Source organism: Brachybacterium phenoliresistens, assembly GCF_000576425.1.
Lineage (GTDB): Bacteria > Actinomycetota > Actinomycetes > Actinomycetales > Dermabacteraceae > Brachybacterium > Brachybacterium phenoliresistens.
In genome coordinates this window covers 1-105960 of sequence record NZ_KK069988.1, presented here as the reverse complement: position 1 = coordinate 105960, position 105960 = coordinate 1, and the positions used below count along the sequence as shown (strand labels likewise).

At 73.1% G+C, this 105960-nt stretch carries 93 protein-coding genes and 1 tRNA gene; 30 read left to right on the top strand and 64 right to left on the bottom strand.

What is annotated here, in order from left to right; all coding sequences use genetic code 11:
- Positions 1-14: 14 nt before the first annotated feature.
- The gene (locus tag BF93_RS00465) at positions 15-572 is read right to left on the bottom strand and encodes a glycine cleavage system transcriptional repressor (protein ID WP_038369997.1); all 558 of its coding nucleotides are present in this window, start codon (positions 570-572) and stop codon (positions 15-17) included.
- A 78-nt stretch (positions 573-650) separates the two neighbouring features.
- Between BF93_RS00465 and BF93_RS00460 the strand changes: the two genes are divergently transcribed.
- On the top strand, positions 651-968 hold the full coding sequence (locus tag BF93_RS00460; RefSeq protein WP_038369996.1) for a putative quinol monooxygenase: 318 nt from the start codon (positions 651-653) through the stop codon (positions 966-968).
- Between the two features lie 214 nt (positions 969-1182).
- On the opposite strand, the gene cimA is transcribed toward BF93_RS00460, so the two are convergent.
- From cimA to BF93_RS00435, 5 genes are all read right to left on the bottom strand, one after another.
- Complete coding sequence (cimA, locus tag BF93_RS00455; RefSeq protein WP_051486341.1) at positions 1183-2838, bottom strand: citramalate synthase; 1656 nt, start codon at positions 2836-2838, stop codon at positions 1183-1185.
- Positions 2839-2895: 57 nt separating this feature from the next.
- Complete coding sequence (locus BF93_RS00450; protein ID WP_038369995.1) at positions 2896-3996, bottom strand: branched-chain amino acid aminotransferase; 1101 nt, start codon at positions 3994-3996, stop codon at positions 2896-2898.
- A 73-nt stretch (positions 3997-4069) separates the two neighbouring features.
- Positions 4070-5119 carry a 3-isopropylmalate dehydrogenase gene (locus BF93_RS00445; protein ID WP_038369994.1) on the bottom strand — a complete coding sequence of 350 codons (1050 nt, stop codon included), beginning with the start codon at positions 5117-5119 and terminating at the stop codon, positions 4070-4072.
- Positions 5120-5138: 19 nt separating this feature from the next.
- Positions 5139-6743: a phosphoglycerate dehydrogenase gene (serA, locus tag BF93_RS00440; protein WP_038369993.1), complete on the bottom strand. Its 1605-nt coding sequence runs from the start codon at positions 6741-6743 to the stop codon at positions 5139-5141.
- A gap of 90 nt (positions 6744-6833) precedes the next feature.
- Positions 6834-7796: a TetR/AcrR family transcriptional regulator gene (locus tag BF93_RS00435; protein ID WP_198025312.1), complete on the bottom strand. Its 963-nt coding sequence runs from the start codon at positions 7794-7796 to the stop codon at positions 6834-6836.
- A 105-nt stretch (positions 7797-7901) separates the two neighbouring features.
- Between BF93_RS00435 and BF93_RS00430 the strand changes: the two genes are divergently transcribed.
- Both BF93_RS00430 and BF93_RS00425 read left to right on the top strand, forming a co-directional pair.
- Positions 7902-8771, top strand: a complete 870-nt coding sequence (locus BF93_RS00430) for an ABC transporter ATP-binding protein (protein ID WP_038369992.1) — start codon at positions 7902-7904, stop codon at positions 8769-8771.
- Positions 8768-9550 (top strand): ABC transporter permease, encoded by a 783-nt coding sequence (locus tag BF93_RS00425; RefSeq protein WP_038369991.1) that lies wholly within the window; start codon positions 8768-8770, stop codon positions 9548-9550. Before BF93_RS00430 ends, BF93_RS00425 begins: the two co-directional genes overlap by 4 nt.
- Positions 9551-9616: 66 nt before the next feature.
- Here the strand turns inward: BF93_RS00425 and ilvC are convergent, their stop codons facing one another.
- The 3 genes from ilvC to BF93_RS00410 all read right to left on the bottom strand — a co-directional run bounded on the left by ilvC (position 9617) and on the right by BF93_RS00410 (position 13074).
- On the bottom strand, positions 9617-10648 hold the full coding sequence (gene ilvC / locus BF93_RS00420) for a ketol-acid reductoisomerase (RefSeq protein WP_038369989.1): 1032 nt from the start codon (positions 10646-10648) through the stop codon (positions 9617-9619).
- Between the two features lie 126 nt (positions 10649-10774).
- Complete coding sequence (gene ilvN / locus BF93_RS00415; protein ID WP_051486339.1) at positions 10775-11308, bottom strand: acetolactate synthase small subunit; 534 nt, start codon at positions 11306-11308, stop codon at positions 10775-10777.
- 2 nt (positions 11309-11310) lie between these two features.
- The gene (locus BF93_RS00410) at positions 11311-13074 is read right to left on the bottom strand and encodes an acetolactate synthase large subunit (RefSeq protein ID WP_038369988.1); all 1764 of its coding nucleotides are present in this window, start codon (positions 13072-13074) and stop codon (positions 11311-11313) included.
- 319 nt (positions 13075-13393) lie between these two features.
- Here BF93_RS00410 and BF93_RS00405 point away from each other — a divergent pair, with 319 nt between their 5' ends.
- The 7 genes from BF93_RS00405 (at position 13394) to BF93_RS00375 (ending at position 22036) form a co-directional block, all read left to right on the top strand.
- Positions 13394-15130, top strand: coding sequence for a nitrite/sulfite reductase (locus tag BF93_RS00405; protein ID WP_038369987.1), 1737 nt, complete (start codon positions 13394-13396; stop codon positions 15128-15130).
- Positions 15127-15969, top strand: a complete 843-nt coding sequence (locus BF93_RS00400; protein WP_038369986.1) for a phosphoadenylyl-sulfate reductase — start codon at positions 15127-15129, stop codon at positions 15967-15969. Before BF93_RS00405 ends, BF93_RS00400 begins: the two co-directional genes overlap by 4 nt.
- Positions 15966-16895, top strand: coding sequence for a sulfate adenylyltransferase subunit CysD (gene cysD / locus BF93_RS00395; RefSeq protein WP_038369985.1), 930 nt, complete (start codon positions 15966-15968; stop codon positions 16893-16895). The genes BF93_RS00400 and cysD overlap by 4 nt, the downstream gene beginning before the upstream one ends.
- Positions 16895-18217, top strand: coding sequence for a sulfate adenylyltransferase subunit 1 (locus BF93_RS00390; protein ID WP_051486338.1), 1323 nt, complete (start codon positions 16895-16897; stop codon positions 18215-18217). Before cysD ends, BF93_RS00390 begins: the two co-directional genes overlap by 1 nt.
- Before the next feature lies 1 nt (position 18218).
- Positions 18219-19139 (top strand): sulfite exporter TauE/SafE family protein, encoded by a 921-nt coding sequence (locus BF93_RS00385; RefSeq protein WP_051486337.1) that lies wholly within the window; start codon positions 18219-18221, stop codon positions 19137-19139.
- A gap of 102 nt (positions 19140-19241) precedes the next feature.
- The gene (gene cobA, locus BF93_RS00380; protein ID WP_232226137.1) at positions 19242-20825 is read left to right on the top strand and encodes a uroporphyrinogen-III C-methyltransferase; all 1584 of its coding nucleotides are present in this window, start codon (positions 19242-19244) and stop codon (positions 20823-20825) included.
- Positions 20826-20848: 23 nt separating this feature from the next.
- Entirely contained in the window at positions 20849-22036 is a 1188-nt protein-coding gene (locus tag BF93_RS00375; RefSeq protein WP_038369984.1) for an epoxide hydrolase family protein, read from the top strand.
- Here BF93_RS00375 and ilvD read toward each other — a convergent pair.
- On the bottom strand, positions 22006-23838 hold the full coding sequence (ilvD, locus tag BF93_RS00370) for a dihydroxy-acid dehydratase (protein WP_038370416.1): 1833 nt from the start codon (positions 23836-23838) through the stop codon (positions 22006-22008). The two genes, BF93_RS00375 and ilvD, sit on opposite strands and share 31 nt — an antisense overlap.
- Positions 23839-23916: 78 nt before the next feature.
- Between ilvD and BF93_RS00365 the strand changes: the two genes are divergently transcribed.
- Entirely contained in the window at positions 23917-24777 is an 861-nt protein-coding gene (locus tag BF93_RS00365; RefSeq protein ID WP_038369983.1) for a helix-turn-helix transcriptional regulator, read from the top strand.
- Here the strand turns inward: BF93_RS00365 and BF93_RS00360 are convergent.
- Genes BF93_RS00360 through BF93_RS00350 form a run of 3 tightly spaced genes read right to left on the bottom strand, consistent with a single transcriptional unit; the run spans position 24693 to position 29895 of the window.
- Positions 24693-27056 carry a GNAT family N-acetyltransferase gene (locus BF93_RS00360; protein WP_051486336.1) on the bottom strand — a complete coding sequence of 788 codons (2364 nt, stop codon included), beginning with the start codon at positions 27054-27056 and terminating at the stop codon, positions 24693-24695. The two genes, BF93_RS00365 and BF93_RS00360, sit on opposite strands and share 85 nt — an antisense overlap.
- On the bottom strand, positions 27053-28375 hold the full coding sequence (locus BF93_RS00355; protein ID WP_038369982.1) for a lysine N(6)-hydroxylase/L-ornithine N(5)-oxygenase family protein: 1323 nt from the start codon (positions 28373-28375) through the stop codon (positions 27053-27055). Before BF93_RS00355 ends, BF93_RS00360 begins: the two co-directional genes overlap by 4 nt.
- Positions 28372-29895: a pyridoxal phosphate-dependent decarboxylase family protein gene (locus tag BF93_RS00350; RefSeq protein WP_051486335.1), complete on the bottom strand. Its 1524-nt coding sequence runs from the start codon at positions 29893-29895 to the stop codon at positions 28372-28374. The genes BF93_RS00355 and BF93_RS00350 overlap by 4 nt, the downstream gene beginning before the upstream one ends.
- Before the next feature lie 127 nt (positions 29896-30022).
- On the opposite strand from BF93_RS00350, the gene BF93_RS00345 reads away from it, so the two are divergent.
- Positions 30023-30826 (top strand): carbon-nitrogen hydrolase family protein, encoded by an 804-nt coding sequence (locus tag BF93_RS00345; RefSeq protein WP_038369981.1) that lies wholly within the window; start codon positions 30023-30025, stop codon positions 30824-30826.
- On the opposite strand, the gene BF93_RS00340 is transcribed toward BF93_RS00345, so the two are convergent.
- Positions 30805-32019 carry an aminotransferase class I/II-fold pyridoxal phosphate-dependent enzyme gene (locus tag BF93_RS00340; protein ID WP_038369980.1) on the bottom strand — a complete coding sequence of 405 codons (1215 nt, stop codon included), beginning with the start codon at positions 32017-32019 and terminating at the stop codon, positions 30805-30807. The genes BF93_RS00345 and BF93_RS00340 overlap by 22 nt on opposite strands.
- A 10-nt stretch (positions 32020-32029) precedes the next feature.
- Positions 32030-33598, bottom strand: a complete 1569-nt coding sequence (locus BF93_RS00335; RefSeq protein WP_232226136.1) for a DHA2 family efflux MFS transporter permease subunit — start codon at positions 33596-33598, stop codon at positions 32030-32032.
- An 85-nt stretch (positions 33599-33683) separates the two neighbouring features.
- Between BF93_RS00335 and BF93_RS00330 the strand changes: the two genes are divergently transcribed.
- Positions 33684-34277, top strand: a complete 594-nt coding sequence (locus BF93_RS00330; RefSeq protein WP_198025311.1) for a TetR-like C-terminal domain-containing protein — start codon at positions 33684-33686, stop codon at positions 34275-34277.
- 116 nt (positions 34278-34393) lie between these two features.
- Here the strand turns inward: BF93_RS00330 and gatB are convergent, their stop codons facing one another.
- Genes gatB through BF93_RS18725 form a run of 4 tightly spaced genes read right to left on the bottom strand, consistent with a single transcriptional unit; the run spans position 34394 to position 38512 of the window.
- Positions 34394-35902, bottom strand: a complete 1509-nt coding sequence (gatB, locus tag BF93_RS00325; protein WP_038369979.1) for an Asp-tRNA(Asn)/Glu-tRNA(Gln) amidotransferase subunit GatB — start codon at positions 35900-35902, stop codon at positions 34394-34396.
- Positions 35899-37413, bottom strand: coding sequence for an Asp-tRNA(Asn)/Glu-tRNA(Gln) amidotransferase subunit GatA (gatA, locus tag BF93_RS00320; RefSeq protein WP_038369978.1), 1515 nt, complete (start codon positions 37411-37413; stop codon positions 35899-35901). Before gatA ends, gatB begins: the two co-directional genes overlap by 4 nt.
- Positions 37414-37417: 4 nt before the next feature.
- A complete protein-coding gene (gatC, locus tag BF93_RS00315) occupies positions 37418-37714 on the bottom strand; it encodes an Asp-tRNA(Asn)/Glu-tRNA(Gln) amidotransferase subunit GatC (RefSeq protein WP_038369977.1) in 297 nt (98 codons plus the stop codon).
- A 9-nt stretch (positions 37715-37723) separates the two neighbouring features.
- Entirely contained in the window at positions 37724-38512 is a 789-nt protein-coding gene (locus BF93_RS18725; RefSeq protein ID WP_051486332.1) for a GNAT family N-acetyltransferase, read from the bottom strand.
- Positions 38513-38548: 36 nt separating this feature from the next.
- Here BF93_RS18725 and BF93_RS00305 point away from each other — a divergent pair, with 36 nt between their 5' ends.
- A complete protein-coding gene (locus BF93_RS00305) occupies positions 38549-38923 on the top strand; it encodes a nuclear transport factor 2 family protein (RefSeq protein WP_038369976.1) in 375 nt (124 codons plus the stop codon).
- 12 nt (positions 38924-38935) lie between these two features.
- Here BF93_RS00305 and map read toward each other — a convergent pair whose 3' ends face one another.
- The gene (gene map, locus BF93_RS00300; RefSeq protein WP_038369975.1) at positions 38936-39712 is read right to left on the bottom strand and encodes a type I methionyl aminopeptidase; all 777 of its coding nucleotides are present in this window, start codon (positions 39710-39712) and stop codon (positions 38936-38938) included.
- Positions 39713-39769: 57 nt separating this feature from the next.
- Between map and BF93_RS00295 the strand changes: the two genes are divergently transcribed.
- The gene (locus BF93_RS00295) at positions 39770-40033 is read left to right on the top strand and encodes a helix-turn-helix domain-containing protein (RefSeq protein ID WP_038369973.1); all 264 of its coding nucleotides are present in this window, start codon (positions 39770-39772) and stop codon (positions 40031-40033) included.
- Here BF93_RS00295 and BF93_RS00290 read toward each other — a convergent pair.
- Both BF93_RS00290 and BF93_RS00285 read right to left on the bottom strand, forming a co-directional pair.
- Complete coding sequence (locus BF93_RS00290; protein ID WP_038369972.1) at positions 40002-40562, bottom strand: zeta toxin family protein; 561 nt, start codon at positions 40560-40562, stop codon at positions 40002-40004. The two genes, BF93_RS00295 and BF93_RS00290, sit on opposite strands and share 32 nt — an antisense overlap.
- Positions 40552-43023: an NAD-dependent DNA ligase LigA gene (locus BF93_RS00285; protein ID WP_038369970.1), complete on the bottom strand. Its 2472-nt coding sequence runs from the start codon at positions 43021-43023 to the stop codon at positions 40552-40554. Before BF93_RS00285 ends, BF93_RS00290 begins: the two co-directional genes overlap by 11 nt.
- A gap of 33 nt (positions 43024-43056) precedes the next feature.
- Here BF93_RS00285 and BF93_RS00280 point away from each other — a divergent pair, with 33 nt between their 5' ends.
- On the top strand, positions 43057-43593 hold the full coding sequence (locus BF93_RS00280) for a GNAT family N-acetyltransferase (protein ID WP_038369968.1): 537 nt from the start codon (positions 43057-43059) through the stop codon (positions 43591-43593).
- On the opposite strand, the gene BF93_RS00275 is transcribed toward BF93_RS00280, so the two are convergent.
- Entirely contained in the window at positions 43559-43918 is a 360-nt protein-coding gene (locus BF93_RS00275) for a MerR family transcriptional regulator (RefSeq protein ID WP_038369966.1), read from the bottom strand. The two genes, BF93_RS00280 and BF93_RS00275, sit on opposite strands and share 35 nt — an antisense overlap.
- A 59-nt stretch (positions 43919-43977) precedes the next feature.
- Between BF93_RS00275 and BF93_RS00270 the strand changes: the two genes are divergently transcribed.
- Positions 43978-44580, top strand: a complete 603-nt coding sequence (locus BF93_RS00270; RefSeq protein WP_038369965.1) for an RBBP9/YdeN family alpha/beta hydrolase — start codon at positions 43978-43980, stop codon at positions 44578-44580.
- On the opposite strand, the gene BF93_RS00265 is transcribed toward BF93_RS00270, so the two are convergent.
- Positions 44581-45495 carry a LysR family transcriptional regulator gene (locus BF93_RS00265; protein ID WP_038369964.1) on the bottom strand — a complete coding sequence of 305 codons (915 nt, stop codon included), beginning with the start codon at positions 45493-45495 and terminating at the stop codon, positions 44581-44583.
- Positions 45496-45565: 70 nt separating this feature from the next.
- Here BF93_RS00265 and BF93_RS00260 point away from each other — a divergent pair, with 70 nt between their 5' ends.
- Entirely contained in the window at positions 45566-46624 is a 1059-nt protein-coding gene (locus BF93_RS00260) for a YeiH family protein (protein WP_051486331.1), read from the top strand.
- Between the two features lie 108 nt (positions 46625-46732).
- Here BF93_RS00260 and BF93_RS00255 read toward each other — a convergent pair whose 3' ends face one another.
- Genes BF93_RS00255 through BF93_RS00215 form a run of 9 tightly spaced genes read right to left on the bottom strand, consistent with a single transcriptional unit; the run spans position 46733 to position 55539 of the window.
- Positions 46733-47812, bottom strand: coding sequence for a hypothetical protein (locus BF93_RS00255; protein ID WP_038369963.1), 1080 nt, complete (start codon positions 47810-47812; stop codon positions 46733-46735).
- A complete protein-coding gene (gene mnmA, locus BF93_RS00250) occupies positions 47809-48894 on the bottom strand; it encodes a tRNA 2-thiouridine(34) synthase MnmA (RefSeq protein WP_038369961.1) in 1086 nt (361 codons plus the stop codon). Before mnmA ends, BF93_RS00255 begins: the two co-directional genes overlap by 4 nt.
- A 42-nt stretch (positions 48895-48936) precedes the next feature.
- Positions 48937-50103 carry a cysteine desulfurase family protein gene (locus BF93_RS00245; protein WP_038370409.1) on the bottom strand — a complete coding sequence of 389 codons (1167 nt, stop codon included), beginning with the start codon at positions 50101-50103 and terminating at the stop codon, positions 48937-48939.
- The gene (locus BF93_RS00240; protein ID WP_038369960.1) at positions 50100-51005 is read right to left on the bottom strand and encodes a hypothetical protein; all 906 of its coding nucleotides are present in this window, start codon (positions 51003-51005) and stop codon (positions 50100-50102) included. Before BF93_RS00240 ends, BF93_RS00245 begins: the two co-directional genes overlap by 4 nt.
- A gap of 33 nt (positions 51006-51038) precedes the next feature.
- On the bottom strand, positions 51039-52037 hold the full coding sequence (locus tag BF93_RS00235; protein ID WP_038369959.1) for a vWA domain-containing protein: 999 nt from the start codon (positions 52035-52037) through the stop codon (positions 51039-51041).
- The gene (locus tag BF93_RS00230; RefSeq protein ID WP_038369958.1) at positions 52037-53059 is read right to left on the bottom strand and encodes a vWA domain-containing protein; all 1023 of its coding nucleotides are present in this window, start codon (positions 53057-53059) and stop codon (positions 52037-52039) included. The genes BF93_RS00235 and BF93_RS00230 overlap by 1 nt, the downstream gene beginning before the upstream one ends.
- Complete coding sequence (locus BF93_RS00225) at positions 53050-53550, bottom strand: hypothetical protein (protein ID WP_038369957.1); 501 nt, start codon at positions 53548-53550, stop codon at positions 53050-53052. The genes BF93_RS00230 and BF93_RS00225 overlap by 10 nt, the downstream gene beginning before the upstream one ends.
- A complete protein-coding gene (locus BF93_RS00220; protein WP_038369955.1) occupies positions 53537-54433 on the bottom strand; it encodes a DUF58 domain-containing protein in 897 nt (298 codons plus the stop codon). Before BF93_RS00220 ends, BF93_RS00225 begins: the two co-directional genes overlap by 14 nt.
- Positions 54434-54456: 23 nt before the next feature.
- The gene (locus tag BF93_RS00215) at positions 54457-55539 is read right to left on the bottom strand and encodes an AAA family ATPase (RefSeq protein ID WP_232226134.1); all 1083 of its coding nucleotides are present in this window, start codon (positions 55537-55539) and stop codon (positions 54457-54459) included.
- 174 nt (positions 55540-55713) lie between these two features.
- Here BF93_RS00215 and glgX point away from each other — a divergent pair, with 174 nt between their 5' ends.
- From glgX to glgB, 3 genes are all read left to right on the top strand, one after another.
- Positions 55714-57942, top strand: coding sequence for a glycogen debranching protein GlgX (glgX, locus tag BF93_RS00210; RefSeq protein WP_038369954.1), 2229 nt, complete (start codon positions 55714-55716; stop codon positions 57940-57942).
- 172 nt (positions 57943-58114) lie between these two features.
- Positions 58115-60085, top strand: coding sequence for an alpha-1,4-glucan--maltose-1-phosphate maltosyltransferase (locus tag BF93_RS00205; protein ID WP_051486447.1), 1971 nt, complete (start codon positions 58115-58117; stop codon positions 60083-60085).
- Between the two features lie 24 nt (positions 60086-60109).
- Positions 60110-62314, top strand: coding sequence for a 1,4-alpha-glucan branching protein GlgB (gene glgB / locus BF93_RS00200; RefSeq protein ID WP_038369953.1), 2205 nt, complete (start codon positions 60110-60112; stop codon positions 62312-62314).
- Between the two features lie 104 nt (positions 62315-62418).
- Here the strand turns inward: glgB and BF93_RS00195 are convergent, their stop codons facing one another.
- Genes BF93_RS00195 through BF93_RS00185 form a run of 3 tightly spaced genes read right to left on the bottom strand, consistent with a single transcriptional unit; the run spans position 62419 to position 65331 of the window.
- Positions 62419-63300, bottom strand: a complete 882-nt coding sequence (locus tag BF93_RS00195; protein ID WP_038369952.1) for a co-chaperone YbbN — start codon at positions 63298-63300, stop codon at positions 62419-62421.
- Between the two features lie 46 nt (positions 63301-63346).
- Entirely contained in the window at positions 63347-64438 is a 1092-nt protein-coding gene (locus BF93_RS00190) for a DUF8094 domain-containing protein (protein WP_038369951.1), read from the bottom strand.
- On the bottom strand, positions 64435-65331 hold the full coding sequence (locus tag BF93_RS00185; RefSeq protein WP_156953999.1) for a hypothetical protein: 897 nt from the start codon (positions 65329-65331) through the stop codon (positions 64435-64437). The genes BF93_RS00190 and BF93_RS00185 overlap by 4 nt, the downstream gene beginning before the upstream one ends.
- 161 nt (positions 65332-65492) lie before the next feature.
- Between BF93_RS00185 and nucS the strand changes: the two genes are divergently transcribed.
- Together nucS and BF93_RS00175 are read left to right on the top strand one after the other, a co-directional pair.
- A complete protein-coding gene (gene nucS / locus BF93_RS00180; protein ID WP_038369950.1) occupies positions 65493-66203 on the top strand; it encodes an endonuclease NucS in 711 nt (236 codons plus the stop codon).
- A gap of 49 nt (positions 66204-66252) precedes the next feature.
- Complete coding sequence (locus tag BF93_RS00175) at positions 66253-67488, top strand: N-acetylglucosamine-6-phosphate deacetylase (RefSeq protein WP_038369949.1); 1236 nt, start codon at positions 66253-66255, stop codon at positions 67486-67488.
- Between the two features lie 12 nt (positions 67489-67500).
- Here BF93_RS00175 and BF93_RS00170 read toward each other — a convergent pair whose 3' ends face one another.
- From BF93_RS00170 to BF93_RS00090, 17 genes are all read right to left on the bottom strand, one after another.
- Positions 67501-67938: a DUF2550 family protein gene (locus BF93_RS00170; protein ID WP_038369948.1), complete on the bottom strand. Its 438-nt coding sequence runs from the start codon at positions 67936-67938 to the stop codon at positions 67501-67503.
- A 19-nt stretch (positions 67939-67957) separates the two neighbouring features.
- A complete protein-coding gene (locus BF93_RS00165) occupies positions 67958-68230 on the bottom strand; it encodes a F0F1 ATP synthase subunit epsilon (RefSeq protein WP_038369947.1) in 273 nt (90 codons plus the stop codon).
- Positions 68227-69684: a F0F1 ATP synthase subunit beta gene (atpD, locus tag BF93_RS00160; protein ID WP_038369946.1), complete on the bottom strand. Its 1458-nt coding sequence runs from the start codon at positions 69682-69684 to the stop codon at positions 68227-68229. The genes BF93_RS00165 and atpD overlap by 4 nt, the downstream gene beginning before the upstream one ends.
- Positions 69685-69735: 51 nt before the next feature.
- Positions 69736-70650, bottom strand: coding sequence for a F0F1 ATP synthase subunit gamma (locus BF93_RS00155; protein ID WP_038369945.1), 915 nt, complete (start codon positions 70648-70650; stop codon positions 69736-69738).
- Between the two features lie 71 nt (positions 70651-70721).
- On the bottom strand, positions 70722-72344 hold the full coding sequence (gene atpA, locus BF93_RS00150; protein ID WP_038369944.1) for a F0F1 ATP synthase subunit alpha: 1623 nt from the start codon (positions 72342-72344) through the stop codon (positions 70722-70724).
- Between the two features lie 83 nt (positions 72345-72427).
- Entirely contained in the window at positions 72428-73243 is an 816-nt protein-coding gene (locus BF93_RS00145) for a F0F1 ATP synthase subunit delta (protein ID WP_038369943.1), read from the bottom strand.
- Positions 73244-73252: 9 nt separating this feature from the next.
- Entirely contained in the window at positions 73253-73792 is a 540-nt protein-coding gene (locus BF93_RS00140; RefSeq protein ID WP_038369942.1) for a F0F1 ATP synthase subunit B, read from the bottom strand.
- A gap of 10 nt (positions 73793-73802) precedes the next feature.
- Positions 73803-74042, bottom strand: coding sequence for an ATP synthase F0 subunit C (gene atpE / locus BF93_RS00135; RefSeq protein WP_038369940.1), 240 nt, complete (start codon positions 74040-74042; stop codon positions 73803-73805).
- Between the two features lie 78 nt (positions 74043-74120).
- Positions 74121-74840, bottom strand: a complete 720-nt coding sequence (gene atpB, locus BF93_RS00130; RefSeq protein ID WP_269518761.1) for a F0F1 ATP synthase subunit A — start codon at positions 74838-74840, stop codon at positions 74121-74123.
- A 338-nt stretch (positions 74841-75178) separates the two neighbouring features.
- Positions 75179-75667, bottom strand: coding sequence for a hypothetical protein (locus tag BF93_RS00125; RefSeq protein WP_051486329.1), 489 nt, complete (start codon positions 75665-75667; stop codon positions 75179-75181).
- Positions 75654-76775 (bottom strand): MraY family glycosyltransferase, encoded by a 1122-nt coding sequence (locus BF93_RS00120; protein ID WP_038369937.1) that lies wholly within the window; start codon positions 76773-76775, stop codon positions 75654-75656. Before BF93_RS00120 ends, BF93_RS00125 begins: the two co-directional genes overlap by 14 nt.
- Positions 76772-77851 carry an L-threonylcarbamoyladenylate synthase gene (locus BF93_RS00115; protein WP_084148139.1) on the bottom strand — a complete coding sequence of 360 codons (1080 nt, stop codon included), beginning with the start codon at positions 77849-77851 and terminating at the stop codon, positions 76772-76774. Before BF93_RS00115 ends, BF93_RS00120 begins: the two co-directional genes overlap by 4 nt.
- Positions 77852-77856: 5 nt before the next feature.
- Positions 77857-78729, bottom strand: a complete 873-nt coding sequence (prmC, locus tag BF93_RS00110; RefSeq protein WP_038369935.1) for a peptide chain release factor N(5)-glutamine methyltransferase — start codon at positions 78727-78729, stop codon at positions 77857-77859.
- A complete protein-coding gene (prfA, locus tag BF93_RS00105; protein ID WP_038369934.1) occupies positions 78726-79844 on the bottom strand; it encodes a peptide chain release factor 1 in 1119 nt (372 codons plus the stop codon). Before prfA ends, prmC begins: the two co-directional genes overlap by 4 nt.
- Positions 79845-79940: 96 nt before the next feature.
- Positions 79941-80153: a 50S ribosomal protein L31 gene (gene rpmE / locus BF93_RS00100; protein ID WP_038369933.1), complete on the bottom strand. Its 213-nt coding sequence runs from the start codon at positions 80151-80153 to the stop codon at positions 79941-79943.
- Positions 80154-80286: 133 nt separating this feature from the next.
- Positions 80287-81327, bottom strand: a complete 1041-nt coding sequence (locus tag BF93_RS00095) for a LacI family DNA-binding transcriptional regulator (protein ID WP_038369932.1) — start codon at positions 81325-81327, stop codon at positions 80287-80289.
- Positions 81328-81346: 19 nt separating this feature from the next.
- Complete coding sequence (locus BF93_RS00090) at positions 81347-83344, bottom strand: aldo/keto reductase (RefSeq protein ID WP_038369931.1); 1998 nt, start codon at positions 83342-83344, stop codon at positions 81347-81349.
- A gap of 339 nt (positions 83345-83683) precedes the next feature.
- Here BF93_RS00090 and BF93_RS00085 point away from each other — a divergent pair, with 339 nt between their 5' ends.
- The 3 genes from BF93_RS00085 to BF93_RS00075 are packed head-to-tail and all read left to right on the top strand — an operon-like array spanning position 83684 to position 86945.
- On the top strand, positions 83684-85054 hold the full coding sequence (locus BF93_RS00085; protein ID WP_084148138.1) for an ABC transporter substrate-binding protein: 1371 nt from the start codon (positions 83684-83686) through the stop codon (positions 85052-85054).
- Complete coding sequence (locus tag BF93_RS00080) at positions 85051-86025, top strand: carbohydrate ABC transporter permease (protein WP_084148137.1); 975 nt, start codon at positions 85051-85053, stop codon at positions 86023-86025. The genes BF93_RS00085 and BF93_RS00080 overlap by 4 nt, the downstream gene beginning before the upstream one ends.
- A complete protein-coding gene (locus BF93_RS00075; protein ID WP_084148136.1) occupies positions 86022-86945 on the top strand; it encodes a carbohydrate ABC transporter permease in 924 nt (307 codons plus the stop codon). The genes BF93_RS00080 and BF93_RS00075 overlap by 4 nt, the downstream gene beginning before the upstream one ends.
- Positions 86946-87017: 72 nt before the next feature.
- Here the strand turns inward: BF93_RS00075 and rho are convergent, their stop codons facing one another.
- From rho to lysA, 5 genes are all read right to left on the bottom strand, one after another.
- Positions 87018-89042, bottom strand: coding sequence for a transcription termination factor Rho (rho, locus tag BF93_RS00070; RefSeq protein WP_038369930.1), 2025 nt, complete (start codon positions 89040-89042; stop codon positions 87018-87020).
- 389 nt (positions 89043-89431) lie between these two features.
- Positions 89432-90349 (bottom strand): homoserine kinase, encoded by a 918-nt coding sequence (gene thrB, locus BF93_RS00065; RefSeq protein ID WP_038369928.1) that lies wholly within the window; start codon positions 90347-90349, stop codon positions 89432-89434.
- Positions 90346-91404 (bottom strand): threonine synthase, encoded by a 1059-nt coding sequence (gene thrC, locus BF93_RS00060; protein WP_038369927.1) that lies wholly within the window; start codon positions 91402-91404, stop codon positions 90346-90348. Before thrC ends, thrB begins: the two co-directional genes overlap by 4 nt.
- Positions 91405-91409: 5 nt before the next feature.
- Positions 91410-92756, bottom strand: coding sequence for a homoserine dehydrogenase (locus BF93_RS00055; protein WP_051486328.1), 1347 nt, complete (start codon positions 92754-92756; stop codon positions 91410-91412).
- A gap of 118 nt (positions 92757-92874) precedes the next feature.
- A complete protein-coding gene (gene lysA, locus BF93_RS00050) occupies positions 92875-94290 on the bottom strand; it encodes a diaminopimelate decarboxylase (RefSeq protein WP_038369926.1) in 1416 nt (471 codons plus the stop codon).
- Positions 94291-94504: 214 nt separating this feature from the next.
- On the opposite strand from lysA, the gene BF93_RS00045 reads away from it, so the two are divergent.
- Positions 94505-96754, top strand: a complete 2250-nt coding sequence (locus tag BF93_RS00045; protein WP_232226132.1) for a bifunctional alpha,alpha-trehalose-phosphate synthase (UDP-forming)/trehalose-phosphatase — start codon at positions 94505-94507, stop codon at positions 96752-96754.
- Positions 96755-96823: 69 nt separating this feature from the next.
- On the opposite strand, the gene pabB is transcribed toward BF93_RS00045, so the two are convergent.
- The 6 genes from pabB to BF93_RS00015 all read right to left on the bottom strand — a co-directional run bounded on the left by pabB (position 96824) and on the right by BF93_RS00015 (position 103580).
- Positions 96824-98701 carry an aminodeoxychorismate synthase component I gene (pabB, locus tag BF93_RS00040; RefSeq protein WP_038370399.1) on the bottom strand — a complete coding sequence of 626 codons (1878 nt, stop codon included), beginning with the start codon at positions 98699-98701 and terminating at the stop codon, positions 96824-96826.
- 101 nt (positions 98702-98802) lie between these two features.
- A tRNA-Arg gene (locus tag BF93_RS00035) sits at positions 98803-98875 on the bottom strand.
- A gap of 75 nt (positions 98876-98950) precedes the next feature.
- Positions 98951-100003, bottom strand: coding sequence for a tRNA (adenosine(37)-N6)-threonylcarbamoyltransferase complex transferase subunit TsaD (tsaD, locus tag BF93_RS00030; protein ID WP_038369923.1), 1053 nt, complete (start codon positions 100001-100003; stop codon positions 98951-98953).
- The gene (locus BF93_RS00025; RefSeq protein WP_038369922.1) at positions 100000-100920 is read right to left on the bottom strand and encodes a M23 family metallopeptidase; all 921 of its coding nucleotides are present in this window, start codon (positions 100918-100920) and stop codon (positions 100000-100002) included. The genes tsaD and BF93_RS00025 overlap by 4 nt, the downstream gene beginning before the upstream one ends.
- Before the next feature lie 277 nt (positions 100921-101197).
- Complete coding sequence (locus tag BF93_RS00020; protein ID WP_038369921.1) at positions 101198-102250, bottom strand: hemolysin family protein; 1053 nt, start codon at positions 102248-102250, stop codon at positions 101198-101200.
- A complete protein-coding gene (locus BF93_RS00015) occupies positions 102243-103580 on the bottom strand; it encodes a hemolysin family protein (RefSeq protein ID WP_038369920.1) in 1338 nt (445 codons plus the stop codon). Before BF93_RS00015 ends, BF93_RS00020 begins: the two co-directional genes overlap by 8 nt.
- Before the next feature lie 205 nt (positions 103581-103785).
- Between BF93_RS00015 and BF93_RS00010 the strand changes: the two genes are divergently transcribed.
- From BF93_RS00010 to BF93_RS19200, 3 genes are all read left to right on the top strand, one after another.
- Positions 103786-104574: a response regulator transcription factor gene (locus tag BF93_RS00010; RefSeq protein WP_051486327.1), complete on the top strand. Its 789-nt coding sequence runs from the start codon at positions 103786-103788 to the stop codon at positions 104572-104574.
- Positions 104575-104578: 4 nt separating this feature from the next.
- Complete coding sequence (locus BF93_RS00005; RefSeq protein WP_038369919.1) at positions 104579-105613, top strand: sensor histidine kinase; 1035 nt, start codon at positions 104579-104581, stop codon at positions 105611-105613.
- A 146-nt stretch (positions 105614-105759) separates the two neighbouring features.
- Positions 105760-105960 (top strand): 2-oxoglutarate dehydrogenase E1 subunit family protein (locus BF93_RS19200; protein WP_156953998.1); only part of this gene is annotated, 201 nt, incomplete at its 3' end.

The window sequence follows — 105960 nt, the reverse complement described above, 5'->3', positions numbered from 1 at the left end:
GCCGCGGCGGCGTCTCAGGCCTGCTCGTCCAGCTCCAGATCGACCATCAGCTCGTCGGCGATCGGCTCGAGCGCGGCACGCACGACCTCGATCTCCAGCCCGGCGGGGACGCTCACCACGGACTCCGCCTCGAACAGCACGCCGCCGCCCTGCGGCGCGCTCGAGGTCCAGGACCGGAAGCTGCCGATGCTCACCCGCTGCTCGGCCAGCGCCGTGGAGATCTGACGGACCAGCCCGGGGCGGTCCAGGCCCACCAGGCGCACGGCCACCGCCCGGGCGGCCTGCGCATCGGCGGCCGATGCCGGAGCCTCCGCGGCCTCCGGGGATTGGGCCCGGCCCTGCGTCACCTCGACCGCGAGGCCGACCTCGCCCTCGAGCGCGGCGGCGGCCGCGGTGAGCTCCTGGACCCCGGAGGCCGGGATCTCGATCAGGACGATGCCGGCGAACTTCCCTGCCAGGTGGGAGAACTGGCTGTCCAGCCAGTTCCCGCCATGGGACTCGACGGTCCGCGACAGCGCGGAGACCAGTCCTTCCCGGTCGTCGCCGATGGCCGTGAGCACGAGATGGGTCATGGCCGTCACAGTAGCCGACCGGCTTCTGGAATGCTGGTCGGGACCGCACATTCCCGATCCCTGCCAGGAGGAGCCCTGATGTACGTCATCGTCGTCAAGTACGCCGTCAAGCCCGAGAGCGCCGAGGCGTTCCCCGAGGCCGTCCGCGAGTTCACCGAGGCGACGCGGGCGGAGGAGGGCAACCTCTTCTTCGAATGGTCCCGCAGCCTCGAGGACCCGCTCGAGTTCGTCCTGGTCGAGGCGTTCACCGACGAGGGCGCCGCACCGCACGTGAACAGCGACCACTTCGCGAAGGGGCTGGAGGCGATGCGCCCGCACCTGCGCGAGACCCCGAGGATCATCTCGCGGCAGGTCGAGGGCGAGGGCTGGGACACGATGGGCGAGCTGCAGATCTGAGCTCGGCCCGGGCTCCCGCAGCCTCGGCTCTCGCGGCTCCCGCGCCGGTCCACGAGCCGGTTCCCCGGCGCGGACAGTCACCCGGACTTCCCCCTGCGAGGCGCAGAGGGAAGCCCGGGTGACCGTTCGTCGCGGAGGCGCCGGATTCAGGGGGGGGGGGCGGCCGGCGACTGACCGTCGCGGACCAGGCGGGGTCAGGGGCGCGGCCCGGCGCTCAGATCCCGGCCTTGTGGAATCCGTACGTGTAGGCGTCGGTGATGGCCTCCCAGGAGGCCTCGATGAGGTTCGGGCCGATGCCGACCGTCTGGAACTCCAGCCCCAGCCCGGCGGTGCGCACGAGCACACGGGTGGTGGCGTCGGTGCCGTGGTGCGCATCGAGGATGCGGACCTTGAAGTCGATCAGCTCGAAGTCGTCCACCTGCGGGAAGCGCGAGCGCAGCGCGGCCCGCAGGGCGGTGTCCAGCGCATTGACCGGTCCGTTGCCCTCGGCGATGGTGACGGTGCGCCGGCCCGCGGCGTCGTCGTCGCCGGCCGTCGGGGACGGGGCGAGCTTGACGGTCGCCTCCGTCTCGAGGCCGCCGTCGCGCAGCTGGTGGGAGGTGGTGCGCCAGGACTCGACCTCGAAGTAGCGCGGCACGCGGCCCATCTCGTCCAGCAGGAGCAGCTCGAAGGAGGCATCGGCCGCCTCGTAGGAGTAGCCCTCCGCCTCGCGCTGCTTGACGCGCGCGGCGAGGCGGGCCAGCAGGGCCTTCTCGCCCGTGAGGTCGAAGCCGAGCTCGCGGCCCTTCAGCTCGATGGAGGCGCGCCCGGCCATCTCGGAGATGATCATGCGCATGTCGTTGCCGACCAGGCGCGGGTCGATGTGCTGGTAGAGATCCGGGTCCACCCGGATCGCGGAGGCGTGCAGGCCCGCCTTGTGGGCGAAGGCGCTGGCGCCGACGTACGGCGCGCGCGGGGAGGCCGCCATGTTGACGATCTCGCCGATGGCGTGGGCGATGCGGGTCGCCTCGCCCAGCGACTCCGCGGGGACGAGCTCCACGCCCATCCGCAGCTGGAGGTCCGCCAGCATGGTCACGAGGTCCGCGTTGCCGGTGCGCTCCCCGTAGCCGTTCACGCATCCCTGCACGTGGGTGATCCCGCCGCGCACCGCGGTGAGGGCGTTGGCGACCGCGCAGCCCGAGTCGTTGTGGGTGTGCACGCCCAGGCGGCCCTCGCCGGCGCCCGCGGCCTCGAGGCGGGAGCGCAGCTCCGCGACGATCTCGGCCACGTCATGGGGCAGCATCCCGCCGTTGGTGTCGCACAGGACCACGGCCGCGGCGCCCGCGGCGAAGGCCTCCAGGGCGACGGCCGTGGCGTGCTCGGGATCGGCCCGGAAGCCGTCGAAGAAGTGCTCGGCGTCCACGAACACCTCCCGCCCGAGGCCCACCAGGTGGGCGACGGTGTCGCGGACCATGGCGAGGTTCTCCTCGCCGGTGGTGCGCAGGGCGCCGTGGACGTGGCGGATGTCCGACTTCGCCACCAGGGTGATGGTGGGGGTGCTCGCCTCGACCAGGGCGCGGACCTGCTCGTCCTCCTCCACGCGGACCCCGGCGCGGCGCGTCGCGCCGAAGGCGGCCAGGCGGGCGCTGTGCAGGGTCAGCTCGTGCTGGGCCCGGCGGAAGAACTCGGTGTCCTTGGGGACAGCGCCGGGCCATCCGCCTTCGATGTAGGTCACGCCCAGCTCGTCGAGCAGGCGGGCGACGGCCATCTTGTCGGCGACCGACAGCGTCAGGCCCTCCTGCTGGGAGCCGTCGCGCAGCGTGGTGTCGTACAGGTGGAAGGCGTGGTCCTGCCGGGGCGGGGTCACGGGTGCGGGATGCGGGGCGGACATCCTCGGCCTCCTAGGGGTCTCGGTCTCGCGTGCGCGGGGCGAGCGCACGCCATCGGCTCAGACGAGCCGGGTCAGCCAGCCGTAGCGGTCCTCGGCACGGCCGTACTGGATGTCGGTCAGCTCCGAGCGCAGCGCGAGGGTGAGCTCGCCGGAGCCGCCGTCGCCGACGGTCCACGCGCCCTGCGGGGAGCGGAACTCGCCGATGGGGGTGATCACGGCCGCGGTGCCGCAGGCGAACATCTCGGTGATCTCGCCGGAGGCGACGCGGGCGAGGACGTCCTCGGCGACCATCCGCGTCTCGACGACCTCGAGGCCGCGGTCGGCGGCCAGGCGCAGCAGCGAGTCCCGGGTGACGCCCTCGAGGATCGACCCGGTCAGGGTCGGGGTCTCGATCCGGCCGTCCCGGGTGAGCGCGAAGACGTTCATGCCGGAGAGCTCGTCGATGGCGGTGTGCGTCTCGGAGTCCAGGAAGAGGACCTCGTCGGCCCCGTTCTGGGCGGCCTCGCGCTTGCCCAGCAGGGAGGAGGCGTAGTTGCCGCCGCACTTGGCGGCGCCCGTGCCCCCGGCGCCGGCGCGGGCGAAGGCGTCGGTGATCCACACGACCAGCGGCTGCACCCCGCGGGGGAAGTAGTTCCCCGCCGGGGAGGCGATGACGTAGTAGTCGACCTGCTGGGCGGCGCGCACGCCGAGGAACTCTTCGGAGGCGAACATGAACGGGCGCAGGTACAGCGAGGCCTCCCCCGCCTCGCCCCCGGCGGTCGGCACCCACGGCTCGTCGGCCGCGACCAGCTCCCGCACCGAGGCGAGGAAGTCCTCGGTGGGCAGCTCCGGCAGCGCCAGGCGGCGGGCGGAGCGCTGCAGGCGCTCGGCGTTCTTCTCGGGGCGGAACGTCCACACCGAGCCGTCGGCGTGGCGGAACGCCTTCATCCCCTCGAAGATCTCCTGGGCGTAGTGGAGGACCGCGGTGGCGGGCGAGAGGCTGATCGGCCCGAAGGGGATCAGCTCTCCCCCGTGCCAGCCTCCGTCGATGCTCCAGCGGGCGTGGGCCATGAAGTCGGTGAAGTGCTGTCCGAAGCCGGGGGCGGCCAGGACGGCATCGCGCTCCTCCTGCGAGATGCGACGTGCAGCATCGGCCAGCGGGAAGGTGAGCGCGGTCATCGGGACTCCTCGGAGGGCGTAGGGGTGGCGGGGCGGGGTGCCGGGACGGGCCCGGCACCCCGGGATGGGGGCGTCAGGCCGATCGTACGGCCGCGACGAGGGCGTTGCCGACCTCGCTCGTGGAGCGGGCGCCGAGGTCCGCGCGGACGGCGAGGTCCGCGTCGACCGCGGCGCGCACGCGGCCGGCCGCCTCGGCGTGGCCGAGGTGGTCCAGCAGCAGCGCGACCGAGAGCACCGTCGCGGTGGGATCGGCGAGGCCCTGGCCGGCGATGTCCGGGGCCGAGCCGTGCACGGGCTCGAACATCGACGGGAAGTCGCCGGTGGGGTTGATGTTGGCGCTCGCGGCCAGGCCGATGCCTCCGCCGATGGCGGCGGCCAGGTCGGTGAGGATGTCGCCGAAGAGGTTGTCGGTGACGATCACGTCGAAGCGCGAGGGATCGGTGACCATGTAGATGGTGGCCGCGTCCACGTGCGCGTAGTCGACCGCGACGTCCGGGTGCTCGGCGCCGACGCGCTCGACGATGCGGCGCCACAGGTGGCCGGCGTGGACGAGCACGTTGTGCTTGTGCACGAGCGTCAGCTTCTTCCGGCGGCGCTCCGCCTGCGCGAAGGCGTAGCGGACCACGCGCTCGACGCCGACGGCGGTGTTCAGCGACACCTCGGTGGCGACCTCGAGGTCGGTGCCCACGCGCATGGCGCCGCCGTTGCCGACGTAGGGGCCCTCGGTGCCCTCGCGGACGACGAGGAAGTCGACCTCGCCGGGATCGGCCAGCGGCGAGGAGACGCCCGGCACCAGGCGGGTCGGGCGGAGGTTGACGAAGTGGTCGAAGCCGAAGCGGAGCTTCAGCAGGAGGCCGCGCTCCAGGACGCCGGAGGGGACGTCGGGGTCGCCGACGGCGCCGAGCACGATCGCGTCGTGCTGGGCGAGGGCCTCCATGTCCTGGTCGGTGAGGGTCTCCCCGGTGCGGTGCCAGCGGCCCGCGCCCAGGTCGTAGCCGGTGGTGCGGACCTCGATGCCGGATCCCTCGAGGGCGGCCTCGAGGACCCGCAGGCCCTGGGGGACGACCTCGTGGCCGATGCCGTCGCCCTCGATGACGGCGAGGTCGAGAACGGTGCTGCTCATGGGGTGGATCTCCTCGTGCTCAGTAGCTGACGTCGACGGCGCGGCAGGACACGGCGCCGATCTCGGCACCGATCGCCTCGGCAAGCTCGTGCGGGACGGCCTCGTCCAGGTTCAGGACCACGAGGGCCTCGGATCCCGAGTCCCCCGCGCGGGAGACCTGCATGCCGGCGATGTTCACATCGTTCTCGCCCAGCAGCGCGCCGTAGCGGCCCACCAGTCCGGGGCGGTCCTCGTAGCGGATCACCAGCAGGTGGTCCGACAGCGGGGTGTCCAGGGCGTGCCCGCCGAGCTCGACGAGCTTGTGGACCTGGCTGACGCCGGACAGGGTGCCGGAGACGGAGACGACCTCGCCGTCGCGCAGGGTGCCGCGCACCTGGACGACGTTGCGGAAGGTGTCCGAGTCCTCCTCGGTGACGAGGTCGACGCGGATCCCGCGCTCCTCGGCCAGCACCGGGGCGTTCACGTAGCTGACCTGGTCGGTGACGATGTTGCGGAAGACGCCGCGCAGCGCGGAGAGCTTGATCGCGGTGACGTCGCGGGAGGCGATCTCTCCGCGCACGACGATCTCGAGCAGCTCCGGCCCGGAGTCGGCGAGGGCGGTGAAGATCTGGCCCAGGCGGTCGGCGAGGGCGATGCCGGGGCGGACCTCGTCGTCGATCGCGCCGCCGGCGACGTTGACCGCGTCGGGCACGAGCTCGCCGGCCAGCGCCAGGCGCACCGAGTGGGCGACGGCCACGCCGGCCTTCTCCTGCGCCTCGGCGGTGGAGGCGCCCAGGTGCGGGGTGAGGGTGACCGAGTCCAGCTCGAGGAGCTTCGCGGCGGTCGGCGAGGTCGAGGGCGGCTCGGAGGTGTACACGTCCAGGGCCGCGCCGGCGATCTTCTTCTCGACGAGGGCCTGGTAGAGGGCCTCCTCGTCGATGAGCCCGCCGCGGGCGGCGTTGACGACGTGGAGGTTCGGCTTGGCGAGGTCGAACTCCTCCGCCCCGATGAGGCCGGTGGTCTCCGGGGTCTTGGGCATGTGGACGGTGACCACGTCGGCCTCGCGCATGAGCTCGTCGAGCTCGACGACGCGGGCGCCGAGCTCCGCGGCGCGGGTGTGGTTGACGTAGGGGTCGTAGGCGAGCAGGTGCACGCCGAAGGGGCGCAGGCGCTCGGCGACCAGCTGGCCGATGCGGCCGAAGCCGACCACGCCGACGGTCTTGCCCAGCAGCTCGACGCCGGTGAGCTGCTTGCGCTCCCACTTCCCGGACTTCACCGAGGCGTCCGCGCGCGAGATGTTGCGCAGCGAGGCGAGGATCAGCGACACCGCGAGCTCCGCCGCGGAGACGATGTTGGAGGTCGGGGCGTTGATGACCATGGTGCCGTTGGCCGTGGCGGCGGGCACGTCGACATTGTCGAGGCCCACGCCCGCGCGGGCGACGACGGAGAGGTTCCGGGCGGCCGCGAAGACCTCCGCGTCCACGGAGGTCGCCGAGCGCACCAGGAGGGCGTCGGCCTCGGCCACCGCGGCGAGCAGGGCGGGGCGGTCGGTGCCGTCGACATGGCGGATGTCGACGCCGCTGCCGAGCACGTCGAGGGTGGCGGGCGAGAGCTCCTCGGCGAGGAGAACGACGGGACGCGTCACAGGTGTTACCTCCGGGTGGGGTGCGGCTCGCGGAAGCCGGTCTGGGTCCGCGCACAGGATACGTCGGTGTCCGCCATGCGGATACCGGGGTCAGGATCCGAGACTGCTCCCGTCGGCACGGGCGGCGGCACGAGCCGCGGCCTTCGCGGCGGCGCGCGCCTCGTCCCGGGCTCGACGCGCCCGGTCCTCACGCTTCTCGAGCTCGCGGACACGGCGCTGGGTGGCCTTGCGCAGGGCGGTGACGGCGGCGAGCTCCTCCTGTGCGGCGGTGAGGCGCGCCGCGGGATCGTCCAGCGGCGCGGGCGGGGCGGCACCGGTCGAGGAGCCGTCGAGGACGGCCTCGATGCCGGGCATCAGCAGCTGCAGGGCCACGCCCAGATCGTCGTCGCCCCCGGCCTCCAGGCCCGCCTCCCCGAAGAAGAGACCCGAGTCGATGACGGCGCGGGCGTCGGGGAACCGCCCCTGGGCCACGATCTCGCGCAGCAGGCGCCGCGTGGGCTCCGCCACGGCGCCTCCGTCGCCGGAGACGTCACGCCCCAGCGCAGCGAAGCCCCGCACCTGCACCGCGACCGCCATGAGCACGCCGAGCTTGGCCTCCGGCGGGGCGGTCAGGGTGCGCAGGGCCCGCATCCCCTGGTCCACAGCATGGACCTGGCCCGGCATGAGGAGCGTCTCCGAGGACAGGGGCAGATCCAGCGCCCAGGGGTGGCGCGCGTAGCCGGCGGCGATGGTGCGAGCCCACTGCTCGAGCCCGGTGCGCCAGTCCTCGTCCTCGACCGCCCAGTCGTCCCCGACCACGGCGTCGAGCATGAGCTGGTGCAGATCGTCCTTGGAGGAGACGTAGCGGTACAGGGCCATCGTGGTGAACCCGAAGGTCTTCGCGACGCGCTGCATGGTCACCGCCGCGAGCCCCTCGGCATCGGCGATCGCGATCGCGGCCTCGACGATCCGCTCGTGGCTGAGCTCCCGGCGGGGCCCGCGCTGCGGCGCGGTCGCCACCCCCCAGGCCATGGCGACCAGACGGGAGACCCCGTCGTGCTGCTCCTCGGACATGCGCACAGCGTACGACATACGCAGTGGGCGTTGCGCGGCTTCTGCGTGCGATACATACTGTGTATGTCGCATACCGTGTGCGACGCAGACAGAAGGGGGACGGCCATGGACGCCGCCATCGAGATCGACGACATCTCCAAGAGCTATGCGCACCCCGTGCTGCGCGGGGTGGACCTCACCCACGAGGCCGGCGTGCTCGCGCTGCTCGGCGCGAACGGAGCCGGCAAGACGACCCTCGTGTCGATCCTCACCACCCTGGTGCGCCCGGACGGCGGACGCGCACGGATCGGCGGGGTCGACGTGCTCCGCGACCCGGCCGGGGCCCGGAGGCTGTTCGCGGTCACCGGCCAGGAGACGACGCTGGACGAGCTGCTCACGGGGCGGGAGAACCTCGTGATGATCGGCCGTCTGCTGGGCCTGGGCCGCGACGCGGGCCGACGCGCGGATGCCCTGCTCGAGCAGATGGATCTCGCATCGGCCGGTCGGCGACGGGTCGCGACCTACTCCGGCGGCATGCGCAGGCGCCTGGATCTGGCGGCCTCGCTGCTCTCGCGCCCCGCCGTGCTGTTCCTCGACGAGCCGACCACCGGGTTGGACCCGGTGAGCCGCCGCCGCGTCTGGGACGATGTGCGGGCCCTGGCCGCCGCCGGGACGACGGTGCTGCTGACCACGCAGACGCTCGACGAGGCGGAGGCCCTCGCCGACCGGATCGCGATCCTGCGCGACGGGCGGATCGTCGCCGACGGCACCGCCGCGGAGCTCACCGCCGCCGTCGGCGGGCAGCGCCTGGTGCTGCAGGACGCCACGGGAGCCGAGGTCCGCAGTGCCGACACCGACGGCACCGCGGCGTCCCTGACCCGCGCCCTGGCCCAGCTCGGCCCCGCGGATCAGGACCTGACCGTCGCCCTGCGCTCCCCCACCCTCGACGACGCCTTCCTCGCCCTCGCCCACGGCACCCCGGAGGTGGCCGCATGACCGCCCTGGACGCGCCGCGCGTGCGCGGCACCGGCCCGCTGCGCTCGGGCACCGTCCTCATCGGCCGCAGCCTGCGTCACAGCCTGCGCGACGGGGAAGGGCTGGTGATGGCCGTCGCCCTGCCGGTGATGATGCTCCTGCTGTTCACCTACGTCTTCGGCGGCGCGATCCTCGACGACGGCTACATCGACTTCGTGGTGCCCGGGGTGATCCTCACCTGCGCGGGCTTCGGCGCCTCCTCGGTGGCGGTCGCCGTGAACCGCGATCTGCACCTGGGGGCGATGCGGCGGTTCCGCACCCTGCCGATCCGCTCCTGGACCGTCCTGGTCGGACATGTGGCCGCGAGCGTGCTGCGCAACCTGCTGGCCACCGCGATCGTGATCGCGGTCGCCCTCGCGCTGGGATTCCGACCCACCGCCGGGCCCGGTCGCTGGGCGCTCGTGGTCATCCTGGTGGCCCTGTGGATCCTCGCGATCACCGCGCTGTTCGCCGGCATCGGCATGATCGCCGGCAGCCCCGAGGCCGCCAGCGGCTACGGCTTCGTGCTGCTGTTCCTGCCCTACCTCTCGAGCGCCTTCGTCCCCACGGAGACGATGCCCTCCTGGCTGCGACCGGTGGCCGAGCACCAGCCGATGGGCCCGCTCGTGGACGCCCTGCGGGCCCTGCTGATCGGCGGCGCCGACGTCCAGCTGCTGCCCCCGATCCTGTGGAGCCTCGGCATCACCGCAGCGGCGGGCGTTCTGGTCACCCAGGTGCTGCGTCGCAGCCAGGACCGCTGAGGACGGCGCAGAGCCCCGCACCGAGCGATCTGCTCGGGGCGGGGCTCTGCGCTGCGGGGCCGGGGATCAGCGCGCGGCGCTGCCCTCGGTGTAGTCCTCGTCCACGGACTGCGCGCTCCAGGAGAACATCTTGCGCAGGTCCTTGCCGACGGTCTCGATCGGGTGCTGCGCCTCCTTCTCGCGCAGCTCCTGGAACTCGACGGCGCCGTTGTCCTGGTCGTCGATGAACCGCTTGGCGAAGGCGCCGGACTGGATGTCCGCGAGGATGGCCTTCATGTTCGCCTTGGTCTCGTCGGTGACCACGCGCGGGCCGGAGACGTAGTCGCCGAACTCGGCGGTGTCGGAGATCGACCAGCGCTGCTTGGCGATGCCGCCCTCCCACATGAGGTCGACGATGAGCTTGAGCTCGTGCAGCACCTCGAAGTAGGCGATCTCCGGCTGGTAGCCGGCCTCGCTGAGGGTCTCGAAGCCGGCCTGCACCAGGTGGCTCATGCCGCCGCACAGCACGGCCTGCTCGCCGAAGAGGTCGGTCTCGGTCTCCTCGGTGAAGGTGGTCTTGATGACGCCGGCGCGGGTGCCGCCGATGCCCTTGGCGTAGGACAGGGCCACGTCCCAGGCCTGGCCGGTGGCGTCCTGCTCGACGGCGACGATGTCCGGGATGCCGCGGCCGGCGACGAACTCGCGGCGCACGGTGTGGCCGGGGGCCTTGGGCGCGATGAGCAGCACGTCGACGCCCGCGGGGACCTCGATGTAGCCGAAGCGGATGTTGAAGCCGTGGGCGAAGGCGAGCGCCTTGCCCTCGCTGAGGTGGGGGGCGATCGACTCGGCGAAGACCTTCCGCTGGTCCTGGTCCGGGGTGAGGATCATGATGAGGTCAGCCCACTCGGAGACCTCGGCGGGGGTGCCCACGCCCAGGCCCTGCTCCTCGACCTTGGCGCGGGACTTCGAGCCCTCGCGCAGGCCCACGCGCACCTCGACGCCGCTGTCGCGCAGGTTCAGCGCGTGGGCGTGGCCCTGCGAGCCGAAGCCGATGATGGCGACCTTCTTGCCCTGGATGATCGAGAGGTCGGCGTTGTCGTCGTAGAACATCTCTGCCACGGTGTGGCTCCTTCGTCTGGTCGGTGCTGGTCAGGTGCCGCAGGGCGGCACCGGCGATGGGAGGGATCCTATCGCTGTGCGTCTTACGTTCTGAGAGGACGTCTCCGGATGCGAGACGCCGCGGTGTCAGGACAGGAGGGTCCGATCGGTGATGGACCGCCCGCCGCGGGAGATCGCCACCGCGCCGGACTTCACGATCTCGCGGATGCCGAAGGGTTCCAGCATCGAGAGCATCGCGGTGATCTTGTCGTCCACGCCGGTGGCCTCGATGGTGACGGCGTCCGGGGAGGCGTCCACCACCTTCGCACGGAACATCTGGACGATCTCCAGCACGGAGGTCCGGGTGGTGTTGTCCGTGCGGACCTTCACCAGCAGCAGCTCGCGCTGGACGGACTGGCGCGGCTCGAGCTGGACGATCTTGAGCACGTTGACGAGCTTGTTGAGCTGCTTGGTGATCTGCTCGAGCGGGTGCTCGGCGACGTCCACGACGACCGTGATCCGGGAGATCTCGGGGTGCTCGGTCGGCCCGACCGCGAGGGAGGCGATGTTGTACCCACGCCGCGCGAAGAGGGCCGAGACGCGCATGAGCACGCCGGGCTTGTTCTCGACGAGCACCGAGAGGGTCTGGGTGGTCTCGGGGTTGGTGGTGCTGTGGTCCATGGTCAGATGTCCCTCTCCCACTCGGGGCTCATGCCCTGGGCGATCTGGATCTCGTCGTTGGAGACGCCGGCGGGCACCATCGGCCACACCATCGCGTCGGCGCTGACCGTGAAGTCCACGACCACGGGGCGGTCGTCGATCTCCATGGCGGCCTCGATCGTCGCATCGATGTCCTCGTCGCGCTCGCAGCGCAGCCCCGCGCAGCCGTAGGCGTCCGCGAGCTTGACGAAATCGGGCACCCGCACGGTGCCGTGACCGGTGTTGAGGTCGGTGTTCGAGTAGCGCTTGTCGTAGAACAGGTTCTGCCACTGGCGCACCATGCCGAGGCTCGAGTTGTTGATGACCGCGACCTTGATCGGGATGTTGTTGATGACGCAGGTGGCGAGCTCCTGGTTGGTCATCTGGAAGCATCCGTCGCCGTCGATCGCCCACACCGTCTTCCCGGGCTGTCCGACCTGCGCGCCCATGGCGGCGGGCACGGAGTAGCCCATCGTGCCCAGTCCCCCGGAGTTGATCCAGGTGAAGGGGTTCTCGAAGCGCAGGAACTGGCTGGACCACATCTGGTGCTGGCCGACGCCGGCGACGAAGATCGACTCCGGGCCGGAGATCTCGCCGATCCGGGAGATCACGTGCTGGGGGGCGGAGTGGCCGTCGGCCGTGGCCGTCCAGCCCAGCGGGTACGTGTCGCGCAGCATCCGCAGCGTGCTCCACCAGGCCTCGTAGTCGCGCGGATCGGACTCGGCCTCGGCCAGGCGGGCGCGCACCTCGGCGGCGAGCGAGGCGGCGACCTCGCGGGCCTCGCCGACGATCGGCACATCGGCCTCGATGTTCTTGGAGATCTCCGCCGGGTCCACGTCGGCGTGGACGATCTTCGCGCCGGGCGCGAAGGAGTCCAGCCGGCCGGTGACCCGGTCGTCGAAGCGGGCGCCGATGGCCACGATGAGGTCCGCGCGCTGCAGCGCGGAGACCGCGGAGACGGTGCCGTGCATGCCGGGCATCCCCAGGTGGGAGGGGTGCGAGTCGGGCAGGGCGCCGCGGGCCATGAGGGTGGTGACGAAGGGGGCGCCGGAGACGTCCACCAGCTCGGCGACCTCCTGGGAGGCCCGCCCGCGCAGCACGCCGCCGCCGAGGAGGAACACGGGGCGCTTCGCCTCGAGCAGCATCTGCGCCGCCTCGCGGATCTGCTTGTGGTGGGGCGAGGGCGCCGGGCGGTAGCCGGGCAGGTCCAGGCCCTCGGGCCAGGAGAACTCCGTCATCGCCTGCTGGGCGTCCTTGGTGACGTCCACGAGCACGGCGCCGGGCCGGCCGGTGGAGGCGATGTGGAAGGCCTGCTTGATCACGGAGGGGATCTCCGCGGCGTCGCGCACGAGGAAGTTGTGCTTCGTCACCGGCATCGTCATGCCGACGATGTCCGCCTCCTGGAAGGCGTCGGTGCCGATGAAGGTCGAGCCGACCTGGCCGGTGATCGCGACCATCGGGATGGAGTCCATCTGCGCATCGGCGATCGCGGTGATGAGGTTGGTCGCGCCCGGGCCCGAGGTGGCCAGGCACACGCCGACCTTGCCGGTCGCGTGGGCGTAGCCGCTGGCGGCGTGCCCGGCGCCCTGCTCGTGGCGCACCAGGATGTGACGGAGCTTCTTGGCGTCCATCAGCGGGTCGTAGGTGGGCAGGATCGCGCCGCCGGGAAGGCCGAAGACGACCTCGGCCCCAGCATGCTCGAGGGACTCGACCAGCGACTGCGCGCCGGTCATCTGCTGTCCGGTCATCGGAACTCCTTCGTCGTCTCGGGACGGGGTGCATGGGCGGCCGTGCCCGGGAGCCCCTCCGTCCCGCGCCCGGATTCGGACACGAAAAAGCCCCTCGGCCTGGGGCTCCTGAGGGGCGCGCGGATGACGTGCTCGAAGTACCGAGAGGGCGTCAGCCGCGCTCGGGAACTACGAGGAGGATCATCTGCATGCCGCAACCATACGGCGGCCGCCCCGTGCCGCACCGTCCGTCCGGATCGCGAGACGCACATCGCATCCGTGTTCACGCAGGGACATAACGACTTGTGCCCCAGGCACATAACGCCGCATTATGGCCAGTATGGTCGACACCGCCCCATCGACGAACCCGTCCGCCGACGTCCCCGCGCCGCCCCGCGTCCGCCCTTCCCGCTCCGGGAAGCCGCAGGGCCAGTGGCTCGTGGACGGCACCGATCCGCTCAACCACAACGAGGAGTTCAAGGCCGAGGACAACGGCCTGAACGTGCGCGAGCGCATCGAGAAGATCTACTCCCGCGAGGGATTCGACTCCATCTCCGGGGACGACCTGCACGGTCGCTTCCGCTGGTGGGGCCTGTACACCCAGCGCCGCCCCGGCATCGACGGAGGGCGCACCGCGCAGCTCGAGCCGCACGAGCTCGAGGACCGCTACTTCATGCTCCGCGTGCGCAGCGACGGCGAGCTGCTGTCCGCCCGCGCCCTGCGCGTCCTGGGAGGCATCTCCACCGACTTCGGCCGCGGCAGCGCGGACATCACCGATCGCCAGAACATCCAGTACCACTGGATCCGGGTCGAGGACGTCCCCGCCATCTGGGACCGCCTGGACACCGTGGGCCTGTCCACGACCACCGCCTGCGGCGACACGCCCCGCGGCTTCCTCGGCAGCCCCGTCGCCGGCGTCGCCGCCGACGAGATCATCGACCCCACCCCGGTGATCGCGGAGATCAAGCGCCGCTACATCGGCGATCCGGAGCTGGCGAACCTGCCCCGCAAGTTCAAGACCGCGATCACCGGCCACCCGAGCCTGGACGTCGTCCACGAGATCAACGACATCTCCCTGGTCGGCGTCGTCCACCCCGAGCTCGGCCCCGGCTACGACCTGTGGGTCGGCGGCGCGCTGTCGACCACCCCGCGCCTCGGCGAGCGCCTGGGCGCCTTCGTCCGGGAGGACCAGGCCGCCGACGTCTGGCACGGCGTGGTGCGGATCTTCCGCGACTACGGCTTCCGCCGCCTGCGCAACAAGGCCCGCCTGAAGTTCCTGCTGGAGGCCTGGGGCACCGAGAAGTTCCGCGAGGTGCTGGAGACCGAGTACCTCGGCTACGCCCTGGCCGACGGGCCGGCGCCGGAGCGCTCCTCCTCCCCGGGCGACCACGTCGGGGTGCACCTGCAGAAGGACGGCCGCTCGTACATCGGCGCCTCCCCCACCGTCGGCCGCGTCGGCGGCGGGCTGCTGACCCGCCTGGGCGACCTCGTCGAGGAGCTCGGCGCGGACGGCGTGCGCCTGACCGCCCACCAGAAGCTCGTGCTCCTGGGCGTGCCCGCGGACCGCGTCGAGGACGCCGTCGCCGGCCTCGAGGAGCTGGGGCTGTCCACCCGGCCCGGCCCGTTCCGCCGCTCGACCATCGCCTGCACCGGCATCGAGTACTGCAAGCTGGCCATCGTGGACACCAAGGACACCGCGGCCCGCGTGATCGACCGCCTCGAGGAGCGCCTGGCGGACCTCACCCCCCAGCTGGACCAGCCGCTGAGCCTCCACGTGAACGGCTGCCCCAACTCCTGCGCCCGGATCCAGACCGCGGACATCGGCTTCAAGGGCCAGATCGTCACCACCGACGACGGCCAGCAGGTCCCCGGCTTCCAGGTCCACCTGGGCGGATCCCTCGCCTCGACCGACACGGAGGAGGCGCAGCTGGGACGCACCCTGCGGCGCCACAAGGTCACCGCGACCGACCTTCCGGACTACATCGAGCGCGTTGTGCGACGCTTCGTGGAGAAGCGAGAGCCGGCGGAGTCGTTCGCCGCCTGGACGCACCGCGCCGATGAGGAGGATCTGCGATGACCACCGAGCCGACGACCGAGACCCCCGAGGAGCGCACGGCCCGCCTGCGCGCCCTCGCCGAGGACGCCTCCGCGCGCTTCGCGCGCCTGGAGGACGAGCTGGACCCCGAGGAGCTGGCCCTGGCCGTCTCCGCCTGGGCTGCCGAGACCTTCGGATCCTCCCTCGCGGTGGCCTGCTCGATGGCCGACGCCGTGCTCCCCCACGTCGTCTCCCGTCGCGCCCCCGGCGTGGACGTGCTGTTCCTGGAGACCGGCTACCACTTCCCGGAGACCCTCGCCACCCGCCACCGGGTCGCGAAGGAGCTGGACGTGAACGTCGTGGACGTGATGCCCGAGCGCACCGTCGCCGAGCAGGACGCCGCCTTCGGGGCCCGCCTGCACGCCCGCGACGCGGCCGCCTGCTGCGCCATGCGCAAGGTGGACCCGCTGCGCAAGGCCCTGTCCGGCTACGACGCCTGGGTGACCGGCGTGCGCCGCGAGGAGGCGCCCACCCGCGCCAACGCCCCGCTCGTCACCTACGACGAAGCCTTCGGCCTGGTGAAGATCAACCCGCTGGTGCTGTGGTCGTTCGAGCGCCTGATGGCGTACTCGCGCGAGCACGCGCTGCCGGAGAACCCGCTCATCCACCAGGGCTACCCGAGCATCGGCTGCGCGCCCTGCACGCGGCCCGTCGCCCCCGGCGAGGACCCGCGCGCGGGCCGCTGGGCCGGCTCGGCCAAGACCGAGTGCGGCCTCCACCCGGGGGACTCCCCCGCCCAGACAGCCACCCCGGCGAGCGGCGCCGCCCCCATCGCCGCGCTCTCCCTCGTCTCCGTGACCCCCGACCAGGAGGACCGATGACCGCGACCGCCCAGCACCCGGGCGTCTCCACGGAGCACGCCTCGCTCCTCGACGCCCTCGAGAGCGAGGCCATCCACATCATCCGCGATGTGGTGGCCGAGCTCGAGCGGCCCGTGATGCTCTTCTCCGGCGGCAAGGACTCCGTGGTGATGCTGCATCTGGCGGCCAAGGCCCTGTGGCCCGCCCCCGTCCCCTTCCCCGTCCTCCACGTCGACACGGGCCACAACTTCCCGGAGGTGCTCGAGTTCCGGGACCGGACCGTCGAGAAGCTCGGGATCGAGCTGGTGGTCGCCTCCGTGCAGGACTACATCGACGACGGCCGGCTCCAGGAGCGGGCCGACGGCACCCGCAACCCGCTGCAGACCGTCCCGCTGCTGGACGCCATCGAGGCCGGGCGCTTCGACGCCGTCTTCGGCGGCGGCCGCCGCGACGAGGACAAGGCCCGGGCCAAGGAGCGCATCTTCAGCCTGCGCAACGCCTTCGGCCACTGGGACCCCAAGAACCAGCGCCCCGAGCTGTGGCACCTGTACAACACGCGCCACCGCCCCGGGGAGCACGTGCGGGTCTTCCCGCTGTCGAACTGGACCGAGCTGGACGTGTGGCGCTACATCGCCCGGGAGGGCATCGAGCTGCCGCCGCTGTACTACGCGCACCAGCGCGAGGTCATCGAGCGCGACGGCATGCTGCTGCACCCCGGCGAGCACGTCGAGGTGCGCGAGGGCGAGGTCCCGCAGATCCGCTCGGTGCGCTACCGCACCGTCGGGGACATGTCCTGCACCGGAGCCGTCCTCTCGGACGCGGCCGATGTCCAGGCCGTGATCGCCGAGGTCGCCGCCACCACCGTCACCGAGCGCGGGGCCACCCGCGCCGATGACCGCCTCTCCGAGGCCGCCATGGAGGACCGCAAGAAGGAGGGCTACTTCTGATGACCACCGCCGACATCCTCCCGGGTCGCCTCGAGGACCGTCCCGCCCGCACCTCGACCCTGCTGCGCCTGGCCACGGCCGGCAGCGTCGACGACGGCAAGTCCACGCTCATCGGCCGCCTGCTGCACGACACCAAGTCCGTGCTGGCCGATCAGCTCGCCTCCGTCGAGGCCGCCAGCCGCAAGCGCGGCTGGAAGGGCGAGCTCGCCGATCTGGCGCTGCTCACCGACGGCCTGCGCGCCGAGCGCGAGCAGGGCATCACCATCGACGTCGCCTACCGCTACTTCGCGACGGCCGACCGCTCCTACGTCCTGGCGGACACGCCGGGCCACGTGCAGTACACCCGCAACACCGTCACCGGCGCCTCCACGGCCGATGTCGTGGTCGTGCTGGTGGACGCCCGCAACGGCGTGGTCGAGCAGACCCGTCGCCACCTGGCCATCGCGGCGCTGCTGCGGGTCCCGCACGTGGTCGTCGCGCTGAACAAGATCGACCTCGTCGAGCAGCCGGAGGCCGTGCATGCGCAGGTCCTCCGCGACCTCGAGGCCGTGGGCGAGGCCACCGGCCTGCGCGACCTGCACGTCGTGCCGGTCTCGGCGCTGCTGGGCGACAACGTGGTCACGCCGTCCGAGCGGACCCCGTGGTACTCGGGCCCCACCCTGCTGGAGCTGCTGGAGACCCTGGAGCCGTCCGAGGACCTCCTCGAGGGCCCCTTCCGCATGCCCGTGCAGCTGGTCATCCGGCCGCAGCAGGGCGCCGTGGACCCGCTGCTGGTGGACTACCGCGGCTACGCCGGGATGATCGCCTCGGGCGCCGTCTCGGTCGGCGACGAGGTGAGCGTGGCCTCCTCCGGCATGCGCAGCACCGTGGTCGGCATCGACCGCGCCGGCACCAGCGTCGACCGCGCCGAGGCCGGGCTCTCGGTCACGCTGCGCCTGGCCGACGAGCTGGACATCTCCCGCGGCGACCTGCTCGCCGGGGGCGACGCCCCGCGGGAGACCGACCAGTCCTCCGCGGTGCTGTGCTGGCTCTCCCCCCAGGCCCTGCGCCCCGGTGCACGGCTGCTGGTCAAGCACGGCACCCGGACGGTGCAGGCCCGGGCGCTGGGCATCCGCGAGCGCCTGGACGTCTCCTCCCTGACGGTGGAGCCGGCGGAGATCGCCGAGCTCAACGACCTGGTGCAGGTGGATCTCGCCTTCGCGCAGCCCCTGCCGCTGGAGCCGTACGGACTCACCCGCGAGGGCGGCTCCTTCATCGTCATCGATCCGCACGACGGCACCACCCTGGCCGCCGGCATGGTCGGCGCCGAGCTGCGAGCCTGAGGTGCCCCTGGAGCTGCTGCTGACCGGCCTGGCCGGTCTGCTGGCGCAGACGGTCGACGGCGCCCTGGGGATGGGCTTCGGCATCACCTCCGCCTCGCTGCTGCTGGCCACGGGCATGGCTCCGGCGCTGGTCAGCGCCTCGGTCAAGGTCGCACAGCTCGGCACGACCCTGGCCTCCGGGGCGAGCCACTGGCGGGCTGGGAACGTGGACCCGCGCATCGTGCTGCGCCTGGCCGTCCCCGGCGGGATCGGGGCGCTGACGGGCGCGGTGCTGCTGTCGTACCTGTCGACCGCGGCGGCCGCGCCCGTCATGTCCCTGCTGCTGCTGGTGCTCGGCGTCCTGGTGATCATCCGCTTCGTGCGGCGCCGTGCGGCGGCCGCCTCGGAGGCCGCCGCCGCGCCCCGCTCCCGCCTGCTGGTGCCGCTGGGCATGGTGGGCGGGCTGGTGGACGCCACCGGCGGGGGCGGCTGGGGCCCGGTGGTCACCTCCACCCTCCTCACCACCGGCGCCGCCGCGCCGCGGCGCGTGATCGGCTCGGTGTGCACGGCGGAGTTCGTCGTCACCGCGAGCGCGAGCATCGGCTTCGTGCTGGGGCTGGGCGTCGGCGGGTTCCCGCTGGGCATGATCCTCGCCCTGATGGCCGGCGGCGTGATCGCCGCGCCCTTCGCCGCACGCCTGGCCGGGCGCCTGCCCGCACCGGTCCTCGGCGTGTGCGTCGGCACCCTGATCATCTCCCTGAACGCCGGGACCGTGCTCGCCGCGGCCGGGCTGCCCGGCGGCGCCGCCGCCCTGGCGCACGCCGGGATCGTCATCGCCTGCCTGGGCGTGCTGGCCCGCACCGTCCTGCGCCACCGGCGCGCGGCGCGGTCGCCCGAGAGCGCGCCCGCCGCCCCCGCCCCGGTGCCGGCCGAGATCGCCTGACCCAGGTCACGATCAGGGTCCTCCCCCTGATCCGGGGCGCGGCCGAGCGCCGAGCCCGGATACTGTTCCCCCACCCGGCCCCCGACCCCTGCGAGGACACCCGTGACCGCATCGCCCCGCCCCGACGCCCTCGACCCGCTGGACCCCGCCGCCCTCAGCGGCGCCCGCCTCGGGGACGGCGAGGTCGCCCTCGTCGGCGGCGGGCCGGGCGCCCTGGACCTCATCACCGTGCGCGGCCTCGCCCTGCTGCGCCAGGCCGATGTCGTCGTGGTCGACCGTCTCGGGCCGCGGGACCTCGCCGACATGCTGGGAGAGGGCGTCGAGGTGATCGAGGTCGGCAAGGCCCCCGGCCGCCATTCGCTGCCGCAGCGGGCCATCGGCGAGCTGCTGGTGCGCACGGCATCGGCCGGGCACCGCGTGGTGCGCCTCAAGGGCGGGGACCCCTTCGTGCTGGGCCGCGGAGGCGAGGAGGTCCTCGCCTGCCGCGCGGCCGGGATCCCGGTGCAGGTCGTGCCCGGGGTGACCTCGGCGATCGCCGGCCCCGCCGCCGGGGACGTGCCCCTGACGCATCGCGGCACCGCCGTCGCCGCCCACATCGTCAACGCCCACGGGGACCTGGGACCCGCCGATCTCGCCGCCCTGGCGGACCCGGGCACCACCACCGTGCTCATGATGGGCGTCGAGTGGCTGCCCCGGCTCGTGTCGCAGGCGCTGCTGAGCGGCATCGACCCGCACACCCCGGTCGCCATCGTGCAGGAGGCGACGCTGCCCGGCCAGCGCGAGGCCCGCGGGACCCTCGGCACCATCGTCGAGGTCGCCCGCCGCGAGGGCATCGCCTCCCCCGCCGTGATCGTGGTGGGCCGCACCGCGGCGGCCGGCTTCCTCGCACCCCACGAGGAACCCGGGCCGTCGCACGGCTCGGGCCGCGAGGCGGTCGAGCCCGGGCCCGCCGCCCCCGGCGCGCCCGAGGTCCCGAGCGCCCCCTATCTCATCGCCTGCGCGCACGGCACCCGCTCCCGGGAAGGACGCGACGTGGTGCGCGCGCTCATGATGCGGGTGCGCGAGCAGCTGCCGGACGTCCCCCTGCGCGAGGCCTACGTGGACGTGCAGTCGCCCGACCTCGTGGACGTCGTGCGCTCCCTCGCCCCGCCGCGCGGCGAGATCCGCACCCGGGAGTCCGAGGGCATCGCCGCCGCGGTGGTGGTGCCGCTGCTGCTGTCCACCGGGATCCACGTGGGCCATGACATCGCCGACGCCGTCGCCGGCCGCGATGCGGTCGCCGCCGCGCCGATGGGCCCGGACCGGCGCCTCGCCGAGGTGATGGGCCAGCGCCTGCAGGAGGCGGGGGCCCGCGCCGGGGACGCCGTGGTGATGGCCGCGGCCGGCACCCGCGACCCGGCCGGCCAGGCGATGGCCGAGGAGATGGCCGCGCTGCTCTCCGAGCACCTCGAGCGGCCGGTGACCCTCGCCCACATCGCCGCGGCGAGCCCCTCGGTCCCCGAGGCCGTGGCCGCCGCCAGGGCGGAGGGCCGCCGCGTCGCGCTCGCGAACTACCTCCTGGCCCCCGGCTACTTCCACGGACTGCTCGAGCACGCCGGGGCCGATGTCCTGGCCGGCCCCCTGGGCGATCATCCGCTGGTGGCCGAGGTCGTCGTGGACCGCTACCAGGCGGTGCTCGGAGCCTGACGCGCCGGGTACGGTCGAGTGCCATGGACGCCGCCGTGCACCCCTTCTCCTTCCGCGCCCCCGAGGCGGACCTCGAGGACCTGCGCTCCCGGCTCGCCGCAGCGCGTCTGCCCGAGCCCGAGACGGTGGCCGGTGCCCCGCCCGGACCGGGACGCTGGAGCCAGGGAGTCCCCCTCGCCGATCTCACCGCCCTGGTCGAGCATTGGCGCACCGGCTACGACTGGCGGGCCTTCGAGGACCGCCTGGACCGGATCGGCCAGTTCCGCACGATCATCGACGGCCTGGGGATCCACGTCCTGCACCGCCGGTCATCCCATGCGGACGCCGTGCCGCTGATCCTGACCCACGGCTGGCCGGGCAGCATCGCGGAGTTCGCGCACCTCGTGGAGGAGCTGGCGCAGCCCCGCGATCCGGACGCCCCGGCCTTCCATGTCGTCGTCCCGTCGCTGCCGGGCTTCGGCTTCAGCGACCGGCCCGCCGCCCCGGGCTGGGGGACGGAGAGGATCGCCGCGGCCTGGGTCGAGCTGATGGGCCGCCTCGGCTACGACCGCTTCCTCGCCCATGGCGGCGACTGGGGCGGGAACATCACCACGGTTCTGGCCGGGCGGTTCCCCGAGCATGTCCTGGGCATCCACACCACCTTCGCCGACGCCCCGCCCGGGCTGTCCCTCGACGGGCTGACGCGCGAGGAGCGGGACTGGGCGCAGCAGACCCGGGACTTCTACCGTGGTCCGCGGGGCGCGTACGCGAAGCAGCAGGCGGCCCGTCCTCAGACCATCGGATATGCGCTCGTGGACTCGCCGGTGGGTCTGCTCGCCTGGCTCCTCGATAAATTCGCCGAATGGTCCGACACCCACGACAGCCCGTTCGAGACGATGTCTCGCGACCGTCTCCTGGACGACGTGACCCTGTACTGGCTGACGCGCACCGGCGCATCGGCCGCACGCATCTACGCCGAGAGCCACAGCGCGATGGACCCGGAGCTGCGCGTGCACGTCCCGGCCGCGATCACGATGTACCCGGCAGACATCGAGAAGTGCCCCCGGCCGTGGGCGGAGGTGCGCTGCCGGAGGATCGTCCGCTGGTGCACGCCCGAGGCCGGAGGGCACTTCCCCTCGCTCGAGGTTCCCGAGCACTTCGTCTCGGACCTCCGGGAGGGCCTTGCGGCGGTGCTGGCCGCTCAGTCCAGCGGCCGGCGGGTGGCGCCGTAGGTCGCCGAGCGCACCAGATGGGCGTAGACCTTCAGCGCCTGGCTGACCTGGCGCTCGCGGTTCTTCGGACGCCAGGGCAGGGGTCCCCGGGCCGCGCGGCGGCGGTCCAGCTCCTCCTGCGGCACGTCCAGCTGGAGCAGGCGCTTGTCGACGTCGAGGATGATGCGGTCCCCGTCCTCGACGAGGCCGATGGTGCCGCCCTCGGAGGCCTCCGGGGAGATGTGGCCGATGGACACGCCGCTGGTGCCGCCGGAGAAGCGGCCGTCGGTGATGAGGGCGCACGCCTTGCCCAGGCCCCGCCCCTTGAGGAAGGACGTCGGGTAGAGCATCTCCTGCATGCCGGGGCCGCCCTGGGGGCCCTCGAAGCGGATCACGACGATGTCCCCCGCCTTGACGGTCTTGTCGAGGATCTTCTGGACCGCCTCCTCCTGGGACTCGCAGACCACGGCGGTGCCCTCGAAGTGGAACAGGTCCTCGGTGATGCCGGCGGTCTTGATGATCGCGCCGTCCTCGGCGAGGTTGCCCTTGAGCACGCACAGCCCGCCGTCCTTGGTGAAGGCGTTCGGGACCGAGCGGATCACGCCGTTCTCGCCGTCGACGTCCAGCTCCTCCCACATGTTCGTGGTCGAGAACGCCTGCGTGGTGCGCACGCCGCCGGGGGCCGCGTGGAAGAAGGCGCGGGCCTCCTTCGTGACGCTGCCGCCGCGGATGTCCCAGTCGGCGAGCCAGCTCTGCAGGTCCGGGGAGTGCACGGAGTGGACGGAGTGGTCCAGCAGACCGGCGCGGTCCAGCTCGCCGAGGATGGCGGGGATGCCTCCGGCGCGGTGGACGTCCTCGATGTGGGCGGTGCCGTTGGGCGCGACCTTGGACAGGCACGGCACCGAGCGGGAGAGCCGGTCGATGTCCTCCAGGCCGAAGTCGATCTCGCCCTCGATGGCGGCGGCGAGGATGTGCAGCACCGTGTTGGTGGAGCCGCCCATGGCGACGTCCAGGCTCATGGCGTTGGTGAACGCGGCCTTGGTGGCGATGTTGCGCGGCAGCACGGACTCGTCGTCCTCGCCGTAGTAGCGCCGGCACATCTCGACGATGGTGCGGCCCGCGCGCAGGAACAGCTCCTTGCGCAGGGCGTGGGTGGCCAGCGTCGTGCCGTTGCCCGGCAGGGACAGGCCCAGCGCCTCGGTGAGGCAGTTCATGGAGTTCGCGGTGAACATGCCCGAGCAGGAGCCGCAGGTCGGGCAAGCGTTGTCCTCGATCTCGGCGAGCTGGGCGTCGGTGACCGAGTCGTCCACCGACAGGGCGATCGCGTCCACGAGGTCCAGGCGGTGGTCGACCACGCCCTCGACGGGCTTGCCGGACTCCATCGGCCCGCCCGAGACGAAGATGACCGGGATGTTCAGGCGCATGCCGGCCATGAGCATGCCGGGGGTGATCTTGTCGCAGTTGGAGATGCACACGATCGCATCGGCGCAGTGGGCGTTGACCATGTACTCCACGCTGTCGGCGATGACATCGCGGCTGGGCAGCGAGTAGAGCATGCCGCCGTGGCCCATGGCGATCCCGTCGTCCACGGCGATGGTGTTGAACTCGCGGGCGATGCCGCCCGCCTCCTTCACCGCTCCGGCGACGAGGTCGCCCATGTTCTTGAGGTGGACGTGGCCGGGGACGAACTGGGTGTACGAGTTGGCGATCGCGATGATCGGCTTCCCGAAGTCCGAGGTCTCCATGCCGGTGGCGCGCCACAGGGCGCGGGCGCCGGCCATGTTGCGGCCGTGGGTCGAGGTGCGGGAGCGAAGCTGGGGCATGGTGACCATTAGGCCACGCCCGCGCGCGCGGCACCAAGAGCCTGCCACTACTAGTGGTGAAGGTGATAGTTTTCAGGCATGTCGATGGACCAGGCGCGGCGCTCGGAGCTGGGGACCTTCCTGCGCGACCGGCGGGGTGCCGCCGTGCGCGCGGACTACGACCTGCCGCCGGTGGGCCGCGGGCGCACCACCGGGCTGCGGCGCGAGGAGATCGCGTTCCTCTCCGGCGTCTCGGTCACCTGGTACACCTGGCTCGAGCAGGGCCGGGACATCAACCCCTCCCGGCAGGTGATCGACGCGATCGCGGTGAACCTCCACCTCACCGAGGCGGAGCACGACTACGTGCTGGGCCTGGCCGGATTCGCCCCGAACCCCCGGCCGGAGCTCAGCGAGCCGGAGCCGGTCCCCGCGCATGTGCAGCTCCTGCTGGACGCCCTGGACCCGGCGCCCGCCTTCGCCCTCACCCCGCACTGGGACGTGGCGGCGTGGAACACCGCCTACCAGGGTCTGTTCCCCGGAGTGCTGGACACTCCGCCGACGGAGCGGAACCTGCTGCTGCTGATCTTCCTGGACGAGCGCGTGCGCGCCATGCTCCCCCAGTGGGAGCTGACCAGCGCGCAGTTCCTCGCGGAGTACCGCGCCGAGTCCGGCGGCCGCATCGGCGGCCCGCAGCACGTGCGCCTGGTCCAGCACCTGCGCGCGACGAGTCCCGAGTTCGCGCGCGCCTGGGATGCGCACGCCGTCGAGCGCTTCACCTCCCGCCGCCGCCAGTTCGAGCATCCCGTGGCCGGGCACCTCGAGTTCGAGCAGGTCAACGTGCTCCCTCAGGACGTGCCCGAGCTGCGGATCATCAGCTACCTCCCGGCGGCGGGCACGGACACCTCCGATCGCGTCGCAGCGCTCTCCCGCGCCACCGGGTTCGGCATCTCCCCCGCGTAGAGCAGCGACTCCGCCTGGTTGCCGAGGTCGACCATCTGGAGGGTGTTGCGCAGCTGGAGACGGTTCAGGCAGGAGTGGGCGAAGGTCTGCCCGCGCAGGTCCACGTCCCCGGCGAGTCCTCGGGCGAGGCTCGGGTGGTCGGACTCGTAGGCGTCCAGCGTCTGGGCGACCAGGCCCCAGAAGGCATCGGCCCGGATCAGGCCGTCGGCCTCGAGGATCCCGCAGAGATGGCGCAGCACGCCGTCGAAGACGTCGGTCTGGATGGACAGTGCCTTCTCCGCGCCGGTGCTCAGCGCGCGGATCCGGCCGATGACCTCCGGCAGCGGGCGGCGGCCCACGACGGCGACCTCCTCGCCGATGTCCTTGAGGAAGGCGCCCACCACGCGGTGGTCGCGCAGCCTCAGGATGAGGTTCTCGCCGTGCGGCATGAACACCACCTCGTGGGCGAGCAGGGCATGCACCAGCGGGCGCAGGTAGGCGTCGAGGAAGGCGGCGACCCAGGTGCAGGCGTCCAGGCCGGAGGCGCGGATCAGCTCGCCGACGAGGGAGCGGCCGGTGTGGTCGCGGTGCAGGAGGGCGGCCATGGTCATGGCCTGCTCCCCCGGGCCGAGCAGCGGCACCGGGCTCTCCCGCCACAGCGCCGCGAGCATCTTGCGGTGGGGGTTGGGTTCGCGGGTGCGGTGGTAGACGTCCCCGGTGTACCCCAGGGCGGAGCGCTCGCGCAGCACCGAGAAGCCGCGGGCGGCGAACTCCGCGTCCCCGCGCACCAGCTCGGCGACCCAGTCGTTGATGGCGGGCGTGTCGCGCATGTAGCGCGGGGAGAGCCCGCGCAGGAAGCCCATGTTCTGGATCGCGAGGGCGACCTTCACGTACGGCGCCCCCGGCCGGGTGCGGTTGAAGAAGGTGCGCAGGGACTGCTGGGGCTGGTGCTCGTCCCCGCCGGGCCCCAGCGGCACGAGATCGCCCCGGGCGATGTCGGCCGCGAAGGTGATGGGCAGGCGATGCTCGGCCTGCCAGGGGTGCAGCGGCAGCAGGTGGTAGTCGTCCGGGTCCAGCCCGCGCCGGGCCAGACGCCCGGCGAAGGCATCCTGCTCCTCGGGGCTGAGGGCGGTGGCCCGGTGCGCCGGCTCGTCGAGCCCCTCGCCGAGGGACAGGTGGCTGAGCGCGCGACGGGCGGCGACCCACACGAGCCGGGTGCGCCGTCCCTCCTCGGGGGCGTAGGCACGGTAGTCGGACAGCCCGTAGCCGATCCGGCCGTTGCCGGCGAGGAAGCCCGGATGCCCCTCGGTCATGGCCGCCTCGACCGTCTGCAGGTCCGCGTCCACCAGCTGCGGGGAGGTGGGGCGGTTCCCGGCGCGGGCGGCATGGAGCTTCGCGCAGGTGCTCGCGAAGGTGGAGGCGAGCTCTTCGAGGTAGGTCGAGGCGAGGGCGTCGGGCAGGCCCAGCAGGTCCTGGGCCTCGCGGACGAACTCGAGCACGTCCAGCGGCAGGTCCCGGTCCCCGTCGTGCCGGGTGAGGGAGGCCTCCTCGATCAGCCAGTGCTCCAGCGGCAGCAGCCGGGCGCGGAAGCGGTAGCGGGAGGCCGCGCCCGGCAGCTCCAGCTCGTAGCGCCCCTCGCCCAGGTGCCGCGGGGCGAGCATGCGCTCGTGGCTGAACTCGGCGATGGCCTTGGCCAGCAGATGCCGGTGGGCGGTCGCGGCGACATCGGCCGCGAGGTGGGCATGGGGGTCCGTGCCCTCCCCCAGCGGGGAGGCCGCGAAGTCCTCCCGGGTGCACACGCTGAGGACGGCGCGCTTGTCGCCGAGCTCGATCTCCCCCAGGACCCGGAAGCCGGCCGCGGCGTTCTTGGCGAGGATCGCGGTGTTGCGCGCATCGGGCTCGACCACCACGCGCTGGGCGCCGAGCCCGCCCTCGGCGACGGGGCCGAGGCAGAACCGCAGCACGGCCTGCATGACGCGGGCGGTGAACCCGTGGACGGGGTCGCCCTGCGGCGGGCCGATGAGCAGGTGCATGCCGAGATCCCCGGGCCGGGGCGCGAGATGCTCGGCGGGGATGAGGATCGCGGGGTCGTACGTCTCGACGTAGGCCTGCTCGGCGCCGTCCACGGCGAGGATCCACCCGTCCTGACGGGGATCGGCGTCGACCGCCTCGAGGTACTCGCGCACCTCGGGCGGGCGGTGGCGGGTCATCTGCCAGAACACGGCGCGGTCCTCGGCCAGCCAGCGGTGCACCTGCTCGGCGTGGCGGGCGGGGTCGACGGGGGTGAGGTCGATCGTCATGAGAGCTCCTCCTGGAGGACGCCGGCGGGCAGGCCGAAGGTCTGGAAGGCGATGCGCCGTTCGATGGGATACGGTTCGCGCCCGGTGATCGCGGCGAGGACCACGCTCGCGCGCCACGGGCCGAAGCCCAGGTCGGGGGCGGTGACGCCGTGGGTGTGCTCCTCGATGCCGAGGGCGTGGATGCGGCCGGCCGCATCGACGGTGTAGTCGCGGGCCACGTCCAGCCGTCCCTGCGCGTCGCGGCGGATCCGCTCCCCCATCGGCCCCAGCAGATCGGGGACGCCGGCGCGGTAGCCGGTCGCGGCGACCACGGCGCGGGTGCGGTGCTCGGCCCGGGTGCCCAGCAGGCCGTGCTCGAGGGTGAGCACCTGCTCGCCGGTGTCCGCGTCGTGCCGGGCGTCGGTGACGGCCACGTCGCTGAGCAGGGTCGTCGCCGGCGTCCGGCCATCCTGGGAAAGGCGGTACAGCAGGTCGTGGATCTCGTCGATCAGATCTCCGCTGATGCCCTTGTACAGCGAGCGCTGCTCGCGCCCGAGCGCCGCCCGCCGCTCCGGCGGCAGCGAGCGGTACAGGTCGGTGTACTCCGGCGAGGTCATCTCGAGGGTGAGCTTCGTGTACTCCATCGGGAAGAAGCGCGGGGAGCGGGTCACCCAGTCCACGCGGACGCCCCTCGCATCGGCCTCCTCGAGCAGGTCGCGGTAGATCTCCGCGGCGGACTGCCCGCTGCCGACGACGGTCACCGAGCCCGCGGCGAGCAGCTCCTCGCGGTGCTCGAGGTAGCGGGAGCTGTGGACCGCCCCCGCGCCCAGGGACGCCAGCGCCTCGGGCAGCACCGGCGCGGTGCCCAGCCCCAGGGCGACGTGCCGGGCCCGATGCTGCTCGATGCCGGTGGTCGAGCCGTCGGCGCCCAGCACCTCCGCGGTCACCAGCAGATGGTCCTCGCACTCCTGGACCGCGACGACGCGCCGGCGCCAGCGCAGGGTGTCCAGCTGCTCGGCGACCCATCGGCAGTAGGCGTCGTACTCCGAGCGCAGCGGGTAGAAGGACTCGCGGATGTAGAAGGGGTACAGCCGCCCGGTCGCCTTGAGGAAGGCCAGGAAGGAGTAGCGCGAGGTGGGGTCGGCCATGGTCACCAGGTCGGCGAGGAAGGGCACCTGGATGGTGGCGCCCTCGATCATCATCCCGGGGTGCCAGCGGAAGCCGTCCGCCTGGTCGAGGAAGAGCGCGTCGACGTCCTCGAGGGGGTCCGCGAGGGCGGCGAGCCCCAGCCCGAAGGGCCCGATGCCGATGCCGACGAGGTCATGGATGCGCTCGCTCATCGGCGGCCTCCCTCGGCGGCGAGGTCCGCGCCGGCGAGCAGCCCGCGGCCGGTGGCGCGCACCAGGTCCAGGACCGCGGCGACGTCGGCGAGCGTGGCCTCGGGGTTGAGCAGGGTGAGCTTGAGCCAGGGCCTGCCGTCGACCACGGTGCGGGCGACCATCGCCCGCCCGGACTGGAACAGGATCCGGCGGATCAGCGCCACGTGGGCATCGGCGGTCCCGTCGGCCACGTGCGGCGGCTGGAAGCGGAACAGGACGGTGCTGAGGTCGGTGCGCCCCAGCACGGTGAAGTCGCGGTCCTGCGCGAGCAGGTCGTGGACGGCGGCGGCCAGGTCGCAGACCTCGTCGACCATCTCGCCGAGGCGGTCCGCGCCGAGCGCTCGCAGGGTGGTCCACAGCTTGAGCGCGTCGAAGCGGCGGGTGGTCTGCAGCGACTTGTCGACCTGGTTGGGCTCGGCATCGGCCGATGCCGCCTCGGCGGCGGGGTTGAGGTAGTCGGCGTGCCAGGCGGTCGCCGCGAGATCCGCGGGACGGCGCACGATCACGGCGCTCGAGGACACGGGCTGGAAGAAGGTCTTGTGGAAGTCGACGGTCACCGAGTCGGCCCGGTCGATCCCCTCGAGCAGGTGGCGGCGGCGCGCGGAGAGCATCAGCCCTCCGCCGTAGGCGGCGTCCACGTGCAGCCAGGTGCCGCAGGGCGCGCAGGCCTCGGCGATGGCGGGCAGCGGGTCGATGAGGCCGCGGTCCGTGGTGCCGGCGGTCGCGACGACGGCCATCGGCGTGCGCCCCTCGGCGGCGAGGCGGTCCAGGGCCTCGCGCAGCGCGGCGGGGTCCATGCGCCCGCTCGCATCGGCCGCGACGGGGACCACGGCCTGCTCGCCGAGCCCCAGCAGGAGCGCCGAGCGGGCGATGGAGAAGTGGCTCGCCCCGGTGGTCAGGACCCGCAGGTCCGCGGCCGCCTCGAGGCGCGGCCGCGGATCGGCGCGCAGCGCCCGCTCCCGGGCGATGAACAGGGCCTGGAGGTTCGACTGGGTGCCGCCGGAGGTGAACACGCCGTCCCCGCCGGCCAGTCCCAGGCGGTCCGCGGTCCAGCCGATGAGCCGCTGCTCCATGAGCGTGCCGACGAGGGACTGGTCGTAGGTGTCCACGGAGGTGTTGATGGCGGCGAGCATGGCCTCGGCGGCGACGGCGGGCACGGCCACGGGGCAGTTCAGGTGGGCGAGATAGCTGGGGTGGTGGAACCACACCGCGTGGGCGGCGTAGAGCTCGTCGGCCTCGAGCAGGGCGGCGCGGGCCCCGATGCTCCGCTCCCCCAGGGGCACGGCGGCGACGAGCTCCTCGAGGGCGGCGCGGTCCATGCCGGAGGACGGGGCGTTGATCGTCCGGAAGCGATCGGCGAGGCGGTCGACGACCTCGTGCAGCAGGGCGGAGTAGTCACCGGCGGTGCGGGCGCCGAGCAGGGCGCCGGGAGGCGCGGCGGGGTCGCTCGGGTCGGCGACCTGCTGGAGCAGCTCTGACATCGACGAGGTCCTTTCGTTCCGGCCTTAGGGTTGCCTCACCTAAGATCACAGATCGGTCTCGCCGCAACCCCCGGATCCATCGGGATGAGATTCACCACGCCGCCGTCACCTCCCGTAACCTCGGGCCATGGAGACTCCGACCGTCCTGCGCACGGCCGCGGTGCAGCTCGCCCCGGCCGACGACCTCGCCGAGAACCGCCGCGCCGCCGCCGAGGCGATCGCCCGCGCGGCCGATGCCGGGGCGGGGCTCGTGGTGCTGCCCGAGTACGCCCAGTTCTTCGCCCCCGACCTCGCGCGCCGGGCCCCTGATGCCGCGGAGCCGCAGGAGGGCCCCTTCGTCACCGCCCTGGTCGAGGCGGCGCAGCGGCACGGCACGGCGGCCGTCGCCGGCCTCCTCGAGCGCGACGGCCGGCAGGTGCGCAACACCGTCGTCGCCGTGGACGGCACGGGAGTGCTCGCCGCCTACCGGAAGGTGCACCTCTACGACGCCTTCGGCATGCGCGAGTCCGACTGGCTGGCGGCCGGTGCGCCGGAGCAGTCCCCGGTCTTCACCGCGGGAGGGATGACCTGCGGCCTCCAGACCTGCTACGACCTGCGGTTCCCCGAGTCCTCGCGGCGCCTGGTCGATGCCGGGGCCGAGGTGCTGGTCGTGCCGGCGCAATGGGTGCGCGGGCCGCAGAAGGAGCACCACTGGCGCACCCTGCTCACGGCGCGCGCCATCGAGAACACGGTGCACGTGGTCGCCGCCGACCATGCCCCGCCGATCGGCGCCGGCTGCTCGATGATCCTGGACCCGATGGGCGTGACCCTCGCGAGCCTCGGCGAGCAGCACGGCACCGCGATCGCCGACCTCGACCCGGAGCGGACCGCCGCGGTGCGGCGCATCAACCCGGGCCTGGAGAACCGCCGCTACCGGGTGCTGCCCCGCTGAGCCCCGAGGTCGCGCAAACGCCCGGCGGCGTCCTCGAGCAGGGCGTCGGACTTGCAGAAGGCGAAGCGGACGATGCTGCGCAGGTCCTCGCGCTCGGGGCGGGCGAAGGCACCCAGCGGCACCGCGACCACACCGGCCATGCCCGGCAGCTCCCGCACCGCGGTGCGGGCGTCCGCCAGACCCAGGGGTGCGGCATCGGCCAGGGCGAAGTAGCCCGCCGCGGGCGGGGACACCGCGAACCCGGCCTCGGTCAGCGCCCCGACCAGCAGGTCGCGCTTGGCGCGGTAGCGCGTGCGGAGACCCTCGAAGAAGGCATCGGGCAGACGCAGCCCGACGGCGACCGCCGGCTGGAAGGGTGCGCCGCTGACGAAGGTCAGGTACTGCTTGATCGCCATCACCTGCTCGATCAGCGCGGCCGGCCCGCTCACCCAGCCGATCTTCCAGCCCGTGACGCTGAAGACCTTCCCCGCCGAGGAGATCGACAGGGTCCGCTCGAAGCCGCCCGGCCGCGCGGCGATCGGCACGTGCGGGGCCTCGTAGGTGAGGTGCTCGTAGACCTCGTCGGTGACGATCAGCGCGTCGTGGCGGTGCGCGAGGGCGATGATCGCGTCCAGCGCCTCCGGCGCGAGCACGGCGCCGGTGGGGTTGTGCGGGCTGTTGACGAGGATGACCGCGGTGCGGTCGGTCACCGCCGTGCGCAGGCGCTCGAGGTCCAGCCGGTAGTCGGGGCCGTGCAGCTCCACGGGGACGATCTGCGCCCCGGCCAGCGCCGCGAGGGCGACGTACGCGTCGTAGTACGGCTCGAGCACGACGATCTCGTCCCCGGGGTTCAGCTGCGAGAGCAGGGTCGCCGCGAGCGCCTCGGTCGCCCCGGCCGTGACGAGGATCTGCGGGTCCTCGAGGGAGATGCCGTGGAACCGGCGCTGATGCTCGGCGATCGCCGCGATCAGGTCCGGCTCGCCGCGGCCGGGCGAGTACTGGTTCACCCCGTCGCGGATCGCTCGGATCGCCGCCTCGGTGACCTCGGGCGGACCGGGCTCGTCGGGGAAGCCCTGGCCGAGGTTCAGCGCCCCGGTCCGCCGGGCGAGCGCCGTCATCTCGGCGAAGATCGTCGGTGCCGGGGCCCCGTCCGGGCCCAGCAGTCCGGCGGCCGCGGCGGCGCGGCGCCAGGGAGCATCGGGAGCGTCGTTCACCTGCGTCAGGCTACGCGATGCCCGCGGCGGATCGGGCGCGCGGCGTCGCGGGGCGCGGCGTGAGGGCGGTGGCGGCGACGACCGCGCCGAGGAGGGCCACGCCGGCGCCGACGAGCGAGGAGGCGTGGAAGCCGGCGACGAAGGCGTCGTCGGAGGCGGCGGAGATCGCCGCGGCATCGGGGATGCTCGCGCCGAGGGCGTCGAGGACGGCCTGCGTCGCCTGGAGGGAGGCGGCGGCGGTGTCGCGGATCCCGGCGGGGAGCCCGTCGAGGTGGCCGTCGATCCGGGCACGGTAGACGCCGGTGAGGACCGCGCCGAGCAGGGCGGTCCCGAGCGCGCCTCCGACCTGCCGGAAGGCGTTGCTCGTCGCGGAGGCGGTACCGGCGCGCTCCCGAGGGACGGAGGCCATGATGGCGGCCGACGCGGAGGGCATGATGAGCGCGATGCCGACGCCGATGAGGAACAGCGCGACCTCTGCGATCCAGAGCGGGCTGGCGATGCCCAGGGTGGCCAGCAGCAGCATCGCCGCGGCGAGGGCGAGCATCCCCAGCGCCCCCGTGGTGCGGGCGCCGACGCGTGCGGCGAGCCGCGGGGTCCGCGCGGACAGCACGAGCTGGGCCAGGGCGAGGGGCAGCATGAGCAGACCGGTGGTGAGCACGTCGAGCCGGCGGAGCCCGAGCAGGTAGAACGCGACGGTGAACGTGACGCCGAGCAGGGCGAGGAACGCGAGCATCATGACGACGATGGAGCCGGAGAACTCGCGCGCCCGGAACCAGTCGAGCGGGAGCAGCGGCGCCGCGGCGTGACGCTCCCGGACGACGAACCCCGCGAGCACGAGGGCTCCGGCGAGCACGACCGCCCAGACGCGAGCGCTCGTCCACTCGCCGGTGTCGCCGCCCTCGATGATGCCGTCGACGAGCAGCACCATGCCCAGCAGCGAGAGCGCGACGCCGGGGATGTCGAGCCGTCCCGGGCGAGGATGGCGCGATTCGGGCACGACCAGGGCCATCGCCACGAGGGCGATCGCGACCAGGGGGACGTTGACGAGGAAGATCGACCCCCACCACAGGTGGTCGAGCAGCAGGCCTCCGAGGATCGGACCGGCCGCGACGGCGACGCCGACGCCGCCGGACCAGATGCCGATCGCCGTGGGCCGCTCGCGGGGGCTGAAGGTGTGCGCGATGATCGCGAGGGTCGTGGGGGTGATCAGGGCGGCTGCGAGGCCGAGCACGGAGCGCCCGGCGATGAGCATCGGGCCGCTGGTCGACAGCGCGCACCCCGCGGACGCGAGCCCGAACAGCACCATCCCGGCCAGGAGGACGCGCTTGCGGCCCAGTCGGTCGGCGAGGGCCCCGGCGGTGAGCAGCCCTCCGGCCATGACCAGGGTGTAGGAGTTGATCGCCCACAGCAGCTCGCCCTGCGTCAGGCCGAGCCCTGCTGGGGCGGGCCGGGAGAGGCGCTGCACGGCCACCCCGAGGATCGTCGTGTCCAGCTGCACCACGAGCAGGCTCAGCACGAGCGTGCCCAGCACCCACCACCGCCGCGGCGAGCCGTCCCATGAGGTGTTCTCCGTCGACATCCGCATCTCCTAACGCATCATATGTTGCGATTACGGTAGGGCGGATGGGGCAACGATGCAACACGTGATGCGTTAGCATGTGGGGGTGCACACCGATGCCGTCACCGAACGAACCGGCGGGCGCAGCGCCCGCATCCGAGCCGCTGCGCTCGGCGCGCTCGCCGAGCTGCTCGACGAGCAGCCGGCCGATGCCATCACGACGTCGGAGGTCGCACGACGTTCCGAGGTGAACCGGACGACGCTGCATCGGCGCTGGGGCGGGATGCCGGGGCTCCTCGCCGACCTGGCCGTCGAGGAGCTCAACGTGCACAGTCCGCTCCCGGAGGACGCCGGCGACCTGCGCACCGAGCTGCGGCAGTGGGCGGAGCGCGTCATCACCGCGCTCAATCGGCACCAGGCCGGGCGCTCGCCCTTCGTCGCCGCCCTGCTGCGCGCCGTCCAGGACGGTCACGCGCCCGGCGAGCTCCTCCAGGGGCGCCTCGACGTCCTCGATCAGATGCTCGCGCGCGCCGCCGAGCGCGGCGAGCAGGTGAGGCTGACCGCGTACGACCTCGTGGAGATCGTCCTCCTGCCGATCTACGCCGCCCGGCTCCTCGCGCCCGAGCCCCTCGCGCCCGAGCTCGCGGACCGTCTCGTCGACCGCTTCCTGACGCTCAACGCGTCGTCCCCTGGGACGTGACGCGTCGCGGGGCTCCGTCGGGTCGTCGCGGATCACCGACCTGACGGCGCCCGGACGGAACGCGGGGTGCGATCGAGACGAGCTCGATCGCACCCCGCGTCGGTGCAGCGGTGACGTCAGCCGTCGACGCCCAGCTTCTCCAGGATGATCTCGCGGACACGGCCGGCATCGGCCTGGCCGCGGGTCGCCTTCATGATCGGGCCGATCAGCGCGCCGATCGCCTGGACCTTGCCGCCGCGGATCTTCTCCACGACGCCGGGGTTGTCGGCGATCGACTGGTCGACGGCGGCGGAGAGCACCGAGTCGTCGGAGACGACCGCGAGGCCCTCCTCCTCCACGATCGCGGCGGGATCGCCCGCACCCTCGAGGACCTTGCCCAGGACCTGCTTGGCGATCTTGTCGTTGATCTTCCTGCCGTCCACGAGGCCCTGCAGCTCGGCGACCTGCGCGGGGGTGACGCCGAGGCCGTCCAGCTCCACCTCGCGCTCGTTGGCCACGCGCGCCAGCTCACCGGTCCACCACTTGCGGGCGGCCTGCGCCGGCGCACCGGCGGCGACGGTCTGCTCGATGAGGTCGAGGGCGCCGGCGTTGAGGACGTCGCGCATCTCGAGGTCGCTGAAGCCCCACTCGCCCAGCAGGCGACGACGACGCGCCGCCGGCAGCTCGGGCAGGGTGGCCCGCAGCTCCTCGACCCACTCGCGGCTGGGCGCGACGGGCACCAGATCGGGCTCCGGGAAGTAGCGGTAGTCCTCCGCATCGGACTTCACGCGGCCCGAGGACGTCGATCCGGTGTCCTCGTGGAAATGCCGGGTCTCCTGGATGACGGTGCCGCCCTGATCGAGGATCGCCGCCTGGCGGGAGATCTCGAAGCGCACCGTCCGCTCGATGGAGCGGAAGGAGTTGACGTTCTTCGTCTCGGTGCGGGTGCCCAGCGGCGCATCGGGCGAGGTGCGCAGGGAGACGTTGATGTCCGCACGCACGTTGCCGCGCTCCATGCGCGCCTCGGAGACCTCCAGCGTCCGGAAGATGTCGCGCAGGGTGCGCACGTACGCGGCGGCGACCTCCGCGGCCCGCTTCCCGGTGCCGGGGATCGGGCGGGTGACGATCTCCACCAGCGGGACGCCCGCACGGTTGTAGTCGACCAGGGAGTGCGTCGCCCCATGGATGCGCCCGGTCGAGCCGCCGACGTGGGTGTTTTTGCCGGCGTCCTCCTCCATATGGGCGCGCTCGATCTCCACGCGGACGATCTCGCCGTCCTCCAGCTCCACGTCGACCCAGCCGTCGTGGGCGATCGGCTCGTCGTACTGGGAGGTCTGGAAGTTCTTGGTGAGGTCCGGGTAGAAGTACTGCTTGCGCGCGAAGCGGCACGACTCGGCGATCTCGCAGTTCAGCGCGAGACCGATCTTGATCGCGTACTCCACGGCCTTGCGGTTGACCACCGGCAGCGTGCCGGGCAGGCCCAGGGAGACCGGGGTGATCGCCGTGTTCGGCTCGGCGGCGAAGATGTTCGGCGCACCGTCGAACATCTTGGTGGCGGTGCCCAGCTCCACGTGCACCTCGATGCCGAGCACCGGGTCGTAGCGCTCCAGGGCGGTGTCGAAGTCGACCAGGTCCACAGCGCTCATCGCGCGATCCCTCCACTCAGTTCCGGGGCCTGGGCCAGCAGCGGCCCGCCCCACGAGTCCTCGAGCAGCGCCTCGAGCGCGCCGCCCACGCGGTACAGGCGGTCATCGGCGCGCACCGGGGCGAGGAACTGGATGCCCGCGGGCAGCCCGTCCTCCGCGAGACCGCTGGGCAGCGAGATGCCCGGGGTCCCGGCGAGGTTCGCCGGGATGGTCGCCACGTCGTTGAGGTACATCGCCAGCGGGTCCGAGGTCTTCTCGCCGAGGCGGAAGGCGACGGTCGGCGCGGTCGGCGAGGCGAGCACGTCGACGCTCTCGAAGGCCGCGGCGAAGTCGCTCTGGACCAGCGTGCGCACCTTCTGGGCGCTGCCGTAGTAGGCGTCGTAGTAGCCGGCCGAGAGCGCGTACGTCCCCAGCAGGATGCGGCGCTTGACCTCGTCGCCGAAGCCGGCGCCGCGGGTGGCCTTCATGACCGCCTCGGCCGTCGGGCTCTCCTCGGGCACGACTCGCAGGCCGAAGCGCATGCCGTCGAACTTCGCGAGGTTGCTCGAGGCCTCCGAGGGCATGATCAGGTAGTAGGCGCCCAGCGCGTACTGGAAGTTCGGGCAGGAGACCCGGACGATCTCCGCGCCGGCGCCCTCGAGCGCGGCGAGGGACTCCTCGAAGCGGGCCCGCACCAGCGGGTCGAAGCCCTCCCCCTCGAGCTCCTCGATGACGCCGATCCGCAGGCCCTTCACGTCCTGCGCGCGGGCCGCCTCGGTGAAGGAGCCGAAGCCGCCCTCCAGCGAGGTCGAGTCGCGGGGATCGTGCCCGCCGATCAGCTCGTGCAGCGCCGCGGCGTCCTGCACGGTGCGGGTGACGGGGCCGGCCTGGTCCAGGGAGCTGGCCATCGCGATCAGTCCATAGCGGGAGACCGAGCCGTAGGTGGGCTTCACGCCGACGGTGCCGGTGACCGATGCCGGCTGGCGGATCGAGCCGCCGGTGTCGGTGCCGATCGCCAGCGGCGCCTCGTAGGCGCCGACGGCCACGGCGGAGCCGCCGCCGGAGCCGCCGGGGATGCGCTCGCGGTCCCACTGGTTGCGCGTGGGGCCGAAGGCGCTGTTCTCGGTGGAGGAGCCCATGGCGAACTCGTCCATGTTGGTCTTGCCGAGGATCGGCAGGCGCGCCGCGCGCAGGGACTGCACGAGCGTCGCGTCGTACGGCGGGATCCAGCCCTCGAGGATCTTCGAGGCGGCGGTCGTGGGCATGCCCTGCGTGACCACGACGTCCTTCACGGCGACGGGAACGCCGGCCAGCTCGTGCAGCTCCTCGCCGGCCGCGCGGGCGGCATCGACCTCACGGGCGGTGGCCAGGGCCTCCGCCTCGCTGACGTGCAGGAAGGCGTTGAGGTCGCCGTCGACGGCGGCGATGCGATCGAGGTGGGCGCGCGTGAGCTCCTCGGAGGACAGCTCGCCCTCGCGCAGCGCGCGCGCCTGGTCGATCGCGGACAGGCGGATCGGATCGGTGGTGCTCATCGGGTCACTCCTCCCCCAGGATCTGCGGGACGCCGAAGCGCCCGTCCTCGGCATCGGGGGCGGCGGCGAGCGCGGCCTCCTGCGTGAGGGTGTCGGTGACGACGTCCTCGCGGAAGACGTTCGTCATGGGGATGGGGTGGCTGGTGGCGGGCACGTCCGAGGTGGCGACCTCCGACACGGATGCGACAGCGTCCATGATGGCGTCGAACTCCCCGGCGAAGCGGGAGATCTCGTCATCGGTCAGCTGGATCCGTGCGAGGTCGGCGAGGCGTGCGACGTCGTCTCGTCCGATCGTTGGCATGGGTCCATCCTAGGTCGCCCGGCCGGGAGGCCGCGCATCGGGCCCGATGCGGTAGTGGTACCCGGCGAAGCGGGCGAACCCGAGGCGGCGGTACAGCCGCAGCGCGGCGGGATTGTCGGTCTCCACCTCGAGCAGCGCCTGCTCGGCCCCGGCCGCGGCGGCCGATGCCAGCAGCGACTGCGTCACCGCGCGGCCGAGCCCTCGGCGCCGGTGCGCCGGATCGGTGGCCACGCAGTTCACCACGGCCGTGCGGCGCCGGCCCTGGTCCACGAGCGCGGCGCGGCCGACGGCCGTGTCGGACACGGCGACGTGCACGGCCGGCGTCCCCGCCAGGATGTCGCGCACGGTCTCGCGGGCATGCTCGCCCTCGCGGGGGCTGAGCCGCCACAGCGTCTCGAACCAGTCCTCGGGAAGGGGGCCGACGTCGATGCGGGCCGCCGGGTCCGGGGTGTGCGCGCCGGTCAGGGGCAGGGCCAGCAGGTCGCAGACCGGGCCGATGCGGTAGCCCCGCGCCGCCAGCAGGTCGTCGAGCGCATCGGGTCCGTGCCCGGGCAGGACGCGGAACAGGGGACGCTCCCCGGTGAGGGCGCAGAGCTGCTCGATGCGGTCGACGGCGCCGGCGGGGTCCGCCGGGGCGTCCAGGGCCACGGCGCTGTTGGCCCGGCGGGTGACGCCGCGCGATCGGAGCAGGGCGAAGCCCTCCACGTCGATCCGCGCGAGCGGGCGCCACCCTCCCAGGAGCGTCTCGACCAGGCCGGATCCGGAGGGCGGGGCGATGCGGGGGCGGCGCGGCGTCATCGGCCGATCGTATCGCCGGCGTGGCAGTCTGGAACCATGAGCACCCTCACCCTGGATGAGGTCCTGCCCCTCGAGCGCGCCGGCTGGGACGCCCTGTGCGCCTCCCGCGGCGGTGCGTTCTACGGCGGGATGATGACCGACGACGCCGTGTTCGTGCTGGTCGACGGCTCGGCCCTGACGCGCGACGAGGTGGTCGCCTCCTTGGACGGCGCCCCGGCCTGGGACGGGTACGAGATCTCCGGGGCCCGGCTCGTGCAGGTCGGGCAGGATGCGGCCGCGATCGTCTATCGGGCGCGCGCCGTCCGCGACGACCTGCCTGCCCCCTTCGAGGCCCTCATGTCCAGCATCTACACGGTGCGCGACGGGCGCCCGCGCCTGGCGCTGTACCAGCAGACGGCGCTGCCGCGCTGAGGCCCCCCGCGCTCAGGCGGACGGCGGCAGGGTGAGGACCTCGGCCTCGCCCTCGGTGATGAGCACGGTGTGCTCGGTGTGGGCGGCGCGGGATCCGGTGGCGCTGCGCAGCGTCCAGCCGTCGGGGTCCGTGATCAGACGGTCGGTGTCCTCCATCACCCACGGCTCGAGCGCGAGCATCAGCCCGGGCCGCAGGCGCAGGCCGCGGCCGGGCCGGCCGATGTTCGCCACGTGCGGGTCCTGGTGCATGGTCGAGCCGATGCCGTGCCCGCCGAACTCCCGGTTGATCCGGTACCCGGCGGCGGAGAGCTCCCGTCCGATCGCGTGCGAGATGTCCCCGATGCGCGCGCCCCCGGTGGCGGCCGCGATGCCGGCGGCGAGGGCCGTGCGGGTGGCGGCGATCATGTGCTCGTCCTCGGGGCGGCCCGCGCCTCCGACGACCATGCTGAGGGCGGCATCGGCCGCGACTCCCTCGAGGGTGAGGGCGAGGTCGAGGGTGAGCAGGTCGCCCTCGACGAGCTCGAGGTCCCGGGGCATGCCGTGCAGCACGGCATCGTTCACGGCGGTGCAGATCCAGTGGCCGAAGGGGCCGGACCCGAAGGAGGCCTCGTAGTCCACGTAGCAGGAGCGCGCCCCGGCGCCGAGGATCATCTCCCGGGCCCAGCGGTCGATGTCCAGGAGGTTCGTCCCGGGGACGGCGCGGGTGCGCAGCGTCGCGAGGATCTCGCCGACCAGCGCTCCGCTGCGGCGGGCGCGGGCGATCTCGGCAGGGGTCAGGATCTCGATCACGGCGTACCTCCGGTATTCCTATCCCGGTAAGACTATCCCGGTATTAGAATCGGCGCCATGGTCCGTCTCCCTCTCACCCCCGACGAGGTCGCACGCGGCGAACGGCTGGGCGCGCTGCTGCGCCGGGCCCGCGGCAGGCGCACGATCCTCGAGGTCGCGCTCGCGGCCGGCATCTCGCCGGAGACGCTGCGCAAGATCGAGTCGGGCCGCGTCGCGACCCCGGCGTTCTCGACCGTCGCCTCGCTCGCGGGCGTGCTCGGCCTCTCCCTCGACGCGGTGTGGGCGGAGATCAGCGCGGCGGCGCAGGAGGGCGCCGCGTAGCCGACCAGCCGGCTTCGGCCAGCACGTGCTGGGCCACCTCCCGCGGCGCCCGGCCCCGGACGTCCACGGTGAGGTCGGCGGCGGCCTCGGCCTCGAGGATCGCGTCGAGCTCGCCGCTGCGCTCGAGGTGCCAGTCGCGCTCGGCACCCTCCTCGTGGCGGCCGTGCAGGCGGCGCCGGACCTCGGCGAGGTCGACCCGCAGCCGGCACACGAGCACGGGGCCGCCGACGGCCTCCTCGTACCCCTCCCGCGCGCCGGGGCCCTCCACCACGCCGGCGAGCACGAGGCGCTGCGCCCCGGCCCGGCGGTAGGTCGCGGCGAGGGCCCGGAGGTTCTCGAGCTCGAGGGCCGTGTGGAAGGGGTCGTCCTCGGGAGCGGGCCACATGCGCCGGATCTCGTCGAGGTCGATCACCGCATGGGGCGTCCCCGCCGCGGCCAGGAGGTCCCCGATCGCGTAGGCGGTCGTCGTCTTCCCGGCGCCGACGGTGCCGCTGAGCAGCAGCACCTCGGCGCGCGGCTCAGGCGTCATCGGCCGGGGCCTCGGGCAGCGCCTCGATGCCGCCCTCGAGGACGGCGCGGAAGCCGGCCTCGTCGGTGATCGGGACGCCGAGGTCGCGGGCCTTGTCCGCCTTGGAGCCGGCGTTCTCCCCCACCACCACGAGATGCGTCTTCTTGGAGACGGAGCCGGAGGCCTTGCCGCCGCGCGCGATGATCGCCTCCTTGGCTCCGTCACGGCTGAAGCCCTCCAGGCCGCCGGTGACCACGATCGTCACGCCCTCGAGGGTGCGCACGAAGCCCTCCTCGACGTCGTCGACCATGCGCACCCCGCTGCGCTCCCAGCCGCGCACGAGCTCCTCGTGCCAGTCCACGGAGAACCACTCGCGCACGGACTCGGCGATGATCCCGCCCACGCCGTCGGTGTCGGCGAGCTGCTCGACGCTCGCCTCGCGGATCGCATCCATCGAGCCGTACGCGGTGGCCAGCGAGCGGGCCGCCGTGGGGCCGACGTGCCGGATCGACAGCGCCACCAGCACCCGCCACAGGGGCTGCGTCTTCGCCTTCTCGAGCTCGGCGAGGAGGGTCTCGGTGTTCTTCGACGGGCGGGCGGGGGTGCGCAGGCGCCATTCCTGCTCGCGCTTGTAGAAGTGCCAGTCGTCCTTGGACCAGAAGGCCCGCGAGACCCGCCAGGTGCCGGTGGGCTCCCCGTTCCTGCGCTCGGGCTGCCAGATGTGCACGTCGCGGAGGTCCTCCGCGGTGAGGTCGAAGAGGTTCGCGCCGGTGCGGACGACGGGCTCCTGCAGCCCGGGCAGGCGGGGATCGTCCTCCTCGCGGATCTCGACCGTCTCGGCATGCTCCCCGTGGTCCACCAGGATCGGGTGGCCGGCGCGCAGCGCGGCGAGGGCCTCGGGGCGGCGCCGGTCCGGGTCGGTGAGCGCGAGGGCGCTCTCGTCGCCCAGGGACTCGATGTCGAAGGCCCCGCGGGAGGCGGCGTGGGCGATGCGGCCGGTGACCTGGCTGGGGCAGTCCCGGGTGTTGGGGCAGCGCCAGTCCTTGTCCCCCTCCTTCTCGGGACGGATCTCCGTCCCGCAGGACGGGCAGGCCGTCGGCATGATGAAGGGCCGCTCGGTGCCGTCGCGCAGCGCCTCGACGGGGCCGACGATCTCCGGGATCACGTCCCCGGCCTTGCGCAGCACGATCATGTCGCCGATGAGCACGCCCTTGCGCTCGACGTCGAACTGGTTGTGCAGGGTCGCGAACTCGACCGTGGACCCGGCCACCGCCACCGGCTCCATCACGCCGAAGGGGGTGACGCGCCCGGTGCGGCCCACCTCGACCTGGATGTCGAGCAGCCGCGTGGTGACCTCCTCCGGCGGGTACTTGTAGGCGATCGCCCAGCGGGGGGCGCGGGAGGTCGAGCCCAGGCGGCGCTGGTCGGCGAAGGCGTCGATCTTGATGACGATGCCGTCGATCTCGTGCTCGACGTCGTGGCGGTGCTCGCCGTAGCGCTCGACGTAGGCCAGGACGTCGTCGACCTCGTCGACGACGGTCATGTACGCGCTGGTGGGCAGGCCCCATTCCGCCAGCAGCGCATAGACCCCGCTCTGCGAGGCGACGGGCGGGTCCGGCCACGCGCCCACGCCGTGGACGGTCAGCGACAGGGCCTCCAGGCGGGCCATCCCGGCCTCCAGCTCGAGGCCGTCCTTCTTGTCCACGCGCTGGCGCAGCCCGCCGCTGGCGGCGTTGCGCGGATTGGCGAAGGCAGGGAAGCGCCGCTCGGCCCGCACCCGCTCGAGGGACTCGTCGAAGTCCTTCCGACCGGCGGTGGTGCGCGCCTCCCAGCGGGCGCGGGCATCGGCCACGGCGCGCTCGCGCAGCTCGACCTGCAGCTCGTTCAGCCGCGCGAAGGCCGCGGTGGAGATGAAGACCTCCCCGCGCACCTCGACGATCGGGGGGTGCCCGGTGCCCGCGAGACGCTGCGGGATCTGGGCGATGTGGGCGACGTTGAAGGTGACGTCCTCCCCGGTGCGGCCGTCCCCGCGGGTCGCGGCGGAGGTGAGGACGCCGTCCTCGTACCGCAGGGAGATCGCGAGCCCGTCGATCTTCAGCTCGGTCAGCCACGCGGTCCCATGGCCGAGCTCCTCGCGGGTCTTCTCGCACCACTCGCGCAGCTCCTCGCGGGAGAACACGTTGTCCAGGCTCAGCATGCGCTCGGCGTGGTCCACCGGCTGCAGCTCGCTGCCGATCCCGCCGCCGACCGTCTGCGTCGGGGAGTCCTCCTTGGCCAGCTGGGGGTTCTCCGCCTCGAGGGTGCGCAGCTCCTTCTCGAGCTCGTCGTACTGCGCGTCCGTGAGGGACGGCGCCTCGTGGACGTAGTACTCCTCGCGCGCCTGCTCGATGCGCGCGGTCAGCTCGGCGATGCGCTGCTGGGCGCTGCGGTCCGGGGTCTCCTGCGGGTCCTGGCTCTGGCTCACCGGACCATTCTCGCCCATCGCACCGACAGCCGCAGGATCTACGCTGGGCCGATGATCTCCCGCAGCATCCGCCGCGCCTCCCCCGCCGACATCCGTGCCCTGCAGGGCATCGAGGCCGCGGCCGACGAGCTCTTCGCGCCCTTGTTCGGCCCGCAGCCCTTCGGCCCGGATTCCGCGGCCGACGGCGCGGCCCGGGCGGCGGAGCCCGGGTTCGTCCTCGTCGTCGCGGAGGCCGAGGACGGGCCCGCGATCGGCTTCGCGCACGTGCTGTGGCCCTTCGGGCCGGGGGACGCCCACCTCGAGCAGCTCGCGGTGCTCCCCGCGCACCTGCGGCGCGGCCACGGGAGGGCGCTGGTCGAGGCGGCGGTGCGCGAGGCCTCCGAGCACGGAGCCCGGCGCATGACGCTGCGGACCTTCGCGCAGGTGCCCTGGAACGGTCCGTTCTACGCGGCCTGCGGCTTCGCGCCCATCGCACCGATCCCGCACCCCGCCCACCGCGCCATGGTCGCCGTCGAGGAGCGCCTGGGGCTGGCGGAGCTGGGCGAGCGCGTCCTCATGGCGCGGGATCTGGGCTCTCCAGCGCTCTGAGCGCTCCGCGCGTCCGCGCGATCCGGTCCTGCTCGCGGTCCAGCCGGGCCTCGATGCGGTCCAGCTCCGCCCGCAGGTCCGGGCACATCACCAGACGGTGCGCATCCGTGCCGTCGCGCACGCAGTCGAGGTAGAGCCGGACGGCGCGGGTGCCGAGCCCCGCGGCGAGCATGACTCGGATGCGGGCGACGGCGGCGAGATCCTCCGCCGCGTACTCGCGGTACCCGCCGGAGGTGCGACGGGGCTCCAGCAGCCCCGCCTGCTCGTAGTGGCGCAGCGACCGCGGGCTCACCCTGGCGGCCCGCGCGAACTCCCCGATCAGCACCTGTCCTCCTCCTGCCCGGCTTGACCTTCACCCTAGCGGCAGGCCCTACCGTCCCGGCCATGACCTCTCGCACCCCGCACCGGATCGTCCTCGTCCACGGCTACGGCGCCACCCCGCAGGACCACTGGTTCCCGTGGCTCTCCCGGCTCGGCACCCCCGTGGACGCCCCTGCCCTCCCCGATCCCACGGCGCCGCGCGCCGAGGAGTGGATCTCCCGCGCCGCCGCCGCGATCGGCCGCACCGATGCCCGCACGGTCGTGGTCACGCACAGCCTGGGCGGCATCACCGCGCTGCAGGCCCTCGCGCGGCTGCTTCGAGACGGCCGGGCACGGGAGCCGCTGGCAGGGTTCCTCGCCGTCGCCCCGTTCGTCGATCCGCTCCCGGCCGTCGGCGACCCGCAGCTGGACGCGTTCCCGGACCGCGGCCTGGGCCGGTTCCTCGAGGGCTTCGCGCCGGAGGCGATCCGCGAGCTGCTGGGGCCGGTGACGGTCCTGCGCTCCGACGACGACGCGATCGTCCCCGCCGCGCACAGCGACCGGACCGCCGAGGCCCTGCGGGCCGAGACCGTGATCGTCCCCGGGGCCGGGCACTTCCTCGCCGAGGACGGCGTCCGGGAGCTCCCGGCTCTGGGCGCCCGCCTGGGCACCCTGCTGGGCGGCTGATCAGCGCTGCGCGTCGAGGAGGGCCTGCAGGGCCCCGTCCAGCCGCGCGGGGCGCGGGCCGTTCCAGACGACGCGCAGCAGGCGATGCAGCGCGACGCCGCGCACGGGGATGCTCACGAGCGTGCCCTCGCGCAGGTCCGCGTCGACGATCAGCTCGCTGAGCACGGCGGGGCCGGCGCCGCCGGCGACGGCGGTGCGCACGGCGGCGTTGGAGTGCAGCACCAGCGCGGGCTCGGCGAGCGGACGCGGCGCGAGCGCCTGGCGCAGCACCTCCCGCGTCCCGGACCCCTCCTCGCGCACCACCAGCGGCGTCGCGGCGAGCTGCGCGGCGTCGACCCCGTCGCGCCGCCGCTGCGGGTCCCGGGCCCAGGCGTGGGTGGGCGCGACCACGGCGACCAGGCGGTCCCGGCCGATGACGAGGGACCCCAGCCCGGCGGGCTCCTCGGCGCCCTCGACGAAGCCGATGTCGGCACGGCCGCGCCGCACCGCCGCGAGGACGCCGCTGGAGTTGTCGACCTCGAAGGACGCCGGGACCCCGGGGAGGTCCGCCGCGAGCGCGGCGAGGAAGACCGGCATGAGGCGCTCGGCGACGGTCTGCGAGGCGATGATGCGCACGCGCCCCTCCCCGGCGGCGGTGCGGACCTGCTCGACGAGATCGTCCGTCGCGTCCAGGACGCGCCGGGCGTGCTCGAGGGCGACGCGGCCGGCGGCCGTGGGCTCGGATCCCCGGGAGCCGCGGTCGATCAGCCGCGCGCCCAGCCGCCGCTCGAGGCGGGACAGGGTGCGCGAGGCGTTGGGCTGCGCGATCCCGAGGGCGCCGGCCGCGGCGGAGAGGCTGCCGAGGTCGCCGACGGCCACCAGCAGCTCGAGGGCGTCGAGGTCCGGGCGGGCGGCATGCACGGGCAGGGCAGGCATATCGCTGATGATATGGGTCCTGGTCGATCGAGGGCTACCCCCGCGTCCCCGCGGAGGGGACCGTGGAGGCATGTCCCCGCGCTCCGCCCTCCGTCCCGTCCCCGCCCTCCCCGCGCCCCCGCAGCGGCGCCGGCTGCTGCCCGGCCTCGGGCTGGGCCTCGGGGCAGGGGCGATCGCGGTCGCGGCGGGCGCGGCGGTGCCCGCCGCCTCCCCCGCCCTGGTGGCGATCGTGCTGGGCACGGTCCTGGCCAACACCGGGGTGCTCGGGCCGTCCGTCCGACCGGGCCTGGACGCGACCGCGACGTCGGTGCTGCGCGCGGGCATCGTGCTGCTGGGCCTGCAGCTCGCGCTCGGCGACGTGCTCGCCCTCGGGCCGGCGGTGCTCGGGGTGATGGCCGCGGTGGTGGCCCTCGGCATCGGCGCCGGGCTGCTGCTGGGCCGCCTGCTGCGCCTGCCGCCGATGCTGACGATCCTCATCAGCTGCGGATTCTCCATCTGCGGGGCCGCGGCGGTCGCAGCGACCGCCGGGACCCTCGCCGCGCAGGGATCCGAGCGGGAGCGGCTGCGGGCGCACACCGCGACCGCGGTCGCGCTCGTGGTCGTCGTCGGCACGGCGATGATCCCGCTGCTGCCCCTCGCCGCGGGCGCGCTGGGGCTCGCGCCGCAGACCGCGGGGACCTGGGCGGGAGCCTCGATCCTCGAGGTCGCGCAGGTGGTGGCGGCCGGGAGCCTGCTGGGGCCGGAGGCGCTGGACGCGGCGGTGCTGGTGAAGCTGGGCCGCGTCCTGCTGCTCGCCCCGGTGATCGCGGCGCTCACCCTCGCGCTGCGCTCCCGCAGCGCCGCGCCGGGCGCCGCGGAGGGCGGGGCCCGGCCGCCGCTGGTGCCCGTCTTCGTGATCGGGTTCCTGCTCGCGGTGCTGGTGCGCTCGAGCGGGCTCGTGCCCCCGGCGGTGCTCGGCGCCGCGCAGCTCGTGCAGTCCGTGCTGCTGGCCGCGGCGATGTTCGCGCTCGGCACGGGCGTGCGGTGGGCGCTGCTGCGCCAGGTGGGCGGGCGGCCCGTGGCCCTCGCGCTCGCGCTGGGCGTGATCGTCACCGGCACGGGGCTGCTCGGGGCCGTGCTCACGGCCTGATCTCGAGGACCGGGCGCCCTTCCGAGGGACGCCCCGCGGCCGTAGCCTGGACGGGACGCCGGGATCAGGTCTCGATGGGGCGACCCGATCTCGACGTCGCCGCCGCGGTCAGCCCTGAACCCGCTCCGCCCACGCCGGGGCGGCCCGCAGCAACCGCTGCAGGTCCCCCTCGGTGAGCAGGGTGTCGCGGGAGGGCTCGGCGGCGGGATCCTCGCCCGCACGCCCGCGCGGGCGATGCGCCAGCAGCGTGAACCCGGCGAGCTCCCGCCGCCCGTACCCCAGCCGCCCCCAGACCTCCGCGAGCGCCTCGAGGGTCGGCTCCGCCCGCGCCGGATCCACCACGAGCGCCAGGTCGATGCCGTCCTCGCGGGCGCCGGCGAGGGCCTCCCACAGGCGGCGCCCCGACGCCCCGGACAGCGGGCCGATGCTCGCGGGGGCGATCGCGAGGGAGCGCGCGCCGGCGCTGATCGCGGCCTGGAGCAGCTCCGCATCGGCGGGGACCTGCAGGCGCACCTGCGAGGCCTCGGCGCCGGCCGAGGCCAGGGCCTCCAGCAGCCCCCGCCACAGCACGCCGATCTCCGCGGCGGGCAGCGCCGGGTAGCGCCGATACCCGGAGGGGGTGGGCAGGGAGCCGCCGTGCACCGCACGGGCGGCGTCCTCGCGCAGCAGGACCGAGGGCGCCGCGCCCGGCACATGGGAGGCCACGGCCCGCAGGTGCTCGAGGATCCCCTCGGCCAGCAGGATCGGCACGTCCCGCACGGCGCCGCGGTCGGCGAGGGTGCGCTCCCCCGAGGCGAGGTGGGTGGCGGCGGCCAGGGTGATCGGCCCCAGGGTCACCGCCCGCAGCGGACCCTCGTAGCCCAGCAGGGCGATGCGCGCGTCCTCCAGGGTCCGCGCGCGCAGCTCCCGGGCCCGCAGCCAGGCCCGGCCGGCGCCCGGCCCCATGCGCCATCCGTAGGAGGTGAGGTCGCCGCTGGTCCCGGCGAGCAGGGCGAGGGAGGCCGGCAGCAGCTGGTCGGCGCTCTCGGTCCCCAGCGCGGCCGGGAGGTACAGCTCGGTGCCGATCTCATCCTCGAGGTCGTCCCCCAGCAGGGAGCGCAGGGCCACCAGGGCCTCGAGCCGGCTCGCGTCCTGCCCGGGGGCGGAGACGAGGGTGCCGTCCCCGGTGAGGGTGACCAGCGCGCTCACGCCCGGCGCTCCAGGGTCGCCGCGGCGAGCACCCGGTCGCCGTCGTACAGCACGAGGGTCTGACCGGGGGCGACGCCGCGCACGCTCTGCTCGAGCGACACCTCCAGCAGCTCCTCCCCTGCCGGCAGCTGCTCGATCCGGCCCGGGATCGCCTCGCCGTGGGCGCGGATCTGCGCCGTGACGCGCCGCCCGGCGCTCAGCGGCTCGAAGACGACCAGGTCACGGGCCAGCAGGCGGGAGGTGGACAGCAGCTCGGCGGCCCCGACGACGACCTGCCGGGACTCGGGCCGCACGTCCAGCACGTAGCGGGGGCGCCCATCGGCCGCAGGCTGGTGCAGGCCCAGCCCCTTGCGCTGGCCGATGGTGTAGCCGTGGGTGCCCCGGTGGGTGCCGAGCACCGCGCCGTCGGCGTCGACGATCTCGCCGGGCGCCTCGCCGAGGCTGCGCTCGAGGAAGCCCCGGGTGTCGCCGTCGGCGATGAAGCAGATGTCGTAGCTGTCGGGCTTGGTGGACACGCCCAGCCGGCGCGAGCGCGCCTCCTCGCGCACGGCTTGCTTGTCGGCCATGTCGCCGAGCGGGAAGAGGGAGGAGCCGATGGCCTCCGGCCCCATCACCGCGAGCACGTAGGACTGGTCCTTCGCGCTGTTGCGGGAGCGGTGCAGGGAGGGGGCGCCGCCCGGGCCCTCGGCGCGGATCGAGGCGTAGTGGCCCGTGCACACGGCGTCGAAGCCGAGCGCCTTGGCCCGCTCGAGGAGGGAGGCGAACTTGATGCGCTCGTTGCAGCGCACGCAGGGGTTCGGGGTGCGGCCGGCCGCGTACTCGGACAGGAAGTCCTCGACGACGAGGTCGTGGAAGTCGTCGGAGAGGTCCCACACGTAGTACGGGATGCCGATGCGCTCGGCGGCCACCCTGGCGTCCGAGGCGTCCTCCACGGTGCAGCAGCCGCGGGAGCCCACCCGGGTCTGCGAGCGGTCCTTCGACAGCGCCATGTGCACGCCGACCACCTCGTGCCCCGCCTCCGCGGCGCGCGCCGCGGCCACGGCGGAATCGACGCCGCCGCTCATCGCTGCCAGAACCTTCATGCCCCTCCTCCGGTGTTCCTGCCGACCCAGCAGTGTATGCGCTCAGCCGAACAGGGAGCCCACGGCCCGGGCCCGCTGCAGCGCCTCGGGCAGCGCCGCGAGGACGATGTCGACGTCCTCGGCGGTGGAGGTCCATCCCAGGGACAGACGCAGCATGGCGTGGCCGCGGGCGTCCACGCCCATCGCCTCGAGCACGTGGCTGCCCCGCTGGACGCCGGCGCTGCAGGCGGAGCCTCCGGAGGAGTCCACCCCGCGCTCGTCCAGCAGGAACAGCAGCGCGTCCTGATCGGCCCCGGGGAAGGTCGCGTGCACGATGTGCCCGGCCTGCGGGACGTCCTCCGGCGCGGTGAAGCGGACGGAGGGGTCGATGCGGGCGATCCCCTCCCGCAGACGGGCGGCGAGATCGCGCAGGCGCGCGGACTCGGCCTCCGCCTCGGCGAGGACCTCGTGCAGGGCCGCGGCGAGGCTCGCCGCGTGGGCGGCGTCCAGGGTGCCGGAGCGGACCCCGCGCTGCTGACCGCCGCCGGTGGACTGGGCCGTGAGCGGGACGGCCGGATCCGCCACCAGGACGCCGACGCCGACCGGGGCGCCGATCTTGTGGCCGGACAGGGACATGAGGTCGACGGTCCCCGGGGCCGGCAGGGCCGCATGCCCCACGGCCTGGACGGCGTCGGTGTGCACGACGGCGCCGTGGGCGCGGGCCGCCGCGGAGATCGACGCGAGGTCCTGGAGGATGCCGGTCTCGTTGTTGACCAGGGCGGCGCTGACCACGCTCACCGCGCCGTCGGCGAGGGCGCGGTCCAGGGCGTCGGGGTCGACGGCGCCGCGCCCGGTCACGGGCAGCTCGCGGGCCGCGATCCGCGGGGCCAGGGAGCGTGCGGTCTCCAGCACCGCCGCATGGTCGCTCGCGCAGACCGCGACGGCCGAGCGCGCGGGATCCGCCGCCTGCGCGGCCAGGGCCGCGCCGCGCACGGCGAGGTTGTCCGCCTCGGTGCCGCCGGAGGTCAGGATCAGCCAGGACCGCCTCACCCCCAGGTCCGCGGCGATCGACTCGAGCGCCTCGTCGAGGACGGCCCGGGCACGGCGCCCCGAGCCGTGCACCGAGGTGGGGTTGCCCAGCACGTCGGAGGCCGCGAGGAAGGCCTCGCGCGCGGCGGGGCGCAGCGCGGTGGTCGCGGCGTGGTCGAGGTACGCGCGCCCGGCGCTCACCACGGCTTCTCCGGGTCCTGCGCCTCGCCCGGGGAGGAGGACTCGCCGTCGCCCTGGTTGGCGGACTTGTTGCGCTCCTCGAGCTCGTCCTCCTTCGGGTTCCCGGAGGTCTGGCCCTCGGTGGTGGCCTCCTCGGTGGGACCGGTGCCGGAGGGGTCCTCGTGGCGGGGCGAGCCCGGATCGGGGGCTCCGCCCTGCCCCTCCTTCTGGCGGGCGTCGGGGTCGTTGCCGGCCTCCTCGTCGGCCCCGCGCCGCTTCTCCTCGACGCGCTTCTCGTTCTCGTCCGTGGTCTCCTGGTCCTCGTTGCCGGCGCCGCCGCCCCCGCCGCCCTCGCCGTCCTGGCCGCCTCCGCCGCCGGAGGCGCAGACGAACAGCATCTGCTCCGCCTCGAACAGGCGGTCGGCGCGCTCGGCCGGGTCCTCGATGAGGTCGGCCTGCCGCTCGATGGAGATCGCGAGGTTGTTGAGGATCTTGCACTGGGCGTGGATCGGCTGGTTGAGGTCGGAGGATCCCTCCCAGACCTCGAGGGCGGTGCGCAGCTCCGCCTCCGCGGCGGCGTCGTCCCCGGCCTGCAGCAGGTCGGTGCCCTTGGTCAGGTGCGGCAGGTAGGGCTCGAACCAGTTCACGACCCAGACGGGCGCGAGGCGGTCGATGGCGGAGGTGTACTCCTGCTTCTCGTAGGCGGCGCCGTGCCAGGCCTGCGTCACCGGCAGCGAGACGAACTTCAGCGCCAGCAGGCCCAGCAGCAGCAGCGGGATCGCGAGCACGCCGAAGGCGATCAGGCGGATGGTGCGCAGGCGCCGCACGTCCAGGCCGAAGTCCCCCGGCCGGCGCGGCTCGTCCTGCGTCAGGGGCGGACGGTCGGTGCTCCCCTGCTCGGGGACGGTCGTGGTCGGGTTCATCGGGTCCTCCCCCGCGGCGTCGTCATCTCCGGCTCAGCGCTCCTGCACGGAGGGTACATCCGTGCGATCCATCCGCCGGGGCAGGCGGTACGTCATCGCTCCCAGCTCCCAGATGAACAGGCAGGCCAGCGGGATCGCCGCGACCCAGTACCAGTCCTCGTAGGTCGGCACCCGGGAGGTGGACTCCACCGGGACGGGGCGCAGCTCGATCCCCTCCAGCGTCCCCTCGATCGGGGCCTCGGGGTCGGTGCGATGCAGGTACGGCACGCCCATGTCGGCGGCGATCTTCTCCAGCTGCGCCTCGTCGATCATCGACAGTCCCTGCGCCCCCGACGCATCGGTGATGTACTCGCCGTCGCTCTGGCCGCCCTGGGCCTTCATCGGCCCGCCCTCCGGGGTGCCGTAGCCCAGCACGGCGCCGCCGTCGATCATCGGCTGGGCGGGGCCGAAGGGCTCGGACTCCTGCCCGTCGGTGTTCTCCCCGTCGGAGAGGAAGTAGACGATCCGGTAGGAGTCGGGATCATCGCGCTTGGTCTCGGACAGGGCCGTGAGCAGGCGCTGCAGGGGCCGGTCCACGTTGGAGCCCTGGGAGTAGGCGGTGGGCTCGGTGGTGAGGGTGTCGACCCAGGCCAGTGCGGCCCCTGCATCGGTGGTCAGCGGCAGCTGCTCCGAGGCGGAGGAGTCGAAGGAGATGATCGAGTAGCGCGAGCCCTCGGTCATGGACATGATCCGCTGCATGTCGGCCTTCACCCCCTCCAGCCGGGGCTGCCCGTCCGCGTAGTCCTCGGCGTTCATCGAGCCGGTGCGGTCCACGACGAAGAAGACGTTCGCGTTCATGCGCTGGGTCTGCTCGCCCTCGAGCGGGGTCACCGGGCGCACCGCGACCACGGCGATCAGCAGCACCATCAGCAGACGGCGCCCCCAGTCGACCCGCTGGCGGGGGCGGCTCACCAGCATCACGGCGCACAGCACGAGCAGGGGCAGCAGCACCGGGATGCTCAGCCACAGCGGGATCAGGTGCTCCAGGCGCATCAGCGGTTCCTCCAGCCCAGGACCAGCACCGCGACCAGCGCGAGCAGCGCCAGCACGAAGCCGAGCATCGGGTGGTCGTTGCGGATCACGGTGGGCTCGGCGCCCATCAGCTCGGCCTGGCTGCGCTGGATCTGCTCGATGATCGAGGGGATCGCGTTCGGGTCCGAGGACTGGTACAGGCCGCCGTCGACGGTCTCGGTGACCGTCTTGAGCTCCTCGAAGCAGACGTCGGTGCACTCGAAGGCGCCGGGGTAGAAGGTGTACAGGTCGATGTCGCGGGCGGCGACGCCGTCCACCGCCTCCTGGAGGGTGAAGATCGGCTCGCCGTTGACCTCGTTGTCCGTCGCGAAGATGATCGAGCGGCTGCGGTCCTGGGCGGCCTGGTCGAACAGCAGTCCGCAGGAGGCCAGGCCGTCGGGGACGATGGAGGCCTGGTCGTCGATGCCGCGCGTGCCCTCGACGAAGTCGACGTACTGGCGCACCTTCTCCTCGGGGTAGTCGCGGGTGCCCAGGCGGTAGCCCGTCTCGTCGAAGTCGATGGCCTCGGCGCCCTCAGTGAGCTCGCGCCGGATCAGGTCGTAGTCGTTGGTGAGGGGGAAGACGGTGCGGCTGGTGGAGTTGAAGATCGACAGCGCCACCCGCTCGCCGTCGAAGGAGTCCACCATCGCGGCGAAGGTCTGCAGGATCTCCGTGTCGTACTCGTACATCGAGCCGGACACGTCCAGGCACAGCACGATGTCCCGGCTCGCGAAGTCGGGGGTCTCGATGCGCTCGGTGGCCACGCGGCCCGAGAGCACGGAGGCGCCGAGCACGCCCAGCACCGCCAGCCCCACCTGCAGCACGCGGACGATCCGGGCCGTGCGCTGGGCGCGCACGAAGCTGGGCAGCTGCTCGAGGAAGGAGGAGTTGGCCACCAGCACCGGCGAGCGGCGCATGGCGCGGCGGTTCCAGAAGGTGATCGCCCACACCGCGATCCCCGCCAGGAGCAGCAGCAGCGTGACCCACCAGAAGGTCATGACCATCGGCGGATCACCTCCCGGCAGCGGTGCACGGACTCGGCCAGCTCGGTGTCGCTGCTGGCGGCGAAGTCCGGCTCGTAGAGGTGGGCGATCAGCCGGCCCACGTCGTGGGTGCGGTCGTCGGCGATCAGCGTGGCGAGGTCCTGGCTGGTGACGTCGTGGCCGGTGGTCGAGCGCACGAAGCGCCGCATGACGGCGGTGAGCTCGTGGTGGCCCTCGCGCGCGTCGATCTCCTCGGCCTCGTGGCGGGCGGCGATCTCGTTGACCGCGCGCAGGAACTCGGCCTTGAGGGTCTCCACCTCGCCGGGGCGGGCGCGGTAGGCGCTGCGGGTGACCACGGCGCGGGAGATGCGCAGCACCGCGATGACCAGCGCGGCGATCACGATCAGGCACAGCGCGGCGAGGATCAGCCAGGCCACCGAGTACTGCGGCGGATCGATGATCTGGGCGGGCTCCGCGAGGAGGGACGGCAGCGGGAACTCAGGCGCGGGCATGGCGGTACTCCCTCGCACGCAGCATGGCGATCATGTCCTCGACCACCGTGGTGTCCCCGGCGGTGAGCACGTGGCTGATGTGCAGGCGGTCCAGCATCGCGGAGACCTCGTCGCGACGGGCCCGGCGGAAGGCCTCGACGTCCCGGGCGACCTTCGGGCTGTGGCGCGAGAGCTCCGCGATCTCCCGCGGATGGTTGACGTCGACGACCTCGTGCTCCTCGTCCTCGCGCTGGAGGGGATCCGCATCGCCGATGCGCACCACCATCACGTCGTGCCGGGTGGTCAGGCGCCGCAGGATCGAGTAGTCCTCCAGCAGGGGATGCGCCTCGTCGGTGATGATGGTCATCAGCGTGGCGCGGGAGGTCACGCGGAAGGCGCGCTCGATCAGCCAGGAGGAGTCCGGCGCCGGGGCGGCCGCGGTGGTGGTCTGCTGGATGGTGCGCAGCACCAGCTCGAGGTGGCCGTCGCTGGAGCGGGCCGGCAGCTGGGTGGGCCGCGCCTCCGCGCCGGCGACCAGACCCACCAGGTCCCCGTTCTTCTGGGCCAGGAAGCACACCAGCCCCGCGGCGGTCACCATGGCATCGCGCTTGGAGGTGCCGTCGGCCGCGGTCGCGGCCATCGCGGAGGAGGTGTCCGCCACGATCGACAGGTGACGCACCCGCTCCTCGTTGAACTGGCGGATCAGCGGCTCCCCCGAGCGCGCCGTCGCCTTCCAGTCGATGTCGGAGATCTTGTCCCCGGGCTGGTAGTACTTCAGGTCGTCGAAGTCCTCGCCGCTCCCCTTGAACAGGGACCGTCCGCGCCCCTGGATCAGTCCCCGTGCCCGCCCGGACGTGGACAGGTCCACCCGGGCCTTGACACGGGTCAGCAGCGATGTCGCCATGCGGCGCCGTCCTCTCCTCGCGGTCAGGGCATCGGCACGGCGTGGAACACCGCGTCGATGATCTGCTCGGGCTTGATGCCGCCGGCCAGGGCGTCGAAGGTCAGCACGAGGCGGTGGCGCAGCACGCCGTAGCGCATGGCGCGCACGTCGTCCGGGGTGACGAAGGAGCGCCCGTTCAGCAGCGCGTGCGCCTGGCCCACCCGCATCAGCGCGAGCGAGCCGCGGGGGCTGGCGCCCACGCGGACCGACTGGGTCAGGTTCGGCACCGGGCGCGGGCCGGAGCCGCGGGTGGTGAACACGAGGTCGATGATGTAGCGCTTGACGGCCTGGTCGACGTACACCGCATCGACCATGCGCTGCAGGAAGCGGATGTCGTCGAGGGTGACGCTGGCGACCGGCTCGGAGGGCGCCGAGAGACGGCCGCTGGTGGAGCGGTCGAGGATCTCGTGCTCCTCGCCGGGCCGCGGGTAGGTGAGGACCTCCTTGATGAGGAAGCGGTCCATCTGCGCCTCGGGGAGGACGTAGGTGCCCTCCTCCTCGATCGGGTTCTGGGTGGCGAGCACCATGAACGGCGAGGGGAGCTTGTAGACCTCCCCGCCGATGGAGGTCTGCCGCTCCTGCATCGCCTCGAGCATGGCCGACTGGGTCTTCGCGCTCGAGCGGTTGATCTCGTCCAGCAGCACGACGTTCGCGTGCACCGGGCCCAGCTGGGTGGTGAAGGTGCCGTTGCCGTAGTTGAAGATCTGGGTGCCGATGATGTCGTTGGGCATCAGGTCGGGCGTGCACTGGATGCGGGCGAAGGTGCCGGTGATCGAGGACGCCAGGGCCGATGCGGCCGTCGTCTTGGCCAGCCCCGGGACCGACTCCAGCAGCACGTGCCCGCCGGCGGCGAGCGCCGCCAGCAGGGTCAGGCGCAGGTTCTCCTGGCCGACCACGCGGGAGCCGAAGACGCTGCTGATCGTGCGCACGATCTGCTTCGCCCGCTCGAGGTCCTCGCCCGAGATGGTGGCGGCACCGGGGGCGAACGACGCCGCGGGACGCTGTCCCCGGGCCTCGGACTGCGGCGACGCGGGCGCCTCGGGACGCTGATGCGGCGGATTGCTCATGTGGTGCGCTTCCCCATCCATGCTCTTGCGGCGTCTGCCGGTGCCCTCGCGCGCTGCGGCGGCACCGGCCACGATCCTAACGGGTGTGAGCGGGGGCACCGTGAATGCGGTGGCACCGACCACAGAACACCCGGTCCTCCGGGCGCGCGCTCCGCCCGGTGCGAGGATGAGCGGGTGCCGGAACACGTCCCCTCAGCCTCCGCCCCCGTCTCCCCCGGTCTGCACGTCGGCCAGGACGGGAGCGGGACCTTCGCCGTCGTCGCGCCCCGCGCGCAGGCGGTCGACCTGTGCATCCGCCGGGGACGCACCGAGACGCGGCACCGGCTGCGCCGCGTGGACGGCCCGCTGCACTGGGACCGCGTCACCGGGATGACCCCCGGCACCGAGTACGGCATCCGGGTCTACGGCCGGTGGGACCCGGAGGCGGGGCACTTCGCGAACCCCGAGATGCTCCTGCTGGATCCCTACGCGCGCGGGGTGAGCCACGCCTCGCCGCTGCTGACCTCGATGTTCCCCTACGAGGTCGACTCGATGCTCGAGCCGGTCTCCGCCGAGCTCGCCCCCAGCCCCTTCGACTCCGGGCCCACCGCCGTGTGGTCGGTGCACCTGGACGGCTCCTTCGACTGGCAGGAGGACCGCGCCCCGCGCACCCCGTGGGAGGACACCGTCCTGTACGAGGCGCACGTCAAGGGGCTGACGGCCCTGCACCCGCGGGTCCCCTCCGCCCAGCGCGGCACCTATGCGGGGCTCGGGCACCGCGCCGTCACCGACCATCTGCGCTCCCTCGGCGTCACCGCGATCGAGCTGATGCCGATCCACGCCGCGATGGACGAGCCGCACCTCACGCGGCTGGGGCTGACGAACTACTGGGGCTACTCGACCCTCTCCTTCCTGGCCCCCAACCCGGCCCTGGCGACCGCCGCGGCCCAGCGGGCCGGCGCGCAGGCGGTGCTCGACGAGGTGCGCACCATGGTCCGCTCCCTGCACGCGGCCGGGATCGAGGTGATCCTCGACGTGGTCTACAACCACACCGCCGAGGGCGGGGCGCTGGGGCCCAGCCTGTCCCTGCGCGGCCTGGACGCGGCGGAGTACTACTGGCTCTCCGAGGGCTCCTTCCTCGACGTCACCGGCACCGGCGGCACCCTCGACCCGCGCAGCGTCCACGTGATGGACCTGATCCTCGCCTCCCTGCGCTACTGGGCGCAGGAGGTCCACGTCGACGGCTTCCGCTTCGACCTGGCGACCGCCCTGGCCCGGGACGACGGCGGCTTCCGCGCCGACCATCCCCTGCTGCGCGCCATCAGCACCGACCCGGTGCTGCGGGGGCTCAAGCTCATCGCCGAGCCCTGGGACGTGGGCTCCTACGGCTGGCGCACCGGCGGCTTCCTGCCGCCGTTCGCCGAGTGGAACGACGCCTTCCGCGACGGGGTGCGCGGCTACTGGCTGGCGCAGCCGCGGGAGCGGGAGCGCTCCGGCGACCCGGCGATCGGCGGCGTCCGCGATCTCGCCACCCGCCTGGCCGGCAGCAGCGACCTGTTCACCCGCCAGGACCCCTCCGACCTTCCCGCCGGGCGGACCCTGCGCTCGGCCTGGGCGTCGGTCAACTACCTCACGGCCCACGACGGCTTCACCCTCGCCGATCTCACGAGCTACGACGACAAGCACAACGAGGCCAACGGGGAGGACGGCCGCGACGGCACCGAGGCCAACCGCTCCTGGAACCACGGGCACGAGGGTCCGGTGGATCCGGGCACGGCCGACGGCGCCCGCATCGCCGCGCAGCGCCGGCGCACCCGCCGCTCGATGCTCGCCACCCTCCTGCTGGCCAGCGGCACCCCGATGATCACCGCCGGGGACGAGCTCTCGCGCACCCAGCAGGGCAACAACAACGCCTACTGCCAGGACAACGAGATCTCCTGGGTCGACTGGTCCCTCGCCGAGAGCGAGGAGTCCTGCATCGCGACGGTGCGCACGCTGCTCGCCCTGCGCCGCGAGCATCCCCAGCTGCGCACCCGCGCGTTCCCCCGCCCGGCCGACCCGGCGGACCTGCGCGAGGACCAGGTCGCCTGGTTCGGGCGCGAGGGCGAGGAGCTCAGCCACGAGGACTGGTTCGACCCCCGCCGGCATGTGCTGCAGATGCTGCGCCCCGGCCCCGAGCATGTGCTCGTGGTGATCTCCGGCGCCGACCGCGACCTGGAGGTCACGCTGCCGGCGCAGCCCTGGCCCACCGGGACCCCGCGGATCGTGCTGGACACCTCCCGCGAGGACGGCGGGACCGGCAGCGATCCGATGTCTCGCCCCGTGCGCGGGAAGGACGGGCGGCAGCGGCTGCAGGTCCCGGCGCGCAGCGTCGTCGTCATCGTGATCGGCGACACATCCGGGGTCGAGGAGCGGCTACCCTGAGCCCAGGCGGCTCCCCCCGCCGGCACCCCGACCCGATCCGGCAGGAGTAGGCATGACCGCAGCGAGCGGCCCCACCGCATCGAAGTCCCCCGCACCTCCCTCCGCGAGCCCGGCTCCCCCTGCGAGCGCTGCTCCGCGGGGCCTGGACGCCGGCGTGGGCCGGATCCCGATCATGGCCGTGTCCCCGGTCGTGGACGGGGGGCGCTTCCCGGCATCGGCCGCCGAGGGCGAACGGGTCCCGCTGACCGTCAACGCCTTCCGCGAGGGCCACGACGCGATGGGCGTGCAGGTGCGCCTGCGGGATCCCGACGGTGCGGAGAGCGTGCTGCCGCTCGAGCCGCTGAACCCCGGCCTGGACCTGTGGCGCGGGTACGCGATCCCGGACCGCCCCGGCCACTGGTCCTTCACCGTGGAGGCGTTCAGCGCCCCGTACGCCACCTGGGCGCACGTCGCCGAGGTGAAGATCCCCGCCGGCATCGACGTCGACCTCGTGTGCGCCGAGGGCGTGCAGGTGCTCGCCCCCGTGATCGAGGAGGCCGAGGCGGGGCTGCGTCCCGCCTCCGACGCGACCCTGGCGCGGGCGGCGATCGACGCGCTGCGCAGCCACGCGCTGGGACCCCAGGGGCGCGTCGCCCCCGCCCTCGCCGCCGACCTCGCGGCCGTGCTGCGGGAGCGGCCCCTGCGCGAGGGCGTCACCACCGCGGGCCCCTACCCGCTGGTGGTCCACCGACGCCGGGCCCTGTTCGGCTCCTGGTACGAGTTCTTCCCCCGGTCCGAGGGCGCCCGCTTCGATCCCGAGCACGGCGGCTGGCGCTCGGGCACCTTCGCGACCGCCGCCCGGTCCCTGGACCGGATCGCGGCGATGGGCTTCGACGTCGCCTACCTCACGCCCATCCATCCCATCGGCACCACCTTCCGCAAGGGCCGCAACAACACGCTCGAGGTGGCCGAGGGCGATCCGGGGTCCCCCTACGCCATCGGCTCCCCGGACGGCGGCCACGATGCGATCCACCCGGACCTCGGGACGATGGAGGACTTCGACGCCTTCGTCGGCCGGGCGAAGGAGCTGGGGCTCGAGGTCGCCATGGACATCGCCCTGCAGTGCTCCCCCGACCACCCGTGGGTGGCGGAGCACCCCGAGTGGTTCGTGGTGCGCCCCGACGGCAGCATCGCCTACGCCGAGAACCCGCCCAAGAAGTACCAGGACATCTACCCCCTGAGCTTCGACACCGACTACGAGGGGCTGTACGCGGCGATCCGCGACATGCTCGAGCTGTGGGTGTCCCACGGGGTGACCCTGTTCCGCGTGGACAACCCCCACACCAAGCCGGTGCGCTTCTGGGAGGAGCTGCTCGCGGAGTTCGACGAGAAGCACCCGGAGGTGATCTTCCTGGCCGAGGCCTTCACCCGGCCCACCATGATGCACACCCTGGGCAAGGTCGGCTTCCACCAGTCCTACACCTACTTCACCTGGCGCCACACGCCCGAGGAGCTCAGCGAGTACGCCCTCGAGCTGGCCGAGGCCGCGCACTACATGCGGCCCAGCTTCTGGCCCACCACGCACGACATCCTCACGCCCTTCATGAGCGGCGGCGGCGAGGCCGCCTTCCGCCTGCGGGCGATCCTCGCCGCGACGCTCTCGCCCACCTGGGGCATCTACTCCGGCTACGAGCTGGTCGAGGACGTCCCGCGGCCCGGGGCGCAGGAGCAGATCGACAACGAGAAGTACGAGTACAAGCCCCGCGACTACCTGGGAGCCCTGCGCTCGGGGCGGAGCCTCGAGCCGCTGCTGACGCGGCTGAACACGATCCGGCGCGAGCACCCCAGCCTGCAGACGCTCACCGACGTGACCTTCCACCGGGCCGACGACCCGCAGGTGCTCGTCTTCTCCAAGCACCTGCCGGGCGAGGCCACCCCCGGCGGCGTCGCGGACACCGTGATCGTGGTGTCGCTGACCGAGCACGACCGCGACAGCGGGACCGCGGTCCACCTGGACCTGGAGGCCCTCGACGTGCCCGGACCCTTCGAGGTGGAGGACCTGCTCACCGGCGAGCGGTTCACCTGGGATGCCGATCCGTTCGTGATCCTCAGCGCCGGCTCCCGCCCCGCCCACGTGCTGCGCATCGTGCGCGAGCACGCCTGACCCCGACCGCCCGAGGAGACCATCATGAGCGAGAACAGCAGCGGCACCGGCGCCCCCCAGCCCATGCCCGTGGGGACCCACGAGCTCGGCGCGACGGCCACCGGCTCCTACCACGACCCGCACTCGGTGCTCGGTGTGCACCACTACGACGGGGCCGTCACCGTCCGCACGCTCAAGCCGCTCGCGCACGCCGTCGCGGCGGTGCTCGAGGACGGCACGGCCGTGGACATGGTCCACGAGCACGACGGCATCTGGGTCGGGGTGATCGACCTCCCCGAGGTGCCCCGCTATCGGATCCGGGTCACCTGGAGCGAGGGCCAGGACCCGGTCGAGCTCGAGGAGCCCTACCGCTTCCTGCCCACCCTCGGCGAGCTGGACCTGCACCTGATCCGCGAGGGACGCCACGAGGAGCTGTGGCGCGCGCTCGGCTCCCACGTGCGCGAGGTCGGCGGCGTGCCGGGCACCTCCTTCGCGGTCTGGGCGCCGAACGCCCGTGCCGTGCAGGTGATCGGCGAGTTCGACGGCTGGGACGGACGGGGCCATGCGATGCGCTCGCTGGGATCCTCCGGCGTCTGGGAGCTGTTCGTCCCCGGGGTCGGCGACGGCGCCGTGTACAAGTACCGGATCCTCGGCGGGGACTCCCAGTGGCGCGAGAAGGCCGATCCGATGGCCCGCCGCGCCGAGGTCCCGCCGGCCACCGGCTCGATCGTCACCAGCAGCACCTTCGAATGGGACGACGACGCCTGGTTGGCCGCCCGGGCCCAGACCGACGCCCTGTCCGCGCCGATGTCCATCTACGAGGTCCACCTGCCCAGCTGGCGCCAGGGGCTGGGCTACGCCGAGCTCGCCACCGAGCTGGTCGACTACGTGGTGGAGATGGGCTTCACGCACGTGGAGTTCATGCCGCTGGCCGAGCACCCCTTCGGCGGCTCCTGGGGCTACCAGGTCACCGGCTACTACGCACCCACCTCGCGCCTGGGCTCCCCCGACGAGCTGCGCGCGCTGATCGACGCCCTGCACCGGGCCGGGATCGGCGTGATCATGGACTGGGTCCCCGCGCACTTCCCCAAGGACGAGTTCGCCCTGGCCCGCTTCGACGGCCAGCCGCTGTACGAGCACGCCGACCCGCGCCTGGGCGAGCATCCCGACTGGGGCACCTACATTTTCGACCTCGGCCGCAACGAGGTGCGCAACTTCCTCGTCGCCAACGCGTGCTACTGGCTCGAGGAGTTCCATGTCGACGGCCTGCGCGTGGATGCCGTCGCCTCCATGCTCTACCTCGACTACTCGCGCGAGGAGGGGCAGTGGCTGCCCAACCGCCACGGCGGCCGCGAGAACCTCGAGGCGATCGCCTTCCTCCAGGAGACGAACGCGACGGCGTACAAGCGCGCCCCCGGCATCGTGATGATCGCCGAGGAGTCCACGTCCTTCCCGGGGGTCACCCGACCCACCGACGCCGGCGGGCTCGGCTTCGGCTTCAAGTGGAACATGGGCTGGATGCACGACACCCTCGAGTACCTGGGCCTGGACCCGATCCACCGCCAGTACCACCATCACGACCTCACGTTCTCGCTGATCTACCAGTACTCCGAGAACTTCGTGCTGCCGATCTCCCACGACGAGGTCGTCCACGGCAAGGGCTCCCTGCTGCGCAAGGCGCCCGGCGACGACTGGCAGCAGGCCGCGAGCCTGCGCGCCTATCTCGCCTTCCAGTGGACGCATCCCGGCAAGCAGCTGCTGTTCATGGGCAGCGAGTTCGGCCAGGGCACGGAGTGGTCGGAGTCCTCGGGGCTGCCCTGGTGGCTGCTGGAGTACCCGCTGCACCGCGGCGCCCAGCAGCTCGTGCGGGACCTCAACCATCTGCTGCGGGAGCACCCGGCGCTGTACGAGCAGGACCAGGACCCGGCCGGCTTCGAGTGGCTGATCGGGGACGACGGCGCCCACAACACGGTCGCCTTCGCCCGCCGCGACGCGGCGGGCGACCCGGTCGTGGTGGTCGTGAACTTCTCCCCGTCCCCGTGGCACGAGTACCGGGTGCCGATGCCCGAGGCCGGCGGCTGGGTCGAGGTCCTCAACTCCGACGCCCCCGTCTACGGCGGCAGCGGGGTCGGCAACCTCGGTCGGGTGCGGGCCGAGAAGCTGCCGATGCACGGCCGCGAGGCCTCCGTGCGCCTGTCGGTGCCCCCGCTGGGCGCGGTCGTCCTCGCCCCGGAGCGCACCGTGCGCTGATCTGCGGGAGCGCCGCTCCCCCGGGCACGACGGCGTGAGGCCGGCGGCCCCTCCGCAGGGAGGGGGCCGCCGGCCTCACGTCATCGGACCGGGGTGCGGGCCGGTCAGAACAGCAGGTTCGCCAGGCGCTTGCGGGCCGGCGGCACGCGCGGGTCCTCGGGGCCGGCGACCTCGAACAGCTCCAGCAGGCGGGACCGCACGGCGTCCTTCGTCTCCGCATCGGCCCCGCGCAGCAGCTCGAGCAGACGCCCGAAGGCGTCCTCGACATGGCCGCCGAGCATGTCCAGATCCGCCACCAGCAGCTGCGCGGGAAGGTCCGCGCGATCCGCGGCGGCCGCGGCGCGCGCGGCGTTGAGGTCGACGCCCTGGGTGCGGCGCATCAGGCTCACCGTCGCCAGTCCCGCCTTCGCCTCGGCGTCGGCGGGGCTCTGGGAGAGCTGCTCCTCGTAGGCGGCGACGGCTCCGTCGAGGTCGCCGCGCTCGATCGCGTCGTACGCCGCCTGGATCAGCGGCGCGAGCGGCTCCTCCTCCGCCTCCGGCGCCTCGCCGGCGGCGGAGACGTCCATCCCCTGCTGCTCGGCGACCTGGACGACCTGGTCGAGCAGGGGGGTGATCTCCTCGGCCGGGAGCACGGACTCGACGATCGGCTGCAGCTGCCCCTTGAGCAGCAGCAGCAGGGTGGGGAGCTGGCGCACGCGCAGGGCCTCGGCCACCCGCGGCTGCGTGTCGGCGTCGACGGTGGCCAGGCGCACCGCGCCGGACTTCGCATCCACCGCCGCGCGCAGGGCGGCGAGGAAGTCCGCGGCCTGGGGCACGCGGGAGCTGGTCACCAGCAGCAGCGTCGCGATCTGCTGGGAGTCCTGGATGAGCTGCTCGAGCCCCTGCTCGGTGACGGCGACCTCGTGCTGGGCGGGCTCGCCGACGTGGGAGCTGGGAGCGGGATCGCGCAGCGCGGCGAGATCGGGGATGCCGTACGGATCGGTCATGGATGGTCCTCTCACGGATGGTCGGTCGGGAGCATGCTGACGGGGATCAGGAGCCGGAGGCGCCCAGCAGCGCACGGCTCGCGCCGATCGGCTGGATCTGCTGGTCGGAGTCCGCCGGCGGGATGTACAGGGCCACCACCGAGCCGTACTCGCGCACGTAGCTCTCGGTGAACTCGGTGCGTCCCGCCAGGGTGGTGAAGACGTTGTCCTCGGTGTAGGAGATCGTGGCGCCCTCCTTGACCTTCACGGTCCGGGTGGACAGGAGCGTCCCCATCACCACCGCGCCGCCGTCGTCGGTGCGCAGGCCGGCGAAGTCGCCGTCCTTGACCGTGTACCTCTCGTGGATCGTGGCCGCCTGGTCGCGCTCCACGTCCTTGTTCAGGTCGGTGCGCTCGGCCTGGATCTGCGCGTGGGCCTGCGTCTGGAAGGGGTTCTCGGCGAGGACGTCCTCGGCGTCGACCCCGTCGCCCGAGGAGAGGACCGCGGCGTACAGCGACAGCGCCTCGGCGGGGGTGAGCTTCAGCCCCTCGGCGTCCGGCGCCACGGGCTCGCTGCCGACGCTGTCCGCGGGCACCTTCGGCATCTCGACGTCGACGGCCTGCTGGGCCCAGCCCCAGGTGGTGTACGGCGACTGCGCATCGGCCTGCTGGAGGGCGAGGAAGAAGGGGATCCCGGAGGGGCCCGCATCGGGCACCAGCGCCATGGCGGTGCGCGGGAACTCGGTCGCGGTCGAGGTGAGGAGCACCATCGGCTCGGCGCCGGGGTACGAGGCCAGCTGCTCGGACCAGTCCGGGAAGGCCGCGACGATCTCGTAGGTGCGGGTGCGGAACTCGACCGCCGAGCCGACCACGCGCGGCGCAAGCAGCCCGGCGTCCTTCGCCTCGTCCGCCGCGGCGACGGCGGCCGAGATCTCCGCGACCACGGGGGCCAGCTGTTCGGTGCTCGCGGCGGGCGTCGGCGAGGCGAGGGAGGGGCCCGTGGGCACCGGCGGCGGCGGGGCGACCTCGGAGCAGGCCGCCAGGACCGTACCGGTCAGCAGGGCCCCGGCCCCGGCGAGCAGGGAGCGGCGGGCCAGGACGGGGCGCAGGGACATGGGGCCTCCCGGGACCTGGAGCGGGGCGGCGGGACGCAGGCTCATGACCGCTCCTCCCCGCGATGGGTGGGACGGTGGGGCGCCCGGGGCGCGGGATCCTCCTCCGCGGCGGGCACCGGCGGGAGGGTGTCGGTGACGTCCCCGGCGGGCGGTGCGGAGTCCGGGGAGCTCACCGGCGCGTCGCGGCCGGGCACCAGCGTGGGCGCCGCCGTGGTCGTCGACGGCGCCGCCGAGGGGCCGGCGGCGGCCGCGGCGACCTCGGGCCGGGCCGGCGCATGGTCCTCGTCGCGGCGGCCGCTGCTGCGGAAGGCGAGCACGAACCAGATCAGGCCGATCACGGCCACGGTCGCCCCGCCGGCATATGCGTAGGGCACCCAGGCGTTGCTCGCCTCCACCGGCCAGGTGATGGAGATGCTCTGCGCACCGGGGGCGGTCCCGTCGGTCACCAGCAGGATCGCGCGGTACGGCTGCTCGGAGCCGGGAGCGGCCTCCTCCCGGCGGAAGGCGGCGATGTCGATGCTCGCGGGGCTCGGCGAGGTCTCGACCTGGCGCCAGAGGTCCGAGCCGGCCGGATCGCTCAGCGTGGTGCCGCCGTCGGGATTCACGACCTCGGTGGAGAGCGTCTCCCAGCTGGGGACGCCCGTGACGCGGGTGTACCGGGTCTGGGCGAGGTAGGCGGCGATGTCGTCGTTGGCCGCGGTGATCACCGAGACGTCGGAGGCGGCGGTGATCTCCACCGTGCCCTCCTCCCCGCCGACGTACAGCACGCCCGGGTCGATGACGACCGCGGGTCCGGCATCGGCGAGGTCGGCCACGGCGGTGTGCTCGGTGGAGGGCGCCCAGGTGGTCTCGCCCAGGCGGCCCAGGACGAGGCCGGCCAGGCCCAGGACCACGAGGGCCGCGGCGAGGATCTTCTGCACGGCGGAGATCTCCTTCAAGGATGGGAACCACACCACGATACGAGCGCTCCCGCACGACCGGCACGGCGACGTGAGCGTTTCCACCCGGCGGCGGCGCCGACCGGGACCCGGCCCCTCAGGGATACCGCCGTGCCAGCCTATCGTCCCGGAGCCCGCGCGGCCTGACGTACGCTGTCGGGGTGCGTCTCGTGGTAGCTCATTGCTCTGTGGATTATGCGGGCCGGTTGACGGCCCACCTCCCTCTGGCCCCGCGCCTGCTGATCGTCAAGGCCGACGGCAGCGTGCTGGTGCATTCCGACGGCGGCAGCTACAAGCCGCTGAACTGGATGAGCCCGCCGTGCACCCTCACGGTCGAGCGGAGGTCGGACGAGGAGGCCGCGGCGGACGCCGACGGCTCCCCCTGGATCGAGCAGTGGCAGGTGACCCACACCAAGACGGGCGACACCCTGCGGGTGCGCCTGCACGAGGTGCTCGAGGACTCCTCGCACGAGCTGGGCGTGGACCCCGGGCTGCAGAAGGACGGCGTCGAGGCGCATCTGCAGGCCCTGCTGGCGCAGAACATCGACCATCTCGGCGAGGGCTGGACCCTGGTGCGGCGCGAGTACGCGACCGCCATCGGCCCCGTGGACATCCTGGCGCGCGACGCCGACGGTGCGAGCGTCGCGATCGAGATCAAGCGCCGGGGCGAGATCGACGGCGTCGAGCAGCTGACCCGGTACCTCGAGCTGCTCAACCGCGATCCGCTGCTCGCGCCCGTGCGCGGGATCTTCGCGGCCCAGGCGATCAAGCCGCAGGCCCGCGTCCTGGCCGCCGACCGCGGGATCGACTGCGTGACGCTGGACTACGACGCCCTGCGCGGCATCGACGACGTCGAGTCGCGGCTCTTCTGAGCGAGCGCCCCGGCCTCACCGCTCCCCGCCCGTCCGAGGAAGGACCGCCATGACCCAGCCCGCCGAGAGCTCCCCCTCCCCCGAGTCCGTCCTCGCCGTGGACACGGCCGTCCACGGCACCGCCGTGCTCGGGGACCGCGTCCTGCCCGGAGCGCTGGTGCTGCTGCACGAGGGGCGGATCGTCTATGCCGGCCCGGCCCATGGCGCCCCCGTGCACCGCGCGGCGCAGGAGGTGCGCCACGAGGGCCTGGTCCTCCCCGGGCTGGTCGACGTCCACGACCACGGCGGCGGCGGCGTCTCCTTCCCCGACTGCGAGGATCCCGAGCGCGCCCTGGTCGCGGTGCGCGAGCACCGCCGCCACGGCACCACGTCCCTGGTCGCGTCCCTGGTCACCGCCGATGCCGACACGCTGCGCCGGAGGGTCGCCCTGCTCGCGGGCCTCCACCGCGACGGGGAGATCGCGGGGATCCACCTCGAGGGGCCGTTCATCTCCGCGGCGCGCAAGGGCGCGCAGAATCCCGCGCACATCGTGGCCGGGGACGCCGAGCTGGTGGCCGAGCTCTGCGAGATCGGCGCCGGGGCGGTCGCCACCATGACGCTGGCCCCCGAGGCCGAGGGCGCGGACGCCGTCCTCGCGGCCCTCGCCGCCGGCGGGGCGGTGCCCTCCCTCGGGCACACCGACGCCAGCAGCGAGATCATGACCCGCGGGATCGAGCAGGCCCGGCGGGCCCTGGAGGCCGCGCGCGGACGATCCGCCCTCCCCAGCGCCACCCACCTGTTCAACGGCATGCGCCCGATCCATCACCGGGATCCGGGACCGGCCCTCGCGGCGCTGGACGCCGCCGCCCGCGGCGAGCTGCTGGTCGAGGTCATCGCCGACGGCGTGCACCTGGACGCGCGGACGGTCGCGCACGTGTTCGCCATCGCCCGCCCGGGCTGCGTGCTGCTGGTCACCGACGCCATGGCAGCGGCGGGCATGGCCGACGGCGCCTATCACCTGGGCGCTCTGGACGTCACCGTCGCGGGCGGGGTCGCGACCCTCACCGAGGGCGGCAGCATCGCCGGGGGCACCGCCCACCTGATCGACGTGGTGCGCTGCGCCGTGCAGGAGGCGGGCGTGGACCTCGGCGCCGCGGTCGCGGCCGCGAGCACCACCCCGGCGCGCCTGCTCGGCGCGGAGGGGGAGATCGGGGTCCTCGCCGCCGGCGCGCGGGCCGACGTCCTGCTCGTGGACGAGGATCTCCAGGTCCAGCGGGTGCTGCGGGAGGGCGTCGACGTCCTCTGACCGCCGCCGGCCTCAGTCGGCGTCGCCGATGACCAGCCCCATCGGCGCCGACTCCAGCCAGGCGTTCAGCGCGGAGGCCGCCGAGCGGGCCATGATCACCCGCACCCGGGCGCCCTGGCGCAGGGTGAGCTCGACCAGGACGTAGTCCTCGCCGCCGGGGGTCTTCTCCCCGATCACGCTGCGCTGCTCGCCGAGGATGTCGCAGCGGCCGATCCGCCGCTCGGGGCGGATGCGCCACGAGAGGGCGCGAAACCACTGCAGCTCCTGCGAGGTGAAGCGCATGAGCCCCTGCTGCCAGCCCTCGCGGCCCCGGACGCCCCGGCGCCACAGCACGCAGTCGAACACCCCGCGCATCCGCGAGACATGCACCTGGCGGGCGACCAGGGCGAGCGTCGCCAGGACGACGAGCGCCCCGATCACCAGGGCGATGATCGGGGCGCTCGTTCGCATCGACGTGTCCGGGACCGGATCAGCTCGCGCTGCGGGCGCGGTCGGCCTGATCCACGGCGATGGTGACGACGTCGGAGTCCATGGACACGAAGCCGCCCTGGACCTCGCGCTCGGTCACCGAGCCGTCCTCCGCGATGATCCGCACGTTCCCGCGATCGAGGATCGCGAGGGTGGGCTGCATGCGCGGGAGGATGCCGAAGGAGCCGTCGACCGCAGGCACGACGACCTGCGCCGCGGTGCCGGTCCAGACGGTCCGGTCCGAGGTGACGAAGGTGACCTCGAGCGAGCTCACTGGCCGAGCTCCTTCTGGATGCGGTGCCAGTTCTCCAGGACCATGTCGATGCCGCCGACGTTGAAGAACGCCTGCTCGGCGATGTGGTCGAACTCGCCGTCCACGATCCCCTTGAAGCCCTCGATGGTGTCGCGCAGGGCGACGTCCGAGCCGTCCACACCGGTGAACTGCTTGGCCATGTGGGTGTTCTGCGAGAGGAACTGCTGGATGCGGCGGGCGCGCGCCACCGTGACCTTGTCCTCCTCGGAGAGCTCGTCCACGCCGAGCATCGCGATGATGTCCTGCAGCTCCTTGTTGCGCTGGAGGATCTGCTTCACGCGCAGGGCCGTGTCGTAGTGCTCCTGGCCCACGTAGTGCGGGTCCAGGATGCGCGAGGTGGAGGCCAGCGGGTCGATCGCCGGGTACAGGCCGCGCGAGGCGATCTCACGGGAGAGCTCGGTGGTCGCGTCCAGGTGGGCGAAGGTCGTCGCCGGGGCCGGGTCGGTGTAGTCGTCGGCCGGGACGTAGATCGCCTGCATGGAGGTGATCGAGTGGCCGCGCGTCGAGGTGATGCGCTCCTGGAGCACGCCCATCTCGTCGGCGAGGTTCGGCTGGTAGCCCACGGCCGAGGGCATGCGGCCCAGCAGCGTGGAGACCTCGGAGCCCGCCTGCGTGAAGCGGAAGATGTTGTCGATGAACAGCAGCACGTCCTGGCTCTGCACATCGCGGAAGTACTCCGCCATGGTCAGCGCCGACAGCGCCACGCGCAGACGCGTGCCCGGCGGCTCGTCCATCTGGCCGAAGACCAGGGCGGTCTTCTCGATGACGCCGGACTCGGTCATCTCCTCGATGAGGTCCCAGCCCTCACGGGTGCGCTCGCCGACGCCGGCGAACACGGAGACGCCGTCGTGGTTGTTGGCCACGCGGTAGATCATCTCCTGGATGAGCACCGTCTTGCCGACGCCCGCGCCGCCGAACAGGCCGATCTTGCCGCCCTGCACGTACGGGGTGAGGAGGTCGATCGACTTGATGCCGGTCTCGAACATCTGGGTCTTGGACTCCAGCTGGTCGAAGTTCGGCGCCTTGCGGTGGATGGGCCAGCGCTCGGTGACCTCGAGGGTCTGGCCCTCGGGGAGGTTCAGCGCGTTGCCGACGGTGTCGAAGACGGTGCCGAGGGTGACGTCGCCGACCGGCACGGAGATCGGGGCGCCGGTGTCGGTCACGGCCTGGCCGCGCACGAGCCCGTCGGTCGGCTTCAGCGCGATGGCGCGGATCATGCCGTCGCCGAGGTGCTGGGCGGTCTCGAGGGTGAGGGTGGTCGGGTCCAGGCCCGCGCCGGTCGCCTCGATGACGGTGGTCAGCGCGTTGTACATCGCGGGGATGTTCCCGGGCGGGAACTCGATGTCGACGACGGCGCCGGTCACGCGCGCGACGCGGCCGGTCGCGGTGACGGTCTCGGGGGCAGTGGTGGTCATGTGCGTTCTCTCCAAAGGGTCGGGCCGGCGCTCAGGGCGCGGGGCGAGGTCTCAGCGCTCTGCGCGTCCTGATCCGGCGAGTGCGTCGGCGCCGCCGACGATCTCCGTGATCTCCTGGGTGATCTCCGCCTGTCGGGCGGAGTTCGCCAGACGGGTGAACTTGTCGATCTGGGTCTGGGCGTTGTCCGTCGCGGTCTTCATCGCGCGCTGCCGGGAGGCGTGCTCGGAGGCGATCGACTGCATCAGCAGGTTCACGATCCGGGACTCCACGTAGCGCGGGATGAGCTCGTCCATCACCGAGGCGGCGTCGGGCGCGAACTCGTACAGCGGGAAGGTCTGCGCCTGGTCTCCGTGCCCGCCGTCGACCACTGCCATCGGCACCAGGCGGCTGACCCGGGCGACCTGCTGGAAGCGGCTGAGGAACCGGGTGCCCACGAGGTACAGCTCGTCGACGTGGACGGCCGGGTCCTCGCTGAGCAGCGCCTCGGTGAGGGTCTGCGCGATCTCGTGGCCGAGCGCGCCGAGCTCCTCCTCCTTGTAGGGCGTCCAGGCCTGCTTGGGCGGACGGTTGCGGAACCGGTAGTAGGTCTCGCCCTTGCGGCCGACGACGTACAGGTCCACCGTCTTGCCCTCGTCGCGCAGCCGGTTGGACAGCTCCTCCGCCTCCCGGATCGCGTTGGGCGAGTAGGAGCCCGCCATGCCGCGGTCGGAGGTGATCAGGAGGACGGCCGCGCGGCCGGTCTCGCTGCGGTCCTGCTCCAGGAAGGGGTGCGCGAAGTCGGTCGAGTGCGCGCCGACCGCGCCGATGGCCTGGGTGATGGCGTCGGCGTAGGGGGTGGTGGCGAGCACGCGGGCGTGCGCCTTGGCGATGCGCGTGGCCGCGATCATCTCCTGGGCCTTGAAGATCTTCTTCATGCCCTGGGCGGAACGGATCCGCTTCTTGTACTCCCTCTGCTGGGCTCCCATGTCTCTCCTCGTACGGGGCGATGAACCGGCGTCCGCCGTGCCCGCCCGAAGGGGCGGGCACGGTGTTCGGATCAGCCGCGGACGATGCTCTCCTGGTCGATGTCCTCGTCGCCGAGGCGACCGTGCACGTCGGTGACCGGCTCCTTGCCCCGACCGGCGAGGAAGTCCTTCTTCGCATCGGCCAGCAGGCGGGTGAGCTCCTCCTCGGTGGAGGACTCGAACTTGCCCGAGGTGCGGATGGCCTCGAGGACCCCGCCGGTGTGGCGCAGGTACTCGAGCAGGTGCGTCTCGAAGTCGCGGACGTCCTCGACGTCGATGTCGTCGAACTTGCCGGTGGTGCCGGCCCAGATCGAGACGACCTCCTCCTCCATCGGGAACGGCGAGCTCTGGTTCTGCTTGAGCAGCTCCATGAGGCGGGCGCCGCGGTTCAGCTGCTGCTTCGAGGCGGCATCCAGGTCCGAGGCGAACATCGCGAAGGCCTCGAGGTCGCGGTACTGCGCGAGCGAGATCTTCAGCGTGCCCGAGACGGACTTCATGGCCTTCGTCTGGGCGGAGCCGCCCACGCGGGACACGGAGATGCCGACGTCCACGGCCGGACGCTGGTTCGCGTTGAACAGGTCCGACTGCAGGAAGCACTGGCCGTCGGTGATGGAGATGACGTTGGTCGGGATGTAGGCCGAGACGTCGTTGGCCTTGGTCTCGATGATCGGCAGGCCGGTCATCGAGCCGCCGCCCATCTCGTCGGACAGCTTCGCGCAGCGCTCCAGCAGACGGGAGTGCAGGTAGAAGACGTCGCCGGGGTAGGCCTCGCGGCCCGGCGGGCGGCGCAGCAGCAGCGACACGGCGCGGTACGCCTCGGCCTGCTTGGACAGGTCGTCGAAGACGATGAGGACGTGCTTGCCCTCGTACATCCAGTGCTGGCCGATGGCCGAGCCCGCGTAGGGGGCGATGTACTTGAAGCCCGCCGGGTCGGAGGCCGGGGCCGCGACGATGGTGGTGTACTCCAGGGCGCCGGCCGCCTCGAGGGTCGAGCGCACCGAGGCGATGGTCGAGCCCTTCTGGCCGACTGCGACGTAGATGCAGCGCACCTGCTTGCTCGGGTCGCCGGACTCCCAGTTCGCCTTCTGGTTCAGGATGGCGTCCATGGCGATGGCGGTCTTGCCGGTCTGGCGGTCGCCGATGATCAGCTGGCGCTGGCCGCGGCCGATGGGCGTCATGGCGTCGATGGCCTTGATGCCGGTGGCCAGGGGCTCCTTGACGCTCTTGCGCTGCATGACGCCGGGCGCCTGCAGCTCGAGGGCGCGGCGGCCGGTGGACTCGATGGTGCCGAGGCCGTCGATGGGCGCGCCGGTCGGGTCGACCACGCGGCCGAGGAAGGCGTCGCCGACGGGGACGGAGAGGACCTCGCCGGTGCGGCGGACCTCCTGGCCCTCCTCGATGCCGGCGAACTCGCCGAGCACGACCACGCCGATCTCGCGCAGGTCGAGGTTCAGCGCGAGGCCGAGGACGCCGTTCTCGAAACGGACGAGCTCGTTGGCCATGACGTTGGGCAGGCCCTCGACGCGGGCGATGCCGTCGGCCGACTCGGTGACGCGGCCGATCTCCTCGCGGTCGGTGGAGCCTGCCTGGTAGGTGGACACGGCGGTGTCCAGAGCATGCCGGATGTCCTCCGGGCGGATCGTGAGCTCAGCCATCGCGGTGCTTCGCTTCCTCTCGGTCATCCCGTCGCTGCGGGAGTTCTGGGTCGTGTGGTTCGAGGGTGCCTGGGCGGGAGCCGTCAGGACACCAGGTGTGCGCGGGCCTGGGCCAGGCGCGCGAGGACGGTCGCGTCGTACAGGTCGTCGCCCACGTGGACGCGCAGACCACCGACGACGTCCGCGGAGACCTCGAGGTTCATCTGCACCTCCCGGCCGTAGCTGCGGGCCAGGATCGCCCCGAGACGGGAGACCTGCTGCTCGCTGAGCGGGCGGGAGCTCTCGACGACCGCCATGAGGCGGCTGCGCCGCTCGGAGGCGAACTCGGCGAACTCGCGGACGCGGCGGGCGGGCTTGAGCTCGCTGCGGCGGGACACGGCCCGGCGGGCCAGCGCCACGGCCAGACGGTGCGCCCGGCCCTCGAGCAGCCGCGAGACGAGCCCGCCGCGGGCGGCCGGCTCCCCGCGGGAGTCGTCGAAGGCCGAGGACAGCTCGGGGCTGTCGTCGATGAGGCGGGAGACCTGGAAGAGCTCCTCCTCGACCTGGCCCAGCACGTTCTCCCGGTCGGCCTGGTCCAGCAGGGCGAGCACGCCCAGCTGCTCCAGCGCGTCGAGGATGTCCTCCTGCTCGGACCAGCGACGGCGCACGACCTCGAGGGTGAGACCGAGGGCTGCCTCGCCGACCTTGCCGGCCAGGAGGGTGCGCACCGCCGTCTCCTTCACCTCGGCGTCGCGACCGGAGTCGCTCAGCAGACGCACGAGCTGATTGCTGGAGTCGATCGCATCGGCGATCGCGAACAGTTCGTCGGCGGTGCTCTCCAGCGAGAGCCCGTCAGCCCGGAAGGCGGACTGGGCCTGCTGGACGACCTCGGCGAACGAGGTGGAGGAGATTCCTCGCATCACTGGTCCTTATCGGGTGGCGGGCTGGCTCGACTCGAGGTCGTCCAGGAACCTGTCGATCACACGGCGGGAGCGCTCGTCGTCGGCGAGGGACTCCCCGACGATCTTCGAGGCGAGATCGCTCGCGAGCGATCCGACCTCGCTGTGCAGCTGGGCGGAAGCGGTCTGGCGCTCGGCGCTCAGCTGCTGACGCCCGGTGGCGAGAACACGCTCGGCCTCGGCCTCGGCATGCGCCTTGGCCTCCTCGACGATGCGGGCACCGTCCTGGCGAGCCTTCTCGCGGATGGCAGCGGCCTCCTGGCGCGCTGCGGCGAGCTCCTGCTCCTGGGTGGACTTCAGCTCGTCGACCTGCTGCTGGACCTCCTCGGCCTTCTTCAGCCCGCCCTCGATCTTCTCCGCGCGCTCGTCGAGCACCGCGTTCAGACGGGGAAGGATGAACTTCATGAAGACCAGCGCGAAGATCAGGACGAAGATGAGCGTCCAGATGATCTCGGAGGGGGCAGGGATGAGCAGCCGGGTACCGGAGACTTCTCCTTCGGCGAAGATCATCAGGGGAGCCTCAGGCCGTTCCGCCGAAGATGAGGCCGGTGACGATGGCCAGCAGGGTCAGGATCTCGGTGAAGGCGATACCGATGAACATGGTCGTCTGCAGCTGGCTGCGCAGCTCGGGCTGGCGAGCGGTCGCCTCGGCGGTCTTGCCGACGATGATGCCGATGCCGATGCCGGGGCCGATCGCGGCGATGCCGTAGCCGATGGATGCGACGTTGCCGGAGAGCTCCGAGAGAATCATCGGGTCCACAGGGTTTCCTTTCGTTGTGCCGCCCGGACGGGCGACGGACAGGGGTCGTGCGAGGGGACGGTCAGTGCGGGGGCAGGCTCAGTGCTCCTGCGAGGTGGCCATCTGGATGTACACCGCGGAGAGCATCGTGAAGATGAAGGCCTGCAGAGCGGCGACGAAGATCTCGAAGCCGTAGATGCCGATCGCCAGGGCGCCGGTGAAGGGGGCGCCGACGAGGAGGATGCTGCCCGAGAACAGCAGACCCTGCGTGAGGCCGATGAACACCACGAGCATGATGTGGCCGGCGACCATGTTCGCCAGGAGTCGGATCGTGAGCGAGGCCCAGCGGATCAGGACCACCTGGAGGAACTCGATCGGCACCAGCAGCAGGTAGATCGGCTTCGGCACGCCGGGGGGCATCGTCTCGTGCTTGAGGTAGCCGGCGACGCCGTGCACCTTGACGCCGGAGACGACGTAGGTGACGAAGGTCCACAGGGCCAGCACCAGCGGCACGCCGATCACGGAGGTCCCGGCGAGGTTCAGCCCGGGGATCACGCCGGCGATGTTCATCGTGAGGATGAGGAAGAACAGCGTGGTGAGCATCGGGGCGAACCGCTTGCCCTCCCGCAGGCCGAGCGTGTTCTGGATGATCGTGTTGTTCACGAAGTCCAGGAGGAGCTCGACGATGCTCTGGGAGCGGCCCGGCACGAGCTTGGCGCGGGAGGCGATGATGCTCAGCACGAGCAGCACGACCACGATCATGATGAGGCGGACGAGCTGGACCCGGTTGAACTCGAAGGGGGTGCCCGCGAAGAGGATGGCGTCCGGGAAGAACTCCGCCAGCGACGGGATGTGGAAGAGCTCGTCGCCCTCCGCGTAGAGGGCCGGAGTGAGGTCTGCGGTGTTCAGCTCGATCTCCCAGGTCGTCGGTCCCGCGCGGCAGCGCGGGAACGGCTGTCATTGAATGTCCGGCACCGGTGTCGGAGACGGCCGGAGCGAAGCTCCTCGCGCGCCGCGACGGATCACCCAGCACCGACGATCCAGCTCTGCGGGAGAGGGCCGTCCATGGCGCGCAGGACGCGCCGATGATGAGTTTTCAGGGGGTTCCGTGCGGCCTCAGGGGCCTCACAGCGCACGGCCTCGAGCATAACAGAATGTCACTGCCCGACCGACGGCGGTTCGACCTCCAGACGGGGCCGACGGGCCAGCAGGGCGAGGGCCTCGGTCACGGCGGCGGCCACGGCGCCCGCGAGCAGCGCGATGCCGATCCAGGGACGGGAGATCCCGTCGACGTCCTGGAGCAGCAGCAGGACGATGACCAGCACGAACATCTTCACCAGCCAGGCCCCCACGAGCACCGCGGCGCTCATCATCGGGTCCCGGTCCCGGGTGATCCGCGCGGAGAGCAGTGTGGGCACTGTCACGACCAGCGCGAGCCCCGTCCCGACCAGCGCCCCGCGCAGCGCCGGGCCGTCCAGGAGCGTCGCCGCCAGCACGATCAGCACCGCGTCGATCACCGCGCCGACGACGATCGCCAGCAGCAGCGCCCGGTGGAGGTGGTGCTGGTTCTCGCGGCGGATCCCGGCGGCGCCGGCGGCCGGCTCCGCGCCCTCGGCGGGAGTGGGGAGGTCGTCAGTGCTGGGCATCGGCGGGCTCCTTCCGGGAGCGCTTGAGGAGACGGGTGACGGGGTCGATCGTGAGGACCAGCGCGAAGACCACGCCGATCACCCAGAAGATGACGGAGGCGCGCAGGTCCAGGAAGACCGGCAGCAGCAGGCCGACGCACACCACGACCGTCCACGTGTACATGATGAGCACGGCGCCGCGCTTGGAGTGGCCGAGCGCCAGCAGACGGTGGTGGAGGTGGAGGGCGTCGGCGTGGAAGGGGGACTTCCCCGAGCCGATGCGCCGCACCACGGCGAGGGCGAAGTCGAGGAAGGGCACGAACATCACGCCGATCGGCAGCAGGATCGGCAGGAACTGGCCGAAGACGTCGGCCGCGGAGAGCTGGGCGGGGTCGACCTGCCCGGTGACGGTGATGGTGCTGGCCGCCAGCAGCAGGCCCAGCAGCATCGAGCCGGAGTCCCCCATGAAGATCCGCGCCCGGTCGAGGTTGTGCGGGAGGAACCCCAGGCAGGCGCCGATGAGGATCGCCGTGAGCAGGGCGGCCAGCGAGGAGAAGTCCGTCGCGCTCGCCCCGCGGGTGAGCAGGTAGGCGTAGATGAAGAAGGCGCCGCCGCCGATGGCCATCACGCCGGCCGCGAGCCCGTCCAGCCCGTCCACGAAGTTCACCGCGTTCATGCTCACCACCACCACCAGCACGGTGAGGATGAGAGCGCCGCGCGGCGACAGCAGCATCACGCCGTTGATCGGCAGCGAGACCAGCTGCACGCCCTGCCAGGCCAGCAGGAAGGCGGCGAGCACCTGGCCGGCGAGCTTGGTGACCCAGTCCAGGTCCCATTTGTCGTCCGCCGCGCCGAGCAGGCACACCACCACCGCGGCGGTGAGGATCGCCCAGGGCTGGCCGTTGTCGAACAGCCTCTCCAGGAAGGGCACCCGGCTGGCGACGAGCATCGCGGCGATGACGCCGAGCAGCATCGCCACGCCGCCCAGCCGCGGCGTGACCACGTCGTGCATGTCCCGGGCGCGGACGGCGGTCATCGCCCCGGCGCGCCGGGCCAGCAGCCTCACCGCGGGAGTGGTGAGGAAGGTCACTGCCGCGGCGAGCAGCAGGATGAAGAGGTAGACCCTCACCCGGCCGTGGCCCCGGCGGCGCCACGGGCGTCGTCGGCAGCCGACTCACGGGGCAGGTCCAGCGCCCCGGCGGCGGCCGGCCCGGCACCTGCCGGGGAGTCGACCTCGCCCTCGTCCGAGGTCGCGGCGTCTTCCTGCAGCGCGGGCCCGTCCGGTCCGGCCAGGGCGCCGGAGGCGGCGGCCTGCGCCGGGTCCGCGGCATCGGCAGCATCGGCCTCGGCCTCGGCCTCGGCGGCATCGACATCGGCGGGAGCGGCGTCGGACCCCGGCGCCGGGGCGGGGTCCTCGGAGTCCAGGGCCAGGGCCGGAGCGGCGCCGGCCGGGCTCTCGCCCTCGGGCGCCGTCTCCCCCGATGCGTCGTCGGAGGAGTCGCTCGCCGCGGTGTCCGCGGCCTCGGCCTCCGCCGCCGCGTCCTCCTCCTCGGCGGGCGGCTCGGGGGCGGTGAAGATGTCCCCGACCTTCGCGACGATCTCGTCCCGGCCCAGCGCGCCCTGGCGGACGATCTCGGCCGGCGTGACCGTGGTGTCGATGATGGTGGACGCCTCGCCGATCCGCGCGGGTCCTCCGTCGAGGTAGACGTCGACGGCGTCGCCCAGCTGGGTGGCGGCGTCCAGCACCGTCAGCGCGGCGCTCTTCCCGCTGCGGTTCGCGCTCGAGACGGCCAGCGGCCCGGTCGCGCGCAGCAGCTCGAGGGCGACCTCGTCATCGGGCATGCGCAGGGCGACGGTGCCGCGGGTCTCCCCCAGGTCCCAGGTCAGCGACGGCTGGGCGTTCAGGATGAGGGTGAGCGGCCCGGGCCAGAAGGCATCGGCCAGGTCCTCGACGTAGTCCGGGACGTCCACGGCCAGCGCGAGCAGCACGGCCGGGTCGCCGATGAGCACGGGCGGCGGCATGTCGCGGCCGCGCCCCTTGGCGTCCAGCAGCGCCTGCACGGCCTCGGGGGTGAAGGCATCGGCGCCGATGCCGTACACGGTGTCGGTCGGCAGCACGATCAGCCTGCCGTCGCGGACGGCGGCGACAGCGGCCTCGATCGCCTCGGGGCGGCTGTCCTCATTCTGGGTGTCATGAACGCTCACGGGGGTCAGTCTCTCACTTCCGCCTGACGGCGCACCGCGACGAGGAACCGGTCCCGGCCGGTGAGATCGACGCGGGTGCGCACCTGCTCGAACGCCCCGGTCTCCTGCGCGATCGCGCAGGTCGCCGGGCCCTGGACATCGGCGTGCTCCATCACCAGCAGCCCGCCGGGCCGCAGGAGCCGCGCCGCACGGACGATGATCGCCCGTGGGATCTGAAGACCGTCCTCGCCGCCGCCGTAGAGCGCCGCCTCCGGGTCGTGGGCGAGCACCTCGGGGTCCCGGGGGACCTGGCCGGCGGGGATGTACGGCGGGTTGGACAGCACGGCGTCGACGCCGGGCTCGATCGGGACCTCGCGCACATCGCCCTGCAGCACCGTGCCGCGGTCCCCGCCGGCGGCGGCGATGTTCCGGGCGGCGAGGCGCGCGGCGGCCGGATCCCGTTCGACCGCGAGCACGCGCACGCCGGGCATCTCGTCCAGCACGGCGGCGGCGATCGCCCCGCTGCCGGTGCACAGGTCCAGCACCTGGGCCACGTGCTCGGTGCGGGCGTGCTCGAGGAGGACGTCGAGGGCCACCTCGGTCTCGGGACGGGGGATGAACACCCCGGCGGCCACCTCGAGCTGGAGCCGGCGGAACGGGGCGCTGCCGAGGATGAGCTGCAGCGGCTCGCGCGCCTCCCGGCGGCGGGTGAGCTCCTCGAGATGCGCGTCGAAGCCGTCCGGCAGCGCGTCGAGCAGGACCAGGTGGGCGGGCTCGCCGGCGGCGCGGGCGATGAGGGCGCGGGCATCGACGGTGGGGCTGGGCACCCCTGCGGCCGCGAGGCGGCCGGAGACCTCGCCGAGGGCCGTGCGCAGCCGCGCCGGGACGGGCAGGCTCATCGGGCGTCCTCCGCGCCGGCGACCAGCCGCGCCTCCCGCTCGGCGCGGCGGGAGGAGTCGATGACCGCGTCCAGGTCCCCGGCGAGGACCTGGTCGAGGTTGTTGGCCTTGTACCCCGTGCGGTGGTCGGTCACCCGCGACTCGGGGAAGTTGTAGGTGCGGATCCGCTCGGAGCGGTCCACGGTGCGCACCTGGGAGCGGCGGACCTGGGAGGCCTCGGCGTCCTGGGCGGCATGATGGGCGTCCAGCAGGCGAGAGCGCAGGATGCGCAGGGCCTGCTCGCGGTTCTGGAGCTGGCTCTTCTCGTTCTGGCAGGAGACGACGATCCCCGTCGGCAGGTGGGTGATGCGCACCGCCGAGTCGGTCGTGTTCACGCTCTGCCCGCCGGGCCCGGAGGAGCGGAAGACGTCCACGCGCAGGTTCGCGGGGGCGAGGGCGTCGGCCAGCAGCTCGGCCTCGTCGGTCTCGTCGGCCTCGGGCAGGACGAGCACGCCCACGGCGGAGGTGTGGATGCGCCCGGCCGATTCCGTCACCGGGACGCGCTGGACGCGGTGCACGCCGGCCTCGTGCTTGAGGTGGGCCCACACGCCGTCGGCCGGGGTCCCCGCGCCGCGCGAGCGGATCGAGATCGTGGCCGCCTTGATCCCGCCGAGGTCGGAGTCGGCCAGGTCCAGCACCTCCAGGAGCCATCCGCGCGCGGCGGCGTACTGGCGGTACATGCGCAGCATCTCCGCGGCGAACAGGGCGGATTCCTCGCCGCCGGCGCCGGCCTTGATCTCGAGGATCACGTCGCGGCCGTCGTCGGGGTCGCGCGGGGCCAGCAGCTCCTCGAGCTCCTCGGACAGCCGTGCGGCGCGGGCCTCGAGCTGATCGGCCTCGGCGGCGAAGTCGGGGTCCTCGAGGGCGAGCTCGCGGGCGGTGGCGAGGTCGGCCTGCACCGCCGCGATCTCGTCGCTGCGGGAGATGATCGCCTCCAGCTCGGCGTAGCGGCGGCCCACCCGCCGGGCGCGCCCGGCGTCCTCGTGCAGCGACGGGTCCGCCATCTCCTGCTGCAGGCGGCGGTGCTCCTCGCGCAGCGCCGGCAGGCCGGCCGGCGACGTCGGCCGATCGGCCATCTGACCTCCTGGAGGCTCCCGCCCCGCCGCGGCGACCGGGAGCGGGGACGACGACGCCGACGGCCCCGAGGGGACCGCCGGCGTCGATCGGATGTCTTAGTCGGACTTCTTGCCGTAGCGCGCCTGGAAGCGGGCCACGCGGCCGCCGGTGTCCAGGATCTTCTGCTTGCCCGTGTAGAACGGGTGGCACGCGGAGCACACCTCGGTGCTGATCGCACCGTCGGTCTTGGTGCTGCGGGTCGTGAACGTGTTGCCGCAGGTGCAGGTCACGTCGGTCACGACGTACGCGGGGTGGATCTCGGCCTTCATCTCGTCTCCTTCTCACGGGTCGCTGGGTCGACGCCCGGCGGGCGCCGTGAACCAGAACCGTCGTTCAGTGTGCCACGAGCGCGGCCGCCGCGGGAACGCCGACGGCACGGGGGTGACGAAGATCCTTCCCCGCTCAGGCGGACTCCCGCACCACCAGGCGATAGGCGTGACGGCGCAGGGTGGCCGTGCCGTCGGGACCGCCGTCGGAGGGGATGGCGTGCTCGTAGATCCCGATCGCGAGATCGACCGCATGGCGGGCGATCTCGTGGGCGTCGGAGGCCAGGCTCGTGAGGGTCGGCGTGACGAGCTCGCCGAGCGCCAGGCCGTCGACGCCGATGACGCGGACCTGCTCCGGGACGCGCACGCCGCGCCGTCGGAGGCCGCGCAGCAGCTCGATGGCGAGGCGGTCGTTGAAGGCGACGATCGCATCGGCGCCCCTGCCGTCCTCCCCCGCCGCCAGCAGGCGCTCCAGGGCCGCCTCCCGGGCGGCGTCCGCCTCGGCCCCGCGCAGGCGGTCGTCGAGCACCTCGAGCGGGACCTGCCCGGCGGCGGCGAGCGGGGCCAGCGCCGCCCGCAGGAGCACGGCGCGCTGGGAGGGACCGTGCGCGCTCGCGTCCAGCACGGCCGGGCGCGATGCCCCGACGCCCCGCAGATGCTCGCGGAGATCGGTCAGCGCGGGCTCGTAGTCCAGGACCACCCGACCGCATCGGGGATCGGCGTCCTCCGGGGCATCCAGCAGGACCACCGGCACGGCGGCGTTCCCCGGCGCGTGCTCCCCCATCGGCGAATATCCGATGAGGGCGTCCACCCGCTCCCCCAGGTACGGGACCGGACCGGCGGTGACCCGGGACTCCGCGAAGAGGACGGACCAGCCGGCGCGATCCGCTTCTCGGATCATCGCGGTCGCGAGCTCGGAGAAGAAGGCGTTGGTGAGGTCCGAGACGATCAGCCCGATCACCGGGGTCTCCGACCGCACGAGGGCGCGGCCGGAGCGGGAGGGGCGGTAGGCCAGCGCCTGCGCCGCCGCGAGCACGCGCTCCCGGGTGGTCGGGCTGATCCCCGGCATGTCGTTCAGGGCCCGGGTGACGGTCTGGCGGGACACCCCGGCGCGTTCGGCGACGTCGACGATGGTGGCCCGCCGGGCCGGGCGGGGCCCGGCGGGCACACGGTTCATCGGATCACCATAGCCGTGCTCAGCGTGCGTCGCTGCGCAGATCCAGCCAGGCGATCTCCTGCGCGCTGAGCTCGACCGACAGGCCCAGCGTGGAGGAGCGCATCTCGGAGATGCTGCGCGGGCCGAACAGCGGGAACGTCGGGAACGGCTGGGCCAGCACGAAGGCGAGCGCGATCGCCGTGGCCGGGACCCCGCGCTCGGCGCCCAGCTGCTCCGCGCGCGCCAGGCGCTCGAAGTTGTCGTCGCTGTAGTAGCAGCGCACCAGCTCGGCGTCGGATCGGTCCTCGGGACGCGCACGGCCGGTGAAGAAGCCGCGCGCCTGGGAGGACCACGGCAGCAGGGCGACGCCCCGCTCGGTCAGCCAGGCCTTGGACTCGGGATCGGTCGCGTGCTCGCAGCCGGCCCACGGCACGTCCAGCGCCTGCGCCAGCCCGAAGTGGTTGGACAGGATGGTGAAGCCCTGCTTGCCGTGCGCCGCCGCGTAGGCGTTGGCCTCGTCGAAGCGGGCCGGCGTCCAGTTCGAGCCGCCGAAGGCGCGGATGCGCCCGGCGCGGTAGTGCTCGTCCAGCACGTCGACGAACTCCCCGACCGGCACGTCGAGGTTGTCGCGGTGCATCATGTAGAGGTCCGCGTAGTCGGTGCCCTGGCGCTCGAGGGACTCCTCGAGCTGACGGGTGATCGACTCCGGATCGCAATGCGGCGTGTGGGCGCCCTTGGTGATGACCACGACGTCCTCGCGCACGCCGCGGTTGTTCACCCACTGCCCCAGCAGCTTCTCGCAGTAGCCGCCGCCGTAGATGTAGGCGGTGTCGAAGGTGGTGCCGCCGATCTCGAAGAAGGCGTCGAACATCGCCGAGGCGTGGGAGAGGTTCATCTGGTTGTCGCAGCCCATGACCAGGCGCGAGACCTTCTTGTCGATCCCGGGGATCCGGCCGTAGGTCATCTGGGTCCCGGCCTGCAGCGGCCGGCCCGTGAGCGTGGGGATGTCGGCGTCGTCGCGCTCGAAGGGGTACCGCAGGCCGATCTGCTCGCGCCAGGCGTCCAGCGCCCGCGCCTGGCCCAGGGATCCGGCGTAGGGCAGCTCGGGGACCTCGGTGCCGGCCTGCGCGGCCGCGGCCAGGGCGTCCGCCTCCAGGGCGTAGGAGAAGGACGGCTCGATCTCGATCCGCCGGGGCTCCTCGCCCACCACGTCGAGCTCGATGACCTGGCTCTCGCCCAGGGCCCACGGATCGGACAGGCGGATCACGCCGCGCGCGCCGGTGATGGTGGCCGACTGCGGGTCCGCCAGGCGCACGCCGGTGCGCAGGCTCGCGGTGATCCCGCCGGGGAGGCGGAGCTCGGCGGTGGCCCACTCGTCCACGCCGGTCTCGCCGATCGTGCCGCGCCCGACGAGCTCGGTGGGCTCGGCGAAGGGGGCTCCGGCCGCCGCGCCCGCGACGAAGCGGGCCAGCGACAGCGGGTAGCAGCCAACGTCCAGGATGCCGCCGCCGGCGGTGTCCACCTCGAACAGGCGGCCGCTGCGGCCCTTGGTGTCGAAGGAGAAGGAGGCGTCCACGTGGGCGATCTCGCCGATGGCGCCCTCGGCGACGAGCTCGAGGACCTTCACCGTCTGCGGGTGGAAGCGGTACATGTAGGCCTCGAGCAGCACCTTCCCGCTGCGCTCGGCGAGGTCCAGCAGCGCCATGGTGGTGCCGGAGTTCGGGGTCAGCGGCTTCTCGACCAGGACGTGCTTGCCGGCCTCGAGGGCCGCGGCGGCCAGGCGCGCGTGCCCGGTGTGGACGGTCGAGATGTAGACGGCGTCGACCTCGGCGGAGGCGAGCACCTCCTCGTAGGTGCCGACGATCGCGGCGCCCTGGAGGGGGAACTCCTCGGCGAAGGCCGCGGCGCGCTCGGGCGAGGAGCTGCCGACGCCGACGAGGGCGCCGGCGCGGGACTGCGGGAGCTGCGTGGCGAAGCGACGGGCGATGGAGCCGGGGCCGAGGACGGCCCAGCGGAACGAAGCGGGGGCGGAGCTCATGGAGACGTGTCGTCCTTCATGGGTGTCTGGGGGTGGTCTGCAGATCGCGGACGCCAGCCCCTCCTCGGGCCGTGAACGTTCACGATCGCATCACGCTATCGCCCCGCGGCGGGGATCGACAAGTCCTTTCCCGTTCCGGCTGCCCGCACGGGGGCGCGGAGCCCTCGCCGAGGCTCCGCGAGCGGGCATCGGGCGGTCTCCGGGTGGTCACGACGGACGCGGAGCCGTTGACGGCACGGAGAGCCGATGCAATGATCTCCGACAGCCGTGAACGTTCACGGCCTCCTGACGGCCGTGAACGTTCACGGCCGCCCGACACCACTCGATGAGGAGGGTGCCATGCCCACTGTCCCTGACCACGGACCGCCCCGGCGCACGGGGCTGTCCCGCGGCGTCGCCGACGCCCTGACCCGCCGCCCGTCGCGGCGCTCCCTGCTGCGCGGGGGTGCCGCAGCCCTGGGAGCCGGCGCGCTCGCGCCGTCGCTCGCGGCCTGCGGCTCCGACCCGAGCATCTCCGAGGACCCCGATGAGCTGGTCCTGTGGTACTGGAACCGCTCGGCCAGCCCGATCCTGCTGGACCAGGCCGCCGAGCAGATCCCCGGCACCAGCAAGCATCTGCGCGCCGACGTGATCGGCACCAGCTTCGACACGAAGCTGCGCACGAGCCTCGCGGGGAACGCCTACATCCCCGACATCACGTACATCAACTCCAACAACGCCCTCTACTTCACCAACGAGGACCTGTTCCTGGACCTCGGAGAGCTCGGCGCGGATGCCGTTCGCGGCGACTACTTCGACTGGAAGTGGAACCTCGGCATGACGCCGAAGGGCCGCTTCTGCTTCTTCCCGCTCGACATCGGCCCCACCGGCTACTTCTTCCGGCAGGACGTCTTCGAGGAGGCCGGGCTGCCCACCGACCCCGCGGAAGTCGGGGCCGCGATCGCGACCTGGGAGTCCTGGATCGAGCTGGGGACCGAGCTCAAGGGCGCCACCGGCTCCTTCCTCATGAACGACGCCCAGGCCGTGTACGAGGGCTTCCTCAACTCCTCTCCCGAGCGCTACTTCGACACCGACGACACCCCGCTGTACGAGAAGCCGGACTCCGCGGTGCGGCAGGCCTGGGACACGGCCGTCGCCGCGATCCAGGCCGGGATCACCGCCCGGATCCCCCGCGACCGCGGCACCGACCAGAACGCCGCCTGGTCCAGCGGGCGCACCGCCGGGCAGATCGGCGCGGCCTGGTGGACGCAGGTCCTCGAGGAGTCGGCACCGGACACCGGCGGACTGTGGCGCATCGCCGATCAGCCCGTGAGGGCGGGGAACAGCGGCGGATCCTTCGCCGCGCTCCCCCACACCTGCAAGGACCCCGAGGCCGCGCTGGCCTTCGTGATGTGGATCAACAGCCCGGAGAATCAGGCGATCGCCTACGACGACGTGCAGCTGTTCCCCTCGACCCCGGGCTCCTTCGACTCCCCGAAGATGGCCTACGACGGCGACTTCTACGGGGACCAGAACCCGCTGGACTTCTTCTCCGCCGCGGCGGAGACCGTGCCGTCCTCCTTCATCAGCACCTGGGAGACGGTGATCGGCGGGTCGTTCAGCCTGGAGATCACCAACGTCGAGACCTCGGGCAAGGATCCCGAGCAGGCCTGGGACGACGCCGTCGCCCAGGCCGCCAAGGTCCTCACCAAGAGAGGAGTGGAGGCATGAGCACCGCCACCGCCGCCCCCGCGTCGCCCTCCGCCCCGGAGGCCGCATCCGCCCGCCGACGCCGGAAGGTCCGCGAGCGGCTCCCGATCTACCTCGCGATCTCCCCCTTCTACCTGCTGTTCGCGGTCTTCGGGCTGTTCCCCATCCTGTTCTCGATCGTCCTGTCGTTCACCGACTGGGACGGCATGGGCGACATCTCCTTCGTGGGCCTGGCGCAGTACCAGTTCCTGCTCAGCGACGGCCGCTTCTGGAACGCTGTGGGGAACACGTTCATCATCTGGTTCCTCTCCACGATCCCGATGCTGTTCTTCGCCCTGGTCATCGCGTTCCTGTTGCATCAGAACATCCGGTTCACCAAGGTCTACCGGGTCGCGTTCTTCCTCCCGAACGTCACCTCGATGGTGGCCATGGCGATCGTGTTCGGCTCGGTCTTCTCCGACACCTTCGGCCTGGTGAACTCCGCGCTGACGGCGCTGGGCCTCGGCTCGATCCCGTGGCTGTCCACCAGCTGGGGCATCAAGGTCACCATCGCGATCATGGTGATCTGGCGCTTCACGGGCTACAACGCCATCATCTACCTGGCCGGGCTGCAGTCGATCCCGACCGACCTGTACGACGCGGCGAAGGTCGACGGCGCCAACCTCCGGCAGGTCTTCACCCGGGTCACCGTCCCCATGATGCGGCCGATCATCCTGTTCACCGTCATCACCTCCACGATCGGCGGCCTGAGCCTGTTCACCGAGCCGCAGGTCCTGCTGGGCAACTCCGGCGGCGCCGGCGAGGCCGGCATGACCATCGTGCTCTACCAGTACAACCAGGCGTTCACGCAGTTCGACTTCGGCTACGGCTCGGCCATCGCCTGGGCGCTGTTCCTCATCGCGGCCGTCTTCGCGATCATCAACTGGCGCCTGGTCTCCGGTCGCAGCGACGCCGCCGACCGCACCCCGCGCCGCAAGGAGGCCCGCCGATGAGCACCACCACCACTCCCGGCCCCGTCGCCCCGGTCCCCTCCGCCGGAGGGGCGGAGCCCCGATCCAGCTCCCCCGTCGGCTCGAAGCACCCGGTCGCCTCCCGGCGGATCGGCGCGATCGTCACCCACCTGTGCGTGATCATCGGCGTGCTGCTGTCGATCTTCCCGTTCTACTGGCTGATCGTCATGTCCACGTCGACCACCGCAGAGATCTTCGGCTACCCGCCGAAGCTCACCTTCGGCAGCAGCTTCGGCGAGAACGTCCGCAACGTCGTGGCGAGCGTGGACCTGCTGCAGGCGCTGCTGAACACGATCATCGTCTCCGGGGCCTGCGCCCTGCTGGTGATGTTCTTCGACTCCCTGGCGGCCTTCGCCTTCGCGAAGTTCGACTTCCCCGGACGCACCCCGCTGTTCATCCTGCTCATCGCGACCATGCTGGTGCCCGGCAGCCTCTCCCTGGTGCCGAGCTTCATCCTCATGTCGGAGCTGGGCTGGGTGGGGACGCTGCAGGCGCTGATCGTCCCCGGAGCGGCGAACGCCTTCGGCATCTTCCTGCTGCGGCAGATGGCCGCCGGGTCCATCCCCGACGAGCTGGTCGAGTCCGCCCGCATCGACGGCGCCGGGTTCTTCCGGACCTATTGGAGCGTCGGCGTGCCGATGCTGCGCGGCGGTCTCGCGTTCCTGGGCATCTTCACCTTCATCACCGCCTGGAACGACTACGTGTGGCCGCTGATCGTGCTGGTGGATCCGCAGCGGCAGACCCTCCAGACGGCCCTGCAGAACCTCAACTCCCTGTACCTGACCGACTACGGCATGGTCATGGCCGGGGCGCTGATCAGCGTCGTGCCGCTGATCGGCGTGTTCATCATCGGCTCGCGCCACTTCATCGCGAACATCGCGGCCGGAGCGGTCAAGGGCTGATCCCCGCCCCCTCAGCGCGACGACGCCCCGCCGATCCGGCGGGGCGTCGTCGTGCTGCGGGGCGGCGGGCGATCAGTCGTTCGCGCGGCCGTTCACGCTCGGGGTGTTCTTCTGCACCGTCATGAGGAACTCGGTGTTGGACTTCGTCTTCTTGATCCGCTCCAGGAGCAGCTCGAGCGCCTGCTGCTGCTCGAGGGCGCCGAGGACGCGACGCAGCTTCCACATGATCGCGAGCTCGTCCTTGCCCATGAGCTCCTCCTCGCGGCGGGTGCCGGAGGCGTTGACGTCCACGGCCGGGAAGATGCGGCGATCGGCGAGCGAGCGGGACAGGCGCAGCTCCATGTTGCCGGTGCCCTTGAACTCCTCGAAGATCACCTCGTCCATCTTCGAGCCGGTCTCCACCAGCGCCGAGGCGAGGATGGTCAGCGAGCCGCCGTGCTCGATGTTGCGGGCCGCGCCGAAGAACCGCTTGGGCGGGTACAGCGCCGAGGCGTCGACACCGCCGGAGAGGATGCGACCGGAGGCCGGGGCCGCCAGGTTGTAGGCCCGCGAGAGGCGGGTCAGCGAGTCCAGCAGCACGACCACGTCGCGGCCCATCTCGACCAGGCGCTTGGCGCGCTCGATGGCGAGCTCGGCGACGATGGTGTGGTCCGAGGCCGGGCGGTCGAAGGTCGAGGCGATGACCTCGCCCTTGACCGTGCGCTGCATGTCCGTGACCTCCTCGGGGCGCTCGTCGACGAGCACGACCATGAGGTGGACCTCGGGGTTGTTCGTGGTGATCGCGTTGGCGATCTGCTGCATGATGATCGTCTTGCCGGCCTTCGGGGGCGCGACGATGAGGCCGCGCTGGCCCTTGCCGATCGGCGAGACGAGGTCGATCACGCGCGGCGCGAGACCCAGCGGGGCGGTCTCCAGGCGCAGGCGCTCGTCCGGGTACAGCGGGGTGAGCTTGCTGAAGTCCACGCGGGAGCGGGCGCGCTCGGCGGTCATGCCGTTGATCGTGTCGATCTGGACGAGCGCGGCGAACTTGCCCTGGTTGCCGCCGCTGTTCTTGCCGCGACGGTTGCGGCCGCCGGAGTACTGCTGCGGCGGCGCCTCGCGCTCCTCGCCCTCGCGCGGGGCCTGGACCTGGCCGACGATCGCATCGCCCTTGCGCAGACCGTGGCGGCGCACCTGGTTCATCGTCACGTAGACGTCGCTGGGACCGGGCAGGTAGCCGGTGGTGCGGATGTATGCGTTGTTGTCGCGGATGTCGAGGATCCCGGCGACGGAGACGAGCTCGTCGCCGTCTCGGACCTCGGGATCGTCGTTCTGGGAGCGGCCCTGGTCGCGGCCCTGATCCCGGCCCTGGTCCTGGCCGCCCTCGCCGCCCTGGCCGCCGCGCCCGCGGCGCTTGCGGTCGCGGGTGCGGTTGCGCGAGCGGCGACCCCGGCGGTCCTCGCCGTCCTGGTCCTCGCCGCGGCCGGAGCCCTCCGCGTCCTCGGCGCCGCGCGCCGGGAGCTCGATGTCCTCGATGCGGCGCGGGCGGTCCCGGCGGTTGCCGCGTCCCGGACGCTCGCCGTCCTGACGCTGCTCGTCGCGATCCTGCTCGCGATCGGAGCGGCGTCCGCCCTCGCGGTCGGAGCGGCCCTGGCCCTGCTCGCGATCGGAGCGGCCCTGCCCCTGCTCACGATCGGAGCGGCCACGGCGCTGGCCGCGCTCCTGGTCCTGCTCCTGGCCGGAGTCGCGGCGGGAGTCCTCGCGGCGCGAGTCGTCCTGCCGGCCCGAGCGGCTGGGCAGCTCGATGTCCAGCTCGGGGCTGCGCGCGGGGGCGGAGCTCTCGGCGCGGGGCGCCTCGGCCGCCGGCGCGGCGGGAGCCTCGGCGGCGGCCGCGGGCTGGGCGGCCGGGGCCTCGGCGGCGGGGGCGCTCTTCGCGGGGGCCGCGGAGCCGCCCTGCGCGGGGCCGGAACCTCCGCCGCGGATCGCCTCGATGAGGTCGTTCTTGCGCAGGCGGCGCACGTTCTTGATGCCCATGGAGGCGGCGATGGCCTGCAGCTCCGGGAGCTTCTTCGCCGCGAGCGAGGTGTTCTCGCCCGAGGCGGCGGTGGTGTCGTTCACCCAGGTTCCTTCCTGTGGAGCCGATGGTCTCGGCTCGTCGTGCCCGGCATGCGGCCGGGAGCGCTGTGACGGATCCCGGACCGCCAGGGGCCGCTCTCGGCCCGCCGTGCGGTGATCAGGGGATCGTTGTCCGGCGGAGGGAGCACGCCGCGAGGAGCGGCGGGCGGGTTCCACGTCCGTCGAGAAGATGGTTCTGGTGCGTCGGCGTCCCGTGACCGGATGCGGACTGTCGCATGCGGTCGATGCGGGGTGCGGGCGCGGAGAGCCGTGGTCCGGGGACCGGGCTCATGCACCGGAGCACTGCGCTGCGAGGTGGGGTTCGTCGTTGCGGCGCCGGTCCCGGGTCCGGGAGAGGTCGTCGCAGTGGCGTTCTCCGCCTGGACGCGCCCTCAACCTACCACAGCGGGCGCCGCGCCCGTGGTGTCCAGGCCGACACGTGCCAGGCGCCACTGCTCGGGCCGATCCACCACCCGGCGCACGAGCGAGGAGAGGCGGTCGTGATCCCCTGCGAGGACGAGCACCGTCGGCCCCGCCCCGGAGATCACCGCCGGGAACCCCTCGGACCGCAGCACCCGCATCAGCTCCACGCTCTGCGGCATGCCCGGGGCCCGCTGCTCCTGGTGGAGGCGCTCCTCGGTGGCGGGAAGCAGCAGGGACGGGTCCGTGGCCAGGGCGTGCACCAGCAGGGCCGCACGGCCGGCAGTGAAGGCCGCATCGGCGTGCGGGACCTCGGCCGGCAGCAGGGAGCGGGCCTTCGCGGTGGACAGCGTCGCCTCGGGGCGCAGCACGATCGGGTTCAGGGCGCCCTCGGCGACCGCGAGACGCACGGTGCGGGGCACCTCCTGCTGCATCCACGAGAGGGTGACGCCGCCCAGCAGGGCCGGAGCGGCGTTGTCGGGGTGGCCCTCGATCGCGGTGGCGAGGGCGAGCACCGCCTGGTCGTCCAGGCCCGCGGGATCCGCGATGAGCCCGCGGGCCAGCAGCAGGCCGGCGACCGCGGCCGCGGCGCTCGAGCCCAGCCCCCGGCCGTGCGGGATGCGGTTGCGGGTGCGCAGGCGCACGCCGATCTGAGGGGCGCCCGCGTGGTCCAGGCCGATGCGCAGGGCCCGCACCACGAGGTGGTCCTCGGTGCGCGGGACGTCCTGGGCGCCCTCGCCGGTCACCTCGATCTCGAGGCCGCCGGCGACGGCCTCGACCTCCAGGTCGTCATGGAGTCCCAGGGCGAGGCCCATCGCGTCGAAGCCCGGCCCGAGGTTCGCGCTCGTGGCCGGGACGCGGACCGCCGCGCTCCGGCGGCCGATCCTCACAGGCCCATCGCCTCCGCGGCGGCGTTGACATCCGCCTCGACGACGGTCGGGGTGAGATCGCGGCGCGAGAGCGCGGTGTCGATGTCCTTGAGCCCGTTCCCGGTGACGGTGATCGCGATCCGCGCCCCGGCGGGGACCAGGCCGCGGGAGGACTGCTGCAGCAGCCCGGCGACGCCGGCGGCGGAGGCTGGCTCGACGAAGATGCCGACCTCTCCGGCCAGGATCTCCTGGGCATCGAGGATCTGCTCGTCGGAGACCGCGCCGATCAGGCCGCCGGAGTCGTCGCGGGCGGCGACGGCGAGGTCCCAGGAAGCGGGGGCGCCGATGCGGATGGCGGTCGCGATCGTCTCCGGGTTCGGGATCGGGCGGCCGGCGGTGAACGGCGCGGCGCCCTCGGCCTGGAAGCCCCACATCTGCGGGACGGAGGAGGTGATGCCCTTGTCGCGGTACTCCTGGTAGCCCATCCAGTAGGCGGAGATGTTGCCCGCGTTGCCGACGGGCAGGATGTGCACGTCCGGGGCGCCGCCGAGCGCATCGGCGATCTCGAAGGCGGCGGTCTTCTGGCCCTGCAGGCGGTAGGGGTTCACGGAGTTCACGAGCTCGACGGGGTACTGGGCGTCGAGCTTGCGGGCGATCTCGAGGCAGTCGTCGAAGTTGCCGTCGATCTGGACCAGCTGGGCCCCGTGGACGACGGCCTGGGCGAGCTTGCCGGCGGCGATCTTGCCCTGCGGCAGCAGCACCACGCAGCCGATCCCGGCGCGGGTGGCGTAGGCGGCCGCGGAGGCGGAGGTGTTGCCGGTGGAGGCGCACACGACCTTCTGGGCGCCGTCGCTGACGGCGCGGCTCATCGCCGAGACCATGCCGCGGTCCTTGAAGGAGCCGGTCGGGTTCATGCCCTCGACCTTGATGTGCACCTCGGCGCCGACGGTCTGCGAGAGCGTCGGGGAGTGCACCAGCGGCGTGCCGCCCTCCCCCAGCGTGAGCAGGGTGTCGTCATCCCCGAACGGGAGGTGCTCGCGGTACTCGGCGATCACGCCGCGCCACTGATGTGCCATGTGGATCATTCCCCTTCGAGGCGGAGGACGGAGTCGATGCTCTGGACCGCGGGCCGGGCGGAGAGCTCGTCGAGGGCTGCCGTGGTGGACTGCTCGCGGGCCCGATGGGTGGAGATGCCGATCACGGCCCGCTCCCCCGTGCCCTCGCCCTCCGGGAGCGGCTGCTGATGGATGGTGGAGATGGAGATGCCGTGCGAGGACAGGCACCCGGCGACGTCGGCGAGGACGCCGGGGCGGTCCTCCACGGTCAGCGCCAGGTAGAAGCGGGTGCGCAGGTCGCCGATCCCGGCGATGGGCAGCTCCGCGTAGGCCGACTCGCGCGGGCCGTAGCCGCCGTGCACGCGCTGGCGCGCGACGCCGACCACATCGCCCAGCACCGCGGAGGCGGTGGGGGTGCCCCCGGCGCCCTGGCCGTAGAACATGAGCGATCCGGCGGCCTCCGCCTCGACGAACACCGCGTTGTAGGCCTCGGAGACCGAGGCCAGAGGATGGGAGTCGGGGATCATCGCGGGATACACGCGCGCGGAGACCCGCTCCTCGTCGCCGTCCACGATCCGCTCGACGATGCTCAGCAGCTTGATGGTGCGCCCCATGCGGCGGGCCGCCGCGATGTCCTCGGCGGTGACCTCGGTGATGCCCTCGCGGTGCACGTCGCCGAGGCCCACCCGGGTGTGGAAGGCGAGGGAGGCCAGGATCGATGCCTTCGCGGCGGCGTCGTAGCCCTCGACGTCGGCCGTGGGATCGGCCTCGGCGTAGCCCAGCTCCTGGGCGCGGGCGACGACCTCGGCCTGGTCCGCGCCGGTGCGCGTCATCGCGTCCAGGACGAAGTTGGTGGTGCCGTTGACGATGCCCATCACGCGCTGGATGCGGTCCCCGGCGAGGGACTCGCGGATCGGCCGGACCAGCGGGATCGCGCCGGCGACGGCCGCCTCGAAGCTGAGGTCCACGCCGTGGCGGTCCGCGGCCTCGTAGAGGGTGGCGCCGTCCTGCGCGAGCAGCGCCTTGTTGGCGGTCACGACGCTCGCCCCGGACTCGAGGGCCGAGAGGATCAGGCTGCGCGCCCGCTCGATGCCGCCCATCACCTCGATGACGAGGTCGGCCTGCGTGACCAGGGACTCTGCATCGGTGGTCAGCAGGGACGGATCCACGTGCTCGCCGCGGTCGCGGTCGAGGTCGCGCACGGCCACGCCGATCACCTCGAGGCGGGCCCCGATGCGATGCGTGAGCTCCTCGCCGTGGATCCGCATCAGCCGCAGCACCTCGGAGCCGACGGTGCCGGCGCCCAGGAGCGCCACGCGCAGGGTCGGGCGGGGGTCGTCACCGGGATGGGGGGCGGGGGCCGCAGACGTCATTCGGGGGTCCTTCCGGGCAGGCGGTCGGGGCGACGGGGCACCGTGAACTCTAACGGAGCAGGCATGAACAGGTTGCCCCGTATGAACGTGTGGGACGGGCGGGATGCGCGCGGCCGGATCAGCCGACGTCCAGGGCGAGCAGGTCGTCCTCGGTCTCGCGGCGCACGATGGTGCGCACCGTCCCGTCCTTGACGGCGACCACGGCCGGACGCGGCACGTGGTTGTAGTTCGAGGCGAGGGAATAGCAGTAGGCCCCGGTCACCGGCACCGAGACGAGGTCCCCGCGCCGGACGTCGGCGGGGAGGTACTCGTCCTTGACGACGATGTCGCCGCTCTCGCAGTGCTTGCCGACCACGCGCACGACGGCGGGGGCGGCGTCGGAGGTGCGCCCCGAGAGCAGGCAGGAGTAGTCCGCGTCGTACAGGGCGGTGCGCACGTTGTCGCTCATGCCGCCGTCGACGGAGACGTACACGCGGTGGTGCGGGCCGCCGAGGTGGACGTCCTTGACGGTGCCCACCGTGTAGAGGGTCTGGGTGGAGGGCCCGGCGATGGCGCGGCCGGGCTCGAAGGCCACGTGCGGCACGGGGAGGTCCAGCTCGTGGCACTGCTTCTCGACGATCCCGGCGATGCCGTCGGCGAGCGCCTCCGCCGGGGACGGCGTGTGCTGGGAGTTGTACATGACGCCGAAGCCGCCGCCGAGGTCGAGATGGTCGATGGTGTGGCCCAGCTCGTCCCGCACCCGGGCGACGAGGTCCAGCACGCGGCGGGCGGCGACCTCGAAGCCGCCGGTGTCGAAGATCTGGGAGCCGATGTGGGAGTGCAGGCCGATCAGCTCGAGGTCGGCGTCGTGCTCCAGGGCGCGGGCCACCGCCGTGAAGGCGTCCCCGGCGGTGAGGGAGATGCCGAACTTCTGGTCCTCGTGGGCGGTGGCGATGAACTCGTGGGTGTGCGCCTCGACGCCGGTGGTGATGCGCAGCATCACCGGGGCGCGCACCCCGGTCTCGCGGGCGAGGCTCGCGATGCGGTCGATCTCCTCGATGGAGTCGGCGACGATCCGGCCCACCCCGGCGCGCAGGGCCCGCCGCAGCTCCTCGTCGGACTTGTTGTTGCCGTGCAGGGCCAGGCGCTCGGGCGGGAAGCCGGCGCGCAGGGCCACCGCGAGCTCGCCGCCGGTGCACACGTCCAGCCCCAGGCCCTCCTCCTCGACCCAGCGGGCCACGGCGCCGCACAGGAAGGCCTTGCCCGCGTAGTAGGTGCTGGCGCCCGCATGCGGGGCGAAGGCGCGGGCGAAGGCGGTGCGGAAGCGGCGGGCGCGGGCGCGGAAGTCGTCCTCGTCGACCACCAGGGCCGGGGTGCCGATCTCCTCGGCGATGCGGCTCACGCGCACCCCGCCCACGGACAGCTCCCCGTCGGCCTCGCGGCGCGTCGAGCCGGACCACAGGTCCTCGAGGAGGGCGTTCACATCGGCCGGATAGGGCAGCCAGGTGGGGGCGGGATCGTTGCCGTGCAGGGCGCCTGCTTCGTGTGCGCGCATGGTCCAGGGGTCCTTCGGGTGCGGGGACGACGGGGCCGCCGGGGTGCGACGGGACGTCCGGGATCCTATCGGCCGGCGGGCGCGCGGCGCCGGGGCGTCCGATGGCGCCCCCGAGGGAGCCCTCCGCCCGGCCGGCTCGCGCCGGGAACCATCGGCCGTGCTTGGTAGGTTGGGGCGGCCAGGAGTCGTCCGCTCAGCTGTGGAAGGTGGCCCCGTGCCCACACATGATCTCGTGATCGTCGCCAATCGGCTTCCCGTCGACGCCCGCACCCTCCCCGACGGCGCCACGGAATGGGTGACCAGTCCCGGAGGCCTGGTCACCGCCATGGAGTCCGTGATGCGCCATGTGGACAGCGGCGCCTGGGTGGGATGGCACGGCACCGCCGGGGAGGCCCCGGAGCCCTTCGCCGCCGACGGCATGCACCTGTACCCGGTGGCGCTGTCCGCGGAGGACGTCGAGAAGTACTACGAGGGCTTCTCCAACGGGACGCTGTGGCCGCTCTACCACGACGTGATCGTCGACCCGGAGTTCCACCGCGCCTGGTGGGACGCCTATGTGCGCGTCAACCGGCGCTTCGCGCAGGCGGCGGCCGCGGCCACCGCCCCCGGCGGGACGATCTGGGTGCACGACTACCAGCTGCAGCTGGCGCCGGAGATGATCCGGGCCTCGCGGCCCGACGTCCGCATCGGGTTCTTCAACCACATCCCCTTCCCGCCCGTCGAGCTGTTCTCGCAGCTGCCCAAGCGCAACCAGGTGCTGCGCGGCCTGCTCGGCGCGGACCTGGTCGGCTTCCAGCGCGAGTCCGATGCGGTGAACTTCCTCTCCGCGGTGCGCCACCTGCTGGGCTACCAGGTCGACCAGTACACCGCCACCGTCCCCGGGATCGGCTCCGAGCCGGCCCGGCAGGTCGTCGCGAAGTCCTTCCCGATCTCGATCGACACCGCCGCGATCTCCTCGCTGACGGAGGATCCGGCGGTGCGCGAGCGCGCCGCGGAGCTGCGCCGGGAGCTGGGCGAGCCGGACAAGATCGTGCTCGGCGTGGACCGCCTGGACTACACCAAGGGGATCCGCCATCGGCTCAAGGCCTGGGGCGAGCTGCTGCGCGACGGCTCCATCGATCCGCACGACGCGGTGATGATCCAGGTCGCCACGCCCTCCCGCGAGCGCGTCGAGGCCTACCGCCAGCTGCGCGACGAGGTCGAGCTCACGGTGGGCCGCATCAACGGCGACCATGCGCCGATCGGCCGGCCTGCGATCTCCTACCTGCACCGCTCCTTCGACCGTCGCGACATGACGGCGCTGTTCATGGCGGCCGATGTGGTGCTGGTGACGGCGCTGCGCGACGGCATGAACCTCGTGGCCAAGGAGTACGTCGCCTCCCGGCCGGACCTGCGCGGCGTGCTGGTGCTGTCCGAGTTCGCCGGCGCCGCCGATGAGCTGCGCGCCGCGATCCTCGTCAACCCCCACGACATCGACGAGCTGAAGACGGCGATCCTGCAGGCCCTCAAGATGCCCGAGGACGAGCAGGAGCAGGCCATGCTCTCGCTGCGCCGCCAGGTGCTGGACCACGACGTGCAGGCGTGGGCGCACGCCTTCCTCGGCGATCTCGAGTCCGCCGGGCGGCCCGAGGAGATCGCGCGGCCGCCGGTGCGGCTGACCGGCGAGGAGAAGCCTCCGCGCGAGGAGCTGGAGGCGGCTCTCGCCCGCTTCGCCCGCACCCCGCGGATCCTCGTCGCCTCCGACTTCGACGGGGTGCTGGCGCCGATCGTCGCCGACCGCGACGCCGTGGTCCCCGACCCCGACAGCCTCTCCGCCCTGCGCGAGCTCACCGAGGATCCGGGCGTGAACGTCGCCCTGGTCTCGGGCCGCTCGCTGGGCGACCTCGACGCCCATACCCGCATGCCCAGCTCCGTGGTGCTGGTGGGATCGCACGGCGCGGAGGTCGGTGCATTGCCGCCGGACATGAACGCCGGGGTGCTCGACGCCGCGGCGCTGACCATGGACGAGCACAAGGAGGCGCTGCTGGCCTCGATCACCCGCACCCTCGAGGTGATCGCCCAGAAGCACCCCGGCGCCGATGTCGAGCGCAAGCCGATGGCGAGCGTGCTGCACACCCGCACCGCCCGCGGTCGCGGCGCCGTCAACGCGACCGAGTCCGCGCTGGAGTACGCGCGCACCCTGCCGGACGTGAAGGTGACCCCGGGCAAGGAGGTCGTGGAGTTCTCCGTGGTGCAGACGGACAAGGGCACCGCCCTGGAGGCCCTGGCGCGCGCCGCGGCCGTGGACGCCTGGCTGTACCTGGGCGACGACGTCACCGACGAGAGCGTCTTCGTGCGCGGCGGGGAGCACGACCTGACCATCAAGGTGGGCGCGGGCGACACCGCCGCGGCCTTCCGGGTCGACGGCCCCGAGGAGGTCGCGCAGCTGCTGCACGAGATCCTGCGCCTGCGCCGCGAGGGCTGAGCCCGCCGGCGGCGCGGGCAGGACGGCGCGGGGCAGGGCCGGCACGATGCTCCCTCCCCGCGCCGCGGATCAGGTCAGCAGTCGCGCCCGGCGCCGTCCGCGCACCGAGCTGATCAGCGCGATCTCCTCCGCGGCGCGCAGCTCGGCGACGGTGATGCTGCGCTCGACCGCCTCACCGCGCTCCAGCAGCAGGCGCCGGCCGATCCCGGGCAGGCAGCCGTCGCCCTGCGGCGGGGTGCACCAGGTCCCGTCGAGGCGGACCAGCAGGTTCGCGATGCCGGTCTCGGTGACCAGGCCGCCCGGCGCGGTGAGCACGACGTCCTGCACCCGCGCATCGCGCGCCCGGGCGCGCCGCAGGGCCGCGTCCAGGCTCGCGCGGTCGGTCGTCTTGTGGCGCACCTCCGGGGCCTCCGGGTCCCGCGGACGGTCGTCGAGGGCGAGCAGGACCGGGCCCTCCCCCGCCGGCGGCAGCTGCCGCGCGGTGACGGTCGGGGTCCCTGACAGGTCCAGATGCAGGCGCAGCACCCCCGTGCCGCGGGCGGCGGCCTCCTTCCGCAGCAGGGCGCGCAGCGCAGCGCGCTCGCAGGGGATCGCGAAGCGGTCGGCCGACGCCTCGAGACGGTCCAGATGCTCCTCGAGATGGCGGGGGGCTCCGGCATCGACCGCCAGGGTCTCCAGGAGTCCGAACGCGGAGAGGTCCCCCGGGTCGGCGATGACGGCGGCCCCGTCCGTGCCGGGCGCGGCCGACGGCGGAGCCGGGTCGGCATCGCCGGACCGGAGACCCGCGGCAGGATCGGCAAGGCGCTCGAGCACCTGGGACTTGGTGGCGAGCTCGTCCCACTCCCCCTCGGCCCGGGAGCCCCAGGTGACGCCGCCGCCGACCCCGTAGGTCGCGGCGCCGTCCTCGCGGTCCACCACCACGGTGCGGATCGCGACGCTGAAGCGAGTCTCGGGTTCCTGCTCCCCGGCCGCGTCGCGGCGGCGCGGGGCCAGCAGCCCCACCGCCCCGCAGTACACGCCGCGCGGCGAGGACTCCAGCTCCGCGATGATCCCCATGGTGGACAGCTTGGGCGCCCCGGTGATGGAGCCGCAGGGGAACAGGGCCGCCATCAGCTCCTCGAGTCCCAGGTCCGGGTCCACCTCCGCGGTGATGGTGCTGGTGAGCTGCCACAGGGTCGGGTAGGCCTCGGCCTGCAGCAGCTGCGGGACGCGCACCGTCCCGGGCCGGGCGATGCGGGCGAGGTCGTTGCGCAGGAGGTCGGCGATCATCACGTTCTCCGCGCGCTCCTTCTCGCTGCGCAGGAGGTCGGCCCGGGCCGCGGCGTCGCGCGCCGGGCCCGCGGCGCGCGGTGCGGTGCCCTTCATGGGCACGCAGGTCACCATGCTCCCCTGCCGGTGGACGAAGGACTCGGGGCTGGCGCTGAGCACCGCCCATCGGCCCAGGTCGAGATAGGCGCTGTGGGCCGCCCGCTGCCCGATGGCGAGGTCGCGGTAGCAGGCCAGCAGGTCCCCCTCGATCCGCCCGTGCAGGCGATGGGTGAGGTTGACCTGGTAGGTATCGCCCTCGGCGATGGCGGCGCGCACCGCGGCGATGCGCTCGGCGTGCTGGGATCGGGACCATTCGCCGCGCCAGGCCGAGGCCCTGTACTCCCCGGCGCCGGAGACCTCGGGCAGGGGCGCGGGGTCGTCATCGGGCGCATCCGCGATGCCGAAGCGCACCAGCGGCACGCCGTCTGCGGCAGGGATCACCCGGGCGTCCGGGTCCAGCCCCGCCGCGGCCTCGTAGGCGATCATCCCGAACGCCCACGCCCCGGCGTCCACCGCCTCCTGCACGGCGCGCAGCGCCGGGCGGACCTCGCCGGGCGTCCGCGCCTCGATGACGCGGGAGACCTCGCTGAACTGGACGACCGTCCCGGCCAGGAGGTCGTCGAAGCGTGCGTGGGGCATCTGAGCAGGATAGTCGGCGCGGCCCACCGCGCGCCCGGCACGAGAACGGCCCGCATCCCGGATCGGGTCTCCCCGATCGGGATGCGGGCCGTGCGCATCGGTGCCCGCGACAGGATTCGAACCTACGACCTTCTGCTCCGGAGGCAGACGCTCTATCCACTGAGCTACGCGGGCGTGCCGTGCCAGTCTAGCAACGCATCGCCCCAGCTCGGTCCCTGCGGGCGGCCGCGCCGCGGTTCGAGAGATAGCTCACCGCAGCAGCGGCAGCTGGGCCCCGTGGAGGACGGCGGAGGGATCCGCGGCGATGCCGAGCCCGCTGGGCTCGGAGCCCGCGCGGACCAGGAGGTCGCCGACGGCGGCGATCATGGCGCCGTTGTCGGTGCACAGGCGCGGCGGCGGGATGCGCAGCTCGACGCCCTGCTCGGCGCAGCGGCGCGCGGCCACCTCGCGCAGGCGGGCGTTGGCCGCGACGCCGCCGACGATCACGAGCGTGGACAGGCCGCGGTCTGCCACGGCGCGCAGCGACTTGGTCACCAGCACGTCGACGACGGCCTGCTCGAAGGAGGCGGCGATGTCGGTCACCGGGACAGCCTCGCCGGCGCGCTCGATCTTCTCGACCGTGCGGGCCACGGCGGTCTTCAGCCCGGAGAACGAGAAGGTGTACGGGGCGTCGCCCTGGCGCAGCAGGGCGCGCGGGAAGGCGAAGGCCTGCGGGTCCCCGCCCGCGGCGGCGCGGGAGATGGCCGGCCCGCCGGGGTAGCCGAGGCCCAGCAGGCGGGAGACCTTGTCGAAGGCCTCGCCCGCGGCGTCGTCGAGGGTGTCGCCCAGGTGCTCGATGGGATCGAGCACGAGGTCGCCGACGTGGAGGATCGAGGTGTGCCCGCCGGAGACGATGAGCACGATGCTGCGCTCGGGCAGGGGGCCGTGCTCGAGGGTGTCCGCCGCGGCGTGGCCGGCCAGGTGGTGCACGCCGTACAGGGGCACGTCCAGCGACCAGGCCAGCGACTTCGCGGCGGCCAGGCCCACGTGGACGGCGGTGGCCAGTCCGGGGCCGCTGGTCGCGGCGACGTGGGTGATGTCGGACAGCTCGACCCCGGCATCGGCCAGGGCGATGCGCAGGGTGGGGACGGCGGCGGCGAGGTGGGCGCGCGCGGCGATCTCGGGGACGACGCCGCCGAACTCCGCGTGCTGCGCGGCGCTCGAGGCGAGGCCCTGGCCGAGCAGGGTCCCCTCGCTGACGATCCCGAAGCCGGTCTCGTCGCAGGAGGACTCGACGCCCAGGACGACAGGGGTGCGGCTCACTGGAACAGGGTCATCGGGTTGGAGTACGTGCCCGACGCATCCATCTTCGCGAAGTGCAGGTGGCAGCCGGTCGAGCGGCCGGTGGAGCCGACCGAGCCGACGACGTCGCCCTGGGCGATCACGTCGCCCTCGGAGACGGCGAAGTCCTGCAGATGGTAGTAGCCGGTGATGATGCCGTCGCCGTGGTCGACCTTGACGCGGTTCCCGGAGGAGGAGTTGTACTCGACCGCGACCACGGTGCCGGCCTGGGCGGCGTGCACCGGGGTTCCGCAGGCGGCGCCGAAGTCGGTGCCCTCGTGGCCCTTGCGGTAGCCGAGGACGGGGTGGATGCGCACGCCGTAGCCGGAGGTGATGGGGGCGTCCACGGGCTTGATGTAGCCGCTCGAGCTGCCGGCCGAGGCCTCGTACAGCTCGGCGAGCTCGGGGTCGGGGACCTCGACGTGCAGGCCGGTGGTCGTCGCGGTGGTCTCGGCCGCTGCGCTCGAGGAGGGCTGGGTCTGCACGGGGGCGCCGGGGACGGCCGCGGCCTTCTCGGCGGGGGCCTCGCTCGCGGCGGGCGCCTCGGGGGCGGCGGCCTCGGGGGCGGCCTGCGCAGCGGCGGGCTGCTCGGCGGCGGGCTGCTCGGGCACGGAGGCCGAGGCGGCGGGGGCGGCGGCATCGGCCGAGAGGGAGGCGGAGACCTCGGGCAGCGCGACCGCGGGCTCCGCGGTGGGCTCGACCGTCTCGGGAGCGGAGGTCGAGACGCCCTCGACGGCGTCGGCCAGCGGGGCGCTCGCGTCGAGGCCGCCGGCGGTGGCGGAGGCCAGCGGCACGGCGATGGTGGCGGTGGCGAGCGCGCCGAGCATGCCCACCTTGACCGCGCCCGCAGGGACGAGGGAATCGCGGTGCGCGCCCGGGGAGACCTTGAGGGGTCGCACATGTGCTCGTCCAGCAGCGCGATGATTCGCCACGGATGTACCTGCTTCCGATAGACCGTTCCGTATTCCCGTTCGCTCCTGCGACGCCGGACTGGGGGAAGACGCGTCACCGAACAACAGATTCAAATGTACGGACGACAAGAGGCAGGTCCAGGGCTCTGGACCGGGACATTGCCAAGACTTTGCCGTCGCCCGCAGGACCCGGCGCAACCTTGACCTGGGTCCTCCCGCAGGGTGACGGCCGCGACACGGCCCCGCGCACGGGGCCGTGCCGGAATCACACGCGGTGGCGCTGCATGACGTCCTTGACCTCGCCGACGAGCTCCTCGAGGACGTCCTCGAGGAAGACCACCCCGACGCTCCGGGAGGTCGGCGAGTCCACCCGCGCCATGTGCGCGCCGTTGTACTGCATGGCCCGCAGCGCCTCCTCGATCTCGTCGTCGTCGTCGACCGAGACGACGGCCCGGACCAGGCCCGGGGGGATCGGCCGCTCGTAGTCCGCGTCCTCCGCGCCGGGGGCGAGCAGGACGTCCTTGAGGTGCACGTAGCCCACCAGGTCCCCGGCGTCGTTGCGCACGCCGATGCGGCTGTACCCGGTGCGGGCGACGATCTCCTCGATCTGCGCCGGGGAGACGTCATGGGTCACGGTGACGACCTCGGAGATCGGCACCATGACGTCGCGGGCCGTGTGCTCGGAGAACTGGATGGCGCCGCGCAGCAGCCCCTGGTCGTCCTCGAGCAGGCCCTCGCGGCGGGACTCGTCCACGATCGCGGCGATCTCCTCCGCGGTGAACTCGCTCTCGACCTCGTCCCGGGGCTCGACGCGCAGCAGGCGCAGGATGCCGTTGGCGAAGACGTTGAGGATCCAGATCACGGGGGTGAAGATCCGGGCGATCACCACCAGCGGCGGGGCGAGCAGGCACACGGCTCCCACCGGCACGGCGATCGAGATGTTCTTGGGGACCATCTCCCCGAAGACGACGTGCAGGTAGGACGCGATCAGCAGCGCCACGGCGAAGGCGATCGGGTGCACGAGCACCTCGGGCGCGCCCACGCCCTCCAGCAGCGGCTCCAGGAAGTGGGCGATGGCGGGCTCGGCCACGGCGCCCAGCGTCACCGAGCAGACGGTGACGCCGAACTGGGCGGCGGCCAGCATGATCGAGACGTGCTCGATCGCCCACAGGGCGGTGCGGGCCCCGGGGGTGCCGGCGTCCACCAGCGGCTCGAGCTGGCTGCGGCGCGCGCTCATCACCGCGAACTCGGCGCCGACGAAGAAGGCGTTGCCCACCAGCATGGCCAGGCCCAGCAGCAGGGCGGCGGTGTCACTCATCGTCGGCCTCCTCCACCGGGGCGACGCGCACGGAGTCGTCCAGGACCATCAGGCGCACGGAGTCGACGCGGCGCCCGTCCATCGCCAGCACCTCCAGGCGCAGCCCGGCGCTCTCGACGACGTCGCCGGGAGCGGGGATGCGGCGCAGCTCGTCCATCAGCAGACCGCCGAGGGTGTCGTAGTCGGTGGACTCGGGCACGATCACGCCCAGCTCGCGGCGGATCTCGTCGGGGCGCATGAGGCCGGAGACCACCCAGCCGCGCTCGCTCTCGCGGGCGTAGCGCTCGGGCTCGTCCTCGTCGTGCTCGTCGTTGACCTCGCCGACGATCTCCTCGATGACGTCCTCCAGGGTCACGATCCCGGAGGTGCCGCCGTACTCGTCGACCACCACGGCCAGCTGGGCGCCCAGGTCGCGCAGGTCCAGCAGCAGGTTGTCCAGGGGCACGGTCTCGGGCAGGCGGTGGACGTCGGCCATGATCGAGCGGACCGGGGTCCCCGCGCGCTCGGCGCGCGGCACGGTCACGGCCTGGCGCACCTGCACCACGCCGACCACGTCGTCCTCGCTGCCGTCGATGACGGGGAAGCGCGAATGGCCGCTGGTCCGGCTCAGCTCGAGGACCTCGGCGGCGGAGGCGGAGGCGTCCACCGCGATCATGGCCCCGCGGTGGGTCATGACATCGGCCGCCTCGCGGTCGGCGAGGGCGAGGGTCCGGCTGAGCAGCACCGCGGTGCCGCGGTCGAGGCTGCCGGCCCGGGCGCTGTGCCGCACCAGGTAGTCCAGCTCCGCGGGCGAGCGCGCCGCGGAGAGCTCCTCCTGCGGCTCGATGCCCACCAGGCGCAGGATCGCGTTCGCGGTCGAGTTGAACACGGCGATCAGGGGGCGGAACACGGTGGTGAAGAAGTGCTGCAGCGGCGCGACGACCTTGGCGGTCGCCATCGGCGCGGCGATCGCGAGGTTCTTCGGGACCAGCTCGCCGAACAGCATCGAGAAGGCGTAGGCGATCGCCATCGCGGCGACCACGGAGACCGGGCCGACGGCGGAGCCGGGGATGCCCAGGGCCGCCGCGACCGGGCTCAGCAGGCCCGCCAGGGGGTCCTGCACCGCGAAGCCGAACAGCAGCGTGGTGATCGTGATGCCCAGCTGGGCGCCGGAGAGGTTGGTCGAGAGGTGGGTCAGGGCCGAGAGCACGCCGGCGGCGCGGCGGTCGCCGCCCTGCTGGGCCTTCTCGACGGTGTGGCGGTCCAGGGCCACGAGGGAGAACTCCGAGGCCACGAAGACGGCGGTGCCTGCGGTGAGCAGCACGCCGACGGCCAGAAGGATCCAGGTCACGTGAGGGCCTCCCCGAGGGCGGGGAGTGCGCGCACCGCCGGGTGGCCGGCACGGGGTGCCTGGGCCGCGGGCGGGCGCGCGCCGGTACTCGGCGCGGGGGATTCGTCCATAGTGGCCGGAAGTCTACGACAGGACGGAGCCCTCCCGACGGCGGCGCTCGGCGGCTTTCCGGGAACGGCTCGGGAGGCGCCAGTACAGTGACGGCATGTCGACCTCACGCCCTGATGCCGCTCGTCCTGCCCCGCCCGCCGGCGCGGCCGCGCCCACGCGCGTGGTCGTCATCGAGGACGAGCCCACCATCACCAGCGCGATCGCCGACCGGCTCACCGCCGAGGGCTGGGAGGTCTCCACCGCGCTGGACGGCGTCACGGGCGTGGAGACGGTCCTGCGGGTGCGCCCCGACGTGGTCGTGCTGGATGTGATGCTGCCCGGGATCGACGGGCTCGAGGTGTGCCGGCGCATCCAGGCCGACTCCCCCGTCGCCGTGCTGATGCTCACCGCCCGCGACGACGAGACGGACATGCTCATCGGCCTCGGGGTCGGGGCCGACGACTACATGACCAAGCCCTTCTCCATGCGCGAGCTGGTGGCCCGGCTCAAGGTGCTGCTGCGCCGGGTGCGTCGCGCCGAGCCCGCGACCCCTCCCCCGGACGCGGCCGATGCGCAGGTGGCCCTGCAGATCGGCGATCTCCTGATCGACCGCGCGGGCCGCCGCGTGATGAGGGCGGGCGTGCCCGCCCATCTCACGCCCACCGAGTTCGATCTCCTGCTGTGCCTGGCCAGCTCCCCCGGCACCGTGCTCACCCGAGAGCACCTGCTGGCCGACGTCTGGGACTGGGTCGATGCCACCGGGACCCGCACCGTGGACTCCCACGTCAAGGCCCTGCGCCGCAAGCTCGGCTCCGACCTGGTGCGCACCGTCCACGGCGTCGGCTACGCCCTGGAGATCCCCGAGGATCCCGAGGACGTCGACGCCCCCGCCCCGGAGGCCTGAGCAGATGGCGCGGCGCCCCCTGGACCGGCTGGGGTCGTTCAAGGTCAAGCTCGGCGCGGTGGTGGTCGCCGCCGTCACCCTGACCGCCGTGCTGACCTGGCTGAGCGCCTCCGCCGCCCTGGACCCGTGGCTCGCGATCCCGGTCGCGATCATCGCCGCGCTGGTGCTCACGCAGGTGCTCGCGCACGGCATGACCTCCCCGCTGCGGCAGATGACCCGCGCGGCCCAGGCCATGTCCCACGGGGACTACGGCCAGCGGATCGACGCCAGCAGCAACGACGAGGTGGGCGAGCTGGCCCGGGCGTTCACCTCCATGGCCTCGGAGCTGCAGCAGACCGACCTGCTGCGCCGCGAGCTGGTCGCGAACGTCTCCCATGAGCTGCGCACCCCGGTCGCCGGGCTGCGCGCCCAGCTGGAGAACCTCGTCGACGGCGTCACCGAGCCGGACCCGGCGGCCCTGTCGGTGGCCCTGAACGAGACCGAGCGGCTCTCGAGCCTCGTGGACCACCTGCTGGACCTCTCCCGGATCGACGCGGGCGTGACCGACGTGAGCATCGAGCGGATCGAGCTGACGCCGTTCCTGCACGAGGTCGCCGATGCCGCGGCGCTCGGCGCGGGCGCGCGGGGCCGGGACGTGCGCTGGGCCATCGACGTGGAGCCGCCCCAGCTGACCTTCCTCGCCGATCCCGCCCGCATGCACCAGGTGATCGCGAACCTGCTCGACAACGCCTCGCGCCACTCGCCCCCGGGGGGCCGGGTGCGGGTGCGGGCCCGGGCCGACGAGGAGCGGCGCACCGTCGTCATCGAGGTGAGCGACGAGGGCCCCGGCATCCCGCACGCCGAGCGGGAGCTCGTCTTCGAGCGCTTCCAGCGGGGAGGGCGCTCGGACGCCACCGGCGGCACCGGGCTGGGCCTGGCGATCGCCCGCTGGGCGGTGAACCTCCACGGCGGCACCATCGAGGTCGGCGACGACCCGAGCTCGGCCGCGAGCGAGCACGGCGCCTCCTCCCTGATCCGGGTCACGCTCCCCGATGCGTGAGCGCTCCCGCGGCGCGGCCGATGTGCATCGGCCCACACCGTGCGCAGCCCCTGCGCAGCGCGTCCCCGGCGTCCACATTCCGGTCCGTGCTCGGCTAGGCTGAGCAGGTCATCACCCACGACGTTCAGAAGGCTGGCGATCGCAGCGTGTCACAGCAGACACCACCCCCCGAGGACGAGGCCCCCGAGTTCGGCCCCAACCAGTGGCTCGTGGATGCGCTCCACGAGCAGTGGACCGAGGATCCCACCAGCGTCGACCCCAGCTGGGCGGAGTTCTTCCGCTCGCGGTCGACCCCGGCGGAGCGGGGCGTGAGCACCGCATCCGAGCCCGTCGTGCAGGAGGACTCC

Coding starts and splice junctions, on each gene's coding strand:
- BF93_RS00465 (WP_038369997.1), bottom strand. CDS start 572: ATGACCCATCTCGTGCTCACGGCCATCGGCGACGACCGGGAAGGACTG.
- BF93_RS00460 (WP_038369996.1), top strand. CDS start 651: ATGTACGTCATCGTCGTCAAGTACGCCGTCAAGCCCGAGAGCGCCGAG.
- cimA (WP_051486341.1), bottom strand. CDS start 2,838: ATGTCCGCCCCGCATCCCGCACCCGTGACCCCGCCCCGGCAGGACCAC.
- BF93_RS00450 (WP_038369995.1), bottom strand. CDS start 3,996: ATGACCGCGCTCACCTTCCCGCTGGCCGATGCTGCACGTCGCATCTCG.
- BF93_RS00445 (WP_038369994.1), bottom strand. CDS start 5,119: ATGAGCAGCACCGTTCTCGACCTCGCCGTCATCGAGGGCGACGGCATC.
- BF93_RS00435 (WP_198025312.1), bottom strand. CDS start 7,796: ATGTCCGAGGAGCAGCACGACGGGGTCTCCCGTCTGGTCGCCATGGCC.
- BF93_RS00430 (WP_038369992.1), top strand. CDS start 7,902: ATGGACGCCGCCATCGAGATCGACGACATCTCCAAGAGCTATGCGCAC.
- BF93_RS00425 (WP_038369991.1), top strand. CDS start 8,768: ATGACCGCCCTGGACGCGCCGCGCGTGCGCGGCACCGGCCCGCTGCGC.
- ilvN (WP_051486339.1), bottom strand. CDS start 11,308: ATGGACCACAGCACCACCAACCCCGAGACCACCCAGACCCTCTCGGTG.
- BF93_RS00410 (WP_038369988.1), bottom strand. CDS start 13,074: ATGACCGGACAGCAGATGACCGGCGCGCAGTCGCTGGTCGAGTCCCTC.
- BF93_RS00405 (WP_038369987.1), top strand. CDS start 13,394: ATGGTCGACACCGCCCCATCGACGAACCCGTCCGCCGACGTCCCCGCG.
- BF93_RS00400 (WP_038369986.1), top strand. CDS start 15,127: ATGACCACCGAGCCGACGACCGAGACCCCCGAGGAGCGCACGGCCCGC.
- cysD (WP_038369985.1), top strand. CDS start 15,966: ATGACCGCGACCGCCCAGCACCCGGGCGTCTCCACGGAGCACGCCTCG.
- BF93_RS00390 (WP_051486338.1), top strand. CDS start 16,895: ATGACCACCGCCGACATCCTCCCGGGTCGCCTCGAGGACCGTCCCGCC.
- BF93_RS00375 (WP_038369984.1), top strand. CDS start 20,849: ATGGACGCCGCCGTGCACCCCTTCTCCTTCCGCGCCCCCGAGGCGGAC.
- ilvD (WP_038370416.1), bottom strand. CDS start 23,838: ATGCCCCAGCTTCGCTCCCGCACCTCGACCCACGGCCGCAACATGGCC.
- BF93_RS00365 (WP_038369983.1), top strand. CDS start 23,917: ATGTCGATGGACCAGGCGCGGCGCTCGGAGCTGGGGACCTTCCTGCGC.
- BF93_RS00360 (WP_051486336.1), bottom strand. CDS start 27,056: ATGACGATCGACCTCACCCCCGTCGACCCCGCCCGCCACGCCGAGCAG.
- BF93_RS00355 (WP_038369982.1), bottom strand. CDS start 28,375: ATGAGCGAGCGCATCCATGACCTCGTCGGCATCGGCATCGGGCCCTTC.
- BF93_RS00350 (WP_051486335.1), bottom strand. CDS start 29,895: ATGTCAGAGCTGCTCCAGCAGGTCGCCGACCCGAGCGACCCCGCCGCG.
- BF93_RS00345 (WP_038369981.1), top strand. CDS start 30,023: ATGGAGACTCCGACCGTCCTGCGCACGGCCGCGGTGCAGCTCGCCCCG.
- BF93_RS00335 (WP_232226136.1), bottom strand. CDS start 33,598: ATGTCGACGGAGAACACCTCATGGGACGGCTCGCCGCGGCGGTGGTGG.
- gatB (WP_038369979.1), bottom strand. CDS start 35,902: ATGAGCGCTGTGGACCTGGTCGACTTCGACACCGCCCTGGAGCGCTAC.
- gatA (WP_038369978.1), bottom strand. CDS start 37,413: ATGAGCACCACCGATCCGATCCGCCTGTCCGCGATCGACCAGGCGCGC.
- gatC (WP_038369977.1), bottom strand. CDS start 37,714: ATGCCAACGATCGGACGAGACGACGTCGCACGCCTCGCCGACCTCGCA.
- BF93_RS18725 (WP_051486332.1), bottom strand. CDS start 38,512: ATGACGCCGCGCCGCCCCCGCATCGCCCCGCCCTCCGGATCCGGCCTG.
- BF93_RS00305 (WP_038369976.1), top strand. CDS start 38,549: ATGAGCACCCTCACCCTGGATGAGGTCCTGCCCCTCGAGCGCGCCGGC.
- BF93_RS00295 (WP_038369973.1), top strand. CDS start 39,770: ATGGTCCGTCTCCCTCTCACCCCCGACGAGGTCGCACGCGGCGAACGG.
- BF93_RS00290 (WP_038369972.1), bottom strand. CDS start 40,562: ATGACGCCTGAGCCGCGCGCCGAGGTGCTGCTGCTCAGCGGCACCGTC.
- BF93_RS00285 (WP_038369970.1), bottom strand. CDS start 43,023: ATGGGCGAGAATGGTCCGGTGAGCCAGAGCCAGGACCCGCAGGAGACC.
- BF93_RS00280 (WP_038369968.1), top strand. CDS start 43,057: ATGATCTCCCGCAGCATCCGCCGCGCCTCCCCCGCCGACATCCGTGCC.
- BF93_RS00270 (WP_038369965.1), top strand. CDS start 43,978: ATGACCTCTCGCACCCCGCACCGGATCGTCCTCGTCCACGGCTACGGC.
- BF93_RS00265 (WP_038369964.1), bottom strand. CDS start 45,495: ATGCCTGCCCTGCCCGTGCATGCCGCCCGCCCGGACCTCGACGCCCTC.
- BF93_RS00260 (WP_051486331.1), top strand. CDS start 45,566: ATGTCCCCGCGCTCCGCCCTCCGTCCCGTCCCCGCCCTCCCCGCGCCC.
- mnmA (WP_038369961.1), bottom strand. CDS start 48,894: ATGAAGGTTCTGGCAGCGATGAGCGGCGGCGTCGATTCCGCCGTGGCC.
- BF93_RS00240 (WP_038369960.1), bottom strand. CDS start 51,005: ATGAACCCGACCACGACCGTCCCCGAGCAGGGGAGCACCGACCGTCCG.
- BF93_RS00235 (WP_038369959.1), bottom strand. CDS start 52,037: ATGCGCCTGGAGCACCTGATCCCGCTGTGGCTGAGCATCCCGGTGCTG.
- BF93_RS00230 (WP_038369958.1), bottom strand. CDS start 53,059: ATGGTCATGACCTTCTGGTGGGTCACGCTGCTGCTGCTCCTGGCGGGG.
- BF93_RS00225 (WP_038369957.1), bottom strand. CDS start 53,550: ATGCCCGCGCCTGAGTTCCCGCTGCCGTCCCTCCTCGCGGAGCCCGCC.
- BF93_RS00220 (WP_038369955.1), bottom strand. CDS start 54,433: ATGGCGACATCGCTGCTGACCCGTGTCAAGGCCCGGGTGGACCTGTCC.
- BF93_RS00215 (WP_232226134.1), bottom strand. CDS start 55,539: ATGAGCAATCCGCCGCATCAGCGTCCCGAGGCGCCCGCGTCGCCGCAG.
- BF93_RS00205 (WP_051486447.1), top strand. CDS start 58,115: ATGGCCGTGTCCCCGGTCGTGGACGGGGGGCGCTTCCCGGCATCGGCC.
- glgB (WP_038369953.1), top strand. CDS start 60,110: ATGAGCGAGAACAGCAGCGGCACCGGCGCCCCCCAGCCCATGCCCGTG.
- BF93_RS00195 (WP_038369952.1), bottom strand. CDS start 63,300: ATGACCGATCCGTACGGCATCCCCGATCTCGCCGCGCTGCGCGATCCC.
- BF93_RS00190 (WP_038369951.1), bottom strand. CDS start 64,438: ATGAGCCTGCGTCCCGCCGCCCCGCTCCAGGTCCCGGGAGGCCCCATG.
- BF93_RS00175 (WP_038369949.1), top strand. CDS start 66,253: ATGACCCAGCCCGCCGAGAGCTCCCCCTCCCCCGAGTCCGTCCTCGCC.
- BF93_RS00170 (WP_038369948.1), bottom strand. CDS start 67,938: ATGCGAACGAGCGCCCCGATCATCGCCCTGGTGATCGGGGCGCTCGTC.
- atpD (WP_038369946.1), bottom strand. CDS start 69,684: ATGACCACCACTGCCCCCGAGACCGTCACCGCGACCGGCCGCGTCGCG.
- BF93_RS00155 (WP_038369945.1), bottom strand. CDS start 70,650: ATGGGAGCCCAGCAGAGGGAGTACAAGAAGCGGATCCGTTCCGCCCAG.
- atpA (WP_038369944.1), bottom strand. CDS start 72,344: ATGGCTGAGCTCACGATCCGCCCGGAGGACATCCGGCATGCTCTGGAC.
- BF93_RS00145 (WP_038369943.1), bottom strand. CDS start 73,243: ATGCGAGGAATCTCCTCCACCTCGTTCGCCGAGGTCGTCCAGCAGGCC.
- BF93_RS00140 (WP_038369942.1), bottom strand. CDS start 73,792: ATGATCTTCGCCGAAGGAGAAGTCTCCGGTACCCGGCTGCTCATCCCT.
- BF93_RS00125 (WP_051486329.1), bottom strand. CDS start 75,667: ATGCCCAGCACTGACGACCTCCCCACTCCCGCCGAGGGCGCGGAGCCG.
- prmC (WP_038369935.1), bottom strand. CDS start 78,729: ATGAGCCTGCCCGTCCCGGCGCGGCTGCGCACGGCCCTCGGCGAGGTC.
- prfA (WP_038369934.1), bottom strand. CDS start 79,844: ATGGCCGATCGGCCGACGTCGCCGGCCGGCCTGCCGGCGCTGCGCGAG.
- rpmE (WP_038369933.1), bottom strand. CDS start 80,153: ATGAAGGCCGAGATCCACCCCGCGTACGTCGTGACCGACGTGACCTGC.
- BF93_RS00095 (WP_038369932.1), bottom strand. CDS start 81,327: ATGAACCGTGTGCCCGCCGGGCCCCGCCCGGCCCGGCGGGCCACCATC.
- BF93_RS00090 (WP_038369931.1), bottom strand. CDS start 83,344: ATGAGCTCCGCCCCCGCTTCGTTCCGCTGGGCCGTCCTCGGCCCCGGC.
- BF93_RS00085 (WP_084148138.1), top strand. CDS start 83,684: ATGCCCACTGTCCCTGACCACGGACCGCCCCGGCGCACGGGGCTGTCC.
- BF93_RS00080 (WP_084148137.1), top strand. CDS start 85,051: ATGAGCACCGCCACCGCCGCCCCCGCGTCGCCCTCCGCCCCGGAGGCC.
- BF93_RS00075 (WP_084148136.1), top strand. CDS start 86,022: ATGAGCACCACCACCACTCCCGGCCCCGTCGCCCCGGTCCCCTCCGCC.
- thrC (WP_038369927.1), bottom strand. CDS start 91,404: ATGGCACATCAGTGGCGCGGCGTGATCGCCGAGTACCGCGAGCACCTC.
- BF93_RS00055 (WP_051486328.1), bottom strand. CDS start 92,756: ATGACGTCTGCGGCCCCCGCCCCCCATCCCGGTGACGACCCCCGCCCG.
- lysA (WP_038369926.1), bottom strand. CDS start 94,290: ATGCGCGCACACGAAGCAGGCGCCCTGCACGGCAACGATCCCGCCCCC.
- pabB (WP_038370399.1), bottom strand. CDS start 98,701: ATGCCCCACGCACGCTTCGACGACCTCCTGGCCGGGACGGTCGTCCAG.
- BF93_RS00020 (WP_038369921.1), bottom strand. CDS start 102,250: ATGAGTGACACCGCCGCCCTGCTGCTGGGCCTGGCCATGCTGGTGGGC.
- BF93_RS00010 (WP_051486327.1), top strand. CDS start 103,786: ATGTCGACCTCACGCCCTGATGCCGCTCGTCCTGCCCCGCCCGCCGGC.
- BF93_RS00005 (WP_038369919.1), top strand. CDS start 104,579: ATGGCGCGGCGCCCCCTGGACCGGCTGGGGTCGTTCAAGGTCAAGCTC.